The 115343-nt window shown below is 72.2% G+C and carries 100 protein-coding genes and 2 pseudogenes (2 of these 102 only partly in view); 47 read left to right on the top strand and 55 right to left on the bottom strand.

Translation table 11 applies throughout. The annotated features are described in order from the left end of the window. A protein-coding gene (locus tag IEX69_RS08450) for a MarR family winged helix-turn-helix transcriptional regulator (protein ID WP_085020583.1) crosses the window boundary here: on the top strand, positions 1–193 show its 3' end. It extends 305 nt beyond the left edge of the window; only the last 193 of its 498 coding nucleotides appear in the window; the start codon falls outside the window, past its left edge; the stop codon is at positions 191–193. Between the two features lie 75 nt (positions 194–268). Here the strand turns inward: IEX69_RS08450 and IEX69_RS08445 are convergent, their stop codons facing one another. After that, positions 269–691, bottom strand: a complete 423-nt coding sequence (locus tag IEX69_RS08445; protein ID WP_085020582.1) for a MarR family winged helix-turn-helix transcriptional regulator — start codon at positions 689–691, stop codon at positions 269–271. A gap of 52 nt (positions 692–743) precedes the next feature. On the opposite strand from IEX69_RS08445, the gene IEX69_RS08440 reads away from it, so the two are divergent. Further along, positions 744–1802, top strand: coding sequence for a zinc-binding dehydrogenase (locus tag IEX69_RS08440; protein WP_174604498.1), 1059 nt, complete (start codon positions 744–746; stop codon positions 1800–1802). Between the two features lie 57 nt (positions 1803–1859). On the opposite strand, the gene IEX69_RS08435 is transcribed toward IEX69_RS08440, so the two are convergent. From IEX69_RS08435 to IEX69_RS08425, 3 genes are all read right to left on the bottom strand, one after another. Further along, a complete protein-coding gene (locus IEX69_RS08435) occupies positions 1860–2222 on the bottom strand; it encodes a DUF202 domain-containing protein (protein WP_085020580.1) in 363 nt (120 codons plus the stop codon). Next, complete coding sequence (locus IEX69_RS08430) at positions 2219–2614, bottom strand: YidH family protein (RefSeq protein ID WP_085020579.1); 396 nt, start codon at positions 2612–2614, stop codon at positions 2219–2221. The genes IEX69_RS08435 and IEX69_RS08430 overlap by 4 nt, the downstream gene beginning before the upstream one ends. A gap of 716 nt (positions 2615–3330) precedes the next feature. Further along, a complete protein-coding gene (locus IEX69_RS08425) occupies positions 3331–4521 on the bottom strand; it encodes a hypothetical protein (protein WP_157127267.1) in 1191 nt (396 codons plus the stop codon). A 232-nt stretch (positions 4522–4753) separates the two neighbouring features. Between IEX69_RS08425 and IEX69_RS08420 the strand changes: the two genes are divergently transcribed. The 14 genes from IEX69_RS08420 to IEX69_RS08355 all read left to right on the top strand — a co-directional run bounded on the left by IEX69_RS08420 (position 4754) and on the right by IEX69_RS08355 (position 24309). Next, complete coding sequence (locus tag IEX69_RS08420; protein WP_085020577.1) at positions 4754–5782, top strand: LacI family DNA-binding transcriptional regulator; 1029 nt, start codon at positions 4754–4756, stop codon at positions 5780–5782. Then, complete coding sequence (locus IEX69_RS08415; RefSeq protein WP_229756284.1) at positions 5779–6750, top strand: carbohydrate ABC transporter permease; 972 nt, start codon at positions 5779–5781, stop codon at positions 6748–6750. Before IEX69_RS08420 ends, IEX69_RS08415 begins: the two co-directional genes overlap by 4 nt. Continuing rightward, entirely contained in the window at positions 6747–7613 is an 867-nt protein-coding gene (locus IEX69_RS08410; RefSeq protein ID WP_085020576.1) for a carbohydrate ABC transporter permease, read from the top strand. Before IEX69_RS08415 ends, IEX69_RS08410 begins: the two co-directional genes overlap by 4 nt. Positions 7614–7687: 74 nt before the next feature. Next, the gene (locus IEX69_RS08405) at positions 7688–8983 is read left to right on the top strand and encodes an ABC transporter substrate-binding protein (RefSeq protein WP_085020575.1); all 1296 of its coding nucleotides are present in this window, start codon (positions 7688–7690) and stop codon (positions 8981–8983) included. Positions 8984–9077: 94 nt separating this feature from the next. Beyond that, positions 9078–10223, top strand: coding sequence for an ADP-ribosylglycohydrolase family protein (locus IEX69_RS08400; RefSeq protein WP_085020574.1), 1146 nt, complete (start codon positions 9078–9080; stop codon positions 10221–10223). A gap of 1 nt (position 10224) precedes the next feature. Further along, the gene (locus tag IEX69_RS08395) at positions 10225–11622 is read left to right on the top strand and encodes an ADP-ribosylglycohydrolase family protein (RefSeq protein WP_085020573.1); all 1398 of its coding nucleotides are present in this window, start codon (positions 10225–10227) and stop codon (positions 11620–11622) included. Further along, on the top strand, positions 11619–13712 hold the full coding sequence (locus IEX69_RS08390; protein ID WP_085020572.1) for an SUMF1/EgtB/PvdO family nonheme iron enzyme: 2094 nt from the start codon (positions 11619–11621) through the stop codon (positions 13710–13712). The genes IEX69_RS08395 and IEX69_RS08390 overlap by 4 nt, the downstream gene beginning before the upstream one ends. Beyond that, a complete protein-coding gene (locus tag IEX69_RS08385) occupies positions 13709–14914 on the top strand; it encodes a CaiB/BaiF CoA transferase family protein (protein WP_085020571.1) in 1206 nt (401 codons plus the stop codon). The genes IEX69_RS08390 and IEX69_RS08385 overlap by 4 nt, the downstream gene beginning before the upstream one ends. Then, positions 14911–15759 carry an HpcH/HpaI aldolase/citrate lyase family protein gene (locus IEX69_RS08380; RefSeq protein ID WP_085020570.1) on the top strand — a complete coding sequence of 283 codons (849 nt, stop codon included), beginning with the start codon at positions 14911–14913 and terminating at the stop codon, positions 15757–15759. Before IEX69_RS08385 ends, IEX69_RS08380 begins: the two co-directional genes overlap by 4 nt. Before the next feature lie 50 nt (positions 15760–15809). Further along, positions 15810–18272, top strand: coding sequence for an alpha/beta hydrolase-fold protein (locus IEX69_RS08375; RefSeq protein WP_085020569.1), 2463 nt, complete (start codon positions 15810–15812; stop codon positions 18270–18272). A gap of 193 nt (positions 18273–18465) precedes the next feature. After that, the gene (locus IEX69_RS08370) at positions 18466–18804 is read left to right on the top strand and encodes a hypothetical protein (RefSeq protein ID WP_157127266.1); all 339 of its coding nucleotides are present in this window, start codon (positions 18466–18468) and stop codon (positions 18802–18804) included. Between the two features lie 124 nt (positions 18805–18928). After that, positions 18929–21694, top strand: coding sequence for an acyltransferase family protein (locus IEX69_RS21085; protein ID WP_268235390.1), 2766 nt, complete (start codon positions 18929–18931; stop codon positions 21692–21694). A 75-nt stretch (positions 21695–21769) separates the two neighbouring features. Then, positions 21770–24010 (top strand): MMPL family transporter, encoded by a 2241-nt coding sequence (locus IEX69_RS08360; RefSeq protein ID WP_085020567.1) that lies wholly within the window; start codon positions 21770–21772, stop codon positions 24008–24010. An 80-nt stretch (positions 24011–24090) separates the two neighbouring features. After that, positions 24091–24309 carry a KTSC domain-containing protein gene (locus IEX69_RS08355; RefSeq protein ID WP_085020566.1) on the top strand — a complete coding sequence of 73 codons (219 nt, stop codon included), beginning with the start codon at positions 24091–24093 and terminating at the stop codon, positions 24307–24309. 106 nt (positions 24310–24415) lie between these two features. Here the strand turns inward: IEX69_RS08355 and IEX69_RS08350 are convergent, their stop codons facing one another. Both IEX69_RS08350 and IEX69_RS08345 read right to left on the bottom strand, forming a co-directional pair. Further along, positions 24416–24838, bottom strand: coding sequence for an organic hydroperoxide resistance protein (locus tag IEX69_RS08350; protein WP_085020565.1), 423 nt, complete (start codon positions 24836–24838; stop codon positions 24416–24418). Between the two features lie 47 nt (positions 24839–24885). Then, positions 24886–25353, bottom strand: coding sequence for a MarR family winged helix-turn-helix transcriptional regulator (locus IEX69_RS08345; protein WP_157127265.1), 468 nt, complete (start codon positions 25351–25353; stop codon positions 24886–24888). A 123-nt stretch (positions 25354–25476) separates the two neighbouring features. Here IEX69_RS08345 and IEX69_RS08340 point away from each other — a divergent pair, with 123 nt between their 5' ends. From IEX69_RS08340 to IEX69_RS08320, 5 genes are all read left to right on the top strand, one after another. Next, positions 25477–26259 carry an SDR family NAD(P)-dependent oxidoreductase gene (locus IEX69_RS08340; protein WP_085020564.1) on the top strand — a complete coding sequence of 261 codons (783 nt, stop codon included), beginning with the start codon at positions 25477–25479 and terminating at the stop codon, positions 26257–26259. Positions 26260–26865: 606 nt separating this feature from the next. Beyond that, on the top strand, positions 26866–27771 hold the full coding sequence (locus IEX69_RS08335) for a hypothetical protein (RefSeq protein ID WP_085020563.1): 906 nt from the start codon (positions 26866–26868) through the stop codon (positions 27769–27771). Positions 27772–27952: 181 nt separating this feature from the next. Further along, positions 27953–29128, top strand: coding sequence for a hypothetical protein (locus tag IEX69_RS08330; protein WP_085020562.1), 1176 nt, complete (start codon positions 27953–27955; stop codon positions 29126–29128). Further along, positions 29125–29685 (top strand): hypothetical protein, encoded by a 561-nt coding sequence (locus IEX69_RS08325; protein ID WP_085020561.1) that lies wholly within the window; start codon positions 29125–29127, stop codon positions 29683–29685. Before IEX69_RS08330 ends, IEX69_RS08325 begins: the two co-directional genes overlap by 4 nt. 31 nt (positions 29686–29716) lie before the next feature. After that, on the top strand, positions 29717–30583 hold the full coding sequence (locus IEX69_RS08320; protein WP_085020560.1) for a helix-turn-helix transcriptional regulator: 867 nt from the start codon (positions 29717–29719) through the stop codon (positions 30581–30583). A gap of 79 nt (positions 30584–30662) precedes the next feature. On the opposite strand, the gene IEX69_RS08315 is transcribed toward IEX69_RS08320, so the two are convergent. Beyond that, entirely contained in the window at positions 30663–31061 is a 399-nt protein-coding gene (locus IEX69_RS08315; protein ID WP_085020559.1) for a PPOX class F420-dependent oxidoreductase, read from the bottom strand. A gap of 9 nt (positions 31062–31070) precedes the next feature. Continuing rightward, the gene (locus tag IEX69_RS08310; RefSeq protein WP_085020558.1) at positions 31071–31685 is read right to left on the bottom strand and encodes a DinB family protein; all 615 of its coding nucleotides are present in this window, start codon (positions 31683–31685) and stop codon (positions 31071–31073) included. Between the two features lie 23 nt (positions 31686–31708). Between IEX69_RS08310 and IEX69_RS08305 the strand changes: the two genes are divergently transcribed. After that, positions 31709–32242, top strand: a complete 534-nt coding sequence (locus tag IEX69_RS08305; RefSeq protein ID WP_157127264.1) for a hypothetical protein — start codon at positions 31709–31711, stop codon at positions 32240–32242. A 6-nt stretch (positions 32243–32248) separates the two neighbouring features. Here the strand turns inward: IEX69_RS08305 and IEX69_RS08300 are convergent, their stop codons facing one another. The 4 genes from IEX69_RS08300 to IEX69_RS08285 form a co-directional block, all read right to left on the bottom strand. Next, a complete protein-coding gene (locus tag IEX69_RS08300; RefSeq protein ID WP_085020556.1) occupies positions 32249–33175 on the bottom strand; it encodes an ABC transporter permease in 927 nt (308 codons plus the stop codon). Next, positions 33162–34181, bottom strand: a complete 1020-nt coding sequence (locus IEX69_RS08295) for an ABC transporter ATP-binding protein (RefSeq protein WP_085020555.1) — start codon at positions 34179–34181, stop codon at positions 33162–33164. Before IEX69_RS08295 ends, IEX69_RS08300 begins: the two co-directional genes overlap by 14 nt. A 10-nt stretch (positions 34182–34191) precedes the next feature. Then, positions 34192–35295, bottom strand: a complete 1104-nt coding sequence (locus IEX69_RS08290) for a LolA family protein (protein ID WP_085020554.1) — start codon at positions 35293–35295, stop codon at positions 34192–34194. Between the two features lie 287 nt (positions 35296–35582). Beyond that, positions 35583–36560, bottom strand: coding sequence for a quinone oxidoreductase family protein (locus IEX69_RS08285; protein WP_085020553.1), 978 nt, complete (start codon positions 36558–36560; stop codon positions 35583–35585). Positions 36561–36660: 100 nt separating this feature from the next. On the opposite strand from IEX69_RS08285, the gene IEX69_RS08280 reads away from it, so the two are divergent. Further along, positions 36661–36981 carry a tryptophan synthase subunit alpha gene (locus IEX69_RS08280; RefSeq protein ID WP_085020552.1) on the top strand — a complete coding sequence of 107 codons (321 nt, stop codon included), beginning with the start codon at positions 36661–36663 and terminating at the stop codon, positions 36979–36981. A gap of 178 nt (positions 36982–37159) precedes the next feature. Continuing rightward, positions 37160–37450, top strand: a complete 291-nt coding sequence (locus IEX69_RS08275; RefSeq protein WP_085020551.1) for a Fe-S cluster assembly protein HesB — start codon at positions 37160–37162, stop codon at positions 37448–37450. A 142-nt stretch (positions 37451–37592) separates the two neighbouring features. On the opposite strand, the gene IEX69_RS08270 is transcribed toward IEX69_RS08275, so the two are convergent. Further along, positions 37593–38414: an alpha/beta fold hydrolase gene (locus IEX69_RS08270; protein WP_174604497.1), complete on the bottom strand. Its 822-nt coding sequence runs from the start codon at positions 38412–38414 to the stop codon at positions 37593–37595. An 88-nt stretch (positions 38415–38502) separates the two neighbouring features. Between IEX69_RS08270 and IEX69_RS08265 the strand changes: the two genes are divergently transcribed. Both IEX69_RS08265 and IEX69_RS08260 read left to right on the top strand, forming a co-directional pair. After that, positions 38503–39849 (top strand): NAD(P)/FAD-dependent oxidoreductase, encoded by a 1347-nt coding sequence (locus IEX69_RS08265; protein WP_085020549.1) that lies wholly within the window; start codon positions 38503–38505, stop codon positions 39847–39849. 91 nt (positions 39850–39940) lie between these two features. Beyond that, the gene (locus IEX69_RS08260; RefSeq protein WP_085020548.1) at positions 39941–41563 is read left to right on the top strand and encodes an SPFH domain-containing protein; all 1623 of its coding nucleotides are present in this window, start codon (positions 39941–39943) and stop codon (positions 41561–41563) included. Positions 41564–41630: 67 nt separating this feature from the next. On the opposite strand, the gene IEX69_RS08255 is transcribed toward IEX69_RS08260, so the two are convergent. Next, positions 41631–42968: an AI-2E family transporter gene (locus tag IEX69_RS08255; RefSeq protein ID WP_085020547.1), complete on the bottom strand. Its 1338-nt coding sequence runs from the start codon at positions 42966–42968 to the stop codon at positions 41631–41633. Between the two features lie 49 nt (positions 42969–43017). Continuing rightward, on the bottom strand, positions 43018–44073 hold the full coding sequence (locus tag IEX69_RS08250; protein ID WP_174604496.1) for a PrsW family glutamic-type intramembrane protease: 1056 nt from the start codon (positions 44071–44073) through the stop codon (positions 43018–43020). A 131-nt stretch (positions 44074–44204) separates the two neighbouring features. On the opposite strand from IEX69_RS08250, the gene IEX69_RS08245 reads away from it, so the two are divergent. From IEX69_RS08245 to IEX69_RS08230, 4 genes are all read left to right on the top strand, one after another. Further along, positions 44205–45404 (top strand): MarP family serine protease, encoded by a 1200-nt coding sequence (locus IEX69_RS08245; protein ID WP_085020545.1) that lies wholly within the window; start codon positions 44205–44207, stop codon positions 45402–45404. Positions 45405–45688: 284 nt separating this feature from the next. After that, the gene (locus tag IEX69_RS08240; RefSeq protein ID WP_085020544.1) at positions 45689–46408 is read left to right on the top strand and encodes a cohesin domain-containing protein; all 720 of its coding nucleotides are present in this window, start codon (positions 45689–45691) and stop codon (positions 46406–46408) included. A 32-nt stretch (positions 46409–46440) separates the two neighbouring features. Continuing rightward, positions 46441–48288: an amidase family protein gene (locus tag IEX69_RS08235; protein WP_085020543.1), complete on the top strand. Its 1848-nt coding sequence runs from the start codon at positions 46441–46443 to the stop codon at positions 48286–48288. Between the two features lie 243 nt (positions 48289–48531). Then, positions 48532–48852 carry a hypothetical protein gene (locus tag IEX69_RS08230; protein ID WP_085020542.1) on the top strand — a complete coding sequence of 107 codons (321 nt, stop codon included), beginning with the start codon at positions 48532–48534 and terminating at the stop codon, positions 48850–48852. Positions 48853–49212: 360 nt separating this feature from the next. Here the strand turns inward: IEX69_RS08230 and IEX69_RS08225 are convergent, their stop codons facing one another. Together IEX69_RS08225 and IEX69_RS20860 are read right to left on the bottom strand one after the other, a co-directional pair. Beyond that, positions 49213–50106 carry a glucose 1-dehydrogenase gene (locus IEX69_RS08225; protein WP_085020541.1) on the bottom strand — a complete coding sequence of 298 codons (894 nt, stop codon included), beginning with the start codon at positions 50104–50106 and terminating at the stop codon, positions 49213–49215. Between the two features lie 10 nt (positions 50107–50116). After that, positions 50117–50329, bottom strand: a complete 213-nt coding sequence (locus IEX69_RS20860) for a DUF3072 domain-containing protein (RefSeq protein WP_229756418.1) — start codon at positions 50327–50329, stop codon at positions 50117–50119. Between the two features lie 570 nt (positions 50330–50899). On the opposite strand from IEX69_RS20860, the gene IEX69_RS08215 reads away from it, so the two are divergent. After that, positions 50900–51514, top strand: a complete 615-nt coding sequence (locus IEX69_RS08215; RefSeq protein ID WP_085021562.1) for a DoxX family protein — start codon at positions 50900–50902, stop codon at positions 51512–51514. A gap of 407 nt (positions 51515–51921) precedes the next feature. Here the strand turns inward: IEX69_RS08215 and IEX69_RS08210 are convergent, their stop codons facing one another. Then, positions 51922–52950, bottom strand: a complete 1029-nt coding sequence (locus IEX69_RS08210; RefSeq protein ID WP_085020540.1) for an NAD-dependent epimerase/dehydratase family protein — start codon at positions 52948–52950, stop codon at positions 51922–51924. A 75-nt stretch (positions 52951–53025) separates the two neighbouring features. Between IEX69_RS08210 and IEX69_RS08205 the strand changes: the two genes are divergently transcribed. Together IEX69_RS08205 and IEX69_RS08200 are read left to right on the top strand one after the other, a co-directional pair. After that, on the top strand, positions 53026–53676 hold the full coding sequence (locus tag IEX69_RS08205; protein WP_085020539.1) for an HAD family hydrolase: 651 nt from the start codon (positions 53026–53028) through the stop codon (positions 53674–53676). 783 nt (positions 53677–54459) lie between these two features. Next, a complete protein-coding gene (locus tag IEX69_RS08200) occupies positions 54460–57138 on the top strand; it encodes a phosphoenolpyruvate carboxylase (protein ID WP_085021561.1) in 2679 nt (892 codons plus the stop codon). A gap of 172 nt (positions 57139–57310) precedes the next feature. Here the strand turns inward: IEX69_RS08200 and IEX69_RS08195 are convergent, their stop codons facing one another. The 6 genes from IEX69_RS08195 to IEX69_RS08170 form a co-directional block, all read right to left on the bottom strand. Next, positions 57311–58237, bottom strand: coding sequence for a DUF559 domain-containing protein (locus IEX69_RS08195; RefSeq protein ID WP_157127262.1), 927 nt, complete (start codon positions 58235–58237; stop codon positions 57311–57313). A gap of 700 nt (positions 58238–58937) precedes the next feature. Further along, positions 58938–59954, bottom strand: coding sequence for a quinone oxidoreductase family protein (locus IEX69_RS08190; RefSeq protein ID WP_085020537.1), 1017 nt, complete (start codon positions 59952–59954; stop codon positions 58938–58940). A 4-nt stretch (positions 59955–59958) separates the two neighbouring features. Next, positions 59959–60474 carry an O-acetyl-ADP-ribose deacetylase gene (locus tag IEX69_RS08185; RefSeq protein WP_085020536.1) on the bottom strand — a complete coding sequence of 172 codons (516 nt, stop codon included), beginning with the start codon at positions 60472–60474 and terminating at the stop codon, positions 59959–59961. A 151-nt stretch (positions 60475–60625) separates the two neighbouring features. Next, complete coding sequence (gene purQ, locus IEX69_RS08180) at positions 60626–61324, bottom strand: phosphoribosylformylglycinamidine synthase subunit PurQ (protein ID WP_085020535.1); 699 nt, start codon at positions 61322–61324, stop codon at positions 60626–60628. After that, entirely contained in the window at positions 61321–61590 is a 270-nt protein-coding gene (purS, locus tag IEX69_RS08175) for a phosphoribosylformylglycinamidine synthase subunit PurS (protein ID WP_085020534.1), read from the bottom strand. The genes purQ and purS overlap by 4 nt, the downstream gene beginning before the upstream one ends. An 84-nt stretch (positions 61591–61674) precedes the next feature. Further along, entirely contained in the window at positions 61675–64395 is a 2721-nt protein-coding gene (locus IEX69_RS08170) for a helix-turn-helix transcriptional regulator (RefSeq protein WP_085020533.1), read from the bottom strand. A 295-nt stretch (positions 64396–64690) separates the two neighbouring features. On the opposite strand from IEX69_RS08170, the pseudogene IEX69_RS21260 reads away from it, so the two are divergent. From IEX69_RS21260 to IEX69_RS08155, 4 genes and pseudogenes are all read left to right on the top strand, one after another. Next, a pseudogene (locus tag IEX69_RS21260) lies at positions 64691–68797 on the top strand (ExeM/NucH family extracellular endonuclease); the annotation flags it as partial. A 405-nt stretch (positions 68798–69202) separates the two neighbouring features. Continuing rightward, positions 69203–71644 (top strand): annotated as a pseudogene (locus IEX69_RS21255) (5'-nucleotidase C-terminal domain-containing protein); the annotation flags it as partial. 121 nt (positions 71645–71765) lie between these two features. Next, positions 71766–72671 (top strand): pseudouridine-5'-phosphate glycosidase, encoded by a 906-nt coding sequence (locus IEX69_RS08160; protein ID WP_085020531.1) that lies wholly within the window; start codon positions 71766–71768, stop codon positions 72669–72671. Positions 72672–72688: 17 nt separating this feature from the next. Continuing rightward, positions 72689–73552 (top strand): carbohydrate kinase family protein, encoded by an 864-nt coding sequence (locus tag IEX69_RS08155; protein ID WP_174604495.1) that lies wholly within the window; start codon positions 72689–72691, stop codon positions 73550–73552. Between the two features lie 97 nt (positions 73553–73649). On the opposite strand, the gene IEX69_RS08150 is transcribed toward IEX69_RS08155, so the two are convergent. From IEX69_RS08150 to IEX69_RS08125, 6 genes are all read right to left on the bottom strand, one after another. Then, positions 73650–74519 (bottom strand): VOC family protein, encoded by an 870-nt coding sequence (locus IEX69_RS08150; protein ID WP_229756283.1) that lies wholly within the window; start codon positions 74517–74519, stop codon positions 73650–73652. A 53-nt stretch (positions 74520–74572) separates the two neighbouring features. Next, positions 74573–75037 carry a GNAT family N-acetyltransferase gene (locus tag IEX69_RS08145; RefSeq protein WP_085020529.1) on the bottom strand — a complete coding sequence of 155 codons (465 nt, stop codon included), beginning with the start codon at positions 75035–75037 and terminating at the stop codon, positions 74573–74575. 121 nt (positions 75038–75158) lie between these two features. Then, positions 75159–75401 (bottom strand): hypothetical protein, encoded by a 243-nt coding sequence (locus IEX69_RS08140; RefSeq protein WP_085020528.1) that lies wholly within the window; start codon positions 75399–75401, stop codon positions 75159–75161. 144 nt (positions 75402–75545) lie between these two features. Beyond that, entirely contained in the window at positions 75546–76535 is a 990-nt protein-coding gene (locus IEX69_RS08135) for a helix-turn-helix domain-containing protein (protein WP_174604494.1), read from the bottom strand. Between the two features lie 76 nt (positions 76536–76611). Further along, positions 76612–77286, bottom strand: coding sequence for an organomercurial lyase (gene merB / locus IEX69_RS08130; protein WP_085020526.1), 675 nt, complete (start codon positions 77284–77286; stop codon positions 76612–76614). Beyond that, a complete protein-coding gene (locus IEX69_RS08125) occupies positions 77286–78224 on the bottom strand; it encodes a LysR family transcriptional regulator (protein WP_217348619.1) in 939 nt (312 codons plus the stop codon). Before IEX69_RS08125 ends, merB begins: the two co-directional genes overlap by 1 nt. An 86-nt stretch (positions 78225–78310) precedes the next feature. On the opposite strand from IEX69_RS08125, the gene IEX69_RS08120 reads away from it, so the two are divergent. Further along, positions 78311–79264, top strand: coding sequence for a DMT family transporter (locus tag IEX69_RS08120; protein ID WP_085020525.1), 954 nt, complete (start codon positions 78311–78313; stop codon positions 79262–79264). 17 nt (positions 79265–79281) lie between these two features. Here the strand turns inward: IEX69_RS08120 and IEX69_RS08115 are convergent, their stop codons facing one another. From IEX69_RS08115 to IEX69_RS08100, 4 genes are read right to left on the bottom strand one after another with little or no spacing between them, the layout of a single operon-like run. Beyond that, positions 79282–80124: a hypothetical protein gene (locus tag IEX69_RS08115; RefSeq protein WP_085020524.1), complete on the bottom strand. Its 843-nt coding sequence runs from the start codon at positions 80122–80124 to the stop codon at positions 79282–79284. After that, positions 80121–80954, bottom strand: coding sequence for a heme ABC transporter ATP-binding protein (locus IEX69_RS08110; RefSeq protein WP_217348618.1), 834 nt, complete (start codon positions 80952–80954; stop codon positions 80121–80123). Before IEX69_RS08110 ends, IEX69_RS08115 begins: the two co-directional genes overlap by 4 nt. After that, positions 80951–82045 (bottom strand): FecCD family ABC transporter permease, encoded by a 1095-nt coding sequence (locus tag IEX69_RS08105; protein ID WP_085020522.1) that lies wholly within the window; start codon positions 82043–82045, stop codon positions 80951–80953. Before IEX69_RS08105 ends, IEX69_RS08110 begins: the two co-directional genes overlap by 4 nt. Beyond that, positions 82042–83193, bottom strand: a complete 1152-nt coding sequence (locus IEX69_RS08100) for a heme/hemin ABC transporter substrate-binding protein (protein WP_085020521.1) — start codon at positions 83191–83193, stop codon at positions 82042–82044. The genes IEX69_RS08105 and IEX69_RS08100 overlap by 4 nt, the downstream gene beginning before the upstream one ends. Positions 83194–83361: 168 nt before the next feature. On the opposite strand from IEX69_RS08100, the gene IEX69_RS08095 reads away from it, so the two are divergent. After that, positions 83362–87492, top strand: coding sequence for an HtaA domain-containing protein (locus tag IEX69_RS08095; RefSeq protein ID WP_174604493.1), 4131 nt, complete (start codon positions 83362–83364; stop codon positions 87490–87492). 91 nt (positions 87493–87583) lie between these two features. Here IEX69_RS08095 and IEX69_RS08090 read toward each other — a convergent pair whose 3' ends face one another. Genes IEX69_RS08090 through IEX69_RS08065 form a run of 6 tightly spaced genes read right to left on the bottom strand, consistent with a single transcriptional unit; the run spans position 87584 to position 93384 of the window. Then, the gene (locus IEX69_RS08090) at positions 87584–88552 is read right to left on the bottom strand and encodes a DMT family transporter (RefSeq protein WP_085020519.1); all 969 of its coding nucleotides are present in this window, start codon (positions 88550–88552) and stop codon (positions 87584–87586) included. A gap of 46 nt (positions 88553–88598) precedes the next feature. Then, positions 88599–90047: an amidohydrolase family protein gene (locus IEX69_RS08085; protein ID WP_085020518.1), complete on the bottom strand. Its 1449-nt coding sequence runs from the start codon at positions 90045–90047 to the stop codon at positions 88599–88601. Between the two features lie 31 nt (positions 90048–90078). After that, positions 90079–90453 carry a hypothetical protein gene (locus IEX69_RS08080; protein WP_085020517.1) on the bottom strand — a complete coding sequence of 125 codons (375 nt, stop codon included), beginning with the start codon at positions 90451–90453 and terminating at the stop codon, positions 90079–90081. After that, entirely contained in the window at positions 90450–91331 is an 882-nt protein-coding gene (locus IEX69_RS08075) for a DODA-type extradiol aromatic ring-opening family dioxygenase (protein WP_085020516.1), read from the bottom strand. Before IEX69_RS08075 ends, IEX69_RS08080 begins: the two co-directional genes overlap by 4 nt. 45 nt (positions 91332–91376) lie before the next feature. After that, positions 91377–92171: a citryl-CoA lyase gene (locus tag IEX69_RS08070; protein WP_085020515.1), complete on the bottom strand. Its 795-nt coding sequence runs from the start codon at positions 92169–92171 to the stop codon at positions 91377–91379. Beyond that, positions 92164–93384 carry a CaiB/BaiF CoA transferase family protein gene (locus IEX69_RS08065; protein ID WP_085020514.1) on the bottom strand — a complete coding sequence of 407 codons (1221 nt, stop codon included), beginning with the start codon at positions 93382–93384 and terminating at the stop codon, positions 92164–92166. Before IEX69_RS08065 ends, IEX69_RS08070 begins: the two co-directional genes overlap by 8 nt. A 176-nt stretch (positions 93385–93560) precedes the next feature. Here IEX69_RS08065 and IEX69_RS08060 point away from each other — a divergent pair, with 176 nt between their 5' ends. Beyond that, positions 93561–94358, top strand: coding sequence for an IclR family transcriptional regulator domain-containing protein (locus tag IEX69_RS08060; protein ID WP_157127261.1), 798 nt, complete (start codon positions 93561–93563; stop codon positions 94356–94358). After that, entirely contained in the window at positions 94355–94900 is a 546-nt protein-coding gene (locus tag IEX69_RS08055) for an NADPH-dependent FMN reductase (RefSeq protein WP_114704033.1), read from the top strand. The genes IEX69_RS08060 and IEX69_RS08055 overlap by 4 nt, the downstream gene beginning before the upstream one ends. Positions 94901–94993: 93 nt before the next feature. On the opposite strand, the gene IEX69_RS08050 is transcribed toward IEX69_RS08055, so the two are convergent. From IEX69_RS08050 to IEX69_RS08025, 6 genes are all read right to left on the bottom strand, one after another. Continuing rightward, positions 94994–95932, bottom strand: a complete 939-nt coding sequence (locus IEX69_RS08050) for a methyltransferase family protein (RefSeq protein WP_229756417.1) — start codon at positions 95930–95932, stop codon at positions 94994–94996. Between the two features lie 476 nt (positions 95933–96408). Further along, a complete protein-coding gene (locus IEX69_RS08045; RefSeq protein WP_085020512.1) occupies positions 96409–96909 on the bottom strand; it encodes an immunity protein CdiI family protein in 501 nt (166 codons plus the stop codon). Continuing rightward, a complete protein-coding gene (locus IEX69_RS08040; RefSeq protein ID WP_157127260.1) occupies positions 96906–97916 on the bottom strand; it encodes a hypothetical protein in 1011 nt (336 codons plus the stop codon). Before IEX69_RS08040 ends, IEX69_RS08045 begins: the two co-directional genes overlap by 4 nt. 151 nt (positions 97917–98067) lie before the next feature. Further along, a complete protein-coding gene (locus IEX69_RS08035; RefSeq protein ID WP_157127259.1) occupies positions 98068–98517 on the bottom strand; it encodes a DUF805 domain-containing protein in 450 nt (149 codons plus the stop codon). A gap of 178 nt (positions 98518–98695) precedes the next feature. Next, a complete protein-coding gene (locus tag IEX69_RS08030; RefSeq protein ID WP_085020510.1) occupies positions 98696–99721 on the bottom strand; it encodes a DsbA family protein in 1026 nt (341 codons plus the stop codon). Between the two features lie 197 nt (positions 99722–99918). After that, on the bottom strand, positions 99919–100524 hold the full coding sequence (locus tag IEX69_RS08025) for a hypothetical protein (protein ID WP_174604492.1): 606 nt from the start codon (positions 100522–100524) through the stop codon (positions 99919–99921). A gap of 68 nt (positions 100525–100592) precedes the next feature. On the opposite strand from IEX69_RS08025, the gene hpxO reads away from it, so the two are divergent. The 5 genes from hpxO to IEX69_RS08000 all read left to right on the top strand — a co-directional run bounded on the left by hpxO (position 100593) and on the right by IEX69_RS08000 (position 106080). After that, a complete protein-coding gene (gene hpxO, locus IEX69_RS08020) occupies positions 100593–101786 on the top strand; it encodes an FAD-dependent urate hydroxylase HpxO (protein ID WP_085020509.1) in 1194 nt (397 codons plus the stop codon). A gap of 110 nt (positions 101787–101896) precedes the next feature. Next, positions 101897–102811, top strand: a complete 915-nt coding sequence (locus tag IEX69_RS08015) for a hypothetical protein (protein WP_085020508.1) — start codon at positions 101897–101899, stop codon at positions 102809–102811. A gap of 38 nt (positions 102812–102849) precedes the next feature. Beyond that, positions 102850–104052, top strand: a complete 1203-nt coding sequence (locus tag IEX69_RS08010; RefSeq protein WP_085020507.1) for a glutathionylspermidine synthase family protein — start codon at positions 102850–102852, stop codon at positions 104050–104052. Next, positions 104049–104627, top strand: a complete 579-nt coding sequence (locus tag IEX69_RS08005) for a hypothetical protein (protein WP_085020506.1) — start codon at positions 104049–104051, stop codon at positions 104625–104627. The genes IEX69_RS08010 and IEX69_RS08005 overlap by 4 nt, the downstream gene beginning before the upstream one ends. 112 nt (positions 104628–104739) lie before the next feature. Then, a complete protein-coding gene (locus tag IEX69_RS08000; RefSeq protein WP_085020505.1) occupies positions 104740–106080 on the top strand; it encodes an aminotransferase class III-fold pyridoxal phosphate-dependent enzyme in 1341 nt (446 codons plus the stop codon). On the opposite strand, the gene IEX69_RS07995 is transcribed toward IEX69_RS08000, so the two are convergent. After that, the gene (locus IEX69_RS07995; RefSeq protein ID WP_085020504.1) at positions 106070–106423 is read right to left on the bottom strand and encodes a hypothetical protein; all 354 of its coding nucleotides are present in this window, start codon (positions 106421–106423) and stop codon (positions 106070–106072) included. The genes IEX69_RS08000 and IEX69_RS07995 overlap by 11 nt on opposite strands. Positions 106424–106875: 452 nt before the next feature. On the opposite strand from IEX69_RS07995, the gene IEX69_RS07990 reads away from it, so the two are divergent. Beyond that, complete coding sequence (locus tag IEX69_RS07990) at positions 106876–107391, top strand: mycothiol transferase (RefSeq protein WP_085020503.1); 516 nt, start codon at positions 106876–106878, stop codon at positions 107389–107391. Positions 107392–107508: 117 nt separating this feature from the next. Here the strand turns inward: IEX69_RS07990 and IEX69_RS07985 are convergent, their stop codons facing one another. The 8 genes from IEX69_RS07985 to IEX69_RS07950 form a co-directional block, all read right to left on the bottom strand. Continuing rightward, complete coding sequence (locus IEX69_RS07985; protein WP_085020502.1) at positions 107509–109926, bottom strand: transglycosylase domain-containing protein; 2418 nt, start codon at positions 109924–109926, stop codon at positions 107509–107511. Positions 109927–110032: 106 nt separating this feature from the next. Then, the gene (locus IEX69_RS07980) at positions 110033–110497 is read right to left on the bottom strand and encodes an NUDIX hydrolase (protein ID WP_085020501.1); all 465 of its coding nucleotides are present in this window, start codon (positions 110495–110497) and stop codon (positions 110033–110035) included. Positions 110498–110583: 86 nt separating this feature from the next. Next, positions 110584–111039, bottom strand: a complete 456-nt coding sequence (locus tag IEX69_RS07975) for an SRPBCC family protein (RefSeq protein ID WP_085020500.1) — start codon at positions 111037–111039, stop codon at positions 110584–110586. 41 nt (positions 111040–111080) lie between these two features. Further along, on the bottom strand, positions 111081–111977 hold the full coding sequence (locus IEX69_RS07970; protein WP_085020499.1) for a glucose 1-dehydrogenase: 897 nt from the start codon (positions 111975–111977) through the stop codon (positions 111081–111083). A gap of 9 nt (positions 111978–111986) precedes the next feature. Beyond that, the gene (locus IEX69_RS07965) at positions 111987–112178 is read right to left on the bottom strand and encodes a DUF2795 domain-containing protein (protein ID WP_085020498.1); all 192 of its coding nucleotides are present in this window, start codon (positions 112176–112178) and stop codon (positions 111987–111989) included. A 68-nt stretch (positions 112179–112246) separates the two neighbouring features. Next, positions 112247–113116, bottom strand: a complete 870-nt coding sequence (locus IEX69_RS07960; protein ID WP_229756282.1) for a glycosyltransferase family 2 protein — start codon at positions 113114–113116, stop codon at positions 112247–112249. Next, complete coding sequence (gene rfaE2, locus IEX69_RS07955) at positions 113113–114597, bottom strand: D-glycero-beta-D-manno-heptose 1-phosphate adenylyltransferase (RefSeq protein WP_229756281.1); 1485 nt, start codon at positions 114595–114597, stop codon at positions 113113–113115. The genes IEX69_RS07960 and rfaE2 overlap by 4 nt, the downstream gene beginning before the upstream one ends. Continuing rightward, a protein-coding gene (locus IEX69_RS07950) for an aldehyde dehydrogenase family protein (RefSeq protein ID WP_157127258.1) crosses the window boundary here: on the bottom strand, positions 114594–115343 show its 3' portion. The gene runs 657 nt beyond the window's last position; only the last 750 of its 1407 coding nucleotides appear in the window; its start codon lies beyond the right edge, outside the window; its stop codon occupies positions 114594–114596. The genes rfaE2 and IEX69_RS07950 overlap by 4 nt, the downstream gene beginning before the upstream one ends.

Genomic DNA, 115343 nt, shown 5'->3' with positions numbered 1-115343 from the left:
CGTGGTCGCGCTGACCGACGAGGGCCGCGACGTGTTCGCACGCGCCACGCCCTCGCACGAGGAGAACGTGCACCGTCTCGTGCTCGACGCCCTCACCGCCGCGCAGAAGCGCCAGCTGCTCGAGATCACCCGCCGCATCCAGCGATCGCTCCGCGAGGAGGGCTCGTGGCGGCCACCGGCGCCGCCGAGCTGAGCCGCGTGACGCCGCGCCGCTCGTTCCTTGCGGCGCGACCCTCGGGTCTCAGTCGCTGTGCGCGCGAGGCGGGTGTCAGCGGGCGGGAAGGCCCGCGGTCGCGATGTCCAGCAGGGACCGCAGGTGCGCTCGTTGCGCGGACGTCAGTGCGGCGAGCGGCGTGTGCCGCTCGAGGGCGGCGGTGACCTCTTCCATCACCCGCCGCCCGGCATCCGTGAGGTGCAGCCGACGCGTGCGCCGGTCGACCGCGTCCGGGATCCGCTCGGCGAGCTCCGCTCCCTCGAGCCGCCGTGCCAGAAGGGTGATGTTCGAGGCGTCGCAGTCCAACGCGGTCGCGGCCTCCGACATCGTCAGATCCCGCTCGGCGTGAGCCAGCGCCCAGAGCAGGGCGCCCTCGGTCTCCGTCACACCCGCGCGTGCGAAGGCGGGGGCGGCCGCTGCGTGGTGGACCGCGGTCAGTCGCTCGAGCGACTCGATGATGTCGGACAGGGCGCCCATGCGATCTCTCCACTCCTTGAATAATTCAAGTGTTAATGTGATGATCCTTGATATGTTCAAGTATATTGCTGATCCGTCGGGGATCCCTCGGACCGTGGTCGCCGCGGTCCGGCGTGGGGGTCCCGACACCCTGCAGCTGCGTTCCGAGCAGCTGCCTCCACCGCAGCCGACGGAGGTGCAGGTCGAGGTGGAGGTCGCGGGGGTCGCCTTCGGGGATCTCCTGCTGCGGGAGGGGCTCGTCCCCGGGCTGCCCTATCCCAGGATCCCCGGGTACGACGCTGTGGGGCGTGTGGCCGAGATCGGCCGAGACGTCGTCGGTCTGCGTCCCGGTGACCGGGTCGCGGTCCGCACCGAGTCGGGGACCGGGGGATATGCATCCGCTCTGAACGCGTCGGCGGACCTGACCGTTCCGATTCCGGACGCCGTCTCCTCCGACGAAGCGGCGGCGGTGATCCTGAACCACGTCACGGCGTGGCAGATGCTCACCCGGGTCACGTCGCTCGTGTCGGGATCCCCGGTGCTGGTCCACGGCGCCTCGGGCGGGGTGGGAAGAGCCCTGGTCGAGCTCGCGCAGCACCTCGGTCTCAGGGTGCTCGGGACGTCGTCCAGCACGCGGATGTCCGCACTCGCCGGCCGCGGGGTCGAGGCGTTCGACCGAGACCTCCGCTGGGAACGCGACGTGCTGCGTCGAGAGCCGCACGGGGTGCAGGCCGTCTTCGACGGCATGGGCGGCTCGACGGCGAGGCGGTCGCTGCAGCTCCTGGCCCCGGGCGGCACTCTCGTCGAGTACGGCGTCTCGGGGGTGCTGAGGCGGGGGCGTCGTTCCGCCCTTGGGCTGCTCGGGGTGGCGGCCTCCGCGCCCCGCCTCTCGACCCTGGCCCTGTTCAGCAGAGGCATCAGCGTCGCCGGGTACGCGTCGAGCCTGTTCGTCCCCGCGCATCGTCAGTGGTTCCGTGACGATCTCTCCGCGCTGCTCGACCTGCTGGCGACCGGGTCGATCGCCCCCGCCGTCGAGGGGCGGATCCCTCTCGATGAGGCCGCCCGCGCGCATGAGCTGCTGGCTCGCGGTGTCGGTGGCAAGGTCCTCCTCGAGCCGGCCGCGGTCGGCTGAGATGCCAGCCCGGTCCGGCGCATCCGGAGGGTGCGGTGTCCGTGGAGGAGACGGGCGTCACCGCGCGAGCGGGACGAGGGAGAAGCCCGTGATGGCCATGACCACGACGAGCACGAGGGTGAGCGCTGCGGCGAGGACGCAGAAGAGCGTCGTGGCGGCGATGAGTCGGCCGCCGGCGAGGGTGGTCCGGTCGCCCTCCTCGAGGAGCATGCGGTGGTGCGTCCGGTATCGGCGGTGCACGGCCCAGAGCAGCCCGCCGGCGGCGATCACCCCGGCGAGTCCGAGCACGACCGCCCAGGCGCCGAGCACCTCGGGCAGGATGCGCATGGCCACCAGCGAGCCCACGAACAGCGCGAGCGCGGTGCGCCGCCAGGCCAGCGCGGTGCGCTCCGGCTGGAGTCCGGGGTCGAAGAGGGTCACACGAGCACTCCGATGAGGACGAGCACCCCGACCACCCCGACCACGATCGCGAGCGGCAGGGCGAGGGGAGCGCTGGGCAACGGGGTGCTGAGCCGGAGCGCGCGTTCGGTGCGGGCCCATCCGAACCAGCCCTGCAGCGGGGTGAGCAGCCCCGCGACGATGAGGATGAGGGACGCGGCGAGCCGGAATCCGGGCTGGATGCCGAGCCCGAGGGCCTCCAGGGCGACGCCGCCGGCCAGGAGCGCGAGGCCCGTGCGGATCCAGGCCAGGAAGGTGCGCTCGTTGGCGAGGCTGAACCGCGCATCCGGTTCGGTGCCGCGGCCGAACACGGACGCGGGGAAGCGGCGCGGCGCCGTGGAGCGCCCGCCCGCGGGTGCGTCGGCGTCGCTCATGCTCACCAGTATCCCGCGCCCCCGCCGCCCGCGCGGCGCGCCAGTGCGCCCCCCCGGGCCGAGTGCACCCGGGAAACGTGGCTGCCACGCCCGTGCAAGCGCTCTTTCGGGGTGCACTCGGCCCCGCCGCCGGTCGCGCCCGCCGCGGCGGTACGCCCGCCGGCCGAGTGCACCCAGGGAACGTCGCTGCCACGCCCGTGCAACCGCTCTTTCGGGGTGCACTCAGTCCCGGCCGCTGGTCCCCGGCCCCCGGTCGCTGGTCGCGCTCGCCACGTCAGCGCGCCTAGTGGCCGAGTGCACCCAGGGAACGTGGCTCAGACGCCTGTGCAAGCGCTCTTTCCGGGTGCACTCGGCCCAGGGCGCTGGTTACGCATGGCCCTCGCGTGGCGGTGCGCTCGCCGGCCGAGTGCACCCAGGGAACGTCGCTGACGCACTGGTGCAAGCGCTCTTTCGGGGTGCACTCGGCCCCGCCGCCGGTCGCGCCCGCCGCGGCGGTACGCCCGCCGGCCGAGTGCACCCAGGAAACGTCGCTGCCACGCCCGTGCAAGCGCTCTTTCCGGGTGCACTCGGGCCCGGGCGCTGGTCGCGCACGCGCTCGCGCTCGCACGGCGGTGCGCTCACGGGCCGAGTGCACCCAGGGAGCGTGGCTGACACGGCCGTGCAAGCGCTCCTTCCGGGGCACTCGGCCCCTCGGGCGGGGCGGCGCGGAGCGCGCGCTACAGGGACGGACGGAACTCGATCGTGACGTCGTCGCCCTCGGGGTGCACCCAGGCGTAGAGGAAGAAGATCGCGTCGTCACGGCCGCCGTCGTCGGAGGTGAAGTCGAAGCGCCCGGTCGTGAACGTCGCGCGGACGGCGGGCTCCGTGGCGACGCCGTCGACGTGCTCGGTCTGGTAGCTCGTGATGTCGTCGAGGACGGGAGCGTCGTTGAGCACCACGTCGGTGGCGAAGCCCGAGCGCGCTCGCAGCTCGCCGGGGCAGTCGGCCGGCGGGCTGGGCATCGCGGCGAAGCAGGCGGCGACGAACTCCGTCGCCTCCTCCGAGATCCGGTCGCTCAGCGCCTGAGTCGGCTCGAACCAGAGGCTGGTGGAGACGACGTCGCCGAAGGCCTCCGACGTGGTGGAGGTGGTGGCCGCGCCCGCCAGCACGACCGTCTTCGGCGCGGCCGTGAGGTACGTCGAGGTGGTGCCGCCGATCCGGTAGACGCCCGGGTAGAGAAGGGTCGCACGCTGCGACGCACCCTCCGCATCCGGCCCGCTGAGGTCGATCTCGGCGGGCACCCTGACGGCCGGATGCGCAGAGCCGGCGTCGCTGCTCGCGCCGCGATCGTGACGGTCCTCGTCGTCACGGATCTCCGCGGGGCCGAGCTCGGGCGTGTTCGACTGCACCACGAGCGGCACCAGCAGCGGATCGACGACGCGCCACTGCGTGAACCCGAACCAGGTGTCGTCCATCCGCTCCGCCCGGAGCACGGCGGTGGTCGAGACCCCGCGGAGGAGGTAGGTGACCCCCACGTCGACGGTCTCCCCGACGGGGACGTCGGGGCTGTCCCCGTAGTCGAGCGCGACGTCGGCCACCTCGATCCGCTGCGACGCCTGGCCTGCGACCACCGCCATCATGTCGCGGTCGAGCACGAGGTCGTCGGATGCGGTGACCTCGGCGCCTGCCGACACCGTGGGCGGCGGGGCGGGGGTCGACTCCCCGTCGTACCCCGTGTACTGCGCGGGGTCGACGAGCTGCGACGCGCCCACCGCATCGCCCGCGGCGATCAGCTCGACGTAGTCGCGCACCGCCTCGACGGGCCCGCCGCGCGTGCGCAGCGCCGCCCACACGATCGCCGCGGTCGCCGCGAGCACGAGCACCACGCCGAGCGAGAGCCCCACCACCAGCCGACGTCGACTAGTCACTTCCGCACCCACCTCTCTACGAGATCCGCCGCCCCGCGTCGCCCCTCGCTCGCTGCTCATGCTCGCAGTGTGGCCCGTCGGCGGCGGCGAGGCGATGGGGAGAGGTCACCATCGGGTCACGGATGAGGGCGGGCTTGCATCTCCGACGCCGACCGCTATGATCGGTGTAAACGTTTTCGTAAACGTTTACATTCACATCAGCACCACCCATCCCACGCAAGGACGCAGAGGAATGCCTCAGACGAAGAAGTCGACGCTCGTGCTCGTCGCCGAGCGCGCGGGGGTGTCGATCGCCTCGGTCAGCCGGGTGATGAACGGGCTGCCCGCCTCGGAGCAGGTCGTCGAGCGCGTGCGCAAGGCCGCCGACGAGCTCGGCTACGCCCCCAACGCCACCGCCCGCTCGCTCAAGGCGGGCAAGACCGAGCAGATCGCGCTCGCCGTCGCCGACGTCGGCAACCCGGTCTACGTGGGGATGATGCACGAGATCTCGAGGGTGGTGACGAAGGCCGGCTACCGCCTGGTGCTCTCGTCCACGGGGTCCGACCCGCAGGACCAGATCGACCTGCTCACCGCGCTCAACCGCGGCTTCGCCGACGGCCTCATCCTCAGCCCACTGCGTGTCACCGAGCAGCTGGGGGAGAAGCTCGCGGGCAGCCGCCTTCCGATCGTGATCATCGGATCGGTGCCGCCCGGCGTCGAGCTCGACAACGTGCGCGCCGACTCGGCCACGGGCATGGGGCTCGCCGTCCAGCACCTGGTCGAGCAGGGCCGCGAGCGCATCGCGCTGGTCAACGGTCCGCTCGACACCGTCCCGGGCGCCGCGCGTCTCGGCGGCTACCTCCGCGCCCTCGAGGCGCACGGCCTGCCCGCGAATCCCGAGGCGCAGGTCGCCGCGAAGGACTTCACCTACCGTGCCGGGCTCAAGGCGGCCGCGCGGCTCCTCGACCAGTGCACGCCGGATGCGGTGGTCTGCGCCAACGACCTCCTCGCCATCGCGGTACAGAAGGTCGTGACCAGCCGGGGCCTGCGGATCCCGGACGACATCGCGATCGTCGGCATGGACGACACCGAGCTCGCCGAGCTGGCCCAGCCCGCCATCACGAGCGTCGACCTCGGCTCGGTAAAGCGCGCCAAGACCGCGGCGCGTCTGCTGCTGCGTCGTCTCGACGACCCGCAGGCGCCGATCGAGCAGGTCGTCATCGAGCCGAGCCTCACCGTCCGCGCCTCGAGCGTCTCCGGAGCGAGGGAGTCGGGACTGTGACCGCCACCGTGAGCGACGCCGCGCGCCGCGCCGCCACCCCGAAGGGGACCGCCTCGAACCCTCCGAAGGCGCCCAAGCGCCGCCGCAACCGCGGCTACGCCGGCAGCGGGCGCGACGCGTGGCTGCTCGTCCTCCCCGCGCTCATCCCCGTCGCAGCGTTCAGCGTCTACCCGCTGGTGCAGGGCATCCTGCTCGGCTTCACGGATGCGGAGGCCGGCCTGAACAAGGTCGTCACCTTCAACGGGATCGACAACTACACGCAGCTGCTCGGCAACGAGCTGTTCTGGAACTCGTTCCGCATCGGCCTCATCTGGGCCTTCGGCGTCACCATCCTCCAGTTCCTGGCCTCGCTGGGCCTGGCCCTCCTGCTGAACCTCGACCTCAAGCTGCGCTGGCTCGCCCGCACGCTCGCGCTCGTCCCGTGGGCGATGCCCCCGGTGATCATCGCGATCATGTGGCGGCTCATGCTGAACCCCACCTACGGCCCGATCAACGGTGCCATGAAGGCGGTGGGGCTGCCGGGCGACATCAACTGGCTCGGCGACTTCTCCACCGCGCTCCCCGCTGTCATCGTGGTGGGCGTGTGGGCGGGCATGCCGCAGACCACGATCACGCTGCTGGCCGGCCTGCAGAACGTCTCGGCCGACCTCCACGAGGCCGCCGCCATCGACGGCGCCAACACGTGGCAGCGGTTCTGGCACATCACCCTGCCGGCGCTGCGCCCGGTGATCGTGGCGATCACCACGCTCGACCTGATCTGGAACTTCAACTCCTTCGCCCTGGTCTACGTGCTCACCGCCGGCGGGCCGGGCGGTCAGACGATGCTGCCCATGCTCTTCGCCTACAACGAGGCGTTCCGCTACGGCAACTTCGGCTACGCCGCCGCGATGGGCAACGTCATGGTCGTCGTGATCGCCGCCTTCCTCTTCTTCTACCTCCGAAGCCAGGCGAGGAGCCGACTCTCATGACCCAGGCAGTCGCCACCGTCCCGCGTCAGCGCCGTCCGTTCCGCGTCGCGCGTCCGTTCCAGTACCTCGCGCTGGCCGGATACATCGTCTTCCTCGGCTTCCCGCTGCTGTTCCTGCTCACGACGGCGTTCAAGACGCCGCAGGAGCTGCAGTCGCCGAACCCGACGTTCCTCCCCACGACCTTCAACGTCGACAACTTCGCGGCGGCGATCGAGAAGGCGAACCTCATCCACGCGGCGGGCAACAGCCTGTTCGTGGCCGTCTTCACCACGGTCATCGTGACGCTGATCTCGCTCCCGGCCGCCTACGCTCTGGCGCGCTTCAAGACGAAGCTCCGCGGGGTGGCCACGGGCTGGATCCTGCTCAGCCAGGTCTTCCCGTTCATCCTCATCATCATCCCGCTGTTCCTCGTGCTGAAGCAGATCGGGCTGATCAACAACCTGTTCGGTCTGATCCTCGTCTACACGGTCTGGTCGCTCCCGTTCGCGCTCTGGATGCTCCAGGGCTACGTGGCGGGGATCCCGGCCGAGCTCGAGGAGGCCGGAGCCATGGACGGGGCGTCCCGCATCCGCATCCTGCGCTCGATCGTGCTGCCGCTCCTGGGCCCGGGCCTCGTGGCGACCAGTCTGTTCACCTTCATCTCGTCGTGGAACGAGTTCTTCTTCGCGCTCGTCCTCATCCAGGATCCGAACCTGCAGACCCTGCCCCTCACCCTCGCCCGGTTCGTGGGCGCGGAGGGACAGGTGCAGCTCGGACAGCTCGCCGCAGCGTCGCTGCTGGCGACCATCCCCAGCCTCGCGTTCTTCGCCCTGATCCAGCGCCGGCTCACCTCCGGCCTGATGAGCGGCGCAGTCAAGGGCTGATCGCCCGACCCACCAGGGTGCCCCAACCCACGAGGGGACCCCGACCCACCAGGAAACACAGTCAAGGAGACATCATGAAGAGAAAGGCAGTGCTCGGCATCGGCGCCGTGGCCCTGGCCGGGCTGCTCGGAGGCTGCGCCTTCGGCGGAACCGGAACGTCGAGCGGCGGTTCGACGCCCGACGGCCCGGTGACGCTCACGTTCCAGAGCCTCGCGTATCAGGACTCCACCGTGGCGGCGACGAAGGAGATCGTCGACTCGTGGAACGCCGACCACCCCGACATCCAGGTGAACCTCACGCAGGGCAGCTGGGACAACGTGCACGACCAGCTGGTCACGCAGTTCCAGGGCGGCACCGCGCCCGACATCATCCACGACGAGTCGAGCGACATCATGGGCTTCGCGAACCAGGGCTACCTGGCCGACCTCAGCCCGTACCTGTCCGACGACGTGAAGAACGCCGTCAGCGACGACGTGTGGGACACCGTCACCACCTCCGACGGCAAGATCGTCGCCGCGCCCACGCTGCTCCAGACCTACGTGGTGTTCGCCAACAAGGATGCGTTCGCCGCCGCCGGCGTCGACCTGCCCTCGGGCGACCAGCTCACCTGGGACGACCTCGCCGCCGATGCGAAGAAGCTCACGGCCAACGGGAACTACGGTGTGGGCTGGGGCCTCAAGCAGCCCACCGCGGCCGTGATGAACACCTCGCTCGGCTTCGACGGCACCTTCTTCGACGTCAAGGACGACGGCTCGGCCACGATCGACGTCGGCGACGACGAGCTCGCCGTGCCGGAGGCCATCCACTCGATGGCGTACGACGACTCCTCGCTCGATCCGGTGACGCTGACCCAGTCGGGGTCGGATGTGCTCCCCGGCTTCCTGGGCGGCAAGTACGCCATGTACATTGGCGGCAACTTCCTCGCCCAGCAGATCGGCGAGTCGGCGCCCGCGGGCTTCAACTGGACCGTGCTGCCGCCCCTCGCGGGCTCGGCCGGGCCGGTCCAGGCGGCCAACCCGCAGACCATGTCGGTCTCGGCGCAGAGCAAGTACCCGGAGCAGGCCACGGAGTTCATCGACTACTTCATGAACGCCGACAACCAGGCCAAGCTCGCCCAGGGCGACTGGCTCATCCCCACCTCCGCTCCCGCCCGCGACCTCGTCGCCGAGCAGACCGGGGCCGACTCGGTCTGGGTCCCCATCCTCAAGACCGGGGAGCAGCTCAAGGGCGCACCGTTCCAGAAGGCGACGAACTACCCGCAGTGGAAGGACCAGTACGCCACCCCGGGTCTGCAGCAGTACTTCTCGAACTCGATCGGCCTCGACCAGCTGAAGCAGCAGCTGACCGACGGCTGGTCCTCGATCGGCTGACGCCCGCGCGTCGGCATCGAACCGCGCGGCGGGGCCAAGCGACCCAGCGCCCCGCCGCGCATCCACTCATCTCATCCAAGGAGAACGGCTTCAGATGGACCTGCTCGAGGACAAGGCGACCGGCGCCCTCGCCGGCGCCGCCGTGGGCGACGCGCTCGGCGGGGCGGCGGAGGGCAACACCCCGGAGGTGATCCAGCAGCGCTACGGCGGCTTCATCGAGGGGATCGTGCCCCCGTTCAACGCCGACTGGCGCCACGCTCGGCCCATCGCGCCGTACCACAAGGGCGACGGCCACATCACCGACGACACCCTCATGACGACGGCCCTCGTCGAGGTGTACGACACCGTGCGCGACCACCTCGACGCCTACGCGATCGCCGACCATCTGGTGCCTCTCCTCATCGGCGAGACCCGGTGGATCCCGGAGCTCGAGACCGAGACGATCCTCCTGCAGCGGCTGTTCCTGGCCGAGAAGTGGCTGGTCGCGAGGCTGCACTACGGCCACATCGACCCGCGCGAGGCGGGGGTCGGCAACATCGTCAACTGCGGAGCGACCATGTACATGGCCCCCGTCGGCATCGCCAACGCGGGATCCCCGTCCGGCGCGTACGCGGAGGCGATCGACATCGCCGGCGCCCACCAGTCGAGCTACGGCCGGGAGGCCGCGGGCGTGTACGCGGCCTGCGTCGCCGAGGCGATGCGCCCCGGCGCGTCGGTCTCGTCGGTGATCGACGTCGCCCTGTCGCTCGCGAAGGACGGCACCCGCGACGCGATCGAGGCCGTGACCTCGGCCGCGTCCGGGCTCGGCAGCGACTGGCGGTCGGCGCTCGCGCCGCTGCGCGAGTCCGTCCTCCCCTTCGACACCGTCGGTCCCGACTACCGGGCGCCGGCGCGCGACGCGCGCATCCCCTCGCGGACGAAGTCGATCGAGGAGCTGCCGATCGCCCTCGGCATGCTCGTCGTGTCCGGCGGCGACTACCGCCAGGCGGTGCTCGGCTCGGTGAACTATGGCCGCGACTCCGACTCCATCGCGGTGATGGCGGGCTCGATCGCGGGCGCGCTGGGCGGCGCCGCCGTCGTCCCCGCGGAGTGGACCGACGAGGTCAGCGCGGCCAGTCGGCTCGACGTGACCGCGTCGGGAGCCGTGATGGCGTCGGTCGCGCGCGACGTGTGGGAGAAGGACCGCGCCCGCTTCGACCAGCGTGCGGTGCTCTTCGGCGCCCTCGCGGGAGCCGCCTAGGATGCTGCGCTTGAGCTGGACCCAGCCCGAGGACCTCGTCCCGCACGCGTTCGCCGCGGCTCGGCTCGACGGCGTCGAGGTCGACGATCTCGTCCGCGAGTGGGAGGCCGCGGGCGGTTCGCTCGTCGCGCCCGTCAGCGGGGCGACACCCGGACCCGCTCCCGAGGAGCTCCGCGCCCAAGGTCGTGCCCTCCTCGACCGCATCGACCAGCGGGCCGTGTCGGATGCGGTGCGTCTCGCCGAGCCCGACGACCTCGAGACGATCCTCGACCTCGCACCGGCGGCTCCTCCTCTGCCTGCGGTGGATGCGGATGCGCTGGGGGATCGGATCCACGGCGCCTGGCTCGGCCGCGCCGCGGGCTGCCTGCTCGGGAAGCCCGTCGAGAAGATCCCGCGCGAGGGCATCCGCGCGATCGCGCAGTCGACCGGCAACTGGCCCCTCTCGTCGTACTTCACCGAGCAGGGACTCGACCCGGAGCTCGCCGCGCGTTACCCGTGGAACCGGCGCAGCCGGCCGACGAGCCTTCTCGAGAACATCGACGGCATGCCCGAGGACGACGACCTCAACTTCCCCCTCATCGCGCTCGACCTGCTCGAGCGGGTCGGCGAGCGCTTCAGCACCGACGACGTCGCGCTGTCGTGGCTGGCGAACCTCCCCGGCGGGCGGGTCTTCACCGCCGAGCGGATCGCGTACCGGAACCTCCTCGACGGATACGAGCCGGAGATCGCTGGGGCGGTGCGCAACCCGTTCCGCGACTGGATCGGCGCGCAGATCCGCACCGACGTCTACGGCTGGGCCCACCCGGGCGATCCGGTCGCCGCTGCCCGCCTCGCCGCGGTCGACGCCCGCCTGAGCCACGGACGCAACGGGCTCTACGGCGCCCTCTTCGCGGCGGCCGCGTGCTCCGCGGCCGTCACGGCGACCGAGGTCGGCGACGTGGTCGCCGCCGGGCTCTCCGTGGTGCCACGCGACTCGCGCTTCGCCGCGGCCGTCGGCCTGGGCGCCGAGCTCGGCGCCGGTCCGCTCGACGCCGAGGCCGCTCTCGACCGGATCTACGCGGAGTACGGGCACCTGCACTGGGTGCACGTGCTGAACAACGCGGCCGTGCTCGCGTTCGCGCTGGTCCGCGGGGACGGCGACTACGAGCGCACGATCACGACGGCCGTCTCGGGCGGCTGGGACACCGACTCGGTGGGCGCCACGGCAGGGTCGATCGCGGGCGCGCTCCTGGGCGCCTCCGCCCTGCCGGAGAAGTGGATCGCTCCGCTGCACAACCGGCTCGCCTCGAGCGTGCCGGGCTTCGACGGCATCGGGTTCGACGAACTCGCCCGCCGCACGGCGGCGCTCGCCGATCGACACCTCGCCGACGCGGGAACGGATGCGGAGGTGCTCGCATGAGCGACACGACCACTCCGGTCGACGTCGATGAGGCGGCGACCAACCTGCTGAACCCGCTCGTGCCCCGGCCCATCGACCTGCCGACCGAGCTGCCCCTCGAGGGCACGCTCTCGCCGGAGACGGGCGACATCGCGAAGGTGTTCGCCGCCCCCGACGACCCGACTCTCTGGCCGGCCTGGCGTGCCGCGCTGCGCCGCTGGCGCGACGATGCCGTCGCCCGCCTGGCCGACGACGGAGCGGTCTACGAGCGGCCAGAGACGCGCTGGACGCAGACCTGCTTCAGCGTCGCCCTGGTCTGGCTCTGGGACGAGCGGCTCTTCGACCGTGCCGCCGGGTGCTTCGACGTGGCGGGCTTCCTCGCCCGCACCGCCGACCACGGCGGATTCGACGGCGTCGTCCTCTGGCACGCGTACCCCGTGATCGGCATCGACGACCGCAACCAGTTCGACTTCTACCGCGACGTGCCGGGGCTCTCCGACGTGGTGGCCGCGTTCCACGAGCACGGCGTGCGGGTCTTCCTCGACTACAACCCGTGGGACACCGGGACCCGGCGGGCGCCGCACGACGACGCCGAGGAGCTGGCCCTGGTGGCGGGTGAGCTCGGGGTGGACGGGGTCTTCCTCGACACCATGAAGGAGGGCGACTCCCGACTGGTCTCGACGCTGCTCGGCGCGCATCCGCCCCTCGTGCTCGAGGGCGAGTCGCGTGTGCCGAACCAGCGCGTCGTCGACCATCAGCTCAGCTGGGCCCAGTGGTTCGCCGACTCCGGCGCCCCCGGAGTGATGCGCGCGCACTGGCTCGAGCGGCGGCACATGATGCACTCCACCCGCCGTTGGAACCGCGACCACTCCGACGAGCTGCAGGCCGCCTTCATGAACGGCACGGGCATGCTCGTCTGGGACACGGTCTTCGGCGTCTGGGTGGGCTGGAACGACCGCGACAAGGCGACCCTGCGACGGATGCTGCGCATCCAGCGGGCCGTGTCAGGTCTGCTGATCGAGGGCGAGTGGACGCCGCTCGTCGATGCGACGGAGGCGGCGCTCGCGGCGGGCGTGTACGTGTCGCGGTTCGACGGCCGGCGTGCGCTCGCGGGCGTCACCCTGTGGACCGTGGTGAACCGCGGCGACGACGACGTGACCCTGCCCGTGCTCGTGCCCTTCGCTGACGCGGCCGGCGCAGGGCCGGACCCGTCGTCCCGGTCGTTCGCCGACGTCGGATCCGGTCGTCGTCTCGGCGAGGACGACTGGGTCGACGACGCGCTCGTGCTGCCCGTTCCCGCCCGGGGCCTCACCGCCGTGGTCGGCGTCGCGGGCGGGGTGGACGAGCCGGACTGGCTCGAGCCCCTGATCGCCGCGGCCGCCGCCGATGCCGTCGAGCACGACGCGACCTTCCCCGATCGTCGCGCGGAGCGCATCCGGGCCGTGCACTCGGGTCGGCCCGCTCCCGCGGACGCGTCCGTCGTGCGGGTCACCGCCGCCGAGAGGGAGCTGCCGCTGACGCACCGCCGTCGCGAGACCGGGATGTACCAGGGCGCGCCCTACGTGGAGGAGTGGAAGCCGCTGCCGCCGCGTCTGCACGACGACCGCTCCGAGACCGTCCTGGCGACGGTGGCCGAGGTCGACGTCGCGACGCGCGAGGTGTCGAACGCCGAGTACGCCGCGTTCCTCGCCGCCACCGGCTACCGACCGCGCGACACCTCTCGCCTGCTGCCGGACTGGATCGACGGACGTCCCGCCGCCGGCACCGACGAGATGCCCGTCGTGTCGATCGACCTCGAGGATGCGCGCGCCTACGCGGCCTGGGTCGGCGGCCGGCTGCCCACGGAGCACGAGTGGCAGGTCGCCGCGGGGCTCCCCGGCTTCGAGCGTCGCACACCCCTCGTCTGGAACTGGACCGAGAGCGAGCACACCGACGGCGTCACCCGGTTCGTGATGCTCAAGGGCGGGAGCGATCACGTCTCGACGGGATCGGACTGGTACACCGACGGCGGACCGCGCGAGCCCTCGTTCAGCCTCAAGCTGCTGCTCACCGGGCTCGGCGTCGACCGCTCGCCGAGCATCGGCTTCCGCGTGGCCTGGGACGCGTCGTGAGCGGGCCGGCGCGGGGCGCGGGGCCGCTCGACGGGATCCGCGTGCTCGACGTGTCGACGCTGTTCGCCGGACCGCTGGCGGCGACGTTCCTCGGCGACTTCGGCGCCGACGTCATCAAGGTCGAGCACCCCCGACGGCCCGATGCGGCACGAGGCCACGGCCCGTCGAAGGACGGCGTCAACCTCTGGTGGAAGACCCTCGGGCGCAACAAGCGCACGGTCACGATCGACCTCGGCACCCCCGAGGGCGCCGAGCTGCTGCTCGCGCTCGCGGCGCAGGCCGACGTGCTCGTGGAGAACTTCCGTCCGGGCACGCTCGAGCGTTGGGGCCTCGGCCCTGAGGCGCTGCACGCGGCCAATCCGCGGCTCGTCATCGCCCGCGTCACGGCGTTCGGGCAGGTCGGCCCGTACTCGTCGCGTCCGGGATTCGGCAGCCTGGCCGAGGCGATGAGCGGGTTCGCGGCCCTCACCGGCGAGCCGGACGGTCCGCCCACGTTGCCGCCGTTCGGCCTGGCCGACGGGATCGCGGCGTTGGCGACGGCCTACGCGGTGATGGTCGCCCTGCGCGGCGTCGACTCCTCGGGCCACGGCCAGGTCGTGGACATGGCCATCATCGAGCCCATCCTCATGCTGCTGGGCGGCCAGATCACCGCGTACGACCAGCTCGGCACCGTGCAGCCCCGGACCGGCAACCGGTCGGTCAACAACGCTCCCCGGAACGTGTACCGCACGGGCTCGGGCGAGTGGGTGGCGGTGTCGACGAGCTCGCAGTCGATCGCCGAGCGTGTGATGCGCCTGGTCGGACGTCCGGACGTCGTCGACGAGCCCTGGTTCGCCTCCGGGCACTCGCGCGCGGAGCACGCCGACGAGCTCGACTCCGCCGTCGCGGCCTGGATCGCGGCCCGCCCGACCGACGAGGTCGTCGACGAGTTCGAGCGGGCGCAGGCCGCGATCTCCCGGGTCTACGACGTCCGGGGAGTGGTCTCCGATCCGCAGTACCAGGCGATCGGCACCGTGCAGACGGTGGACGACGACGAGCTCGGGCCGCTCCGGATGCAGAACGTGCTCTTCCGGCTCTCCGAGACCCCCGGGGCGATCCGCTGGACCGGGCGGCGCCACGGCGCCGACACCGAGTCGGTGCTCGGATCGATCGGGCTCTCGCCCGAGCGGATCGCCGAGCTCCGCGACCGGGGGGTCGTGTGAGCGCCGCGACACCGCTCGTCACCGGGCTGTACGTTCCGGGGGACCGGCCCGACCGCTTCGACAAGGCGGTCGCGACGGGCGCGGATCTCGTGATCCTCGACCTCGAGGATGCGGTCCGCCCTGACGCCAAGGCCCTCGCACGCGAGGCGGTCGTGGCGTGGCTCGCCTCGGCCGAGGGCCGGGAGGCGGGCGCCCGCACGGTGCTGCAGGTGCGGGTGAACGAGGGGTCCGCCGAGGACCTCGCGGCGCTCGCCGCCCTGGGTGCCGATCGCCCGCCCTTCGAGGTGCGGCTGCCCAAGGTCGAGACCGTCGACGAGCTCGACCGCGTCGCGTCCGCGCTCCCCGGGGTCCCGGTCACCGCGCTCGTCGAGAGCGCCCGCGGGCTGGAGGGCGCGGCGACTCTGGCGGCGCATCCGGTCGTCACCCGGCTCGCCCTCGGCGAGTCCGACCTCGCCAGCGAGCTCGGCAGTCGCGCCGATGCCGTTCTCGATCATCTCCGCATCCGCCTGCTCGTCGCCGCCAAGGTCGGCGGCCTGCCCGCGCCGATGCTGTCGGCGTACCCGGCCCTCCGCGACCTCGAGGGCCTGCGCCTCGACACCGAGCGAGGGCGGGCGCTGGGCGCGGAGGGGAGGGTGGCCGTGCATCCGTCGCAGCTGCCCGTCATCCGACGCGCCTTCGCCCCCGCGGAGGCCGACGTGGCGTGGGCGCGCGCCGTGCTCGCCGCACTCGACGAGGCCGGAGGCGGCGTCGCCACCCTCGCCGATGGCGAGATGGTCGACCCCGCCATGCGCGGCCGGGCCGAGGGCATCCTCGTCCGGGCCGAGCGCTCGGCCGACACTCCCTGATCCCACCGCACCCCTGCCTCACCCCACCACCTCGAGAGGAGTTCACGACGATGTGGACCACCACCCTCCGGACCGCCACCCTCGGCGCGGCGGCCGGCCTGCTCACGGCGGTCGCCGTCCCCTTCGGCACGGCAGCCGCGTCCGCCGCCCCGGCCGGGGCCGCCGCCGCTTCCGCTGCCGTCCCGGCCGCCGCTCCCGCGGGGCAGCTCGTGCCCGGGGAGGTCGAGAGCGCGGCGATCGGCGGCCCGATCGACTACACCGTGTACCTCCCGCCGGGGTACGACGGTTCCGGCCAGACGCGGTACCCGAGCGCCTACCTCCTGCACGGCCGCGGCGACACCCAGGCGGCGTGGCAGCAGATGGCGCCCGTGCTCGACCAGATGATCGCCGACGGCACGGTCCCGCCGATGATCGTGGTGATGCCCGACGCGCCCTGGAGCAACCGCGGCGGCTACTACGTCGACTCGCAGTACACCGGATCCGACCCGTCGACGACGCCGGGCGCCGCCGTGGAGACGGCGTTCACCACCGATCTCGTGCAGCACGTCGACGCCACCCTGCCCACCATCGACGACCGGGCCGCACGCGTGGTCGGCGGCTACTCGATGGGCGGGGCGGGTGCCCTGCGCTACGCGCTCGTGCACCAGGACCTCTTCGGCCAGGCGCTCGTGCTGAGCCCGGCGGTGTACGTGCCCTCCACCCCGGTCGACTCGTCGACCCGCGAGTTCGGCGCCTACGGGGTGGGGGACGAGCTCTACGACGAGGCGCGCTACCAGGAGCTCAACTACCCGGCGGCGCTCGCGGCGTTCGACCCGGCGCTGCCCGTGCACCTGTTCATCGCGGTGGGCGACGACGAGTACGTGAACCCCGATCCGGCGGATGCGATCCACGACCTCGACTACGAGGCCGCCACCCTCTACAACAGGGCCAAGCGCGTTCCCGGCATCACCGCCGAGATGCGCACCTACGACGGCGGCCACGACTGGGGTGTGTGGGAGCGCGGCTTCCGCGAGGGCATGACGGACATCGCCGCCCATCTCGCCACCGAGCCGCCCGCGCCCTTCGAGGGCATCCAGGTCGGGTCCGCGCGCGACGACTTCGCGGGCGGCGTGCTCGGCCACCCGGACGGCTCGGTCGTGCAGGCGGTCGCGGCGGGCGGCGACGCACTCGGCGCCACCTCGGCGGGTGGCACCGACATCCTGGTGCAGCGTCTCGACGCCGACGGCCAGGCGCAGTGGACCACCCCGATCGCCTCCCCGTTGAACGAACGGAGCTACGGCGTGGTCGACGGGGGCGACGGGTCGGTCATCGTGGGCGGCTACCAGCGCATCGACCACGCGGGGGCGCAGAACGACGACATGCTCGCCGTGAAGGTGTCGGCGGACGGCGAGGTGCTCTGGACCGCCACGCTCGGCGATCCCGGAGCCGCCGATCGCGCCTATGGCGTGGCCTCCGACGGCCGGGGCGGCGCCTACCTCGCCGGATACACCTCGGGTTCGGTCGGCGGCGCGACCTCCGCCGGCGACAAGGATGCCCTCGTCGCGCACGTCGACGCCTCCGGCGCCGTGACCTGGACGACGCAGGTCGGCTCGTCGGGTGAGGACAAGGCGTTCGGGATCGCCGTTCTGGCGTCGGGCGACGTCGCCGTCGGCGGCACCGCGGGCGGCACCATGCCCGGGGCCGCGTCGAGCGCGGGCGGCTACGACGGCTGGGTCGCCGTGCTCACGCCCGACGGGGCGGTGTCGACGCTGACGCAGCTCGGCAGCACCTCGACGGACCAGGTGTCGGCCCTCGGAGCGCTGCCGGACGGCGGATTCGTCGCCGCGGGATGGGCCGGAGGCGACGTCGCCGGGTCGACGGCGCCCTCCGCCGGGGGAGTCGACGTCATGCTCGCGGCCTTCGACGCGTCGGGGACCGAGCGCTGGCGCACGCTCTGGGGCAGCGCGGGCGACGACCGAGCCTCCGCGGTGGTCGTCGGGTCCGGCTCGGTCCTCGTGGCCGGCGCCACATCGGGGGCTCTCGGGGCTCCGGCGGGCGGGATGGACGCCTTCGCGGTGCCGGTCGACCCCGCGGGCACGATCGGGACGGCCGTCCAGCTCGGCAGCCCGCAGCGTGACGCCGCCGACGAGTACGACGAGACGAACCTCTTCGCCGCTGCGGGGCCGTCGGGTCGGGCATGGCTGCAGGGGGTGACATACGGCGCCGTCGACGGGGCTGCCTCGGCGGGCGGGGCCGACGTGTTCCTCACGACGGTGCCGTTCGCCGACGCGGCCGCGCCGGGTGAGGGCGGGGGCGGTGACCCCGGAGCGGGCGCGGGAGGCGCCCCGGGCGATCCCGGCGCAGCCTCACCGGGCGGCGCCGGCGGCGGCCCGCTCGGCGCGGGCGCGGGGATCCTCGGCGCGACGGGATCCGACGCGGCGCGCATCGCGGCCCTGGCCGCCCTCGCGCTCCTCGCCGGCACGGGCGCCGTCCTCCTCCGCCTCCGTCGGGCGTCTCGCGGCCGACTAGAGTGAGGCAGGGGGAGGGGTCATGGGGAACCGGCGGATGCGCTCGGCCGCGGCGGTGTCGATCACGGCGGTGATCGTGCTCGCCCTGACGGCCTGCATGCCCTTCCACTCGACACCTCAACCGCACCTCCCCTCGACCCCCGCCGCATCGCCGCAGTCGCGTGCGGTCTCGGGCTTTCTCCTTATCCGGGATCCGACGATGACCGACGCGGAGATCGCCGAACGTCAGCAGCGCCTCTGGGACACTGGGGACGACAGCTGCGTCGCTCCGGAGGGCTTCGAGGACATCGCCGCGGGCGGCGCGGTGCAGCTGCGGCAGCCGGACGGGACGGAGGTGTCGGGTGTGATCGGCACCGGCGTCTGGGACTCCGACGCGATGTCCGCCAATCACATCCTGGGCTGTGGGTTCCCGTTCACCGTCGAGGGCGTGGCCCTACTCGAGGGGGACTACGGCCTCCGGATCGCGGGTGGTGACGAGCCGGGGTGGGTCGTCTCGGCGGGTGAGATCCGCACCGGTCCCCGCATCATCCTCGGATGAGGCGGGAGGCCACGGGTCTCGCGCGTGAGAGCGCTCTCAGGGCGGCCAGCGGAAGGGCGCATGGCAGCGCTATAGTCGCATCCGGCCCCTCGATCGGGCATCCCCCACCACGACGGAAGCGACCGTGACCGACCACGCCCCGACGACCACGCCCCGGCGTGCGCTGCGGCCCGACATCCAGGGTCTGCGCGCGCTCGCCGTCGTGGCCGTCATCCTCGATCACGCGATCGGCTGGCCGCTGGGCGGCTTCGTGGGCGTCGACGTGTTCTTCGTGATCAGCGGCTTCCTCATCACCGGGCTGCTGCTGCGCGACGTCGAGCGGACCGGGCGGGTGTCGTTCCGCGACTTCTACGCGAAGCGGATGCGGCGCATCCTGCCCGCGGCGCTCGTCGTGCTCGCGATCACCGCCGCGGCCGGGTTCGTCGTGTTCAACGTCACGCGCGCCTGGCAGACGGTGTGGGATGCGGTGTACTCCCTCGTGTTCGTCGCGAACTGGCACTTCGCCGCGCAGGGGACGGACTACTTCCACGCCTCCGACGCCGTGTCGCCGCTGCAGCACTTCTGGTCGCTGTCGGTGGAGGAGCAGTTCTACCTCGTGTGGCCGGGGCTCGTGATGCTGCTGCTGCTCGTGCTGCCGGGGGCGTTGCGGCCGGGTGCGGCTGCTTCGGGTTCGGCTTCGGCGGCTTCGGCTTCGCGGATGCGGGCGGTGCGGATCGTCGTGGGCATCGCGGCGGCGATCGTGGTCGCCGCGTCGTTCGGATGGGCTGTGCTGCAGACGGGCTCCGACCCGACTGTCGCGTACTTCTCGACGCTCACCCGCGCGTGGGAGCTCGCTCTCGGCGCCGTGCTCGCCGCCGCGGTTCCCCTGCTGCTGCGCCTGCCCTCGGCGCTGCGGGCGGTGCTCGGCTGGGCGGGTCTCGCGGGGATCGTCGCGTCGTTCTTCCTGATCGACGGCGGCTCGACGCCGTTCCCGGGACCGTGGGCGGCGCTGCCGGTGGCGGCCACCGCGGTGCTCATCGTGGGCGGCGTCGGCGGCGGGCGGCAGCGCCACCTGTTCCCGCTCACCAACCCCGTGTCGGTGTTCCTCGGCGACATGTCGTACTCGCTGTACCTCTGGCACTTCCCGGTGATCGTCTTCTTCGCCGTGCTCCTGCCGACGCCCGGCCCGACCACCACGGGCATCGTGCTGGCCACCATCGGCGCGCTCTCCCTGGTGTCGTACTTCCTCGTCGAGCAGCCGCTCCACCGCTCGCCGCTCCTCCGCTCGTTCCGCGCGGCAGCGCCCGGCGACCCGGACCCGGTTCCGGATGCGCGTGCCGGCTCCTCTTCCACCCCGGCCCGGGCGGGCACCCGGTACGGGTCAGGCGCCTCGCCTGCAGTGTCCACGCGGTCAGCCGGCCGCGGGTCCGCCGCCACCCCCGCGCCGACCGTCCGTTCGACGAGTGCCAGCGGCGAGCAGGGTGCTACTCCGAACACGGGCACACGCTACGGCGGTGGCGCCGCCACCACCCGGCCGCCGGGCTGGACCCCGGGCTCGCTCTACAGTCCCGCCTCCGCGCAGCGCCTCCGCCCGGGCAACTCCCGCGCCGCGTCCTCCCGTCAGGCCGCGTCCCGCCCCGCCGGCGCCCCCGCGCCGGCCTCCGCGGCTGCGAGCCCCGCCGGTGCCCCGCCGCACCCCCATGCCGACCCCGCCCCCGCCCCGCTCACCGCATCCGCCACACCCACCCCGCTCACCGCATCCGCCACACCCACCGCGCCCGGCGAGCCCGCCACACCCGGCGAGCCCACGCCCACCACACCCACCCCCACCGCGCCACCGCGGGTGCGGACGCGGGAGGAGGCGCGCGCGGCGCGGCGCGCGGCGTGGGGCGCGTGGCGCGAGCGCTTCGGCACGCAGTTCCTGCTCTCCGGCAGCGGGCTCGTGGTGGTCGTGGTCCTCCTCGCCCTGGTGCTGCAGTTCACCGTGCGCGGGGGCGCGCCGCTGGCGCAGTTCGACTTCGGGGGAGGCGGCGCGGGAGCGGGCGCCGGCGGCGACACGAGCCAGGTCGCCGATCCGACGCCCATCCTCCAGGACGCCCTGCAGCAGGCCCTCGGCGCCACCGAGTGGCCGAACCTGAGCCCCTCGCTCGACCAGGTGATGTCGCGCACGTCGAGCGACAACCCGGCGCGGACGTGCTTCGACCCGGGGGCGACCCCGGACTTCGGCCGCTGCACCTGGGGGAGCGGATCCGCCCCGAACCACATGTACCTCGTCGGCGACTCCACCGCGATGGCATACGCCCCCGCGTTCAAGAAGCTCGCCGAGCAGAGCGCCGGGCAGTGGCGCATCACCACCATCGGCCTCTACGGATGCCGCTTCACCGATGTCCTCGTGAAGAACGACGGAGCGGGCGTCATGGACTCCTGCCCTCAGCGCAAGGCCGACGTCGCGGCGCAGATCAGTGCCGACTCTCCTCAGCTCGTCGTCGTCTCGAACGCCTACGCCCTCGGCAACGCCGCCTCCGGATCGCCCCTGTCCGCATCCGCGCTCATCGCCTCGACGCAGACGGAGATGGCGAAGTACGGCGTCCCCGGCCGCATCGTGTACCTCGCGCCCCCGCCCCTCGGAGCGGACCTCGGCACCTGCTACTCGCCCGTGACGGGCCCGTCGTCCTGCGCGGTCGCCGTCGACGGCGCGTGGCACGACTTCGAGAACGCGGCGGAGTCGGCGGCGGCCGCGTCGGGCGATCACGCCATCAGCTCGCTCCCGTTCAGCTGCTGGAACGAGATGTGCCCAGCCTTCGCGGGCACGCTCCCGACGAAGTACGACGAGACGCACCTCACGGTGGCGTTCTCCGAGTCGCTCAGCGCCATCCTGAGGTACGACCTCGCGTCGCTCGGCCTGATGTAGCCGCGCGTCGCGCCGTTCGAGCCGAAATATCGCTAAGCTGCTTAGTGATACGTTGATCGAACGAACGGAGCGACCGTGGCGAAGCGGGTCGGATGGGTGCTGCGGGTCGTCCTGCCCGCGGTCGTGATCGTGGTGTGGCTCGTCGCCGCGAGCTTCGGCGGGCCGACGTTCGGGAAGCTCTCGGAGGTGTCGACCAACGATCAGGCGTCGTTCCTCCCGGCGAGCGCCGAGTCGACCGAGGCCGGGGAGTGGCAGCAGCGGTTCAGCGACTCCGACGCGATCCCCGCCGTCGTCGTGCTCTCGAGCTCCGACGGCAGCGCGCTCGATCAGCAGACGCTCGGCGAGCTCGCCCAGCTGACCACCACCCTCGGCGACGTCGAGGGTGTCGCCGCCGAGGGCGAGGAGGCCACCGTCGCCGGACCCATCCCCTCCGAGGACGGGGTCGCCGTGGAGTTCATCGTCCCCATCGCCGACACCGAGCACGTCGACGACGTCGTGGCCGCGATGCGCACGACGCTGACGGATGCGGTCCCCTCCGGGATCGACGTCTACGTCACCGGCCCGGCAGGCCTCACCGCCGACCTCGTGGGAGCCTTCGGCGGGATCGACGGGATCCTGCTGCTCGTGGCCGTGGGGGCTGTCTTCGTCATCCTCCTCGTCGTCTACCGGGCCATCATCCTGCCGTTCCTCGTGCTCTTCACCTCGGTCTTCGCGCTCACCGCCGCCATCCTGCTGGTCTACGCCTTCGCGAGCTGGGGTTGGATCACACTCAACGGGCAGAGTCAGGGCATCCTCTCGATCCTGGTGATCGGCGCCGCCACCGACTACTCGCTGCTGCTCGTGGCGCGCTACCGGGAAGCGCTGCACTCCGAGCGCAGTCCGGTCGCCGCGATGAAGCGCGCGTGGCGTGCGGCCATCGAGCCGATCGCCGCCTCGGCCGCGACGGTGGTCCTCGCGCTGCTGTGCCTGCTGTTCAGCGACCTCAACTCCAACCGGAGCCTCGGCCCGATCGCGGCCATCGGGATCGTGTTCTCGTTCCTCGCCGCCATCACGCTCCTGCCGGCGCTCCTCGTGCTCTTCGGACGCGTCGGGTTCTGGCCGTTCGCGCCGAAGCTCGCCGCGCCGCACGAGCATGCGGCGTCCACGGCGGAACCCTCGCCGGTCTCCGCGGCCCCCGCAGCGCTCGCGGACTCCGCCCATCCGGGACGCCACGCGCACGCGGCCCACGCCGCCGCTCCCGCGGGCGCCACCGGGCTCGAGGGCGCCAGTGCGCTCTGGCGGCGGGTCGGCGGACTCATCGCCCGCCGTCCCCGGTGGACCTGGCTCGTCTCCGCGCTCCTGCTGGCCGCCGCGTGCCTCGGCCTGCTGCAGCTCCGGGCGAACGGGGTCGCGCAGACGGATGTGGTGCTCGGCGCCTCGAACGCGCGCGACGGTCAGACCGTCGCCGCCGAGCACTTCCCGGCGGGCTCGGGCAGCCCCGTCATCGTGATCGCCGACCAGGCGGACGCCGACGCCGTGCTCGAGGCGGTGACCGCCACGGAGGGGGTCGACAGCGCCTCGATCTATGCCGGGAACGTCCGTCCCGGCGCCGAGTCGCAGCCCGTGGTCGTCGACGGACGCGTGATGATCGAGGCCGTCCTCGCGGTCGAGGCAGACTCGCTCGAGGCGGAGGACGTCGTCCGCTCGCTCCGGGCGGACCTGCCCGCGGTCGACCCGAGCGCCCTCATCGGCGGCCCGACCGCCGTCGACCTCGACACCAACACCACCGCGCAGGCGGATCTGGTCAAGATCATCCCGATCGTCCTCGCGGTGATCCTCGTGATCCTGATCCTGCTGCTCCGGGCGGTCGTCGCCCCGCTCCTCCTCATCGGCAGCGTGATCCTGTCGTACGCCGCGACGCTCGGCGTCTCCGCGCTGGTGTTCGACCACCTCCTCGGGTTCGCGGGGGCGGATGCGTCGGTGCCGCTGTTCGGGTTCGTGTTCCTGGTGGCGCTGGGGGTCGACTACAACATCTTCCTCATGACGCGGGTGCGCGAGGAGTCCCTCGCGATCGGCACCCGACCGGGGATCCTCCGCGGCCTGTCGATGACGGGCGGGGTGATCACGTCGGCCGGCATCGTGCTCGCGGCGACGTTCGCCGCGCTCGCCGTGATCCCGATCCTGTTCCTGGTGCAGATCGCGTTCATCGTCGCGTTCGGCGTGCTGCTCGACACGGTCATCGTGCGGTCGCTGCTCGTACCGGCGCTGTCGTACGACATCGGGCGCGCGATCTGGTGGCCCTCCAAGCTCTCCCGCAGTGGGTCCACGGCTCGGTGAGCCTCGCCGTCGCTGCAGTGACTGCACCCTTCCGCCGGACCCTCCCGTTCGGGTCGCGAAGCGCGTAGCGTGACGGGCAGATGGACGAGATCATCCTCACTCCGGAGAGCTCCTCGGTGCGGGCGATCGCCTACTCGAAGGCGACCCGCGAGCTGATGGTGCGCTTCGAGTCGGGGACGTACTACTACCTCGACGTGCCGGCGCGCGTCTGGCGGGAGTTCAAGGCGGCGGAGTCGAAGGGCGGCTTCGTGAACGACGTGCTGAAGCCCCTGTTCGACGTCCGGAGCACGCACGCCTGACGCTTCCGAACGCGGAGGGCCGCATGCCTGTCGCTCCGACACCGAATACGCCGAAGCCCCGCGATATCCGCGGGGCTTCGGCGTATTCGGTGTCGAGGTGGCGAGCTCAGTCGTCGGCGACCGTGATGGTGACGTCGATGTTGCCGCGGGTGGCGTTCGAGTAGGGGCAGACCTGGTGCGCCGCGTCGGCGAGCTGCTGGGCGGCGTCGTGGTCGAGGCCGGGCAGCACCACCTCGAGCAGCACGGCCAGCTGGAAGCCGCCCTGGCCGTTCGGGCCGATCTGCACCCGACCGCCCACGCTGGAGTCCTCGAGCTTGATCTTCTGGGTGCGCGCCACGGCCTGGAGAGCCGAGTGGAAGCAGGCGGCGTAGCCCGCGGCGAAGAGCTGCTCGGGGTTCGAGCCGGCACCCGAGCCGCCCATCTCCTTCGGCACGGCCATGTCGAGGTCGAGCGTGCCGTCCGAGGTGGCGACGTGTCCGTCGCGGCCGGCTCCGGTCGAGAGCGCTTCTGCGGTGTAGAGGACGTCCATGGGTTTCCCTTTCGTCGGTGGAGTGGTCGGGTCGGTGAGGTCGGGGGTCAGGATGCGCGGCGAGCGTCAGCGGCCGTGGTGCGCATCCCCGTCGCCAGGCGCTGGAGGGAGGCGACGAGCGACTCGAGCTCCTCCGGCGACGAGACCCCGTAGGCGGGCGCGAGGCAGCCGATCGCCTCCGTGAGCTCGGCGTGCGCGGTGCGGCCCGGCTCCGTGAGGGCGACCTCGACGAGGCGCTCATCGTCGGCCGAGCGCTGCCTCGTGAGGAGGCCGCGCCGCTCCAGCCTGCGGACCAGGGGCGACAGCGTGCCCGAGTCGAGGCTCAGGCGGTCGCCGAGGTCGCGCATCGGCATCGGTGCGCCTGCGTCGGCGAGCAGCACGAGCACCAGGTACTGCGTGTACGTGAGGTCCCAGGGGGCGAGCACCGCCCGATGCGCCTGCACGGTCGCGTTCGCGGCCGAGTAGACGGCGAAGCACAGCATGCCGTCCAGCGGGGAGGTCTCGGTCGTGGCCATGACTCGACTGTACGCCATTGAATTGCGCACAACCTAATTCGGGGCGATCGCTCAGCCGGGGATCGCCGATCCGCGGATGAGCGGAGCCTTCACGAGCCGGGGCATCGGCATGAGGCTGGAGACATGACAGACGACATCACCACCACCGCCCCGGCCCGCATCGCCCTCATCACGGGCGGCAACCGAGGGCTCGGCCGCTCCGCGGCGCTCGCTCTGGCCGAGCGCGGCACCGACGTGATCCTGACGTACCGCTCGAACGAGGACGAGGCCCACGCCGTCGTCGCGGAGATCGAGGCGATCGGCCGTCGGGCGGCGGCCCTGCGGCTCGACACCACCGAGGTCGAGACGTTCCCCGACCTCGTCGAGGCCGTCCGCTCGACGCTCGGCGGCTGGGGCCGCGACACGATCGACCACCTCGTGAACAACGCCGGCCTCACCGCCGAGGGGTCGATCTCGGAGGCCACCGTCGCGGATGCGCAGCTGCTGTTCGACGTGCACTTCAAGGGCGTCTTCTTCCTCACCCAGGCGCTGCTCCCCGTCCTCGCCGACGGCGGCTCGATCGTGAACCTCTCGACGGGACTCGCGCGCTTCGTGGGCGCGCCGTCCTACGCGATCTACGCGTCGATGAAGGGCGCGGTCGAGGTGCTGACCCGCTACCTCGCGAAGGAGCTCGGCGCCCGGGGCATCCGGGTCAACGTCGTGGCGCCGGGACCGGTGATGACCGACTTCGCGGGCGGCTACATCCGCGCCAGTGCGGAGGCGCAGCAGCAGTTCGGCGCGGCGACCGCCCTCGGTCGCGTGGGCGAGCCGGACGACATCGGCCCCGTCATCGCCGCCGTGCTGTCGGAGGAGATGCACTGGGTCACTGCGCAGCGCATCGAGGCGTCGGGCGGCACCCTCCTCTGAGCTCCTTTGGCGGCCCTTCGGCGGCGGGGGCCGTGAAAAGGTATGGCGAGAGCGAACATGAGCCGGATAGCGCGCCGTGTCTGCTCTCGCCGTACCTTTTGGCGGACATCGGCCGTCGGAGTGGCGATGGCGGGGTGTCCGCGAGCGCACGCGCGTCGAGGGGGCGGCTCGACGGCGACGGCGGGCGGGTGGGTGGCTGAGCCAACTCCGGAGATTCAGCTCTGGCGGGGTCAACTCCGGAGTCTTGGCGGCGTGTCCGGCTGGAAGTCCGGAGTTGGCCCACCGCAGGCGGGCAGGTGTGGCAGCGGACGGGCGGGCGGGTGCGGCGACGGCCGGGGCAACTCCGGAGATTCGGCTCCTGCGGAGGCAACTCCGGAGTTTCAGCGGCGTGTCCGGCTGGAAGTCCGGAGTTGGCTCACCGCGGGCGGGCAGGTGGGGCGGCGGACGGGCGGGCGGGTGCGGCGGCGGACCGGAGAGCGCGGCGGAGGGGCGGGGTGCGGCATCCGCGCCGGGATCCCGGGGCGGGGTGGGCGGGCGGGCGTAGAGTGTGGCCACGGGCGCCGCGCCGGGGAGCGGGCGGCGGCCCGGCTCGGACGAGGAGCAGCAGTGGTCGCACAGCTGGACGCGGTCTTCCGCGGATTCGACGAGGTCACGCGTGCCACGCCGGCCGAGCGCGCCGAGCTCGAGGGCCTGCGCGACGCGGTGGTCGCCGCGCTCCTCGACTCGGGCGCGGCCGTCACCACGCTCGACGTCGGCTCGTATCGCCGCGGGACGGAGATCGGCGGATCCAGTCACTGGGACCTGCTCGCCGTCCTCGCTCCGGGCCGCCGTCCCTCGCTCGGGCAGGCGCTCGACGTCCTCCGTTCGGCCGTCCCCGACGGCGTCGCCGAGGTGGTCCCGGTGAACGGCGCCGCGACCGCTGCCGGCACGACCGTCGGCGCCGGCGCCGACTCCCTCCTCGTCCGGCGCACTCCGGCGGACATGACCGGCGTGCGCATCATCCCCGCGATCGAGTCGGGCACCCGGGCCGCCTCCGACACCGTGCTCCTGCCCGACGCCGCCAGGCGCTGGGTCGCGGCCCGGCCCGCGGCCCGCGACGCCCTGCTCGACCGGATCGACGCGGACGGCTCCCTCCGTCGCCTCATCCGCCTGGTGCTCGCCTGGAAGCACCGGTTCGCCGTGCCCCTGTCGTCGTACTGGCTGGAGACGGCCGTGCTCCGGCAGGCCCTCCAGCAGCGCTCCTTCGATCCGCTGTGGGATCTGTGCTGGATCCTCGAGCAGGCCGTCGACGACGACCTGTCTGCGATCCCGGACCCGACCAGCCCGAGCGGGCGCCAGCCCGTGCGCCCTGCGGCCACGCTGGCGCGGCGCATCGAGCTGCAGTACGTCGTCGAGGCGGCGGCCCGACGCGTGCGCGACGCCGTCGACGCGTACCTCGACGACGACGCGGATGCGGTGATCGCCGCCCTCCGGGATGTCCTGGGCCAGGACGTCCCTCCCGTCACGGTCTGAGCGTCCCCGACCAGGGCCCGACCCCGACTCCGCTTCCGTCGAAATCCCCGTCGAAGGCTCCGACTTCGTCCGGCGCCCCGCCGACTCGCCGTCGTCCCAGTAGGGCACAAACGCATGTGGCATATACGCTTCTTGCGTCGGCAGGGCTGGGGAGCGGGTCGCATCCACGAAGGGGTCCGCCATGACCGGTCCACACGCCCACCGACAACGCTCATCGTCCCTGAGGGCGACGACATCCGTCCTCGCCGCAGCCGCCACCGCAACCGCGCTGCTCCTCGCCGGGGCACCCGGCGCGGACGCCGCCGGCGAGAGCCCCGCCTCCGACATCAGCGACCCGATCGCGCTGATGTCCGTGCTCGCCCCCGACCTCCTGCAGCAGACCAGCGCCTCCGGGCTCGGCGTCCAGGACCCTGCGGTGTTCTCGGTCACGCTGCCCGCCGATTCGCGCGGCGAGGTCGCGCTGCGACCGACCGCGACCGAGGGGTCGGGCCAGGCCACGAGCATCCGCCTGGCGGATCAGACCGCCCCCGGCGTCGAGGGACGCCCGCAGGGCGGCATCACCGTGTTCGACCAGGGCGCCTCCGCCACCTACGTGCAGCCGCTGACGAGCGGCGTGCGACTGCTCACCGCCTACGCCGACGCCTCCACCGGCGGAGACCGGGCCTTCGAGCTCGACCTGCCCGACGGCGCCACCGCCACCGCCCTGCCCACCGGCGACACCGTCGTCGCGGATGCGGAGGGTCGCTACATCGGGTCCGTCCTGCAGCCGTGGGCGGTCGATGCGACAGGTCGGCAGCTGCCGACGTCGTACTCGTGGGACGGGGACGTCCTCACCCAGCACGTCGACCTCGCGGATGCGGAGTTCCCGGTGCTCGCAGACCCCACCTGGTACTACTCGTACGACTTCTGGGCCGGACTGCCCGGCTATCACGCGAACGTGCCGAAGACCCCCGACTACCAGGCCGACGCGATGCTGCACAACTGCTTCAACTGCTACTTCCCGATCGGGAACGCTCCGAGGGCGTATCCGCGCGACGGTGACGTCATCAACCTGAACGCGAGTCCGTTCTCGTTCATCGTCATCCCGGCCCCGGTGAAGGTGCAGACGGCGATGGGCGGTGCCCTGCAGTTCGTCGCGGCCCGCGGTCACTTCGACGGGGCGGGCTCGATGGTCACGTTCTCCTGGTACAACGACGCGTCCGGGTACCTGCACCTCTACGTGCACGCCATGGTGCTGCGCGACCTCGGGTCGGTGGTGAACGCCCACAACGCGCTCATCGCCGGGGCGAACTGGCTGACCTTCTGGCAGAGGATCGTCGACAGGACGGGAACGTCCCCCGGAGCGGGCGGCGTGTGACCTGGGCCGTCCTGCTGACGCGCGCGCTGCTCATCCCCCTCGGGGCGCTGAGTGGCGCGCTCGTCGGCGCCGCCGTGGGCGGGCAGGCGGCCCTGCCCGACCCCGCCCTCGGCGCGGGATCGTCGCCGGGATACGTCCTTCTCGCGATCTCGTTCGGTGCCGTTCCCGGCGGGGTGCTGGGGGCCGTCGTCGGCGGTCTCACCGCCGGGCTCCTCTTCGCGGGAGAGCTCGTCGCCGGCGTCCGCTCGCGTCATCCGGTGCGTGCGGCCGTACTGGCGTGGGGCGGGGGAGTCTGGCTCGTCGGATGCCTGGCGGTGGCGGGGGTGCTGGCCCTGACCACGGGCGCCGCGCCGATCACCTCCGCGGCACCGCCTACGGAGGCCCTGGTCGCGCAGTGGTCGCAGCCGCTCGCGCTGACGGCGGTCGCCGCGGGGTTGCTCGCTCTCGGGATCGGGGTCGAGCGGGTCGTGGTCCTCCGGTCGAGCCCGGACCAGCTTCCCGGCATCGTCGAGCGGCGCAGCAGGGGTGCGTCGAGGGGTGGATCCGCGGTCCCTTGATGCCGTGATGGCGGTGTCGCAGACTCGAGGGATGGACAGACAGCAGCTCGCCGACTTCCTCCGCACCCGTCGCGAGGCGCTGCAGCCGGAGGACGTGGGCCTCGCCCGCGGGCCGCGGCGTCGCACGCACGGGCTGCGACGCGAGGAGGTCGCCGCGCTGAGCGGGATGTCCACCGACTACTACGCGCGCCTCGAGCAGGAGCGGGGGCCGCAGCCGTCCGAGCAGATGCTCGCGGCGATCGCCCGCGGCCTCCGGCTCGACCTCGACGAACGCGACCACCTCTTCCAGCTCGCCGGACACAACGCGCCCGCCCGCGCGCTCCGCACCGACCACATCAGCCCCGGGCTCATGCGGGTGCTCGACCGGCTCGCCGACACCCCGGCGCAGGTCATCGGGGGTGTCGGGGAGACCCTCATCCAGACCCCTCCCGCGGTGGCGCTGCTGGGCGACCAGACCTCCTTCACGGGGATGCGTCGCAGCACGCCGTACCGCTGGTTCACCGACCCGACGTCGCGCCGCATCTACCCGGAGGAGGATCACGACATCCACTCGCGGAACTACGCGGCGGACCTGCGACGCGCGCTCGCGCGCGAGGGCTCCGGATCGCAGGCCGATCGCATCGTGCACGCCCTGCTCGAGGAGAGCCCCGAGTTCGCGGAGCGCTGGGCTCGCCACGAGGTCGCCCGCCGCCACGGGGAGAAGCGGATGCAGCATCCCGAGCTCGGCATCCTCACCCTGCATTGCCAGCTGCTGCTCGACGAGGAGCAGGCGCAGACCCTCCTCGTCTTCACCGCCCGCCCCGGAACGGACGACCACGACAAGCTCGCGCTCCTCTCGGTGATCGGCACGCAGCAGCTCGCGTCCTCTTCGGCGCACGAGAGCAGCGCACGCGCCTGAGCGCGTCGACCGTGCGGCGGGTGCGGTTCCGTCGGAGGAGCGCCGTCGGCGAGCGCTCAGGCGGGTCGTCAGCGAGCGCTCAGGCGGGCCGGATCCGCAGCAGGATGCGACCGGCGGCCTCGTCGCGCACGAGCGCGTTCTCGACGACCGCGGACGCCGCGAACTGCCAGCCGTACTTCTCGCGGAACGCGCGCTCCGCCGCGGCCATCCCCGCCTCGTCGGTGACGATCTCGGCGTGTCCCTCGGTGGAGTCCATCCGCTCGTTCACCCGCCCGCGGACGGTCGACCCGCGCAGCGTCACGCGCGGGGTGTGGCGGATGCGCTTCGCCTTCCCGGTCTGCGCGCCCGTCACCACGAGGAGATCGTCGCCGTCCGCCACGATCCACACCGGCGTGGTGACCGCCACCCCGCTCCGTCGGTACGTCGTCAGCGCGACATACCGCTCCCGCCCCAGCTCCTCGAACGTCCGCGCTCTCACACCCGCACCCTACGCCCGGTTGCCTCCGGTAGCGCGACCGGTCGCGGTCGCGGAGGCGGCGGCGCGGGCGGCTGCCTCGACGCGGGCGGTGTGCGCGGACCAGGCGTCGGAGTCGAGCGGCGGGATGTTGGGGTCGGCCGGGCCGTTGCCGATCCGCCCGTCGATGAGCTCGCGGACGATGTCGGCGTGGCCCGCGTGGCGAGCGGTCTCGACGCAGACGTGCACCAGGATCTGGTGCAGCGTGACGGCGCGGCGGGCCTCATCCCACCACGGCACGGATCCCGGAGCGTCGAGGGGCAGGGCGTCGATGGTCGCGTCGGAGTGGGCGGCGGAGTAGTGGTGGAGCTCGACGATGTCCTCCCTCGACTCGTCCGCCGTCGCCCACATGTCGGCGTTGTCGGGTGCGGTGTCGTCCATCCACGGGAGGGCGGGACCCGGCCGGCCGAAGACGAGACCGAAGTACTCGAGCTGCACGCTCGCGACGTGCTTCACCAGGCCGAGGAGGTTCGTGCCCGTCGGAGTGAGCGGGCGGCGGATGTCGTACTCGCCGAGTCCGTCGAGCTTCGCGAGCAGGTCGGAGCGGCGGACCGCGAGGTAGCGCTGGAGTGTCGCCTTCGGTTCCATGGTCGCAGCATAGGCTCGGGAGCGTGGATGACGTGAGCCCCAGCCGGGCGGTGAGCACTGCGGTCGAGGCCGCGGTCGCGCGCCTCGAGACCGCCGGAGCGCGCGACGAGGCGCTCGCGGACTACGTCGTCCCGAAGCGGGTGCTCGGGATCCAGCGCGCTCCGCAGATGGTGCCGGTCGGTCGCGTCTGGCGGCTCGGCGTGCTGCTCGTCGGAGCGCGGGGCGAGCTCTTCGCCACCGGGGAGGTCACGCGGGCGGTCGAGCCGCGGCATCCGAACAACCAGGCCGTCTCGCAGGAGGTGCGGCGCGCGCATCAGCTCGCGGCGTTCAAGGGCCCGTTCGCGCCCGGCGACACGGTCAACTACGACGCCTCACCCGTCGACCTGGCCGCCCTCGATCGCGGAGAGCCCTCGGGTCCGCTGATCGTGGCCGAGGGGATCGTGCTGGTGCGGTGGAGCCCCTCGAGCGGAGCGACGACCCCGCTCGAGCGCTACCTCGCCGACCGCGTCGACCTGCTCGTCGATCCGCCCGGCGGCGCGGGCGAGACCGAGCGCTGAGGACCGTTACGACAGCACGTCCTTCGTGGTGAACCGGCCGTAGGCGAGCGCCCCGAACACCGCCACGTACGCCAGCTGCAGCAGGGCGTTGCCTCCGAACGAGCTCCAGTCGATCGGCTGGCGCAGGAGGTCGGCGAAGTCGAGCCAGTGGTAGGTGAAGAGCCACGGATGCAGCCACTCCAGCTGCGAGAGCTGGCCCACCACCTGAGCGGCGATCGCCAGCACGACGGTCGCGGCCATGGCGCCGACCGGCGCATCCGTCAGCGTCGAGATGAACAGCCCGATCGCCGCGAGTCCGGTCAGCGAGAGCGCCACGAACAGCGCGATGAGGAGGCTGCGGCCGAGGGCCTCGCCGACGTCGACGGTCGCTCCCGACAGCAGCGTGACGGGCCCGATCGGGAACAGCGCCCATCCGATCAGGGTGCCGACGACGGTCACGGCCAGCGTCGCGACCAGGCAGAACACCACGGCGGCCGTGAACTTCACGACGAGCAGGCGGATGCGGCCCACCGGCGACACGAGAAGGTAGCGGAGAGTGGCGGAGCTCGCCTCGCCGGCGATGGAGTCGCCCGCCACCACGCCCACGGTGAGCGGCAGGAACAGCGGGATCGACACGACCAGGGCGGTGAACCCGACGAAGAGCCCGTTCTGCGTGATGCTGCCGAGGAACGCGGGCCCGCGGCCGTCGCCCCCGTCGGTGAGCCGCACGGCCACGGCGATGAGCACGGGCACGGCGGCCAGCGCGGCGAGCATCGCCCAGGTGCGCGGGCGGCGGAACAGCGTCGCGAGCTCGGAGAGCAGGAAGCCGAGGCCGACCGCCCGGCGCGGGCGCCCGGCGTCGGTGCCGCCCCGCCCTGCGGGCGCGGCCGGTTCGGGGCCGGGCGTCGAGGCCGGGGCCGAGGCGGGCTCGGGCACGGAGTCAGCGGACGACATCGAACCCCTCCCCCGTCAGGGCGACGAAGCGGTCCTCCAGCGAGGTCTTCTGCACGGCGAACCCGAGCACGGCCACGCCCGCCTCGACGAGCTCGCGGACGATCAGCTCCGGCGGCACGTCGGGCGCGAGCACCGCGCTCACGATCCGCTCCTCGCCCGCCCGCACCTCGATCTCGACCTCGGAGTCGTCGTCGCGGTGCAGGAGCCGTCGCAGCACGGCGGCCGCGGTGTCCGCATCCGACACCCGTGTGGTCAGCACCGCTCGGCTCTCGCCGCCGGCGCGCAGCTCGTCGAGCGAGCCCTGCGCCACGATCGCGCCCGCGCTCATCACGGCCGCGTGCGTGCACATCTGCTCGATCTCGGCGAGCAGGTGACTCGACACGAACACCGTGGTCCCCTCGGCGGCGAGCGACCGGATGAGCGACCTCACCTCCCGGGTGCCCTGCGGATCCAGCCCGTTGGTGGGCTCGTCGAGCACGATGAGGTCGCGCGGCATCAGCAGCGCGTTCGCGATCCCGAGGCGCTGCTTCATGCCGAGGGAGTACGCACGGGCGCGCTTGCCCGCCGCCTGCGTGAGCCCGACGCGTTCGAGGGCGCGGTCGACGCGCGCGCGACGCGTGCGGCGCGGCGCCCATCCGTCGGCGGCGTCGAACCGCAGCAGGTTGGCTCTGCCCGACAGGAACGGCGTGAAGCCGGGGCCCTCGATGAGCGCGCCCACGGCGGGGAGGACGTGGGCGAGGTCGGTCGGCATCGGTCGGCCGAGCATCCGCATCTCACCCGCGCTGGCGCGCGCGAGGCCGAGGAGCATCCGGATCGTGGTCGTCTTGCCCGATCCGTTCGGGCCGAGGAAGCCGAACACCGACCCGCGGGGGACAGCGAGGTCGATGCCGGCGACGGCGAGCTGCGATCCGAACCGCTTGGTGAGCCCGTGGGTCTCGATGGCCAGCTCGGACCCGGGGAGCCCGGAGTCGCCGGGGCGCGCCGGAGCCTGCGCGACCGCGCTCATCGACGCCGCACTACTGCGCGGCGGCCGACTGCAGCGAGCCGAGCGGCACCGCACCCACGAGCACGCGCCCGTCGTCGGTGATGAGCGCCGACACCAGCGTGGTCTGCAGCGCGTATCCGCCGTCGACCCGGGTCGCCAGCTGCGAGAAGAGCGGCGACGACGTGAGGTCGCCGACTCCCGCCTGCCCGGTCGGGATCGACACCACCGACGACCAGCCCTCGCCGGTCACCGTCGGCCTCGGATGCGTGCTGTCGCCGTGCCCCGACGCGTCGCCGGCGTCGCCGGTCCAGTCGGAGGCGTCCTTCTCGGTCACGTCGGTCCCCGCGGGAGGGGTGAACGCGAAGAGGTCGGCGGACGGGGTGTCGTAGGAGATCGAGGTGAAGCCGACCTCGAACGCCGGGTCGGAGGCGCCGGTGGCCAGGACCTGGACGCGCAGCGGGAGCCCGGTCTCGGCGTCGACCGCGATCGAGACGCTGCCGACGAGGGTGTCGCCGCCGCGCGGGGTGAGGACGAGGTCGTACGCGTCGCGACCCGCCACTGACGCGTCGGGACCGAGCGAGACCTCGGTGGAGGAATCGACCGCGTCGAGGAAGCGCTGGGCGAGGTCGGCGGGGGAGAGGGTCTGCGTCTCGGGCGCGGCGCTGCCGTCGGGTGCGGCGCCCTCGCCCCGCGTGACATGCACGGCCGAGGCGTCCTTCGAGTCGTAGAGCCACACGCCGTCGGGCGAGGCGATGACGTCGCGCTCCGCGAGCTGGTCGAGCACCTGGATGCGGGCAGCGTCGCCGTCGACGTAGACACGTGCCGAGTGGTCGGCGGTGAGCAGCTCGAGGGCGTCGGCCGCGGTCTGATCGCCGTCACCGCTCGCGCCGCCTCGACTCGAGCCGGAGGAGCCCGACCCGAGCCCCGACACGTCGGGGAGCCCGAGGTCGGAGGTCTGCTCGACGTCGCCGGAATAGGCGCTCACGTCGGCGCCGGCGGCCAGCTCGAGCACCTCCTGCGGGCTCTTGTCGGGCAGATCCGCGGAGGCGGTCGAGACCGCTCCGCCCACCACCGCTGCGGCGATCACCGCGGGGACGGCCACCGCCGGAACCCAGCGCTGCCACGTGCGTGCCATGCGTCACCTCACTCGTGCGTTGCTGCGCCCGACGCTACGCCGCCACCCCGAGAGTTGCCTGCGGGCCCCTCCCCTCGCCGTGCGGGCGCGGCTCACGTCGAGTGCCCACTTCTCGCCCCTGGGAGCGTGGGAATGCCGCCGAAAGTGAGCCCTCGGCGTTCGCGCGTGCTGCGTAGCCTCACGTGCACCTGCTGGCGCATCCGTCGAGTGCTCACTTCTTGCGCCGAGGCCGCGCAGGATGCCGCCGAAAATGAGCACTCGGCGGGCCGCGGGGGGCCGCGGGCGGGTCAGCCGCGGATGTCGGTGGCCTCCGGGCCCGGGATGAGGGCGAGCTTGCCGCCCGGGTGCTGCTCCATCAGCAGGCGGAGGGCGTCGCGGGCCTGGTCGAGGGGGAAGGTGCGGGCGATCGGCACCACGAGCGAGCGCGCCGCCGCGAGGTCGATGATCCGCTGCCGGTTCGCGTCGCGGTACTCCTGGCTCGAGGGGATGGCGCCCTGGATGAAGCGGAAGCCGTCCGCCTTGGCGCGTCCGGCGTTCGCGATGGTCACGATCCGCTGCCGGTCCGCGGTGACCGCGAGCGAGACGTCGGCCGCCTCGTCGGTGCCCACCGCATCCAGCGACGCGGCGACCCCGTCCGGCGCCAGCGCGCGCACACGCTCGAGCAGACCCTCGCCGTACTCCACGGGCTCTCCGCCGAACTCGCGCACCGCCTCGAACCGGGCAGGACTCGCGGTGCCGATCACGGAGGCGCCGAGCAGCGACGCCTGCTGCAGCACGCTCACCCCGACCGCGCCCGATGCCCCGTGCAGCAGCACGGTGTCGCCCGGGCCCACGCCGGTCACGGCGAGCATCTCGGCCGCCGTGGTGCCGGCCAGCAGCAGGTTGGCCGCCTCCGCGAAGTCGAGCGTGTCGGGCTTGGCGTAGACGTCCTTCGCCGGCACCGTGACCGCCGATGCGTATCCGCCCCGGATGCGGAACGCCAGCACCGCATCCCCCACCGCGCCACCACCGGACGCGATCGAGGTGTCGGGCCCGATCGCCGAGATGATCCCCGCCACCTCGTAGCCCACCCGCACCGGCAGCAGCGAGCGATCGGTGCCGTGCGCGACGTGCTTCGCGTCCGCGGGGTTCATGCCCGCCGCCTGCACGTCGATCGTCACCTCGCCCGGGCCGGGCGCCGGCACCTCCAGCTCCACCTCCCGGAACACGTCGAGCCCGCCGAAGTCCTCCGCGACCCACGCGGTCGCCGTCCTGTGCACTGCCATGCCCCCATCCAACCGCCGTCCGCGCCGGGGGCGCCAGCGATCGAGCGGATGCACAGCACCACGCACGCCGGCGCCGGACGCGTGCGCTTAGGCTCGAAGGGTGAGCGATGACTACCTGCCCCGCGGGCGAGCCTCCCTCGAGGTGCTGCGTGCCGAGGCCGCCGACGAGCTCGCGACCGTGGTGCAGGAGCGCCTCCTCTTCGGGGAGGACCCGTGGGAGTTCATGGAGGAGCTCCCGAGCGTCGACGAGCTCGTGGTCTCCCTGCTGCGGGCCGACAACATCATGCGCGACGGCGGACGGCGGCCCACGCGGTCCCGCGACTACCGCGTCCTGCGGCAGATCGCCCTGGACTACCCGCCCCTCACCCGCACGGTGTGGCGGATGCTCGACGCCGATCACGGATCGCGCTGGGCCTCCTGAGCGGACCGCTCGACGGTGCGCGCGAGAGGCCGCGCACCGCGTGAGCGCGCATCCTGGGGGCTCGACCCTGGCGTCTCCTGGACATCCCCTCCGAGACGCCGGAGACGGGTTGGCACGGGCCGCGGAGCGCGGAAACGTGGAGACCTGACCGGATCAGCAACGAACGGAAGGAGAGCCCATGCTCACCCTCACCGACAATGCCAGCACCGTCGTGAAGACCCTCGCGGAGCGCTCGCTCGGCGACAGCGCCCCGGAGGGCGGCCTTCGCATCTCGAGCGGATCGGCGAGCGACAGCTTCGACGTCGCCCTCGCTCCGGCGCCCGCGGGCAGCGACCAGATCGTCCAGTCGCAGGGCGCGAACGTCTTCGTCGACGAGTCGGCGACCGCCGCGCTCGACGACAAGGTGCTCGACGCCCAGATCGACGAGCAGGGCGGGGTGCGGTTCGCGCTCGCCCAGCAGGGCGCCTAGCGCCCCAGGCGCGCTGCGTCGTCGCCTGAACACCGAATACGTGAAAGCCCCGCGATATATGCGGGGCTTTCACGCATTCGGTGTCGAAGCGACGTCACACGGCGCGGGCCGACGGCGATGACGACGACCGCCGCCGCGGGCCTCAGGACGAGACGTGCCGGAGGATGCGGCCCCACACGCTCGCGATCACGAGCGCGCCCGCGCCCCGGACGCGGACGACCCGGGCGACGCCGCGCGGCATCCGCCGCCGGAGCCACGCCCCGTCGTCGACGGTGGTGAGCTCGTCGCGGTCGCCCGCGCCCTCGCCGTAGACGAGCAGCGTCGGCGCCTCGACGGCGCCGAGCTGGTGGGTCCACCGGTGGTCGCGCAGCGCGAGCCGGTCCGTCTCGCCGCCGACCGAGCCCTGCAGCGCGGCCTCCTCGAGCATCCGGTCGAGTCGGTTCCGGAGGCCGGGCTTGCGCAGCGCGGGATCCTCCGCGGTCACGTCGAGCGAGGCGAGCGAGTACGGCACGAGTCCCTGCAGGACGGGGTCGAACGTCTGCGTGGTCGGGGTCGGCACGGAGACCGCCGCGACGCGGTCGACGAGGTCGGGTCGCCGCGCGGCGAGCGAGAGCGCGACCATCCCGCCGGTGCCCCAGCCGACCACGCCGACCCGGCCGTACCGGCTGCCGCCGGAGGAGCGCGCCACCTGCTCCGACCGCGAGAGGAACTCGGCGATGTCGTCGGCGCGGGCCTCGATCCGCGTCGGCTCGCCCGGACGCAGCGGGTCGGAGGCGCCGTAGCCGGGCCTGTCGAGCGAGAGGATGTGCGTGTTCGACCGCTGCGTGGCGATCGGATCCGGGTCGAACCCTCCCGCACCCGGAGTCGGATGGCAGACCACGACGAGCCGGCCCGAGGCGGGGTCGCCCGTGGCCGAGACCCCCAGCGACCTCCCGGACGCGAGCGTGAACAGATGGTTCGCCATGCTCCGATTCAACACGGTCCTTGCCGGCACCCGCACCCCGTCCGTCAGGGGGTGGGGCGCGGGCGGCGTCGGGCGTACGGTCTGCCGTATGCCTCGAACTGCGCAGAAGGTCCTCATCCTCGGCGGCGGCTACGCCGGGCTCTATGCCGCCCGCACCCTGCAGCGCGAGAGGGAGCTGCCGCTGTCCATCACGGTCGTCGACCCCAATCCGTACATGACGTACCAACCCCTCCTGCCGGAGGTGGCGGGCGGTCACGTCGATCCCGTCGACGTGGCCGTGACCCTGCGTCCGTCGCTCCGACGCTGTCGCGTCATCCGCGGTTCGGTGACCGGGCTCGACTCGGCCGTCAAGCGCGCCACGGTCGAGGTCGTCGACGGGAGCAGCGTCGAGCTCGCCTACGACGAGGCCATCCTGGCGATGGGCGCCGTGACGCGTGTGTTCCCGACGCCGGGACTGGAGGAGCTCGGGATCGGGTTCAAGACCGTCGAGGAGGCGGTCTACGCGCACAACCACGTCCTGGAGCAGCTCTCGATCGCCGCGAACGCGCAGGACGAGGACGAGCGGCGGCGCGCTCTCACCTTCTTCTTCGTCGGCGGCGGCTACACCGGGGTGGAGGCGCTCTCGGAGCTGTCGAACCTCACCCGCCTGGCCGTGAAGGAGTACCCGCAGCTCGATCCCGCCACGATCCGCTGGATCCTGGTCGAGGCGCTCGACCGCGTCGCGCCCGAGGTGGGCCCCGAGCTCTCCGGATGGACGCTGCAGCACCTCCGCGACCGCGGGGTGGACGTGCGGCTGGAGACCACCGTGAAGTCGTGCGAGGGCGGCGAGGTCGTGCTCTCCACCGGGGAGAGCATCGCGACGAACACGCTGATCTGGACGGCCGGCGTGCAGCCGAACCCGGTGCTCGACCGCCTCGACGTGCCGCGAGGCCCCAAGGGGCACGTGATGGCCGAGGCCACCCTGCACGTGGTCCGCGAGGACGGCACGTGGGTCGACGGGCTGTGGGCGGTGGGCGACATCGCGCAGGTGCCCGACCTCACCGCGGAGAAGCAGCCCGCCTACTACCCGCCGAACGCCCAGAACGCCATGCGCCAGGGCCCCGTCGCGGCGCGCAACATCCTCGCCGCCCTGCGCGGCCAGGCGCCGGAGGAGTACCGCCACCCGTCCCTCGGCACGGTCGCGAGCTACGGCATCGCCACAGGAGCGGCGAACATCAAGGGCATCCAGCTCAAGGGGCTCCCCGCCTGGCTCGCGCACCGCGGCTATCACGCGCTCGTGCTCCCGACGCTCCGGCGCAAGGTGCGCGTGGTCATGGGGTGGATCACCGAGCTCCTCACGGGAACGGATGCGACCCCGCTGCGGGCGATCCAGCATCCGCACGCCTCCTTCCGTGCCTCCTTCGTGGCGCTGAAGCAGAAGGGCGAGAAGGGATAGCGCATGACATAGTGGAGGCGGGGGGCCGACCCGAAGGGCCCGACGCGCGTGCCGCATCCGCGGTGCGTCCAACGCCGACACGAAGGGTCCCATGGTCGCCGCAGCCGCACTAGGAACCGTCCTCACGATCGCCGCCATCGCCGTCGGGGTGATCATCGTCCTGATCGTCGTGATCACGCTGCTGCGCGGCATCAAGGTCGCCAAGCCCGACGAGGCGATCATCGTCACCTCGCGCCAGCGCGCGGTGAAGCCCGGCGAGACCGCGCTCGAGGAGACCGAGAACGCCGGCCAGCGCGTGGTCTTCGGCTCGCGGGTGTTCGTCAAGCCCATCGTCGAGGCGCACTTCAAGCTGAGCCTCCGCAGCCGGCAGCTGAACGTGCAGGCCACCGCTCAGACACGGGATGCGATCACCATCCGCGTGAACGCCGTCGCCGTCGTCAAGGTGGGCGGCTCCGAGTCGATGGTCCGCGCGGCCGCGCAGCGGTTCCTCAACCAGCAGGACCAGATCGAGACCTCCACTGAGGAGGTGCTGTCCGGATCCGTGCGATCGATCGTCGGTCAGCTCACGGTGACCGAGATCATCACCAACCGCCAGGCCCTGCAGGGACAGGTGCTGGAGGCGGTGCGCGAGTCGCTCGACGTGCAGGGCCTGCAGATCGACACGCTGCAGATCAAGGAGATCGACGACGACAACGGCTACATCCGCGACCTCGGTCGCGCGGAGGCCGCGCGGGTGAAGCAGGTCGCCGAGATCGCCGAGTCGGTGGCGCGCCAGGCGTCCGAGGAGGCGCGCATCGCCGCCGAGCAGGCGGTCGCGGAGCAGCAGCGCAAGCTCGACCTGCGCAACGCCGAGATCCAGAAGGAGACCGACAAGGCGCGGGCCGAGGCGTCGGCGGCGAAGCCGCTCGCCGAGGCGATCTCGCAGCAGGAGGTCATCTCGCAGCAGGAGATCACGGCCGGGAAGCGCGTCGGTCTCCGCAAGCAGGAGCTCGACGCCGAGATCCGCGCGGTCGCCGACGCCGAGGCGTACTCGGTCGAGAAGAAGGCGCAGGCCACGGCCGCGGCGAACATCGCGGCGGCGAACGCCGAGCGCGACCGGCGCAAGGCCGCCGCGGAGGCGTTCGAGGCGGAGGGTGTGTCGGAGCGCAACCGCCGTCGGAGCGCCGCCGAGGCCCTCGAGGCCGAGGGTGTGGCCGAGAAGAACCGCCGTATCGCCGCCGCCGAGGCGCTGCGGGCCGAGGGTGAGGCCGAGGCCGCCGCGATCCAGGTGAAGGGCACCGCCGAGGCCGAGGCCACCCGGGCCAAGGCCGAGGCGCTCGAGGAGCGCGCCGAGGACCTTCTGCGCCAGGAGATCATCGGTCAGCTCCCCGCCATCGTCCGTGCCGCGTCCGAGCCGCTGTCGGCGATCTCGAACATGACCGTCATCGCCGGCGAGGGCGGATCGGGGTCGGGCTCGTCCGCCGCGACCGGCGCGGTGAGCGCCTCCGTCGCGACGCAGCTCGCGACCTCGATGCAGCTCATCCGCGACCTGGTCGGGGTCGACGTCGCCGAGATCATCACCGGTCGCGCGACCGGGGCCGCCACGGGCGAGGCGATCGGCAAGGCTCTCGCTGGCGCGGGCGCGAGCGCCGGCGCCGGCGCAGGCTCGCGCCGCAGCGCGGGAGCGACCGCGGCGGACTCGAGCGCGGGCACGTCCGACGCCCCCAAGGTGTGACCCGATCCGTCACTTTCGGCTAGTCGCGCGGTCGCGCACTAGCCGAAAGTGACGGGTCAGGAGGACCTCAGGGGCGGGATGGGGTGGCTCGGCCGCGCTTGCGCGCCTTCTTGAGCGCCTTCTCGGCGGCGGCCTCCTGCAGCTCCGCCTTCTCGGGGAGGGAGGGCTCGGCGAACGCCGGAGCGGCCTCGTCCGGCGGGTTCCAGGCCTTGACGATCGACCACGCCACCGCGGCGATGGGGACCGACAGCACGGCGCCGAGGATCCCGCCGAGGATCGTGCCCGCGGTCAGGGCGAGCAGGATGACGAGCGGGTGCAGCTTGAGCGACCGCCCCTGGACGACCGGCTGGAGGAAGTTCCCCTCGAGCTGGTTCACCGCGATCACCACGGCCACGACGATGAGGGCAGCGACCGGTCCGTTGGCGACGAGCGCGACGAGCGCGGCGAGGATGCCCGCCACCGTCGCCCCCACGATCGGGATGAACGCGCCGATGAAGACGATCACGGCGAGGGGCAGCGCCAGCGGCACCTGGAGCACGAGCAGCCCGATGCCGATGCCGGCGGCGTCGACGAACGCGATGAGGGCGGTGCCCCGCACGTAGCCGCCGAGCGACTTCAGCGCCACGCCGCCGATGCGGTGGCCGCGGTCGAGGTTGCGCCCGTGGAAGGGGCGGAGGAGGAAGCGCCAGATCCGGTCGCCGTCCTTGAGGAGGTAGAACAGCACCACGATGGCGAGCACGGCGCCGGTGACGATGTCGGCGGCCACGGAGATGCCGGTGAGTGCGCCGCTCGAGAACGAGCTGCTGGTGAGGAAGCCCACGGCGGTGTCGCGGATGCTGTCGAGCTGCTGCTGGTCGATGGGCAGCGAGCCGCTCTGCAGCCAGCCCTGGACCTGATCGATGCCCTGGACGGCCGAGCTCGACAGCTCGTCCCACTCGTTGCGCACGGCGAACACGATGAGCGTGATCACGCCGCCGAAGATCACCACGCCGGCGATGAGCGTGGTCCAGGTGGCGAGCATCGCGCTGAAGCCGTGGCGGCGGAGCCAGCCGATGACCGGGGCGAACGCGGCCGCGACCACGATCGCGATGAGCACCGGCAGCACCACGAGCTTCACCTGCACCAGCCCGATGACGAGCACCGACACGACGGCCAGCACGAGCAGCACCTGCAGACTCCGGGTCGCCACCACGCCGAGGCGGCCGGTCCACAGCCTCCGCAGAGACGGATGCTCGTACGTGGAGTGCGGCCGAAGGGTCGCCTCGGGCGCGAGGTCGACCTCCGCCGGCGCCGCGCTCGTCGTGGGCCCGCCCGACGCAGGGGTGGTCTCGTCGGGCACGGGGGTGCCGCCCACCGGCGGCGGGACGGCCGCGGCCTCGGGGGCCGGTCGCTCGGAGTCGCTCATGGCATCGAGCCTCCCACTCTCGGGCGGCGCCCGCCTGGCCGTCGCGGTGTCAGGCCCCTGTGGTGGCTTCGGCGCGCATCCGCTTCGACAGTCGCGGACGCCAGCGCTTCGCGACCGTGCCGAGCGCGTCGGGCGGGACGAGCATCCGGACCCGGGGGCGCATCCAGAGCACGTAGCTGAGCACGATCCACACGATGCCGAGCAGCGGGACGATGCCGAAGAGGTCGAGGTCGGCGACCGCGATCACGGTGTCGTTGATCGTGTGGAGGGCGATCGCGATGACGAGCCCGAGGGCGCCGAGCCCGGTGAACGCCCGGCCGCGACGGTGCGCGCCGAGCCAGATGAGGGCGGCGGCGCCGCCCGTCCAGAAGACGTGTCCGAGCTCCTCCCAGATGCGCGTGAGGTAGATGTAGCCGGTGTGGCCGGCGTCGCCCTGCACGATCTGCTGCGCCGTGAGGGTCGTCGAGTGCAGGTCGTCGAGGGCGCCGCCGACGTAGAGGGCGCCTTCGACGATGCCGAAGACCGCTCCTGCGACGACCACGGTCCACACGCCGACCCGCGGGTCCTTGAACGCCGCGGGCCCCAGGAGCAGGAGCAGGAACGGGATGAGCAGCTTCGTGATCTCCTCGATCGGGCCGCCCGACGCCATCGACCCGGCCGGGAGGAAGGGCATGAGCGCCCGCTCGGCGTAGAACGAGACCGTGATGGCGAACGCCCCGGACACGGCTCCCCAGAGGACCGCCGAGCGCACGTGCAGCGAGCCGATCCGCAGCCGCGAGCGCACCGCCAGGCACACCGCGACGAGAGGGCCGGCCACGCCGATGCCGCCGCCGATCCCGGCGACCCAGGACGATCCGATCCCCGCGCCGATGACGGCCACGAAGAAGCCGAGGACGACGCCCACCACCGCGATGTAGAGCGAGGGGCGGGTGAACGCGTGCCCGATCGGGTGCCTGAGGTGCAGCTCGGGGGCGTCGGCCGCACGCACGGGCTCGCCCGTCCAGGCCGCCCCGTCCCAGCCTCGCGCGAAGCCCGCGTATCCGGTGGGGTAGGAGCCGGCAGGCGGCTGGGCGAAGGGCGAGGGCAGGCGCGCGGCGGTCGTCACAGGTCGCAAAGTATCGGTCGGATGCGCTGCTGCGGTGCGCAGGGTGAGTACTGTCTCACCTCGATCGCGTCACCCGCCGCGTTCAGCGAGGTGTCGGCGGGCGGACAGGAGCCCTCCGTACGATGGGCCCGATGGAATGGATCGTCGACGTCGTGCTGCTCCTCATCGCGGTCGCCGCGGTGATCGGAGGGTGGCGCAGGGGCCTGCTGGTGACGGCTGCCTCGCTCCTCGGGGTGGCCGCCGGCGCCTGGCTCGCGACGTTCGTCGTGCCCCCGCTCGTCGACTGGCTCGCGGCGACGGTCGGCTGGAGCGGCACGGTCCAGCGCATGATCGCCGCCGCGGTGGCGCTGCTGCTCTGCCTCGCGCTGGGCGTGGCCGTGCTCTCGCTCGTGGCGGGGCTCATCCGCCGTGCTGTGGGGGTGCTGCGGATCGCCCGCGGCCTCGACTCGGTGGGTGGAGCTGTGCTCGGTCTCGCCACATGGGCGGTCGCGGTGTGGCTCGTGGCGGGGTTCCTGCAGACCACGGCGTTCCTCCCGGCGCAGCAGCTCGCCTCCTCGTCGCAGGTGGTGTCGACGTTGAACCGGATCAGCCCGGTCCCGCCCTCGACCGTGCTCGGCGCCCTCGGCGACGCACTCGACACCGTCGGGTTCCCGAAGGTCTTCGCCGACGGGGTCGAGGTCATCCAGGGCACCCAGGCCCCCGATCCGTCCGTGCCGGATGCGGTCAACGCCGCGTCCCCGGCCGTCGTCCGCGTGCTGAGCTCCGCTCCGCAGTGCTCCGGCGGGGCCGAGGGATCCGGCTGGGTCGTCGCTGAGGACCGCGTCATCACCAACGCGCACGTCGTCGCGGGATCCGATCAGCTCGTCGTGCAGATCGGCGGCGTGGGGGAGCAGAAGCCGGCCACCCTCGTCGCGTTCGACCCCGAGACCGACCTCGCCGTGCTCGACGTCCCGGGGCTGGGGGTCGCTCCGCTCTCCCTCGGCACCGAGCTCGGCGCGTCCGACGCCGCCTACGTCGCCGGCTATCCCGAGAACGGGCCGTACGAGATCGGTGCGGCGCGCATCCGTCAGGTGCTGCAGGCGACCGGGCTCGACATCTACTCGCAGAGCGAGGTGAGCCGCGAGATCTATGCGCTGCGCGGCACCGTGCGTCCCGGCAACTCGGGAGGCCCGCTGCTCGACAGCGCCGGCCAGGTGGTGGGCGTGGTGTTCGCCCGGTCGACGACGGATGCGGAGACCGGCTACGCGCTCACGCTCGACCAGATCGCGCCGATGCTCCAGCAGGTCGGCTCGACGACGCCGGTCCCGTCGGGAGCCTGCGCCGCGCGGTGACCCCTGAAGGGGGGATCCGGCGATTTGGCGGGTTGCTGAGGAATGATCCGGCATTCCGATCGCGAAATCTGATCGAAACGGTTGGACACGAGATCGAAACATCGCCGTAACGAGCGCGGGTCCGGCCGTGGATAGTGTGGCGGCACCCTAGCAACCCCGAGTCATCGCACCGGGAAGCGCACAGCCCCTGCACCACTCCTCCTGCTCGAGAGCGCCTGCCCTCGGGCGATGCGGCGCGCCCTGATGCCCTGTCTCGTCGACAGCGAAAGCAGGACTGTGCTCTGATGCACTCACCACGACCACGCGCCCGGCGCGTCGGAGCGGCACTCGCCGTGGCCGGCGCCGCGTCCGCCCTCACGCTCCTCACGGCGCTCCCCGCCAGCGCGGCTCCTACGGTGGCGCCGCCGACCCTCTCCGCGACCGCGAACGCCGCGATCGGCGACACGATCGACGTCTCGATCGCGCTGCCGGCCACCACCGACGTCTACGCGTACGAGCTGCAGCTCGCCTACGATCCCGCCCTGCTCGACTACGTCGACGGCAGCCTCTCCGGCCCCGCAGGCGGCTTCGACTCCGCCACGGAGTCCCCGACGGGCCTGACCGTCCTGCACTCGCGACTCGGCACCTCGCCCGCGCTCTCGGGCGACCTCGCCGTCAGCCTCGAGCTCACCGCCGTCGCCAGCGGCACCGCCGACCTCGACCTCGCCTCGGTCGTGCTCGTCGACGCGGCGGGCGCCTCCACCCCGCTTACCGACGTCGCGACGTCGGTGGTCGTCATCGCCGCACCGCCGGTCACCGAGCCCGACCCGGGCGCCGGCACCCCCGGCGCGTCCGCCACCGCCACTCCGACCCCGACGACGGTGGCGGCTGCCGCCGGCTCGCAGGGCGGGGACCTCGCCTCGACCGGTCTCGCCGTCGGCGGGATCGCGGGGATCGTCGCGGCCGCCGTCGCGGCCGTCGCGGCCGGACTCCTCGTCTGGCGCCGGGCGGTGAAGACCCGATGACGTCGAACCCTCAGACCAGAAGGATCCATCCGATGATGCTCCGACGCTCGCGCCCGACGGCTCTCGCCGCCTCGGGACTGCTCTCCGCCCTCGTCGCCGGAGCCGTCATCGCGACGCCCGCCGCGGCGACCGCCGCACCGGCTGCTCCGGCGGCCGAGGCCGCCATGCTCGCGCCGTACTACACGGAGCTCGACCTCACCGGCGACGACCAGGTGACGGCGGCCGATCTCGCGGTCGTCTCCGCGCACCTCGGTGCAACCTCGGCCTCGCCCGACTGGGCGAGCGTCGAGGCGGCCGACGTCGACGCGGACGGCACGATCACCGTGCTCGACCTCGCCGCGGTCTCGCAGCGCATGATCTACGACGATGGTCCGTTCGACCTCATCGAGGCCTCGAGCGTCGACATGCAGGCCGCGATGAACGCCGGCGTCACGACCTCGGTCGAGATCACCCAGGAGTACCTCGACCGCATCGCCGCCTACGACCGGGTCCAGGTCGACGCGTCGGGACGCCCGCTCAACTCGATCATCACGACGAGCGGCGTCGCGCTCGCCGCGGCGGCCCAGGCCGACGCGACCCGAGCCTCCGAGGGCATGACCAGCATGCTGCTCGGCGTGCCGATCGTGCTGAAGGACAACTACGACACCCTCGACATGCCCACCACGGGCGGCTGCGGATGCTGGGACGGGAACCAGACCACGACCGACGCCGCCATGGTGTCCGGTCTCCGTGCGGACGGGGCGATCATCCTCGCCAAGGCCAGCCTCGACGAGTTCGCCTACGGCTTCGTGTCGGAGTTCTCCGCCGGCCTGCCCGCGGGCCAGAGCCTGCTCGTCGCGAGCCCGTACAACACGAACCGCTCCGCCGGCGGCTCGAGCGGCGGCACCGGTGCGGCGATCGCGGCGAACCTCGGCGGGATCGGCTTCGGCACCGACACCGGTGGCTCCATCCGCGTCCCCTCGTCGTACAACCAGCTCGTCGGCATCCGCCCCACGGTGGGTCTGACCAGCCGTGACGGCATCATCCCGCTCGCGCTGAGCCAGGACACCGGCGGCCCGATCGCGCGCAGCGTCACCGACGCCGCCGTCGCGCTCGACGCCGTGACCGGTGTCGACCCCGCGGATCCCATCACGGCCGAGCAGGCGGGCAAGGTCCCCGACTCGTACACGTCGTACCTCGACCCCACCGCGCTGAAGGGCGCGCGGATCGGGTACGTCCCGTCGATGATCGGCAGCAACGCGACCGACGTGCGGCTGTGGGCGCAGGCCAAGGCGACGCTCGAGGCCCAGGGCGCCGAGGTGATCGCGGTGACCCCGCCGTCGGGCTTCGCGGCCGTCCTCAACGAGACCAGCGGCAGCCAGAACGAGTTCAAGCACGACCTGAACCAGTACATCGCGAACCACCTCGACCCCGACGTGGCCGCGCAGTCGATCCAGGGCATCCTCGCCTCCGGGAAGTACGTCCCCTCCCGCGCGTCGACCTACACCTCGCGCGACCGGGTCACCGAGGAGCAGTACCAGGCGTGGGCGGGGCCGACCGGCTCGCACACCACCGCCATCGCGACGGGCAACGCCGTCGTGACCGCGATGATGGACGCCCAGGACCTCGACGCCCTGGTCTACCCCTCCGGCACGCCGTACGGCACTCAGAGCACCAACCTGCGTCTGAGCCCGAACACGGGGATGCCGTCGGTCACGGTCCCGATGGGCCAGGCGATCGCCGCGGACAACACCATCACGGGTGCGGGGGTCAACCTCGAGTTCCTCGGCCGCGACTACGCGGAGGGGACGCTCATCGGGCTGACCTACGCGTTCGAGCAGGCCACCCACGCGCGCACGACGCCGCCGCTCTACCCGGCGCTCGAGCCCGCGAAGGGCTGAGGCCGCGGCGGGGTGAGCCCGCCTCGCACGGTGCACCCGTCCGGTCCTCCCGGGCGGGTGCACCGCTGCGTGCGGGGTGTGCCCCGCCCCCGCGTCGCGTGTTCGGCGGGATGCGCGTCGCCCGTTCGGCGGGCCCGGGTCGCCCGTTCGGCGGGATGTCGCGTCGCACGTCCGGCGGGACAAGGGGGTTGCCGTCCGGCGCCGAACGTCGTTGCGTAGGGAGCTGACGACGAGGAGGCTCCCATGCTCATCACCCGCAGGACCATCGGCACGGCGCTGGGGGCGGTCTCGGCCGTCGTGCTCGTCGCCTCGCTCGCCGCGTGCGCCGGCGACGCGCAGACCCCGTACGAGACGCCGCGGCCCTCGGTGAGCGAGACGAGCTTCACGCTCCCGCCGCTCGCCTGCCAGACCGAGCGTCCGGAGGACAAGACCTCCACGCCAGACGCCTCCGCGGACTCCTCCTCGGGCTCCTCCGCGGCTCCGACGGACTCGGGCGACGACTGCTCCACGCAGGCCCCCGCATCCGGCGACGACGACGGCGTGGACAACGAGGGCAACAAGTAGCCCCTCCCGCGCCCGCACGCCGGCCCGCGGGCCCGCGGGCTCGACATGCGGGCCCGACGCGCGGTTGCTAACTCCGGAGTTTTCGGGCGGCGCGCCGGTGAATCTCCGGAGTTAGCTCAATCTGGCCCGGATCTCCGGAGTTAGCTCGGTGCGGGCTGGATCTCCGGGTCGGTTTGGGCGGCTAGACGTGTGGGAGCTAACTCCGGAGTTCTCGGGCGGCGCGCCGGTGGATCTCCGGAGTTAGCTCCAGCCGGCCCGGATCTCCGGAGTTGGCTCGGTGCGGGCTGGATCTCCGGAGTCGGCCGGCTGGGGGCTGGCCCCGCCCGAGCCCGGCTCCGGAGACCCGCGGTGGAGGGGCCGCTACGGCGTGGGCATCCCGCCGTTGACGTTGAGCGTCTCGCCCGAGACGTAGCTCGACTCCGGGGAGGCCAGGAAGACGTAGGCCGGCGCCAGCTCGGCCGGCTGCCCGGAGCGCTGGTACGTGCTCTCGTCGTCGAAGGCCTGCATCTGCTCGTCGGACACGCCGCCCGAGACCTGCAGCGCCGTCCAGGTCGGACCGGGGGCCACGACGTTCACCCGGATGCCGCGGGGCGCGAGCTGCTGCGCCAACCCCTTCGAGAGGTTGTTGATCGCCGCCTTCGTCGCCGCGTAGTCGAGCCGGTCGGGCGCGGGCTTGTAGGCCTCGAGCGATGCCGTGTTGATGACGGTGGATCCGGGCCCGAGGTGGGGCAGGGCGGCCTTCGTGATCCAGAAGGCCGCGAACACGTTGGTGCGGAACGTCTGCTCGAACTGCTCGTCGCTCAGATCCTCGAGGTTCTCCACCGCGATCTGCTTCCCGGCGTTGTTGACGAGGATGTCGAGCCCGCCGAGCGCGTCGACCGCCGCCGCCACGAGCTCACGGCAGTGTGCCGCGTCGCTGACATCGCCCGGGAGCCGCACGGCCTTCCTGCCCGCGGCCTCGACCAACTCGGCGATGTGCGCGGCGTCGGCCTCCTCCTCCGGCAGGTACGAGATCGCGACATCGGCTCCCTCGCGAGCGAAGGCGATCGCGACGGCACCGCCGATCCCGGAGTCGCCGCCGGTGACGAGCGCCTTGCGGCCCTCCAGGCGACCGGTGCCGCGGTACGTCTCCTCGCCGAGATCGGGCACCGGCGTCATCTGCCCCTGCACCCCCGGCTCGGGCTGGTGCTGCACCGGCGGCTCGACGCGGCCGTAGCGGTGGACCGGGTCGTCGAACGTGTACTGATCCGTCATCGAACGCTCCTCACTGACCGCGGCCGGTCGCCTTCTGCAGGCGGTCGATCTGCTCGGATGCCTCCGCCTTCGTCAGATCGGCCGAGATCTCCTCGCCGGCCTCGCGGGCGAGCGTGTCGAGGTAGCTGCGCTGGGCCCCTGTCATCGGCTCGTCGCCGGTGACCCACTCGCTCGGATCCTTGCTGGCTGACGAGTCGGAGTCCGGACCGGTGGCTCCGAGCACGTCGTCGCCCGCGACGCTGTCGCCGCCGCTGCCGCCCGCGGCGGGCTCGGCGGCCGGCTCCTCCGCGCTCGCGACGTCGCCGAGGGCGGATCCGTCGGGCGCGGCGCCCGCGACGGATGCGTCCTGGTCGTGTTCGCCGGGCATCGCGTTCGAGACGCCGGGGACCTGCGAGGTGGGCGAGACGCCCTGATCTGAAGTGTCGCTCATGCCGCGGACCCTACGCCGGGCGGCCGACACCGGCATGGGCTTGCCGGAGGACGCGCATCGGAGCACACGCATCGGGGGAGCGGCGAGCGCGATCGGGCGTGGGCCGTCCATGTCCGCACGGTACGCTGGGAGGACACGGCGACACTGCGACACCGGGAGGCATCATGATCGCGACCATCCTCTGGAGCGTCATCGGCACGATCACCCTCGTCGGCGGGGTGCTCGGCATCGCGGGTCTCGTCGCCATGTCGAAGGGCGGCTACGGCTCGCACTAGTCGCATCCTCGCACTAGTCGCATCCTCGGGTAGAGCGGCGTAGGCTCCACGAGCATCCGCACCTCACCTCTCTCGTGAAGGGATGCTCATGGCAGTCGGCACTCTCGTCCTCCGTCTCGTCGTCGGAGGCCTCTTCGTCGGGCACGGCCTGCAGAAGCTCACCGGCGCCTTCGAAGGCCCGGGCATCGAGGGCACCACGGGGATGATGGACTCCCTCGACATGAAGCCCGCCCGGAGCAACGCGTACGCGGCCGCGCTCAGCGAGACCCTCGGCGGCGCGGGCATCGCCCTCGGCGCCGCGACGCCCCTGGCCACCACCGCCGTGACGGCCGCGATGGCGACCGCCGTGCACAAGGTGCACCTGAAGAACGGCCTCTGGAACGCCAAGGGCGGGTACGAGTTCAACGCGGCCCTGGTGGCCGCGGCGCTCGCCGTGACCGCCGACGGACCCGGCCGCCTCTCGGTCGATGCCCTGTTCGGTCGCCGGAAGTGGGGCTTCGGATGGGCGGTCTTCTCCGTCGTGGCGGGTGTCGCCGCCTCGGCCGCCGCGATCGCGCTGGGCCGCCGCGCCGCAGAGGCGGAGCGCGCCGCGGCCCCGCTCGCCCCCGCCCACCCGGTGGGCAGCGACGCGGCGCCACCCTCCTCCTCCACGGATCCCGAGTCCGACGACGACACGGGCGCCGCCACGGGCTCGAAGGCCTGACGCGCGTCTCGTGCCGACCCATCCGGATGGCCGTCGGCTCGAGTGCACCCGGGAAACGCGGGTGCGCGGGCGTGGAAAGCGCTTCTTTCGGGTGCGCTCGCGCGGCGGGTCCGCAGCCCGGCGTCCGTCGGGTCGAGTGCACCCGGAAAGCGCGGGTGGCGGGCTGGGAATGCGCTTCTTTCGGGTGCGCTCGCGCGGCGGGTCCGCAGCCCGGCGTCCGTCGGGTCGAGTACACCCGGGAAACGCGGGTGGCCGGGTTGAGGAAGCGCTTCTTTCGGGTGTGCTCGCGCGGCGAGTCCGCAGCCATGCGTCCGTCGGCTCGAGTGCACCCGGGAAACGCGGGTGCGGGGGCTGGGAAAGCGCTTCTTTCGGGGGCACTCGTCGCCGCGCCGCGGCCCGGCAGGAGCTCAGACGCGCAGGGCGCCCGACCCGCGCAGGGACGCCGAGGAGGGCTTCCCGGCGCGGTCGCGGAGGCCGGCCATGATCTCGGCCAGCGCGTCCGTCGACGACACCCGTGGCGACCAGCCAAGCTCGCGGCGCGCCTTCTCCGTCGACATCAGTGGGACGCTCGTGGCGAGGTCGATCCAGCCCGGGTCGGTGGCGTGCAGGCGGAGCTTCCACGTGGCCCACACGATCGCGCGCAGCACCTCTCGACGGAACGGGACCGGGCGAGCGCCCGCCACGACGCGAGCCACCTCCTCCGGGCCGAGCACCGGCTCGCCCGCGATGTTGAACGCCCCGCCCGCACCCCGCTCGACCGCCAGGGCGAAGGCGGAGGCGACGTCCGAGGCGTGGATAGCCTGCGACACAAGCGATGTCGGCAGCGGCAGCCACGGCAGCCGCAGCGAGCCGACGAGCCCCATCGGGACGAGCCCACCCAGGAAGAGTCCCGCGATCTCCGCCGCGGCGTCTCGCTGGAAGACCAGCCCGGGTCGGATGCGGGTCACTGTCGTCCGCGGATGCCCCTCCTCGAACCGATCGAGCTGCCGTTCGTTCATCGCCTTGTGCTTGGCGTAGTGGGAGGTGGCGATGCCTCCCGTCGGCCAGCGCTCGTCGACGCGGCGCGACTTGGGCCCGGGGCTGTACGCGCCCACCGACGAGGCCACCGCGATCTGCGGCACCTCGGCGTCGGCCACGCCTCCCAGGACCGCGTCCAGCCCGCGGACGTTCGTGCGCCACATCGCACGCTCGTCATGGTTGGGCTGGAGCGCCCAGGCTAGGTGGATCACCGCATCCGCACCTCGGAAGACCTCGGCGAGCCGGGGCTGCGCCTCCGCCCGCGACACGTCGATCTCGTGCCACTCGGCCGACGAGTACGGCTCGTCTGCGGCGGGGCGTCGTCGGCTCACGCCCACGACCTCGTGTCCGTCGCCGAGGAGACGTCGCTGGATGGCCGTGCCGAGGTTGCCGCTTGCTCCGACGATGACGATGCGCATGGCACCGAGCCTGCGCCTTAACGCGGGATCCGCTAGGGGTATGCGGTCCGTCGCGGATGGTGGTGGTGTGGACCGATGGACCTCACCTCACTCCGCGCCGTGCTGTTCGACATCGACGGCACGCTCATCGACTCCAACTACCTGCACGTCGAGAGCTTCATGCAGGCGTTCGACGAGGTCGGCGTCGAGATGTCGACGTGGCGGGTGCACCGCGCCATCGGCCTCGACTCCTCCCGGCTGATGGAGGAGCTGCTCGGCGATCGGGCGGACGAGGTCGGCGACGAGGTGAAGGAGGCGCACTCGCGTCTCTACCGGGAGCTGTGGCCACGCCTGCGCCGCTTCGACGGGGCACGGGAGCTGCTCGAGACGCTGCACGGGCGGGGGATCCGCGTCGTGCTCGCGACGTCCGCCCCCGAGGACGAGCTCGAGGAGCTGCTGCGCGTGCTCGACTGCGACGACGTCATCCACGCGACCACGAACGGCGACGACGTGGAGACCGCGAAGCCCGAGCCAGACATCCTCGGCGTCGCTCTCGAGCGCGCGGGCGTCGCGGCGGACGAAGCTCTCATGGTGGGAGACGCGCGCTGGGACGCGGTCGCCGCGGGGCGGGCCGGCGTGCGCATGGTGGGCGTCCGCTCGGGAGGCATCTCGGAGGGCGAGCTCCGCGACGCGGGCGCCCTCGAGGTGCACGACGACGTCGCCGCCCTCCTCCGCTCGCTCTCCTGACCCGCGCGCTGCGCGCTGCGCTCGCTGCGCACGGCGCTGTGTGCCCGTTCGGGCGAGCACGTCCGAGTGCACCCGGTTTCCGCGGCCGCGTGGCTCGTGCAAGCGCTCTTTCCGGGTGTGCTCGGATGGGCGCTGCTGGTCGTGTGGCTGCGTCGGGATGGCCGACTGCAGTCACGGGGCGTGGAGGCGAGTGCACCCGGTTTCCGCGGCTGCGCGGCCCGTGCACGCGCTCTTTCCGGGTGTGCTCGGATGGGTGCTGCTGGTTGTGTGGCTGCGTCAGGATGGCCGGGCGTAGTCGCGGGCGAGCACGTCCGAGTGCACCCGGTTTCCGTGGCTGCGCGGCTCGTGCAGGCGCTCTTTTCGGGTGTGCTCGGATGGGTGCTGCTGGTTGTGTGGCTGCGTCAGGACGGCTGGGCGTAGTCGCGGGCGAGCACGTCCGAGTGCACCCGGTTTCCGCGGCTGCGCGGCCCGTGCACGCGCTCTTTCCGGGTGTGCTCGGATGGGCGTCGATGCATGACAGCGCGTAACGCGAGCGTCATGCGGCCTGGGTAGGCTCAGAGCATGCCCGAAACGTCCCCGTCCGGCGCTGCCACGCCCGGCGAGAACCCTACGCACGACTCGCACCCGCCCACCCCGGCCCCCGGAACGCACAGCGACGCGCCCAGCCCCGACACGCGCACTCCCGACGCGCAGAGCCTCGACGCGCAGAGCCCCGACGCGAGCAGCGCCGAGGCGCACGACGCCGTCGGCGAGCACGTCGAGCGCGCGGTCGCCGCGCTCGACATGCCCGACGTGCTCCGTGCCGACGTGAAGCTCCTCGGCGCGCTCCTCGGAACCGTGCTCCGCGAGAGCGGCGGCGACGATCTGCTCGACGACGTCGAGACGCTGCGCGCGCTCACGATCGGCGCCTTCACGCATCCGGAGTCGACCGAGGCGATCGAGCGGGCGGAGGCGTTCGTCGACTCCCTCGACGCCACCCGCGCCGAGGAGCTCGCGCGCGCCTTCACCAGCTACTTCCACCTCGTGAACCTCGCCGAGGAGAACCACCGCGTCCGCGTGCTGCGTGCCCGGGCGGCGGCGGCCGACCCCGAACATCCGTCGACCGAGACGCTGCCCGGCGCGCTCGCCGCGCTCGCGGCCGAAGTCGGCGACGAGGAGGCCGCACGCCGACTCGCGGCGCTCGAGTTCCGCCCCGTGTTCACCGCGCACCCCACCGAGGCGCGGCGGCGCGCGGTCGCGAACGCGATCCGCCGCATCGGTGCGCTCCTGGCCGAGCGCGACGACCCGCACACGCGCGGTGCCGTGCTCGCCGAGAACGAGCGGGCCCTGCTGGCCGAGGTCGACATCCTCTGGCGCACCGCGCCGCTGCGCAGCGAGAAGCCGTCGCCGCTCGACGAGGTGCGCACGGCGATGGCGGTCTTCGACGAGACGCTGTTCGGCGCGGTCCCGGATGTGTACCGCTCCCTCGACGACGCCATCGCCGGTGAGGATGCGGGCGTCGCCCGCCCCGTCGCCCCCGCCTTCGTGAGGCTCGGCAGCTGGATCGGCGCCGACCGCGACGGCAACCCGAACGTCACGGCCCGCATCACCCGGACCGCCGCGGAGATCGCGTCGGAGCACGTCCTGCTCGGCCTCGAGCGCGCCACCACCCGCATCGCGCGCACGCTGACGCTCGATGCGTCCACCACGCCTCCGAGCCCCGCGCTCAGCGCGCTGCGCGAGCAGCAGCGCCAGCTCGCTCAGGATCTCGCGGCCGACATCGCGGAGCGCTCGCCCAACGAGCCGCACCGTCAGGTGATGCTGTTCGCCGCCGAGCGGATCGTCGCCACCCGGCGACGCGACGCCGACCTCGCGTACGCGAGCGCGGAGGAGCTGCGCTCCGACCTGCTCGTCGTGCAGGAGTCGCTCGTCACCGCGGGCGACCGCCGCTCGGCGTACGGCGAGCTGCAGCGCCTGCTGTGGCAGGTGGAGACCTTCGGCTTCCACCTCGCCGAGCTCGAGGTGCGGCAGCACTCAAAGGTGCACCGCACCGCGCTGGCGGAGCTGCGGGCGCGCGACGCCGATCCGTCCGCCCCGATCGACGACATGACGAACGAGGTGCTCGACGTCTTCCGGACGATCCAGCACATCCAGCGCCGTTTCGGCGTGATCGCCGCGCGCCGGTACATCGTGTCGTTCACGCAGTCGTCCGAGGACCTCGCCAACGTCTACCGCCTGGCGCAGTACGCCGCCGGTCCGGGCGGCGAGGTGCCGACGCTCGACGTCATCCCGCTGTTCGAGACGTTCGACGACCTGCAGGCGTCGACGCGCATCCTCGACGAGATGCTCGAGCTCCCGGAGGTGCAGGCGCGCCTGGCCGCCACCGGCCGCCGCGTCGAGGTGATGCTCGGGTACTCCGACTCGTCGAAGGACGTCGGCCCCGTCGCCGCCACGCTCGCGCTCTACGACGCGCAGGCGCGGATCGCCGCGTGGGCCGAGCGCAACGACATCGTGCTGACGCTCTTCCACGGTCGCGGCGGCGCCCTCGGACGTGGCGGCGGGCCGGCCAACCAGGCCGTGCTCGCCCAGCCCCCGGGATCCGTCGACGGCCGCTTCAAGCTCACCGAGCAGGGCGAGGTGATCTTCGCCCGGTACGGCAACCCGGTCATCGCGCAGCGGCACATCGACCAGGTCGCCTCGGCGACGCTGCTCGCCTCGTCGCCGTCGAACGTCGCCCGCACGTCGTCGGCCGCGGAGGAGTTCGCGCCGATGGCCGCGACGATGGACGAGGCGTCGCGCGCCCGGTTCTTCGAGCTCGTGAAGGCCGACGGGTTCGCGGCCTGGTTCGCGCAGGTCACCCCGATGGAGGAGATCGGCTGGCTGGCGCTCGGATCGCGCCCCGCGCGGCGCGGTCTCTCGGTGTCGTCGCTCGAGGACCTCCGCGCCATCCCGTGGGTGTTCGCCTGGACGCAGGCGCGCATCAACCTCACGGGCTGGTTCGGGCTGGGCACCGCGCTCGCGGCGGTCGGCGACGAGGCGCTGGTCCGCTCGGCCTACGAGCGCTGGCCGCTCTTCCGCGCGATGATCGACAACGTCGAGATGTCGCTCGCGAAGACCGACGACCGGATCGCGCGCCGGTACCTCGCCCTCGGCGACCGCGACGACCTCGCCGGCCTCGTCCTCGACGAGATGGCGCTCACGCGTCACTGGGTGCTCACCGCCACGGGCTCCTCGTCGGTGCTCGAGTCGCGGCCCGTGCTGCGCACCGCCGTGCAGCTGCGCTCCCCGTACGTCGACGCGCTCTCGCTCCTGCAGCTGCGTGCCCTCCGCTCCCTCCGGGCCCCGGAGGACGCCGCCGCGCAGGTGGCGACGCAGTCGCCCGCCGCCCCCGCGGCCCCTGCGACCCCTGCTGCACCGGACGTGCGCCGCCTCCTCCTCCTCTCGGTCTCGGGCGTCGCCGCCGGCCTCCAGAACACGGGCTGATCCCCACCACCCGCCCCATCCATCGAGTGCTCACTTCTCGCGCCGTTCCCCGCTGAATGGCGCGAGAAGTGAGCACTCGGTGCTTCTTCCTCTGTGGGGTGTGCCTTGAGTGCTCAGTTCTGGCGTCGTCACGAACCCATCCAGCGTGAGAACTGAGCACTCGATCTGCACGTCAGAGGTCCCCACGCGACGCCAAAGCCGAGCGGACTCGCTCCAGGGTCTCGTCCGGAGTGATCGCGAGTCCTCGTCTGCGCACCCGAACCGTGATCCATCCCGCACGCTGGAAGCGCTCGATGCGCGACTGGTCCCGCTCGTACTGGTCGATGTCGGTGCGATGGTGATCGCCGTCGTACTCGACGAGGACCTTCGCGCCCCGGTACACCATGTCTCCGCGTCCGATGAAGCGACCGTCGTCATCACGGACGTCGACGTTCAGCTCGGGTTCCGGTAGGCCACCCCTCAGTAGGAGCAGCCGGAGGTGGGTCTCACGCCGCGACTCCGACCCATCCCGGACGAGTGGGAGCGCTTCTCGAAGCGCTGCCTTCCCTCGACCGCTGAAGGACTCGAGACGGCGAGCGAGCCCGTCGACGCTGCTCAGCGCCGGTCTCTCCGTGTAGTGGCGAGGAGAGCGGATGAGGGCGTCACCGCAGGCGACCAGGTCCTCGAATGAGAGCATCGCTCCGAGCTGGAGCCACGTGGACTCGGCATCGACGATGGGGAGTCCGGCCACATCGACCCTCCTGATCGTGTCGTCCCAGCTGCGGTGCCCGATCACGCCGGGCATCCTCGGGGGCTGCCGCCCGTTGAACCCGGTCACGTGGAGCGGGCGGAGACCGTCCTCGTCATCGGGCAGAGGCAGGCCCCAGAGCGCTGCCGCCGTCGTATGGCTGAAGGCGTGCTCAGCAGCCAACCTCGTGGCAAGCGCCGCGCACCGCACGAGGTGTGTCAGGACGACGTCCGCGCTGATCCTCACGCCGGCAAAGGGACGCGCCAGGTCGTGTCCACGCATCCGCCCCTCGGTCAGTCCGCGCGCGGCGCCTTCGCTGGTGTGAAAGGGGCGCCGCAGCATCCCGCTCGGCAGCTCGATCGATCGTCCCATCCACCCACTGTGGTGTCTCCGGAGGTGCTCGGAGGGGTTATCCCCAGACCATGGCTGCCGGCCGAAGTTCTCCACACCCCATCACCTGGTCGACAGCTGTGGCGCAATGAAAGGGAGCAGTGGAGGGGGCGTGGTGCTTTCGGAAGCAGCACATCGAGTGCTCACTTCCTGCGTCATGTGCGGCGAAGTCGCGGCGAATGTGAGCAGCGGATCGACGGGGTGCTTCGACTGCTCACTTTGTGCGTCGTACGTGGGGATGTCGCGCGGAAAGTGAGCAGTGGTGGGGGTACGTGGGTGGAGTGGGTCAGGCGGCACAGCGAGTGCTCATTGTTGTGTGCCGTGGGTGCGGGGTGTCGCGCGAGAGGTGAACAGTGGCGGGGGTGGTGCGTCAGGGGGTAGGGCGAGTGCTCAGCGTGTGCGCAATCCCCGGTGAAGTCGCGCGGAAAGTGAGCAGTGAGGGGGTGGTGCGTCAGGAGGTAGGGCGAGTGCTCACTTTGTGCGCCATCCCCGGGGAACTCGCGCGGAAAGTGAGCAGTGGGGCGGGGTGGCGCGTTAGGAGGTAAGGCGAGTGCTCACTTTGTGCGCCACCCTCGGGGAACTCGCGCGGAAAGTGAGCAGTGGGTGGGCGTGGAGACGTGTCGAGTGCTCGAGGGCCGCTGAGAGTGAGCACTCGCGGTGGTGCTGGGCAGGAGGGGAGAGTTCAGGGGAGGAGGGCGACCTTGCCGGGGGCGTGGGGGAGGGTGAGCGCGTCGGCGGCGGAGGTCAAGGGGTACGTGGCGGCGACGGTGACCGTGAGGGCGCCCTGCGCGGCGAGAGCCACGAGCGGGGCGCGGGCGGCGTTGCGGAGGGCGGCGCCCGGGTCGGCGCCGGGGCCGCTGCCGAGCAGGCGGATGCCGAGCGCGGCGCCGCGCTCGAAGTCGGCGATGGTCGCGATCCGCGACCGGTCGGCGACCAGCACGACCGCCGCGTCCAGCCCCTCCGCGCCGCCGACGGTATCGAGCGCGACCGTCGCGGGGGCGCCATCGCCCGCCGCATCAGCAGCACCACCCGCAGCGGCGGCATCCGCAGCACGGGCGGAGGCGGAGAGGGCGGCGCGGAGGCGGGACTCGAGGCCCGCGCCGCGGGCGACGGGGGTCGCGCCGAGGGACGCGACGTAGTCCGCGTTCGCCGCGCTCGCGACGCCCAGCACGCGCGCTCCGCGGAGGGCGGCGAGCTGCACCGCCATCGCCCCGACGCCCCCGGACGCCCCGAACACGATCACCACGTCATCCGGCCCCACGCCCGTGGCCTCGACGAGGTGCCACGCGGTCACCCCGGCGAGCAGCAGACCGGAGGCCGCCGCCCAGTCGAGCGCCGGCGGCTTCGCGAACACCGAGGAGGCGCGCACGGCGACGGCGGAGGCGTATCCGCCGGAGACGCGGTAGGCGATCACCTCGTCGCCGACCGACACCGGACCGTCACCGCCCGGCAGCACCCCGTCGACCGCATCCGGACCGACGGCGGTGACCACGCCGGCGACCTCGGACCCGGGCCGGATGGGCAGCATCGAGGGGTCGTCGCCGAACGTGCCGGCGACGAGCTTCGCATCCGCCGGGTTGACGCCCGCCGCGCGCACCTCGATCACCACCTGGCCGGGCCCCGCCACGGGCGGGTCGACCTCGACGACCTCCAGGACCTCTGGCGAACCGAACGAGCGGGCGAGGACGGCGAGACTCATGCCGTCAGCGTAGGCGGTCGCGCGTCGCCTCGAACACCCTCAGCATGTCGTCGCTGAACAGGACGAACGTCACGGCACCGGAGAACGGACTGGCGTCGACCGTCGAGAGCGCGATCTCGGCGGCGCTCTCGTGCGGCCAACCGTAGATGCCGGCGCTCACCGCGGGGAACGCCACCGAGGCCGCTCCGAGCTCGGTGGCGACCTCAAGCGACCGCCGGTACGCCGAGGCGAGCACCTCCGACCGGTCCTCGCGCGCCGACCACACCGGTCCGACCGTGTGGATGACCCACTTTGCGGGCAGTCGCCCCGCGGTGGTGGCCACCGCGTCACCCGCGGGAAGCCCGTCGGGGAGGGTCGTCGCGCGGAGCTCCCGGCACGCCTCGAGGATGCTCGGCCCGCCGACCCGGTGTATCGCGCCATCGACCCCACCACCGCCCAGCAGCGACGAGTTCGCGGCGTTCACCACCGCATCCACGGGGATGGTCGTGATGTCGCCCTGGATCAGCCTGATGTCGCGCATGCCCTCGACGCTACGCCGAGAGCCCCCGCGCAGCAGACGAGCACACCCAGGACTCGCGGATGCGCGGGGTGGGGCAAGCGCTGTTCCTGGGGGTACTCGAAAGAGCCCGGAGAAAGGCCAGAGAACAAGCCGGAGGAAGAGGAGGACGAGGCTACGCGGCCAGCAGGGACTGCAGGGCCGAGGTGAACAGGCGCAGGCCGTCGACCCCGGAGCGCATCGCGGCGGCGGTGTCGGGGCCGAAGCCGGGCTCGACGGCGTGCTCCGGGTGCGGCATCAGGCCGACGACGTTGCCGCGCTCGTTGGTGACGCCGGCGATGTCGTTCAGGGAGCCGTTCGGGTTCACGCCGACGTAGCGGAAGACCACGCGACCCTCGCCCTCGAGCATCGCCAGGGTCTCGGCATCGGCGATGTACCCGCCTTCGCCGTTCTTCAGGGGCACCACGATCTCGTCGCCCTGCTCGAACTCGTGCGTCCACGCGGTGGTCGTGTTCTCGACGCGCAGCACCTGATCGCGGCAGATGAAGCTGCCGTGATCGTTGCGGATGAGTCCACCGGGCAGGAGGTGCGCCTCGGTGAGCATCTGGAAGCCGTTGCAGATCCCGAGCACGGGCACGCCGCGCTCGGCGGCGGAGACCACCTCGCGCATGATGGGCGAGTGCGACGCGATGGCGCCGCAGCGCAGGTAGTCGCCGTAGCTGAAGCCGCCGGGGAGGACGATCGCGTCGACGCCCTGCAGGTCGTGGTCGCCGTGCCAGAGCGCGACGGGCTCGCCGCCCGCCAGCCGCACGGCGCGCTGGGCGTCGCGGTCGTCGAGCGACCCGGGGAAGGTGACGACGCCGATGCGGCTCACGACGCCACCCCGGCCGTCTCCGACTCGACCCGGACGGCGACGACATCCTCGATCACGGAGTTCGACAGCAGCTCGTCGGCGACCTCGCGCACGGTGGCGAGCACCTCCTCGGTGACCTCGCCGTCGACCTCGAGCTCGAACCGCTTGCCCACGCGGACCGAGGCGAACGCCTCGTGCCCGAGCCGCGCGAGCGCGCCTGCCACCGCCTTGCCCTGGGGGTCGAGCAGCTCGGCCTTCGGCATGACCTCGACGACGATCTTCGGCATGGACTCTCCTGCGATCAGAGGGATCAATGGAACCCTGCAATCCTACCGGGAGCCCCTCCCTCCTACGCCGGCTCGCCCGAGACCCTACGCCGGCTCGCCCGAGACCAGGCGCCCCAGCTCCCGGCGGCTCGCTGCGCCGAGCTTGATCCGGGCCTGGTAGACGTGCGACTCCACGGTGCGGACCGAGAGGAAGAGCTCCGCCGCGATCTGCCGGTTGGACAGGCCGTGCGCCACCAGCTCGGCGATCTCGACCTCGCGCTCGGTGAGGTCGGACAGCGTCCCGGGGGCGGCCCCCGTGGTCTTCGCCGGTCCGCCGCCGACACGCGACTCCACGATGCGCAGCGCGGGGCGGGACGCCGGTCCGCCGGGCGACGCGGGCGACACCGGGGACAGGGGCGGCACGGGAGACCCCTCGCCGGTGAAGCCCGCCACGAACTCCCTCCACCCGGGGCCGACGCCGAGCAGGTGTCGCCGCGACTGCTCCGCGAGCTCCTCGTCGTCGAGCGCCCGTGCGGTCACGTCCTCGGCCAGCGCTCTCGGAAGCGGGAGGTCCGCCTCGTCCAGCAGCGACAGCATCCGCTCGGCCGTCTCCGTGTCGGATGTCGTGAGCGTGGCGAGCATGAAGCGGTCGCGACTCTCGAGGGTGGGGGTCCCCTGCGAGCTGGTGGCGATCAGCTGCTCCGCCGCGGCCGCGGCGCCCGCCAGGTCGCCCTCCGCGGGGAGGAGCATGCTCTCCGCCAGGTTCCGCGCGTACTCGTGGATGGGGTGCGGTCGATCCTCGCGCTCGGCACGCGCGAACACCGCCATCGCCTCGTCGTGGCGATGAGCGCTGTGCAGGGCGATGGCGTGCGAGTAGAGCGCGACGGGTCGCCAGATCGCCAGCTCGAGGAGGTCGCAGCGCAGAGCCGTCGCGGCGTAGTCGGCGATCGCGTCGGTGAAGGCTCCCGAGTTCCAGTTCATCGAGCCGGCCGCCATGCTCAGGACGCAGAGCGCGGCGCGATGGTCCTCGAGCACGGCGGCGTCGATCACGCCGGGCAGACGGTCGGCGACGGGCGTCATGTCGGCGCCCGCGGCCATCCTCCCCAGCGCTTCGAAGCACAGTGTCCAGGATGCGGTCGTGACGTCGTTGGTGCGGCCGGTCACCGTGTCGCGTGTGCCCAGCTCGATCGCGCGGAACAGGGCCTCGGCCCGACCCCAGTCGCCGGTGTAGGCGCTGCCGAGGGCGAGGACCAACGAGGCCCGGATGCGCGTGACCGTCGAGATCGTGGGGCTCCCGAGCGCGAACCGCGCGCGCTCCACGGCCGCAGGCCAGTCCATTCCCAGTGCGCTCAGCTCGGCGTCCGCGACGGCGGCCTCGGCGGCGAGCGCATCCTCTTCGGGCGCCGACGCGCTCACCCGGTCGATGAACTCGCGGAGTCGCGGATCCTCCAGGGCGTGTCGGTTGCGCAGGGCGAGCGCCCACCGGAGCACCCGCTTCCTCGTGGCCGGGTCGAGGGCGCTCGGGTCGAGCGCCACCAGGGCGTCCACGGCGGACCTCCCGTCACGGGCACCCACCATCGCGCGGGATCGCAGGACGGCGGTGGCGGCCGGGGAGAGGGGCACGTCGCCGAGGCGCACGAACGAGAGGGCCAGGTCGTAGCGTCCGAGCCGGTCCGCATCCCGCGCGGCGGAGATGACGAGCTGCCGGGCGAGGGCGTCATCCACCGCAGGAGCGAGGACCTCGCCGGGCGATGCGCGGGCGGACTGCCAGCGCGAGACGATGTTGAGGCTCTCCCGCGCGGAACGACGGGGGTGCCAGTCCGCGAGGGCGGAGCGAGCCGCGGCGCTCAGCGCCTCCTCCAGGGCGTCGCCGGAGAGCGTCCGCGCGGCGGCTCGGGCGACCAGGGGACTGACGTACAGGCGCCGCTCCGTGGTGCCGTCGTCGTGGACGAGGCCCTCGTCGAGGAGCGCCTCGAGGGCCGACGGCGCGACCACCCTCCGCGCATCCGCGTAGCCGATGCCGCTGAGCGCCTCGATCACGGCGAGCACGAGGCACTCGTCAGGGGAGTACTGCGCGATCTCCGCCTCGAGGGTGGTCTCGACCCGCGACCAGCGGGGCAGCTCCCGGATGCGCCGGAGCGGGTCGACCCCGGTGCGCTTCGCGGCGACGCACTCCGTCGCGAGCTCGCGGAGCAGCGCTCGAGACCCGGAGGCGTGGAAGAGGAGCGCGCGACGCGTCACGAGGCCGAGGAGGTGCTCGGAGTCGAATTGGTCGAGGAGATCGAGTGCCGTGGCCTCGTCGAGGAGGTGGAGGTCGAGACGGTCGGCCTCCCCTCTCAGCCACAGCTCGAGGAGGGCGTGGCCGGCGGCCCCCACCGTGGCCGCGGACGACCGCGGCAGGGTCAGCCCGGCCACCAGGGTGATCCGTCGGAGGTACACGAGGCGGGCGAGCAGCAGCGCGCCGGCCTCGTCGAGGTCGTGGGCGTCGTCGACCACCACGATCGTCGGCGGCGTCCCCTCGTCCTGATCGTCGAGGTCGTCGATCAGCCGCCGGGCGCCGGCCGCCTTGATCGCTCCGTACTCGATGCCCGCCAGCGCGGTCGATCCCTGGATGACGAGATGCGGGGCGCCCACAGCACCCAGCGAGCTGCCGACCGCCTTCAGGTAGTGCGACTTGCCGGAGCCCAGCGGGCCGGCCACGACGACCGACCGTCCTGCTAGAGCCGTCCGCGCCGTCCGCGCGGCGTCACGGTCGGCTCCGACCGTCGAGAGGCCTCCGACCGTCGAGAGGCCTTCGGCCGTGTCGGTCCAGTCCACGTCACCCACGTGTCCTCATCCGTTCGATCACCCCTTCGAACTGCCTGAGAAGCAGACGGTTCCCACGCCGTCCCACCACACTACGACGGGACACCCCACTGCGGGGGACCTTGACAGCAGTGTCACCTTGCCAGCCGACGCGGTGGCGGGTTACGCTTTCACCCCCCAAAGGGGTGACGATGATTCAGTTTCGTTAAATTTACTTTCCCGAAATGTTCAGTCTTTCTTTCTGGTAGTGGGCTCTCTTAGCCTGGGTCGGTCTCGCACCTGAGAAACCCCTGTGATCGCGACCCCGAGGAGTTCCATGTCCGACCCCACCCGCCGAGCCCGCACGAAGGCGCTCGCGGCCCTGGCCGGAGGTGCGCTCGTCGTCGCGCCTCTCGTCGCGTTCGCGTCACCCGCCTCCGCCTCGACCGACGGCACCGGTGTCGTCATCACCGAGGCGTACACGAAGGGGGGCAGTGCGAACGCCCCCTACGTGAACAAGTTCGTCGAGCTCTACAACCCCGGGGGAGAGGCCGTCTCGCTCGACGGGTGGTCGCTGCAGTACCGCTCGGCGACCGGGACCGGCGCCGGCCAGGCGGGTGCGCTCAGCGGGTCGATCGCGCCCGAGGGCCACTATCTGGTGCAGCTGGGCAGCAACGGCTCGACCGGCCAGCCGCTCCCCACCCCGGACGCCACCCTCGGGCTCAACCCCAGCGGCACCACGGGGACGCTCTACCTGGCCTCCACCGCCGCGCCGCTCACGCTCCCGACCGGGAACGTGGCGGGAACCCCGGGCGTCGTCGACGCCGTCGGCTTCGGCACCTCCAACACCTTCGAGGGCACGGGCCCCGCGGCGGTCGACGGCCCCAACGGCACCCCGAACTCACTGCAGCGCACCGATGCCGCGGACACCGACAGCAGCGTGTCCGACTTCGTCTCCCGCGCCGACGTCACCCCGCAGAACGCGGCGTCCGACGCCGACCCGACGGACCCGACCGACCCCACCGATCCGACCGACCCCACGGATCCGACCGATCCCACGGATCCGACCGACCCCACCGACCCGGCGGAACCCACGATCACCGCGATCGCCGACATCCAGGGCACCACCGACGTCTCCCCGCTCAACGGGCAGACGGTCACCACCCAAGGCGTCGTCACCGCCGCCTACCCCACGGGCGGCTTCCGCGGCTACGTCATCCAGACCGCCGGCACCGGCGGGGCGATCGACCTCGCCACGCACACCGCCTCCGACGCCCTCTTCGTCTTCTCGGACGCCACCGTCGGTGACGTCGCCATCGGCGACGAGGTCACCGTCACCGGCACGGTCGAGGAGTTCAAGAACTACACCGAGCTGAACGTCGCTGCGGGCGGCCTGATCGCAAAGACGGCGGCCTCGGCCCCCGTCGCGCCCGCCACCGTCGAGCTCCCGCGCGACGCGGCGCAGCGTGAGTCGCTCGAGAGCATGCTCCTCGCCCCGCAGGGCGACTTCACCGTGAGCGAGACGTACGACGCGAACTACTTCGCCTCCTTCGCGCTCGCTTCGGGCACGACGCCGCTCATCACCCCGACCGAGATCGCCCGGCCCGGCACCGACGCCTATGCGGCGGCCGTCGCCGACAACGCGGCGCGCATGGTGACCCTGGACGACGGCGCGAGCATCAACTTCAACTCGAACGCCAACAAGGGCATCCCGCTCCCGTACCTGACCGCCGACCACGACATCAGCGTCAACGACGGCGTCACGTTCACCTCGCCCGTGATCTTCGACTACCGCAACGGCCTCTGGAACTTCCAGCCGACGCAGCAGCTCACCGTCGAGAACGACGCGACCGTGAACCCGGTCGAGTTCGTCTCCAGCCTCACGACCGCCCCCGCGAACGTCGGCGGCGACATCCAGCTGGCCGGCTTCAACGTGCTGAACTACTTCACCACCACTGGCGACCAGCTCACCGGCTGCACGTACTACACCGACCGCACGGGCGACCCGGTCACCGTGAACAGCGGGTGCGACGCCCGCGGCGCCGCCGAGGCCGAGGACCTCGCGCGCCAGCAGGCGAAGATCGTCGCCGCGATCAACGGCCTGGGCGCCGAGGTGGTCTCGCTCGAGGAGATCGAGAACTCCGCCAAGTTCGGCAAGGACCGCGACGACGCGCTGAAGACTCTCGTCGCGGCGCTCAACGCCGCGCCGCACGACGGCGGTGACTGGGAGCTCGTGCCGTCGCCGGCGGCCGACCAGCTGCCTCCGCTCGACGCGCAGGACGTCATCCGCACCGCGTTCATCTACAAGAAGGACGCCGTCGAGCCGGTGGGCGCGTCCCACGTGCTCGTCGACGACGCCTTCTCGAACGCTCGCCAGCCGCTCGCGCAGGAGTTCAAGCCCGCCGGCGGATCCGACGACCAGGGCTTCATCGCGATCGTCAACCACTTCAAGTCGAAGGGCTCCGGCACGGGCGCCGACGCGGACACCGGCGACGGCCAGGGCGCATCGAACGCCTCCCGCGTCGCGCAGGCCAAGGCGCTGGTCGCGTTCTCGAGCGACCTGCAGGACGAGCTCGGCACCGACCGTGTCTTCCTCCTCGGCGACTTCAACGCCTACTCGCAGGAGGATCCGGTCGTCGAGATCACGAAGGCCGGCTACACCGACCTCGGTGTCGCGACGGGCAAGCACAGCTACTCCTTCGACGGAGCGGTCGGCTCGCTCGACCACGTGTTCGCCTCAGCGGGCGCGGCCGAGAACGTAACCGGCACCGACATCTGGAACATCAACTCCGGACTGTCGATCGCACTCGAGTACAGCCGCTACAACTACAACGCCACCGACTTCTACGACACGAGCGTCTACCGCTCGAGCGACCACGACCCGGTCGTCGTCGGGTACTCGTTCGACGGCGCAGCGGCCGACACGGTCGACCTGAACCTGCTCGACATCAACGACTTCCACGGTCGGATCGACGGCAACACCGTGAAGTGGGCGTACACGATCGAGCAGCTCCGTGCCGCGGCCGGGGAGGAGAACACGCTCTTCCTCTCGGCGGGCGACAACATCGGCGCCTCGCTCTTCGCCTCGGCCGTCCAGGACGACCAGCCGACCCTCGACGTGCTCAACGCGCTCGACCTCGAGGCGAGCGCCGTGGGCAACCACGAGTTCGACAAGGGCTTCGCCGACCTCACGGGACGCGTGACGGAGGCCGCCGACTTCGACTACCTCGGCGCCAACGTCTACAAGAAGGGGACCACCGAGCCCGCGCTCCCGGAGTACACGGTCATCGAGAAGGACGGCCTGCGGATCGGCGTCATCGGCGCGATCACCGAGGAGACCCCGTCCCTGGTGTCCCCGGGCGGCATCACCGACCTCGACTTCGGCGATCCGGTCGACGCGGTCAACCGCGTCGCGGCTCAGCTCTCCGACGGTGACGAGTCGAACGGCGAGGCCGACACCATCATCGCGCTGTACCACGAGGGCGCCGGCGACGGCGCCGTCGAGGGCGCGACCCTCGACCAGGAGGTCGCTGCGGGCGGTGCGTTCGCGAAGATGGTGACCGAGACCTCGTCCGACGTCGACGTGCTCTTCACCGGCCACACCCACAAGCAGTACGTGTGGGACGGACCGGTCCCCGGCGAGTCCGGCAAGACCCGTCCGATCGTGCAGACCGGCAACTACGGCGAGTTCATCGGCCAGGTGGGTCTGACCCTCGACGCCGAGACGGGTGACGTGCTGGACTACACGGCCGGGAACGTGCCGCGCTACGTGGCGCCGACCGGCACCACCGACGCCCAGCTGGCCGCACAGTTCCCGCGCGTCGCCGAGGTGAAGACCATCACGGATGCGGCGCTCGCCAAGGCGGCCGAGATCGGCAACCAGCCGGTCGGCTCCGTCGCGGCCGACATCACGACCGCGTTCGCGGGCGGGTCGTACACGAACGGCGTGTACACCGGCGGCACGCGGGACGACCGCGCCTCCGAGTCGACGCTCGGCGACCTCGTCGCCGACTCGCTGGTGTCCTCGCTCTCGTCGCCCGACCGCGGCGGCGCCGAGATCGGCGTCGTGAACCCGGGCGGCCTCCGCGCGGAGCTGCTGTTCAAGGGCGACACCACGTCGAACCCTGCGAACACCGACGGCGTGATCACCTACGCCGAGGCCAACGCGGTGCTCCCCTTCGTCAACAACCTCTGGACGACGTCCGTCACCGGGGCGCAGTTCAAGACCGTGCTCGAGCAGCAGTGGCAGACCAACGCGGACGGCACGGTCCCGACGCGCTCCTACCTGCAGCTCGGCCTGTCGTCGAACGTCACGTACACCGTCGACCCGGATGCGCCTCGCGGCGAGCACGTCACGGGCATCTGGGTGAACGGGGCACCGATCGATCCCGACCGGTCGTACCGGATCGGCTCGTTCAACTTCCTCCTCACCGGCGGTGACAACTTCCGCGAGTTCGCGAACGGGACCGACACCCGCGACTCGGGCCTCATCGATCGCGACGCCTGGATCTCGTACCTGCAGGCGAACAAGAACCTGAAGCCCGACTTCGCCCGCCAGGGCGTGAAGGTCGACGGTGTCACCGACGCCACGCTGAAGGCCGGCGACCACCTCACCGCCTCGGTGTCCGGTCTCGACCTCACGAGCCTCGGCAGCCCGCAGAACACCTCGCTCGCGGTGTCGTGGACGGGGTCGCCCGCGACCTCCGACCCGATCCCGGTGACGAACGGGGCCGCGGCCGTCGACGTGGTGGTGCCGGACAACGTCCCGACCTCGACCGAGCTCGTGCTCACGGCCCAGCCCTCGGGCACCGTGGTGCGCATCCCGGTCAGCGTCGAGGCGGGCGACACGGTGAACCTCGACCTGCTGAACATCAACGACTTCCATGGTCGGATCGATGCCAACACGGTCAAGTTCGCTGGCACTCTCGAGCAGCTGCGGGCGGGCTACGGCGACGACAACTCGCTGTTCCTCTCCGCGGGCGACAACATCGGCGCCTCCCTGTTCGCGTCGAGCGTGCAGGAGGACCAGCCGACGATCGACGTGCTGAACGCGCTGGGCCTCGAGGCGAGCGCGGTGGGCAACCACGAGTTCGACAAGGGCTTCGACGACCTCACCGGGCGCGTCACCGACGCGGCCGACTGGGAGTATCTCGGCGCCAACGTCTACGGCCCCGACGGCAAGCCGGCGCTCCCCGAGTACCGGATCGTCGAGAAGGCGGGCCTGACGATCGCGGTCATCGGCGCGGTCACGCAGGAGACACCGACCCTGGTCTCCCCGGGCGGCGTCCAGGGGCTGACGTTCGGTGATCCGGTCGAGGCGGTCAACCGCGTCGCGGATCAGCTGACCGACGGGAACCGCGCCAACGGCGAGGCCGACGTCATCATCGCCGAGTACCACGAGGGGGCCGGCGCGGGCACGCCCGACGGCGCCTCGCTCGAGCAGGAGATCGCCGCGGGCGGTGCTTTCGCCGACATCGTGACGAAGACCTCGTCCGACGTCGACGCGATCTTCACCGGTCACACGCACAAGCAGTACTCGTGGGACGCCCCCGTCCCCGGCGAGGACGGGAAGACCCGTCCGATCCTGCAGACCGGCAGCTACGGCGAGAACATCGGCCAGATCGTCCTCACGGTCGACGCTCAGTCGGGTGACGTCGAGTCCTACTCGGCGCGGAACGTCGCTCGCACCACCGCCTCCGACGCCTCGCTCGTCGCGGCCTACCCGCGGGTGGCCGAGGTGAAGGCGATCACGGATGCCGCGATCGCTCAGGCGGCGACCATCGGCAACCAGCCCGTGGGGTCGGTCACCGCCGACATCACGACGGCGTTCGCCGGAGGGTCGTTCACGAACGGCGTCTACACCGGGGGCACCCGCGACGACCGGGCCTCGGAGTCGGCTCTCGGAAACCTGGTCGCGAACTCGCTGGTCGACTCCCTGTCGTCCGCCGATCGGGGTGGGGCGCAGATCGGCGTGGTCAACCCGGGTGGTCTCCGCGCGGAGCTCCTCTACGCCGGGAACACCTCGGGCAACCCGCTGAACACCGACGGCGTCATCACGTACGCCGAGGCCAACGCGGTCCTGCCGTTCGTCAACAACCTGTGGACGACGTCCCTCACGGGCGCCCAGTTCAAGACCGCGCTCGAGCAGCAGTGGCAGACGAACCCCGACGGCACGATCCCGTCGCGTCCGTTCCTGAAGCTCGGCCTGTCCGACAACGTGCGCTACACCTACGACGACACCCGCGCGGCGGGCGACCGCGTGACGGGCATCTGGATCGACGGCCAGCCCATCGATCCGGCGGCGTCGTACCGCATCGGCTCGTTCAACTTCCTGCTCCAGGGCGGCGACAACTTCCGCGTCTTCGCGGAGGGCGCCGACACCCGCGACTCGGGCCTCGTCGACCGTGACGCCTGGATCGCCTACCTCCAGGCGAACCAGGGTCTCGCGCCGAGCTTCGAGCGCAACGCGGTGAAGGTGACGGGTGCTCCCACCGCCCCGGTCGACGCGGGCTCGACGATCTCGTTCGACGTCTCCGGCCTCGACCTGACGAGCCTCGGCAGCCCGCAGAACGCCGAGCTGTCGGGCACATGGAACGGCACGAGCACGGTGATCGCGCCGATCGCCGTGACGAACGGCGCGGCGACCGTGTCGCTCACCGTCCCGGCCGACGCCTCCGGCGCCACCGAGATCGTGCTCGACGCGGCGCCCTCGGGGACCGTGGTGCGCATCCCTGTGCTGGTGAACGCGGGGACGAACCCGGGCGGTGGCGAGCAGCCGCCGACCACGACCCCGGTGCCCGCGGGCGAGGACTCGCTCACGCCCGAGCTCGAAGGCGCCATCGGCCTCTCGTCGTCGACGGTCACTGCGGGTGGCTCGCTGACGATCTACGTCGGCCCGCAGTACGCCGGACAGTGGGTCAGCGCCTGGCTCTACTCCACCCCGATCCTGCTGACCAACGCGGCCGGCGACGTCTGGCAGCGCGTCGGCGCCGACGGGAGCATCACCGTGGTGATCCCCGCCGACGCGCCTCTCGGTGACCACCGCATCGCGGTGCAGGATGCGAACGGCACCGTGATCGGCTGGGCTTCCATCACGATCACCGCGCCCGACGGCACCGTGCCCGGTGGCGGCTCGGGTTCGGGCTCGGTGCCGGTCGGTTCGGGATCCGGTGACCTCGCCTCCACGGGCGCCACCGTCTACCCGGCCCTCGTGTTCGCGATCCTGCTCCTTCTCGGAGGAGCCGGGGTGGCGGTCGCCCGCCGGCGGCGGACGGCGCACGAGGCCGAGTAGCCGCTTCCCCTTGCGAGGGCCCCGCATCCGATCATCCGGATGCGGGGCCCTCGCCGTTTTCGTGGTGCGGGCCCGCCTCGTCTAGCGTGGAGGGGATCCCCCGCTCGAAAGGAACCACCCCATGCCCACCTCTCTCGTCCTGTCCGACGAGGTCCGCGATGCAGTGGCCTCGGGCGCTCCCGTCCTCGCCCTCGAGTCGACCATCTTCACCCACGGTCTGCCGCGTCCGCGCAACGTCGAGGTCGCGCTGGAGGCCGAGGAGATCGTGCGGGCGGCAGGCGTGGTGCCCGCCACCATCGGGCTCGTCGGCGGCGTGCCGACCGTGGGCCTGTCGACCGACGAGATCGTGAGCCTGTCGAACGACGACTCCGTGGTCAAGGTGTCGCTGCGTGACGTGCCCGTGGCCGCCGCGAAGAAGCTCAACGGCGGCACCACCGTGGCCGCGACCGCCTTCCTCGCCGCCCGCGCGGGCGTCCGCGTCTTCTCGACCGGTGGCCTCGGCGGCGTGCACCGCGGTGCGCAGCAGACCTTCGACGAGTCGGCCGACCTCGGCACCCTCGCCGGCCTCCCGCTCGTGGTCGTCAGCGCCGGCGTGAAGTCGATCCTCGACATCCCGCTCACGCTCGAGCGTCTCGAGACCCTCAACCTCGCCGTGGTGGGCTACCGCACCACCGACTACCCGGGCTTCTACGTCAGCGACTCGGGCTACGACATCGAGTACTCGGTCGACGGCGTCGACGAGATCGTCGACATCGTGGGCACGCGGGATGGGCTCGGCATCTCCTCGACCCTGCTCGTGGCGAACCCGGTCGCGGCCGACAAGCAGCTCCCGATCGACGTGCACGACGCCGTGCTCGCCTCGGCGCTCGCCGCCGCGGAGGCCGACCACGTGGCGGGCAACGACACCACGCCGTTCCTGCTCGACTACATCCAGCGCGAGACGAAGGGCGCCTCGCTCGACGTCAACGTCGAGGTGTACCGCGGCAACGTCGCCCTCGGCGCGCAGATCGCCGCCGCGCTGCGCTGAGCCGAGGGATGGATCCGGTGCATCGCCCCGTGCTCGCGGTCGCGGGCGACCTGCTCGAGGACGTCGTCGTCTGGGGCGTCGGCGCCCTCGAGCGGGGCACCGACAACCCCGGCCGCGTCTTCCGCTCGCAGGGCGGCAGCGCGGCGAACGTGGCCGTGCGCGCCGCCGGCATGGACGGGGTCCGCGTGCGCTTCCTCGGCCGCGTGGGGGAGGACGCGATCGGCGGAGTCCTCGAGGCGGAGCTGCAGGGGCAGGGCATCGAGACCGTGCTCCAACGGGGCGGCACCACGGGGACGGTGATCGTGCTGGTGGATGCGGTCGGCGAGCGGACGATGATCCCCGACCGAGCCGCCTCGGCCGAGATCGAGCGCTTCCCGTCGGAGGCCCTGGACGGCGTCGCCTGGCTGCACCTTCCGCTCTACGGGTTCCAGACGCCTCGCGCACGCGAGGCGCTGCTCGCGCTCGCCTCGGACGCCCGCGCTCGCGGGGTGACGGTGTCGATCGACCTGTCGTCCGTGTCGCTCCTGCGCGACCTCGGCGACGACCTCGACGGCCTCGTCTCGGCCATCCGGCCCGAGGTCGTCTTCGCGAACGCGGAGGAGGCCGCCGTGGTCGACGCGCGTGCGTGGGTGCAGAGCCTCGGATGCGAGCTGGTCGCGAAGAACGGCCCCGACCCGGTCCTGGTCGTGAGCCGTGCCGGCGAGGAGTCGTTCCCGGTGCCGCGCGTCGAGGCCGTGAGCGACACCACCGGCGCGGGCGACAGCTTCGCCGCGGGCTACGTCGCCGCATGCTTGCGCGGCGAGCCCGTCGCGGCGGCGGTCGCCGCCGGCGCCGCGGCCGCCGCCGAGGTCCTCACCGCCCCCGGCGCCCGCCGCGCCTAGCTCCGCCCTCCCCATCCCTCCCGTTTCGCCACACCCACGTGGTTTCGCCACACCGATCGACGTGGCGAAACAGCGTGGGTGTGGCGCAACGTGGGGGTCAGGAGGCGGGGCGGAGGAGGACGGTGTTGTCCCAGGGGTCGGAGACCGTGAGCGTGCGGCCGTCGTGGGCGGTCTGCAGGCCGTGGTCGCGCAGCCGCTCGTCGGTGGCGGCGACGTCCTCCGCATCCGGGACCACGATCTCGACCTGACCGAGGCCCAGGGCGAGCCTGCGGCGGCCGGCGCCGGCCGAGTTCCAGACGTTCATCGCCATGTGGTGGTGGTAGCCGCCCGCGGAGACGAAGAGCGCCTGCGTGCCGTACATGGTCGTCACCTCGAAGCCGAGTGTGTCGACGTAGAAGTCGCGGGCCTGCGCGACGTCGCCGACGCTGAGGTGCACGTGCCCCACGCTCGCGCCGCCGAGGCGGGGGTCGGCGATGGAGGCGTCGGTGAGGTGCTCCTGGAGGAAGCGGTTCGGGTCGAGGAACAGCGTCGACATCTCGATCGAGCCGTGCGTCCAGCTCCATTCGGTGCGGTCGCGGTCCCAGTAGAGCTCGACGCCGTTGCCCTCCGGGTCGTCGAAGTAGAACGCCTTCGAGACCAGGTGGTCGGAGCTGCCGGTGAACGAGCCCGGGAATCGCGTCGCGACCGAGTAGACCGCCGCGGCCAGCGCCGCTTCGGTCTCGTAGAGGATCGCGGTGTGGAACAGTCCCGCGCTCCGGGGCTCCGGACGGCGCAGCTCGGGCGCGTGCTGCAGCACCACGGCGGGCACTCCGCCGCGGCCGAGCACGGCGGAGTCGCCGTCCTGAGCGAGGACGTCGAGCACGACGGCGTCGCGGTAGTAGGCGATCATGCGGTCGAGGTCGCCGACGCGCAGGGTGACGGCGCCCATCACCGTGGCGGGCGCGAGGAGATCGGATGCGGTGCTCATGATGTCCTTCTCAACATCGGATGCGACCCTCGCATTCCTTGTAGCTACAACTATTATCCGGATGCGAGCGATCGACCCAGCGAGACCGTGCGAGGACCGTCGGAGTAGTACCCGAACGCGGGCACGTCGTCGTAGCCGCGCGACCGGTAGAGGCCGAGCGCGGGGACGTGGAGGGTCGTGGTCTCGAGCACCATCTCGGCGATCCCGGCGGCGCGCGCCGTCGCCTCGAGGTGGGTGAGCACACGCCCCGAGATCCCGCGCCCGCGCGCCGACTCGAGCACGAACATCCGCTTGAGCTCGGCACGGCCGTCCGGCAGCGTGCGCCAGCCTCCCATGGCGACGGGCGCACCGTCGAGATACGCGATCACGAAGTCCCCGGCCGGCGGCGCCAACTGCTCAGGATCGAGCGGCGCTCCGTCGGGCTGCCCGTACATCCGCGTGTACTCGGCCTGCACGGCCTCGATCAGCGGGAGCGCATCCGCGTCGTCGTACCGACGACGCTCGAGTCGCAGCGTCATGCTCACCCGACGACGATACCCGCCCCGTCGCCGCCGAGAGCCGACGCCGAGGGCTCATTTCTGGCGCCCTCTCGCGCGGGGTGGGTGCAGGAAGTGAGCAGCGGATCCTGCTCGCGCGGGCTCAGGCGCGCGGAGGCGGCGGGGTGTTGAGGTGGCGGAGCTCGCGGAGGGCGGCGATGTCGCGGAGCATCTTCGCGGTGGTGCGCTCGCTCTCGGCGGTGTCGGAGGAGAGGCCGTAGCGGCGGTGGCGCTGCAGCGTGAGGAGCCAGCCCCGCGGGAGGTCGGACGGGAGGGTCCGCGGATCGACGGGCCTGCCGCTCGACGAACGGCTCTGGCGCTGACGCTGCTCTGGGGTAGTGGACACTGTCGATCTCCACGCTCGGCTCCGCCCCGCGGGTGACGGGACGCGCGTCCAGTCTCGCCGCGGAGAGGCGACGGGATGTGGCAGCGCGGTGTCAGTGGCCGGATGCTGCCACGCGGAGGCGGCGACGCATCCGGAGGCGTTCGCTCAGACCCAGCCCCGTCGAGCCGCCTCGACACCCGCCTGGAAGCGGTTGTCGGCGCCGAGCTCGACCAGGAGGTCGTGACTGCGCCGCCGCAGCGAGCGCACCGAGATGCCGAGATGGCGCGCGGCGGCCTCGTCCTTCACGCCGGCGCTCATCAGGGCGAGCAGCGACTGCTCCTCGCTCGTCGGACCGCGCTGGGCGCTCTCGAGGTCGGCGACAGAGTCGCGGGCCTGCTGCACCGGCACCGCACGACTCCACGTCGCCTCGAACAGCTCGCAGAGCGCGGCGACCAGGGGCGCCGAGGAGGTCACGATCGCGTCGCTCCGCCCCGGCTCGACGCTCAGGGAGACGAGGGCGGTGGTGCGGTCGGCGATCGCCAGCTTGACCGGGAGCTCCGGCACGATGCGGGCCTGCTCGCCCCGTTCGGTGAGGCGGATGGCCTCATCCCACGCGCCGTCCCGCTCGAAGCTCTGAGCCGCGTAGACCGCCCGCCACAGCACGCCGCGCCCGATGACGGTCGTCTCGCGGGGCTCGAGCGGCGAGGAGACGTAGGGCGGCCGGTCGAACACCATGAAGTCGCGGAGCGCCTGGTGCTGCAGCCGCACGTACCAGGCGGCGACGGTGTCGCGGTCGCTCAGCACGAGGGTCTCGTCGGTCGACGCGGTGGCGGTGAGGGTGCGGTCGAACCGCTCCCCGAGCACCGGGATCAGCTCGCGGACTCGGCCGAGCTCGCTGTTGAGGCGGTCGAGCAGCGAGGTCACGGCGAACCGCGGATCGACCGGCGAGTAGTAGCCCGACTCGCTGATCTCGCGCGACACCAGGCCGAGGGCGCGCAGCGACTCGAGCTCTGCGGCCGCCGACTCGACCGGCAGGTCGAACCTCGAGGCCACGTCGTCGACCAGGGTCTTGCCCCGCGAGACGACGAACAGGTACACCGCCTCGTTGGACTCCGTCAGCCCGTCGAGCACGACGAGCCGCCCCTGGTCCTCCATCGGTTCCTCCCCGCGACGCGTGCTTCCCGCATGCCGACAGGTCGGATGATACCGGCCCGGCCCGATCGTGCCGTGTTCAGTCGGGAAGACCCCAGAAGGATCCTCGGAGGCCCACCGAGCGGAAGTAGTCGGCGGCATGGCGGGGTTCCCGACGCTCGTAGGGGGTGTCGAGTCGGCCGTCATACCAGTGGGAGGCGAGTCGCCAGAGCGTGGAGAGCGACAGGATGTCTCCGCGGGACTCGCCCGACCGTTCCAGCCAGTCGTCGACGCAGGCCTCGGAGCAGAAGATCTGCTGGTTCGCACAGGCGTGCGCCCCGTCGGGCCAGATGCGGTCGGTGGGCACGAGGAAGTGCGCCACCTGGTCGCCCACGGGCGGCTCCGTGTTCGTGACGGTCCACGCGTGCGCGGCGGAGCACGCGGGACAGGTCGTCGCCACCAGCACCGACGGCGCCTCGGGCACCAGGTGCGGGATGGCGAAGGCGTCCCACGCGCATCCGCCCCACCAGAGCGTCGTCGGGCCCATCACCGAGAAGCGGAACGACCGTGTGGCGAAGGGGTGCGCCAGCACGACCTCACCGCCCTCGAGCACGACATGGTGTGCGTCGGCGAGCTCGCGCAGTGCCGCCTCGACCTCGCCGGTCGAGGCCCGCGTCAAGCGGGCGAGCGCCCGGATGCCGGGAGCGGATCCCGTCTCTGCGAGGTGCCGGTACAGGGTGATGCGCACGCGTTCAGCGAGGTCGGAGACGGGCATCAGGCGAGGACCTCCCGAGATCGGGGTGCCGCGAGCCGTGCGGCTGCGGTCTCACGGAGCGTCGTGCTGAGGACCCGGATGCCCGCATCCGCGGTGCCGGACTCCCGAGTCGCGAGCATCAGCGACCGTCCGACCGGGGTCTCCAGGTCGAGCAGCTCGACCTCGTCAGGCAGGTGGTCGACGGCGAGCGAGGGGATCAGGGCCACCCCGACCCCTGCGGCCACCAGTTCGAGCTGCACACCGAAGTCCACCGTCTCCGCGACGACGCGAGGACGGAAGCCCGCCAGCCCACAGGCGCGCTCGACCATCGTGAAGCAGGTGAGGTCGGCGGTGGGCGTGATCCAGGCCGCGTCGGCGAACTCGGACAGTCGCGCGGGCCTCCCGCCGGCGGCCGCCGGATCCGTGCGTCTCACGGCGAGTCGCACCGGCTCGGCTCCGAGCGGTCGTGTCACGACTCCCCGTCCCGTCTCCCGAGGGACGTTCGAATACCCGTGGACGACGGCCAGATCGACGGTCCCCGCGGCGAGCGCGTCGAGGGCGTCCTCTGGTTCGAGCGTGCTGAGGGTGAGCTCCAGGCTCGAGCCGGGGTCCTCGAGGATCCGCCTGCACGCGTCGACCACGAAGGTCCGGGCGGCGGAGGGGAAGGCGGAGAGCGCGTAGCGTCCCGCGCTGCCCGAGCGCAGGGAGTCGAGGTCGAGCTCCGCGAGGGAGAGCCGCGCCAGGATGTCGTGCCCGTGGGCCGCGAGCAGGGCGCCGGCCGGGGTGAGCGCCACCCGTCGGCCGACGCGCCGGGTCAACGGGACGCCCACCTCCCGTTCGAGCGCTGCGAGCTGCATGGAGACGCCCGGGGCCGTGAGATGGAGCTCCTCGGCGACCGCGGAGATCGTGCCCAGCCGATCCAGCTCGGCGAGCATCCGGAGCTTGCGGACGTCGATCACCTCGCCAGCATATGCTCAACGGCACTGAATAATCGAGTAAAGAACACTCAGTTGTGCTAGTCAATCAGGGCGGTCACGATCGTGGGATGGTCCCTCTCCGCGCGCTTGCAGCCGGCCTCCTCGTCGTCGTCCTCTGGGCCTCCGCGTTCCCGGCCATCCGTGTGGCTGCACCGGTCCTGGGAGTCACGGGGTTGTCCTTCGTCCGGCTCGCGGTGGCGTCGCTCGCGCTCGTCGTCTGCGCTGTCGTCGTGCGGGCTCGGCTGCCGCGGATGCGCGACCTGGGGTGGATCCTCGCCTGCGGGTTCTTCGGGATGGCGGCCTATCAGCTCCTGCTCAACCAGGGCGAGCTCGATGTCCCTGCGGGCACGGCGAGCATCATCGTCGCCGCAGCGCCGCTGGTCTCCGTCGCCGCCGCTCGCGTCCTCTTCCGGGAGCGGATCTCGGCGGTGACCGTGCTCGGCAGCGCGATCGCCCTCGGCGGGGTGGCGTTCGTCTGCCTGGCTCGAGCGGGCGTCTCCCTCTCCGGCTCCGTGTGGATCGTCGTCGCTGCGATGGTGGTGCAGGGCATCTACCACCCGCTCCAGCGTCCGCTGCTAGCCCGCTACACGAGCATCGAGGTCGCGTGCTACGCGATGATCGCCGGCACGATCATGACGCTGCCGCTCGTGCCCTTCGACGTCGCCGGCCTCGTCGATGCCGGGCCCCAGTCGTGGCTGGCGGCCGTCTACCTCGGACTGCTGCCCTCCGCGGCGGGCTTCGTGCTCTGGGCCTACGCGGTGGCCAGGATGCCGGTCGCCGCGTCCACCGCGCTGCTCTACCTCGTCCCTCCGATAGCGGTGCTCGTCGCCTGGGTGTGGCTGGGGGAGGCTCCGATCCTCGCCGAACTCCTGGGGGGCCTCGTCGTCATCCTCGGCGTCGTCACCATCTCGGTGGGGCCCCGTGTGCTTGCGGCACGGCGCGGCCGGCCGGGGCCGGCGCGACGCCAGACGTCTCGCCGCGGGCAGGAAGCCCCGGTCGTGGAGCGCGTCGTCGGCAGCTGAGCGCCGCGCGGCCGCCCCTAAGGCGCCGCGCGGCGGCGGCGCAGCACCAGGACCACGACGACCGCGGCGACGACGACCACGACGATGACGCCGAGGGCGAGCAGCAGCGGGAGCATCGAGTCGCTCGAGCCGCTCGTGGCGTCGAGCGCCACGGCCGTCGCCTCCGCGGACGGTGACGCCGATGCGGCCGCGGACCCGCCCGCCGAGCCCCCGGGCGTCGGCGTCGCAGAGGGGGTGGCCACCGCGGCGGGGGCCGGCTGCGCGAACGTCACCGGCGTGAACGACTCGTTGTTCGCGTTCGCGACGCCGTGCGCGCCGATGGTGATCACACCGCACTGGGTGGTGAGGCAGTCGACGGTCACCTCGTTGTTCTCGCGGTCGAAGGTCTGGAACACCGGTCCGGGAACGGTGAGGGTGGTCGCCCAGGTGCCGTCCGCGGCGAGCACCCCGCCCGACGCGGACGCCTCCGTCGAGCCGCCCGGGAAGGAGATGAACTGCTGATACCCCTGCGGAGAGGCCTCGTCGTCCATGGCGTAGCGGTAGGAGGTGCCGGTGGCGCCCCCGACGCTGGGCTGCCATGCCCCTGAGGGGTCGACCCAGCCGAAGAGGACGTAGATTCCGCCGAAGCCGCCGGAGACAGACTGGAAGCCGGTCCCGGACACCTGCAGCTGGGTCGGCCCGTCCGGGTTCATGACCGGCATGCCCTCCGACGGCGCCGCAGCACTGGCACCGCCGACGACGGTGATGTCGACGAGCGGGGCGGCGCTCGCGGCGGCGGACGAGCCCAGCATGCTGCCGAGGAGGGTCGCTGCTCCCGCCAGGGCGAGGAGGAGGCGGGAGGGGCGGCGGCGACTGGTCATGACGTTCCTTCCAGGGCGGGGGATGACGGCGGGGCGGAGGGGGAGGCGGCGCTCGCGCGACCGGCACGACGGGGGAGCACGATGAGCGTCCCGTCCGACGGATGCGTCAGCACCTCCAGCGGGTGGTCGTACACCCGCGAGAGCAGGTCCTCCGTGAAGACCGTCGCGGGCGGTCCGTCGGCTACGACGCGCCCGTCCGCGAGCAGGCACACGCGGTCGGCGAACGCCGCGGCGAGCGAGAGGTCGTGCAGCACGACGATGACGGCGTCGCCCGCGTCGGCCCGCTCGCGGGCCAGCCGGAGCACGTCCTCCTGGTGGCGGATGTCGAGGGCCGCCGTCGGCTCGTCGAGCAGCAGGATGCGCGTGCGCTGGGCCAGGATGCGCGCCAGCGCCGCCCGCGCCCGCTCGCCGCCCGAGAGGGACGGGACCGTGCGGGGGAGGTGGCGCGCGAGGTCGGTGCGGAGCACCGCGTCGGCGATCGCGTCGTCGTCATCCGCCTCGAGGGCCGTGCCCGCCCAGGGCGCGCGCCCCATCTCGACCACCTGCTGCACCGTGAAGGGGAAGGACACCGCGGTCTGCTGCAGCAGCACGGCGCGCTCCCGCGCCAGGTGCTTCAGCGTCCAGGAGCCGAGCGGTCGCCCCGCGATCTCGACGGTCCCGGAGCCGAGCGCGACATCCCCCGAGATCACGCCCAGGAGCGTCGACTTCCCGGCGCCGTTCGGGCCGACGAGCGCGAGGAGCTCGCCCGGGCGTGCCTCGAGGTCGACGTCGTCGAGGATCCGTGCCCCGCCGATCGAGACGGACACGCCCCTCGCCACGACGGCGCTCATCCCCATCCTCCCGATCGGGCGCGGGTGCGCCGCAGCAGCCAGAAGAAGAAGGGGCCGCCGACGAGGCTCGTGAGCATGCCGATGGGGAGATCGGCGTAGGGCACCGCCGTGCGTGCGACGAGGTCGGCGGTGAGCAGGAGGAGCGCCCCGCCGAGCGTCGAGGCGATCAGCAGCGGCAGATGGGCGGGGCCGAGGATCATGCGCATGAGGTGCGGGATCACGAGCCCGACGAACGCGATGATCCCGGTGAAGGCGACCGCGACCGCCACGAGCAGCGCGACGAGCACGATGACGCCGATGCGGAGCCCCTCGACGTTGAGGCCGAGATGCCGTGCGGCCCTCTCGCCGAGGGTGAGCAGGTCGAGTCGCCGGGCGAGCACGAGGGCCACCGCGACCCCGACCAGCACGACGGGGAGCACCACGAGGACATCCGACCAGAGGGCTCCGTTCAAGGAGCCCAGCTGCCAGAACACGATCTCCTCCCGCGCCTGCTGGTCGCCGAAGAACACCAGGAACGCCAGTCCCGCGCTCGTGACCGCGTTGACGGCGATGCCGGTGAGCACGAGCGTGACCACCTCGGTGCGGCCGCCCGAGCGGGACATGACGTAGACGAGCACCGTCGCGGCGAGGCCGGTCGCGAAGGCGACGACGGCGATCGTCCACGAGCCGAGGAACGCCCATCCGAACACGATCGTCGCGGCGCCGCCGAGCGCCGCACCCGAGGAGACCCCCACCACGCTCGGCTCGGCCAGCGGGTTCCCGAAGATCGCCTGCATGAGCATCCCCGCCACGGCGAGCGCCGCTCCGACGAGGATCGCCAGGGCGATGCGGGGGAAGCGGATCGTCCAGAGCGCCGCGTCCGCGTTCTCGTGCGCGGGGACGGGGAGCACGCCGTCGATGCCGAGGTGGTGCAGCACCGAGCCGAGCACCTCCACCGGCGGGACGGCGAGCTGGCCGGTCCCGGCGGAGACGACGGCCACCACGACGAGCGCGAGGCCGAGGCCGCCGAACAGCAGCGTGCGCACGGCGACCCGGTCGCGGCGCGGAGCGCGCGCGGCGACGACGTCCTCGAGGTCGACGGCCGCGGTCATCGCGAGGCGGCCGAGTCGCTCGGTGCGTAGAGCGCGCCCGCCAGGGCGGCCAGCACCTCGGGTGTGCGCGGGCCGAAGCTCAGGATCTCGTAGTCGCTCATGTCCACGATCCGCCGGTTCTGCCCCGCTGGCGTCTGCGCGACGGCAGGGAGCCGCTCGAGCAGGCCGTCCACTCCGCCCACCGACTCCAGTCCCTTCGTCATCACCAGGATCACGTCGGGCGCCGCTGCGACGAGCGCCTCCGCGGTCATCGGTCGCATGCCCTGGATGCCGGCCTCTCCCGCGACGTCGACCGCGCCGAGCGAGGTGATGAGCGCATCCGCCCCGGACTCCCCGCCGAAGATGTAGTACACGCCGGCGTTGCCCCGGACGTAGAGGAAGAGCATGCGCAGCCGGTCGGCCTGGGACGTCGGGGCGATCGCCGCGATCTGCGCCTCGGTGGCGTCGATCCGCTGCTCGAGCTCGGCGGCGACGCTCGCGCCCTCGGCGGGCACCCCGAGGGCGTCGGCCACCGACTGCACCAGCGACCCGACGGTGGCGAGGGAGCGGTCGGGGGTGACCACGACGACGGGGATCCCGGCGTCGCGCATCTGCAGCACGACGTCCCACGGCCCGATGGAGGTGTCGGTGAGGATGACGGTGGGGGCCAGGGCGAGGATCGCCTCGGCGCTCAGCTGGTGCCCGCCCTGCGTCACCTCGGGGAGGTCGGCGGCCTGTGCGAACCCGGTCGACGTGTCGCGTCCGACCACCTGATCGCCGAGCCCGAGCGAGTAGACCGTCGCCGCGAGCGTGCCCGCCATGTCGAGGGCGAGGATGCGGCTGGTGTCCGTCACGGTGACCGACGTGCCCTGGTGGTCGACCACCGTGACCGGCAGCGAGGGCTGCGGATGCGGGGCGAGGACCGGGACGGCGTCGTCGGCCAGGCAGGCGGTGGCGGGCCCGGTGATCGATCGGGGATCGGCGACGGGCTGGATGTCGGCGAGCTCGACCGGGCTCGCGTCGGCGCAGGGAGCGGGTGCGGCCGCGGCCGTCGCGCCGGTGGGGGAGGCCTCCCCATCCGCGGTCTGGACGGAGCAGGCGCCGAGGCCGAGGAGGGCCGTCGAGGCGACGACGACGAGGGCGAGGCGGCGGAGGCGGGAGCGGGACACGGCGGATCCTGACGGGCGACGATTGAGGTAAGGCTTTGCTTAATAAGCTTAGGCTACCCATACTAGGGGCTGATGGGCCGCTGAGAGAGCGGCCGCACACAGCCAAGAACTGGAGTTGATCTCGTGCGAACTGGGAGAAGACGTCTGAGGCCCCTCGCGGGCCTCGTCGTGGGCGCCGTCGTCTCGGGGCTCGCCGTCGTCGGCATCGCAGCGCCCGCATCCGCGGCGACAGGTGATGTGACGGGGGCGTCCCTGGACTGGGGATTCAAGGACTCGTGGCGCAGTTACGTCGCTCGGTTCGGGGGGACCGCGACCGCCTCGGGCGGGGCGACCACGTCACCCGCCTACGGTTGGTCCTCGGGTGCGGGCACCTTCGACGTGACGACCGGAGCGGCCGACGTCGCCCTCGCCGGGACCGTGGCCTGGAGCGTCCCCGCCCACGGCATCTCCATCTCCCTCTCCGACCCCGAGATCGTCCTCGACGGCGACGGGACGGGTGAGCTCCGCTTCGACTACGTCGACTCGACCGGGGCCTCCGGCACCGGCGTCTTCGCCACCCTCACCGGAGCGGTCCCCGTGCTGGCCGACGGCGTCGCCACGTTCACGCAGGTCGCAGCCGCAGCCGGCCCGGCGACGGCTGCGGTCTTCACCGGTTCGTACCCGGAGGGCTCCGCGCTCGACCCGGTGTCGTTCGCCCTCCCGTACGAGGAGGCGCCGGTGCAGCAGAGCACCACGACCACGCTCGGGGTCTCCCCCTCCGGCAGCGTCGAGCAGGGCACCGACGTCGAGCTCTCGGCGACCGTGTCCCCGGCCGCCGACGGGACCGTGCAGTTCACCGACGGGGGATCCCCGCTCGGCGCCCCCGTCAGCGTGAGCGCGGGCGTGGCCACGACCACGACCGGAGCGCTCGCGGTGGGCGACCACTCGCTGGGAGCGGAGTTCACCCCGGCCGACCCCGCGCTGTTCGCGTCCTCGTCCGCCTCGGCCGTCGCGCTGACCGTGACCGCCCCGCCGACCCCGGCCGTCGGCACGACGACCGCGGTCGCCCTCGCTCCGGCGGCCCCCGTCGCGCTCGGCACCGCCACCACCGCCACCGCGACGGTGACGGCCGAGACCGGCACCGCGACCGGCTCCGTCGAGTTCTTCGACGTCGCCGCGGGCACCACCGACCGGGTCTCCCTCGGGACCGCCGCCGTCGAGGCCGGCGTCGCGACGTGGACCGGGACGCTCGGCGCGGGCGGTCACACCGTGGTCGCCGCCTACCGTCCCACCGTCGGCTTCGCCGGCTCGGAGGGCACCACGACGACCAACTACGGCGTCGTCGACACCGCCGAGGCCGCCTCGTGCGTGCCCGCCTCCGGCGCCGCCACGCTCGAGGGCGTCTCCGCCCGCTGGGACTACAGCGCGTACAGCACCGAGTGGGTCAAGAGCGCGACCGGTGACATCACCGTCGACGGCCAGACCTTCGTGCTCTCGGACGGTGTCGCCACCGTCGGCTCCGACTGCGCCGTGATCTCGTTCGACGGCACCCTCCGCGTGCTCGCCTACCCCTCGTTCGGCGGCTTCTGGATCGACCTCACCGATCCGACGCTCGCGATCGCGGCCGACGGCACCGGCACCTGGTCGGCCGACGTCACCACGTTCGAGGACTCCACGCCCGTCCACCGCGTCGTGAGCACGCTCTCCGGCGTCGCGTTCCCCGCGTTCGCCACGGCGGGCACCCAGTCGATCGCGCTCGCGTTCGACGGCACCACCGCGCGCGGCACCTGGAGCGCGAACTACTCCGACGCCTGGTCGAACGCCTTCGTGCTCGACGTGCCGTCCTCCATCCGGCCGTTCTACTACCGGTCGGGCGAGACCGCGGGCAACCTCCGCAAGCCGCCGTCGCCGATCGAGCTGAGCTGGCCGGCCCTTCCGGCCTCGCCCACCACGACAACCCTGGCGGTGGGACCCGCCGCTCCGGTCGTGCAGGGCACGCCGACCACGCTGACCGCCACCGTCGCGGCTGAGCGCGGTACGGCCACCGGATCGGTGGAGTTCTTCGCCACTGCGGACGGCTCCTCCGTCCCGGTGTCGCTCGGCTCGGCAGCGCTCGTCGACGGCGTTGCGACGCTCGCCACCTCGACGCTCGCCCCCGGCGGACACGTCTTCACCGCGGCCTTCGGCCCGGCCGGGGCCTTCCTGGCCTCGACCTCCGCTCCGACCGCGAACTACGGCGTGGTCGACACGACGACCCCGGCCGCCTGCACCGTCGACGCGGGTTCGCCCACCGTCCAGGGCGTCGCCGCGAGCTGGGACTGGAGCGCCTACAGCGCCGAGTGGACCAAGACGGCCTCCGGTGAGGGCGTCGTCGTCGACGGCGACACGTTCACCTTCAGCGACGGCGTCGCGACGTACGACCAGGACTGCGCGATCGTCCAGTTCGACGGGTCGATCCGCGTCACCGCCTACCCGGCGTTCGGCGGCTTCTGGGTCGACCTCGCGAACCCCACGCTCGTCGTGGGCGCCGACGGTGCCGGCCTCTGGACCGCCGACGTGACGACCTTCGAGTCGGCGACGCCGAAGCGTCTGGTCGTCGACACCGTCTCGCTCGGCGGCCGGCCCGACTTCTCGGCGAGCGGTGAGGCCACCGCGACCCTCGACTACGACGGCACCACCGCATCCGGGACGTGGAAGGCCGGTCACGACAGCGCCTGGGCGAACGACTTCGTCATGAACGTGCCCTCCTCGCTCCGCGCGTTCTACTACGCGTCGGGTTCGGGCAGGGACGCGGACAAGGTCCCGTCGCCGATCCAGCTCGCCTGGACCGTCGTCCCGACGCCGTCGGATGCGGGAAGCCTCGTGTGGGGCTTCAAGCAGTCGTGGCGTTCGTACGTCACGGGCATCGCCCAGGGCACGATCACTCCGTCGAACGGCGCCACGACGACGTCGGGCGGGCTGTTCGAGTTCGTGCAGACGGACGACGGCGACTTCGACCCCGCCACCGGCGTGGGCTCCCTCGCCTACCAGGGAACCGTCTCGTTCGTCAGCCAGGCGCACGGGTTCGACATCGCGATCGCCGACCCGATCGTCACCCTCGACGGGACCGGGACGGGCAGGCTCTCGCTCCTGATCTCGACGAGCGACACGGCCGGCACCGGCGACATGGCGCGGGTCGAGACGGCCACGCTGACCATCCCGGCCGGCCAGCCCAGCGGCGAGCCGCTGACCTGGACCGACCTCGCGGCGGCGTTCACCGACCAGCTGCCGAGCAGCTTCGCGCAGTACGCGGGCCAGACGGCGGATCCGGTCACGTTCAGCTACGGCGCCGTGGTGCCTCCGGTGATCGTGCCGACCGTCACCCTCTCCTCGGGAGAGGTGAAGCAGGGCGACCAGCTCGTCGTGACCGGCACCGGCTTCGGCTCGGGTGCGCAGGTCTCGGCGACCGTCCACTCCGACCCGGTCCAGCTCGAGCCGCAGACCGCGGACGCCCAGGGAGCCGTGAGGTTCACCTGGACCGTCCCCGCGGACTTCGCGACCGGCGCGCACACCGTCGAGGTGGTCAGCGCGGCGGGCACCGCCAGCGCGCAGTTCACCGTGACGGCGGCCGCCGTGGCGCCCGCGGTCCCCGCGGTGGCCTCGCCGGCGCAGCAGCAGTGCGTGGCGCAGGAGGTGACCGGCGCGACGATGTCGTGGGGTGTGAAGGAGTCCTTCCGCACCTACATCACCGGTCCGATCGCGAAGGGGACGATCTCGACCAGCGGCGTCGCCGACAACGGATCGAGCTACGGCTGGTCGGGAGGCTCGGGCGCCTACAACCCGAGCGACTCGCTCGGCCGGGTGTCCTACTCCGGTTCGGTGCACTTCACCGGTCATGGCGGCCAGCTCGACATGACGCTGGCCAACCCCCGCATCCAGGTCACGGGTCCGTCGTCGGCGGTGCTCATCGCCGACATCAGCTCCAAGCAGCTGTCGGGCGGCACCGTGTCGGTGAGCGGCACCATCGCGACGCTGTCGCTCTCGGGCGGCTCGTCGTCGACGACCTCGACCAGCGTGTCGTACAGCGGCGTCCCCGCGACGCTCACCGAGTACGGAGCGAGTGCGTTCGGCGGCTTCTACTCCGGTGGCGCCGCGCTCGACCCGGTGTCGTTCACCTGGCCGCTGGGCGCTGACGTGCCCTGCGACACCACGACCGACGGCAAGCTCGCCTCGACCGGTGTCGACGGTGCGGATGCGATGGGCGCCCTGGCCGCGGCCCTCGCCCTGCTCGTCCTCGGCGCCGGCGCGGTCGTGATCCGCCGCCGCCGAGTCCGCGCGTAGCGGTCCCGTTCCCCCCGGGGTTCGTCCACCAGATGCACCTTCCTGAGCCCAGGAGCGTGCGTTCGGTGGACGAACCCCGGGGGGAACGCCGTCACGGGCGGCGGGTCTCCACCGCGGGGGCCTCGTCGGGGCCCTCTGCGGAGGCCACCGTGGGCATCGACGCGGCGGAGTCGGATGCGGTCCGCGCGTCTCCGGGACGCGGGCGCGGGCGGCGGGTGACGAAGTACGAGCCGCCGAGCACCAGCACGAAGCCCACGATCGTCCACACGGTCACCTGCTCGCCCAGCACCAGCACACCCGCGATGATCGCGACCGCCGGGTTGACGTACGTGATCGCGGTGGCCTTCACCGGGCCGATCTCCGAGACCAGCGACACCATGAGGACGAAGGCCAGCGCACTGCACACCACGGCGAGCACGACGATGGCGAGGATCGCCTGGCCCGACGGCCAGGCCGGCGGCCAGGCGCCGGTGAGCAGCACGAACGGCACGTACGCGACCGCGGTCCCCACGAGCGAGACGGCGACCACGCCGATGCCCGGCAGGTCCGACATCCAGCGGGCCAGGACGGCGGGTCCGAGCGCGTAGCCGACCACGACCACGGCCATCTGGGCGACCGCGATGAGGTCGGACCCGCCGACGTCGAGGCCGACCAGGGCCGCCACCCCGAGCATCCCGATCGCGATCCCCGCCCAGTTGAGGCCGCTCAGCCGCTCGGGGCGTCCCATCGCGAACGCGACCGCAACTCCCGCCAACGGGACGGCCGCGAGCAGCAGGCCCGCGGTCGAGGAGGGCAGCCGCTCCTCCGCCGTGCTGAGGAAGTACCAGGGCAGGATGATCTCCACCACGGTGTAGACGAGCATGGGCCGCCAGCGCCGCAGCACCGGCCCCACCTCGCGCCGGAACAGGGCGAGGGGCATCAGGAGGATCGCGGCGAGCCCGGCCCGCGACAGCACCACCATCGCAGGCTCGAGCTCGCCCACGGCGATCTTGATGAACAGGTAGGGGATGCCCCAGGCCAGTCCCAGCCCGGCGAACAGCAGGATCCCGCGTCGCGTCATCCCCCCATCCTCTCGCGGGACCGGTGGCGGTGAGGGCGGGGCGTCCTCAGATCGCGGTGTGCGTCGCGTCGGTGCGGAACTCCGTGTACATGTACGGGTTGTCGAGCACCTTCGTCTCCGGGATCTCCGGGTTCATGCCCGCCTGCCACACGTCGTCGCCGAGCGTCGACCGCAGGTACTCGACGGTCTCCTCGGCCTGCGAGCGGATGCGCGCCAGGTCGTCTCCGACCAGCGTGCCCTCGTGCTTGGCGACCTTCCCGTCGACGACGACGGTGTGCACATCCGCCCGGCCCGCCTGCAGGGCGACGTGCCCGTAGGGGTTGAGGATCGGGAACATCGACGGCGACCCGTCGTTCTTCAGCAGCACGAGGTCGGCCTTCTTGCCCTTCTCGATGCTGCCGACGAGGTCGTCGAGGCCGAGCGCCTTCGCGCCGCCGCGGGTCGCCCAGTCGACCACCTGCTCGGCCCTGAGGTGCGAGTGCGTGACGGTCTCGCCCTTCTCGTGGGCCTTGACGTGCTCCCACGAGCGGTCGGCACCGAGGGTGGAGCGCATCGCGGTGAACAGGTCGCTGGAGAACCACACGCTGGTGTCGACCGACAGCGACATCGGGATCCCGTGCTCGCGCAGCACCCACGAGGGCGGGTAGCCCTGTCCGCAGCTCTGCTCGCTCTCGGTCGAGAGCGACACGGACCCGCCGGTCGCCGCGATGCGCTGGTACGAGTCGGTGCTCAGGGTCGCCGCGTGCACGTAGACGGTGTCCGGCGTCATGAAGCCGTTCTCGTGCATGAGCCGGATGCCGTCGTCGTTCGTGGCGCCCCACACCCCGGCGTGCGTGGTCACGGGCAGGCCGAGCTCGCGCGCCACCTCGAACGCGGTGCGCTCCGGGAAGGCGGGGTCACCGGTGACGTCGAAGGCGAGCTGGAAGCGCAGCATGTCGGACCCGGTGTCGTTCGCCCGCACGAAGCTCTGGAAGTCCGCGCTCGCCGACCACTCCCAGGGCGCCCCGAAGATGTTGCCCGGCGCGAAGACGAAGCGGCCCGCCGAGTCGCGCAGCGACTGCAGTGCGGCCTCGGCGTGCTCGATGGTCCGCAGCCCGTGCGACCAGTCGACCGTGGTGGTGACGCCGGAGTCGAGGGCGTCGATCGCCGAGAGCGCGTTGCCGGCGTAGATGTCCTGCGGACGGAAGTGGTTGCCGTACTCGAGGTAGTACCAGACGAAGTACTGCGTCAGCGTCCAATCGGCGCCGTAGCCGCGCATCGCGGTCTGCCACATGTGGCGGTGCGTGTCGATCATCCCGGGCATGAGGATGCCCCCGGAGGCGTCGATCTCGACGGCGCCGTCGGGCACGGTGAGGGCCGAGCCCACCTCGGCGATGCGGTCGCCGACGACGAGCACGTCGCCATGGGGGAGGACGTCGTGGGCGTCGTCCATGGTGAGGACGAGGGCGTCGCGGAAGACGATCGGGCGCCCGGCGGTGAACTGGTCTGCGGACATGCGCGGCTCCTTTGCCGAAGGTGGGGTGGGGTCAGAGGGCGACGGTGGGGTAGTCCTTGCCGAGCCAGTGCGAGAGCTTCGCGGCGTACTCGCGCTGGAACGACAGCGGACCCTGCTCGGCCGAGTAGTCCTCGTCGTAGAGGGCGATGAAGATGGTGAGGCAGAGGAAGAAGTGCGCGCCCATCTCGAACAGGGCGACGTAGTCGTGCTCCACCAGCGCCGTGCGCTCCTCGGGCTCGAGGCGGAGCCAGGTGGTGCGCTCGACAGGGTCGCCGTTCCCGAGACGCCGGCCGAGGTCCGCGTCCCACGCGTCGACCAGCTCGGCGGGCGATGCCTTGTAGGCGGCGAGCAGCTCCGGGTCGCGGTCGACCTGGAAGAGGAACTTGTTGACGTAGTAGACGCTCATCGCGATGCCGTCCTCTCCCGCGGATCGCCCGACGGATACCAGGTGAAGTAGGCCTCCATGGTGTGGAAGAGGTCGAGGTCGTCGACGTACGCGGCCTTCTCCGGTCCCGCGATCCCCATCATCAGGATGAGGTCCATGAACCCGTGGGTCGCGTTGCCCGATCCGCTCATCGACTCGTGCGTGACGTTCGCGAGGATGCTGTCGATGTCGCCGTTCGAGAGCCACTCGATGGCCTGACGGTCGAACACCGGGTCCGGCCCAGTCTCGCCGAACTGACGGGGTCCGCCGAGCTCGAGCGAGAGGTGCCCGCTCCCGACCGCGGCGATCCGCTTGTCGGACGGGTACTCGTCGATGATCTCGCGGATGGCCCGGCCGAGGTCCCAGAACCGCTTCGGACTCGGCAGCGGCGGCGCGAAGATGTTCGTGTAGATCGGCACCACCGGCAGGTCGCCGTCCGGTCGTGTGGTGATGATGGGGCAGATGATCGAGTGGTCGAGCTTCAGCTCGTGGCTGACCGAGAAGTCGAAGCCGCGGTCGAGCAGCCCCTGCAGCATGAAGCCCGACAGCTCCTCGTGCCCGTCGAGCACGTACCGCGGGATGCTGAACTCGCGCTCCTCGTTGTAGTACGTGGCGTCGTACGTCGGCTGCTTCCCGATGAGGAACGTCGGGTAGTTGTCGTGGAAGAACTGGTGGAAGTGGTCGGCGCCGACCATCACCAGGATGTCGGGCTCGGCCGCGGTGAGCGTCTCGCGGTAGGCCTCGACCTTGCGCTTCCACTCCGGGGCCTGCGGCATCTGCTCCTCGGGCGGCGTCAGCTCGGTCGCCTTGAGGAAGAACGGGTGGTGCGTGGTCGCGAGGACCGCACTCAGTGTCGCCATGTCTCTCCTTCGAGTCGGTGCGGATGCGTGGGGCGCGTCTCGGGGTCAGCCGCCCGTGACGTCGGGCGAGGTGTATCGGGCGTTCCGGTCGACCTCTGCGTACACGGTCGGCCCGATCGGGGTCTCGCGCTCCTCGGCGAGGTGACCGATGAGGCCGGCCGTCCTGGCCAGCAGGGCGAACCCGCGGAGCAGGTCGATCGGCAGGCCCGCATCCGCCAGCGCCGCTCCCGCGACGCCGGCGCCGTTGAGCGGGAGCGTGCGGCCGAGCACCTCGGGGTGCACGCGCCCGATCGCCTCGAAGAGGCGGAGGTGCGGCCCCTTCATCCCGGTCTCCTCGGCGAGCGCGAACATCACCGGCGTGCGCGGGTCGCCCTGCTTGTGCACCGGGTGTCCGAGGCCCGGGACCTTCGCCCCCGCCGCCTTGCCCTTCCGCAGCACGACCAGGGCGGCGTCGTCCCAGTCCGCGTCGGTCCACGCCTCCGTGTCTCCGAACGTGGCCACCGCGTCGTGCAGGTAACGGCCCGTGTCCTCGGTGACGCCCAGGAACCGGGAGCCGCCGCCGAGCAGGCCCGCGGCGATCGCGCCCTGCAGCGAGTCGGGTGCGCTGTAGTACGTCAGCCGCGCGGCGATCGCGGTGGGGGTGAACCCGTGGTCGGCGAGCGAGACCAGTACGGCCTCGAACATCCGCAGCTGCCCGGGCGTCGGGCGGCGCTTCGTCGCGAGCCAGTAGGCCAGCTCGCCGAAGGAGATCTGGCCGAGCAGCTCCGACGCCAGGTCGTGCCCGAGGAGCGAGATGGAGTCCGGGGTCGAGGTCCCGATCGACGTGGGGTACTCAGGCATGGGTTCCGGCCTCCGGGATCGCATCGAGAGGGGGCAGCGGGTCCGCATCCGGCTCGTCGAGCCAGGCGCGGATGAGGGCGTCGTCCTGCCCGAGCGCGGGCGGGGCCGACCGGTAGCGGGCGGGCGTGCGGGAGAACGAGATCGGGTTGCGGATCATCGGGACGGCCTCGTCGCCGCGGCCCACCTGGACCACCGGGTCGAGCCCCAGGCGCTCGGCCAGGGCGACGCCGCCGTCGATCGTGTTGATCGGGCCGCAGGCGATGCCCGCCGCGGTGAGCACGTCGAACCACTCCTGCGCCGTGCGCGTCGACATGGCCTCGACCAGGAGCGGGCGGAGCTGCTCGCGGTGGCGGTTGCGGTCCTCGGTCCGGGCGAAGCGCTCGTCGTCGGCGAGCTCCGGGCGCCCCAGCGCCTCGGCGAGCCGCCGGAACTGCGCGTCGTTCGCCGCGACGACGATGATGTCGCCGTCGCTGGCCGGCAGCGGCTCGTAGGGGAACAGGCTCGGATGCGCGTTCCCCATCCGGAACGGCACCGTGCCCCCGGCGACGTACGTCGAGCTGTGGTTGGCCATCGCGCCGAGCGCAGTCGAGAGGAGGTTCACCTCGACGTGCTGGCCCTCGCCGGTGCGGTCGCGGTGCCGGAGCGCCGAGAGGATGCCGACCGTGGCCTGCATCCCCGTCATGATGTCGAAGACGGAGACCCCGCTGCGGTAGGCGGGACCGTCGGGATCGCCGGTGAGGCTCATCAGTCCCGACATCGCCTGCACGATGAGGTCGTAGCCCGGCAGGCTCGCGCCGCCCTTCGAACCGAAGCCGCTGATGGAGGCGTAGACGACGTCCGGGTTCACGGCGGCGACCGAGTCGTAGTCGAGGCCGAACTTCGCGAGTCCCCCGGGCTTGAAGTTCTCGATCACGACGTCGGCGCGCGCGGCGAGCTCGAGGGCGGCGGCGCGGTCGCCTTCGTCGCGGAAGTCGAGCACCACGTCGTACTTGTTGCGGTTGATGCCGAGGTAGTACGTCGAGACGCCGTCTCGTTCCGGCGGCGCCCAGCCGCGGGTCTCGTCGCCGGCCGGGCTCTCGACCTTCACCACCGTGGCGCCGAGATCGCCCATCTGCTGCGTGGCGAACGGGCCGGCCAAGACGCGGGAGAAGTCGGCGACGAGGATGCCGGACAGCGGCCCGTCCTGCTCTCCGATGTCCTCTGAGAACGCCATCCCGACCTCCTTCGGTCATTCCGGTCAAGTGTCCGCTGTGCGGATGACCTCATCCAAACGCATGGATTCGCGGAGTGTCAAGAGGATCGTGTCGCCTTCTCAGGTGGCGCTTCCGTGGGGTATGAATGGAGGAGCGACCGCTGCCGTCCGCAGCGGACGACTGACCGAGGAGGATCATGCCCGAGGCACGCGGCCCCGACTTCGTGGAGGCGATCGCCCGCGGACTCGAGGTGATCACCGCCTTCGGCACGCGCGGGCAGAGCCTCTCGCTGGCCGACCTCTCGGCGGCGACGGGACTGGCGCGCCCCACCGTGAGACGCATCCTGCTCACGCTGGCGGAGCTGGACTACGTGCGGTCCGAGGACGGCGTGTTCTCGCTCACCCCGCGAGTGCTCGACCTCGGCATGGCCTACGTCTCGGCCAGCGACATCTGGGAGCTCGTCCGCCCTCGCCTGGTCACGCTCAGCGAGCAGACCGGCGAGTCGTGCTCTCTGGCGCAGCTGGTGGGCAGCGACATCGTGTACGTCGCGCGTGCCGCCGTGCCGAAGCTCGTGACGCTGTCCGTCACGATCGGCACCCGGTTCCCGGCGGTCGCGACCTCGCTGGGGAAGGTGCTGCTCGCCTCGCTCGGCCCGGCCGAGCTCGACCGGGTGCTCGACACCCCCTCGCAGTCGGGCGTGGTGCCGACGTGGCAGCCCTCGCGCGACGAGGTCGACGCGGCCCTGCGCGAGGTGCGGGCGGCCGGCTGGGCGCTCACCGACCAGCAGCTCGGGCCCGCCATCCGCTCGATCGCCGCGCCCGTGCGCGACGGGTCGGGGCGGGCGGTCGCGGCGGTGAACGTCAACGTGCACGCCGCCGAGACCGACCTCGAGACGCTCGTCGAGAGGCACCTGCCGCGGCTGCTCACCACCGCGAGCGAGATCAGCGCCGACTGGGTGCGCTGGGAGTCGCGACCGCTGGCGGTGGTCTCGTGAGCGCGCCGCGGCTGCTCGTCGTGATCGCGAGCACCCGGCCCGGCCGGGTCGGCGAGCACGTGGGGCGCTGGGTGATCGAGCGCGCCCGCTCCAGCGGGCGCTTCGACGTGCAGGTCGCCGATCTCGCCGAGCTCGCGCTGCCCCTCCTCGACGAGCCCGCGCACCCGCGGCTGCGCGACTACCGCCACGACCACACGCATCGGTGGAGCGCGCAGGTGGACGCCGCCGACGGCTTCGTCTTCGTGATGCCCGAGTACAACCACAGCTTCACCGCGCCGCTGAAGAACGCCCTCGACTACCTGGTGCAGGAGTGGGACGGGAAGCCCGCCGGGCTGGTCAGCTACGGCGGGCTCTCGGGCGGGACCCGCGCGGTGACGGCGCTGCAGCCGGTGCTGGCGAACCTCGGCATCCGGGGAGTGCACGCCAACGTCGAGATCGCGTGGGTGGCCGAGCACATCGCCGACGGTCGCTTCGACGCCACCGACCGGCACGAGCGCGCCCTCGAGGCGCAGCTCACGGAGCTCGCCGCCCTCCTCGGGTAGCCCCGATCGCGCGCCGCTCTGGTCTGTGCGTCCCTCCCGCGTTTCGCCATGCCCACGCTGTTCCGCCACACCGATCGGCGTGGCGGAACCACCTCAGCGTGGCGGAACCGAGCGGTACGGGGTGAGGCGCGGGAGCCAGCAGCGGACGTGCGCGCGGTACTCATCGAAGTCCGCTCCGAAGCGCGCCTCGAGGTCGTGCTCCTCGTGCGGACGCACGACGTGGTTCCACACCGCCGACCCCGCCACGGCGTAGAGCACCACGAGCCACGACCCGAGGAGCAGCCCCACGGCCGCACCCTGCGTGATGCCCGCGAGCGCCATCGGGTTGCGCACCCAGCGGTAGGGACCGGCGACGACGAGGCGCGTGGTCATTGCGGCCGGAAGCGGGGTACCGTCGCCGAGCGCCGACATGGTCACGCCCGACCACAGGCCCAGCGCGCTCGCGAGCGCGAGCACGACCGCGCCGGCGATCGCCACGCCCGTCGCCACCGGCGCGGGGAGCGGGAGCGCCACGCCCCAGCGCTGCTCGAGCGCACTGATGACGAGCGGGACGACGACGAGGAAGAAGCCCCAGAACAGCACGATCTGCCCGAGCGTCGCGAGCACGTGCGCGGCGCTGCTTCGTCCGGCCGCGGCGGGGCGGAACCCGAACGGACCCTGCACCACCCACGCGGTCGGGATGCGTCCCCACCGGATCGCGCACAGGGCGACCACGGATGCGGCCGAGGCGGCGATCATGGCCAGCACTCCCCATCCGGCCTCGGTGGTGATGGTCGCATAGACGGCGAGCGCCGCGGCGACGAGCAGCGTCCATCCGGTCGCGACGTAGGCCGCCCCGCGCACGCCGACGGCGGCCAGCGCCGAGGCCACGACGAACAGGGGCACGTCGGCGAGCGCCATCAGGGTCGGGTCGATCGTGCCGAGCGTCGCCTCGCGCACGAGCGGCACCGTGAACACGGCCACCCACCACGCGGCGCCCGCACCGGCCTGCGCGGCGAAGTACAGCCGCCCGAGCCCTGCGGGCACGGCGATCCCCCGCGTGCTCGCGCGGCTGCCGCCTGCGGGCAGGACGATGCCGCGCACGCTCGCGCGCACCCGCATCCCTCCGACCCGACTCGCCGTCCGCACCCGTCCCGTTCCGTCCCGACTGCTCCCATCCAAGCACGGCGCTCGCCCGGTGCGTCTTCTCGCACGGCTTCGCCGAGCGGCGAGAACCCGCCCCGCGGTTCCTTCCCTGCTCTCCCTTTCCCGAGCGGCGAGAAGAGGCCCCGCGCGGGCCCGAGGAGAGGCGTCTTCTCGCGACTCGACGGGGCACGACGAGGCCGGCACGTGGAGGCGGCTCGCCTCGGCGAACTCGCGCCCGCCCGACGTCCCCGACCCGGCGCACGGGGGTGACCGTCGAAAGGTCGCGTGAGAGCGGACACGACCGCATAGACGCGTCATCCTCGCTCTCACGCGACCTTTCGACCGCCATCGGCCCGATCTCGCCCCCCCCTGGCGAGCCGCGGTCAGCTCGCGGACGGGTCCTCGGGCGGGACGGGGCGGAACTCGGCACCGGAGGCGGAGCGCGCGGTCTCTGCACCCTCGGATCGGCGAGCGCGCAGGGCGGCCCACCGCTCGCGCTCGCGCTGAGCGCGGCGGGCGAACGCGTCGCGGGCGTCCGGGTTCGTCGCCTCGCCCTCCGCCCGCGCCAGGGCTACGGCTCCGCTGTCCTCGAACGAGCGGTACTCGACCTCGACGTCGGGGCCGATCTCCTCCGCGACGTCGTGGGCGAGGGCGAGTCCGATGCGATCGAAGTCGTGCAGCGAGATCCGGCCGCTCCACTCGAACGTGTCGGTGAGCGCCGCGTAGTACGACGTCTCCCACGCTGCCAGCCGCTCGACCAGCTCCGCCGTCAACCCGGTCTCGTCGTAGGGGACCGGGTCGCTGAACCAGACGACGGAGTCGGCGTAGTCGGGGAAGATGCGCACGATCCGCGTCGCGTACGGGGACGGCTCGTCGGTCCTCATTCCGGCGCCCAGTCGTCATCGGGCGAGGAGCGGGTCCAGCGCACGGGGTCGCCGCGCTCGATCCGGTCGGTCAGCCAGTAGGTGGTGTCGGGCGCCCATCCGGCGATCACGCTCGCCGAGTCGGCGGCGACGGGGAGCGTCATCCCCGCGAGGGCGAGGTAGGCCTCGACGGTGAGGTGCACGCCGTCGACCTCATGCGCGACGCTCGCCCAGTCGGGGATCACCCAGCGTCCCTCGCGTCCCGTCGTCTCGGCCCAGACGCGCCACCGCGTGGTCGTCACCTCGAGCGGGTGCCGGCGGCACAGGTCCACCCAGTCCGCCTCCCGGGTGATCTCGAGCACGACCGCCTCGGGATGCGGATGGAGGCGGGTCACCTGGGCGGACTCCCAACCGAGGCCGTCCTCGACGAGCCGCAGGGCGACGGGCCCGTCGAGCACGTCGACCGAGCGCGTCGAGGCGGGAGCGGCGAACACCGGGGGCGACCACCAGTCCGAGCTGGGCGCCCGCCACGGGTCGTCGGACCACTTGCCCGCGAGGCGCTCCTCCCAGGCCCGGACCCGGGTCGACCACGCACGCACCGCCTCCGAGACGGGGCGCGGGCCGCCTGCGGCGAGGGGATCCCCCTCGGACCACCGCACCTCGTACTGCCCGTCCCGATCGAGGGGCTGCGTCCACCACTCGACGGCAGGGCTCGACGCCAACCGCTCCACGAGCGGCTGCAGCGCCGCGCGGATCTCGGGATCGAGGCCGAGCTCGTCCTCCTCGGAGGGCGGCTGCCAGTACATCGCCGCCCGCACGGTCGACTCGAGAGCGGTCGCGATCGCCTCCGCGGGGAGCTCCTCCGCGGGCTGCGCCGCGAGGGACGCGGTGAGTCGCTGTGCGAGGACGTCGGCCGGCGCCCGCAGGTCGGGGTGCTCCTCGGGGCGCGAGGGATCGGCGAGCTCGAGCGCGAGCTCCAGCAGAAGGCGCGCACCCCGTCGCCCGCGGGCGACCTCGACAGCGTCCATCCACCCAGTCTCGCCGTCGAGACCGCGGCCGTCGATGGGGATGGCCGTCGAAAGGTCGCGTGAGAGCGGACACGACCGCATATCCGGGTCGTGCTCGCTCTCACGCGACCTTCTGGCGGTCGTCCCGCAGGAGAGGACGCCCGGGAGGTCGTCAGCGGCTGTCGAACCGCGCGCCGGACGGCACGGGGCCGAGCAGGGTGAAGACGAAGATGACGATGCCGCCGACGAACGGGACGAGGAGGAGGAAGATCCAGAAGCCGCTGCGGTCGGTGTCATGGAGCCGGCGGGCGAGGAGGGCGAAGCCCGGGACGATCGTGGCCAGGCCCCAGAGCCCCCACAGCACGAAGAGCAGGATGACCCCGAGCCTCGGCGCGGCGTAGGCGCCGTCCATCTGCACGCCGTATCCGCCCATCAGGTAGGCGAGGATGTTGAACACGGTGTTGACGACCACGCTGACGAGATACCACCACCAGTACTCGCTCCGGCTCGCGCGGCCGGAGAAGGTGGCGTACTTCTTCCAGAACCGGGAGATCGCCTCGCCCAGGGGTGCGTTGTAGTACGGCGCGTCGAGGGGGACGGCGGGGGTCTGAGGGGTGGTCACGGGCGGTTCCTTCCGTCGATCGGCGGGTGGTGCCGGGTCTCGCGGAGGCGTGATCAGTCGTGGCCCCCGTCCACGACTGTAGTGATCGGGGCGCCCGGTGTCAGGCACCCCGATCAGGGGAACGGCGGTCGGCAGGTGTCCGGAGGGCCGGCGGGATGCTCACCGCGGCAGGGTCCGCTCAGCCCGCCGGAGTCGTGCCGTCCGTGCCGGTGCCCGTCCCGGTCCCGTCGTCCGTCCCGGTCCCCGTGCCGTCCGTGCCCGTCCCGTCGTCCGTCCCGGTCCCGCCGTCCGTTCCCGAGCCCGACCCGGTGTCTGCACCGGTGGCCTCGCCGAACACCTTCGCGATGAACTCGGTGAACGCGTTCGCGTCGTCGAGCGCCCCCGTGTACGCGGTGCTGTCGACCACGATCAGCGGTGCGGTCGACAGGCTCGTGACGTCCGAGTCGGGGATGGAGGCACGGGCGCGGTCGGTCGCGTCCTTCACCCAGTCATCGAACTCGTTGCCGCGGATGCACGAGGCGACCTTGTCGTCCGTGACCCCGGCGCCCTGGACGAGCGTGACGAGGTCGTCGTTCGAGAGGCCGCCGTCCGGAAGGGTCGACTGCGCCTTGATCAGCGCGTTGTGCACCGCGAGCCCGGAGTCGGGGGCGTAGTTCGCCGTGCAGGCCATGGCGTTCGCGGCGCGCGCCGAGTAGCTGGAGTCGCTGCCGTCGCCGTCGAGCGCGACCGGATGGATCTCGAGGGTCGCGTATCCGGGGGTGACATAGCTCTGCAGCGAGGCGCCGTTGGTGGTCTCGAAGGTGGCCGTGTCGGCACTGCCGTAGTCGACGTACTCGCGCACCGCGAGCACCTTCGACGTGTCGGTGGAGCTCGCCGTGGGCTGGCCGCCCGGCGGGATCGCCGCCGTCCGCGCCGCGGTGGTGGCCGAGCCGTCTCCGGAGAAGAGCAGGCCGTCGCTGAGCATGTTGAGCGGGCCCGTGAAGGTCGCCCGGATCGAGTTGTAGACGACGACACCGGTGATCGCGAGCACGGCGACCCCGACCACGACGAGGCTCGACCGCACGACCACCCGCGTGCGACGGCGGCGACGGGCCTCCTCCTCGCGGTGCAGGCGGGCGAACTCGCGCTGCAGCGCCTGGCGCTCCTTCTTCGGGAGCCCCTCGAGCGCCTCCCGCTCAGCCGCCCTCGTCTTCGCCGACGCCATCCGTACCGCCTTCCGCTCCGCTCGCGCCCTCCCTCGAGCGTGCGCGACGTCGGCACGCTAGGGATCGGTCCTTGCGGCACCCTATGCGGATGCTGTGCTCACGCCGAGTGCGACTCGTCGGGGAGACGTCGAGTGGAGGCGCGGACACGCCGCCCGTCGGCCCGAGGAGCGCACGCGAGCGGGCAGCGCGAGCCGCCTCAGAGCGAGTGCGCCAGCAGCTCCAGCCCCACCACGGCGACGCCCAGCGCGACCTCGAGGAGCAGCACGATGAGCCGCTGCCACCACGCCAGCCTCACCCGGCGCACCGCGAGCCATCCGATCGCCGCCAGCGACACGATGAGCGCGATCGTCGAGGCCCGCAGAGCGGCCTCCACCGTCCAGCGTCCGAGCATCGCGAAGACGAGGAACGCCATCGGCAGCACGAGCGTCGCGAGCGCGCCGAACGAGACCGCGAACATGTGCTGCGCCTCCACCCGCGTCGGCAGCACGCGGTGCACCGCGATGTGGGCGATCACGTCGGCCGCGAACACGGCCAGCACCGCCCCTCCCACCGTCACGAGCAGGGTCAGCGCGGCGTCGGCCGCCTCGACCTCGGAGGCGTGGGAGGCGATCGCCAGCACCACCGCCAGCGCGGTGAACGTGATGTAGATGCGCTCCTTGAGCCGGTCGGCGCGCTGCTCGCCGGTGAGGCCGTCGTCCGGCTCGGCGTCGGGGTCGAAGCGGCGTCGGCGACGGCGGCCTCTCCCGAGCGGACGGTGGAGCCCCACGTCCGACGCTCCGACCGTCCCGTCCTCACCGCTCACAGCGGCATCCTACGGCCGACACATTCCCGAAACGCGACGGGGCTACCGTGGCGGGCGAAGGAGGACGGATGAAGGTCATCATCGTCGGAGCGGGCATCGGCGGCACGAGCGCCGCGATCGCGCTGCAGCGCCAGGGGCACGAGGTCATGATCTACGACCGGATGCGCGAGAACCGCCCGGTGGGTGCGGCCCTGTCGCTCTGGGCCAACGGCGTGAAGGTGCTCAACTGGCTGGGGCTGGCCGACGAGGTCGCCGCGCTCGGCGGGCGCATGGACGACATGGCCTACCTCGACGGGCACACGGGCGACACCATGTGCCGCTTCAGCCTGGACCCGGTGACCGAGCAGACCGGGCAGCGCGCCTACCCCGTCGTGCGGGCCGACCTCCAGATGCTCCTCATGGAGACCGTGGGACTGGACCGCATCCATCTGGGCAGGCGCGTGGTCGAGGTGCGGCAGGACGCCGACTCGGCGACGGTCGTCTTCGACGACGGCGCGACCGACACCGGCGACCTCGTGATCGGCGCCGACGGCGCGCGATCCCTCGTCCGCGACCACGTCACCGACGTCGCGGGCGGCGGTCCGCGCATCGAACGCCGCTACTCGGGCTACACGAACTTCAACGGCCTGGTCCCGGCCGACCCTGCGATCGGTCCCGCCGACCAGTGGACCACCTACGTCGCCGACGGCAAGCGCTGCGCGGTGATGCCCGTGGCCGACGACCGCTTCTACTTCTTCGTCGACGTCCCCCAGCCGTCGGGGACCCCCTACGACCCCGCCGACGGGATCGCTCCGCTCGAGGAGGCGTTCGTGGGCTGGGCGCCCGGGGTGCGTGCGCTCCTGGACGCCATCGACCCCGAGACGTCGTTCAACCGCGTCGAGATCTGGGACATCGACCCGTTCGACACCTGGGTCCGGGGCAGGGTAGCCCTGCTCGGCGATGCCGCGCACAACACCGCCCCCGACATCGGCCAGGGGGCCTGCTCCGCGCTCGAGGACTCCTTCGCCCTGGCGATCTCGATCGCCACCCACACCCGGGGCGTCGAGGATGCGCTGCGCCGCTACGAGCGCATCCGCACCGAGCGCGCCGCCGACCTGGTGCTCCGAGCCCGTGCGCGGGCGCACGAGACGCACGCGTTCGACCCCGACCTCACGCAGGCCTGGTACGACGGGCTGCGCACCGAGGACGGCACCGCGATCATCCGCGGCATCGTGGGGAACACGGTCGACAGCCCGATCAACCTCGGCGCGGGCCTGCTCTGACCTGAGCGCTCCGGCGGGGCCGAGCGTTCGCTGAGCATCACCCCCATCGGGGTGACACGCCGGACGAAGACGAGGTATCCTCGACTCAGGTCGGAGTGAGGAGTCTCGTCATGTCGAGAGCACGAACCGTCACCCTGTCCGCCGCGGCCGCGCTCGCGGTCGTCGCCCTCGCCGGAGGAGCGGCGTGGTGGTTGAGCTCGCCCGCGCCGGAGCCGAGCGCGACCGTCGAGCTCGCCGCGGGGGCGCCGCCCGCGCGCTCGGCCGAGTCCGTCGACCACGGCCCCCGCGATGCGGCGTGGCCGCCGGTGCACACGTATCCGCGGGCCGACGATCCGAGCGACGACTCGATCGTGATCCCGGCCTCGTGGTCGGCAGAGGATCAGCTCCACGCCCAGGAATGGCTGGCGGCCCAGCGGTTCACCAACGACTGCCTCGCCTCTCGCGGCGGCACCTATTTCTATCGGGCCTTCTGGCTCTTCCCCGGCCCCTCGTCCCAGGGCGAGGTGTTCGACGAGAACGGCGAGCAGAGGCTGAACGAGGCCGGCGATCCCGTCCCGCCGCCCGACTGGGCGACGCACATGACCCAGCCCTCGGCCCTCCGTTCGCAGACATCCCTCGTCTGCTGGAACCAGGCGCTCGTGTCGGTCGGGCGGCCGCCTCTCGGGCCCACCGAGTTCCAGCCCGTCGCGCCCCGGTTCGAGGCGACCGACTTCTCCGATCCTGCGGCGCTCGACATCCCCGCGGACTGGGATGCCGATCGTCAGCAACAGGCGCGCGACGAGTGGACCGTGGAGCTGGGGGTCCGCGACTGCATGGCGGCGGCCGGATACCCCACCTATGGCGACTCCCCGCGGTGGCTGGTCCCCGAGGATCGAGCCCCTCGGGTCACCGATTGGCTGATGTCCTTCCCGGTCGCCGAGCAGCCGTCGATCCGCACCCTTCTCAACGGCGGCCTCGACCACGATGCCTGGTACGACAGCTGCGCAGGGCAGGTGTCGACCGCGCTGGGGATCGACCTGCACTGACCGCACGGCGCCCGCCGCATCCGCGTAGCCTGGAGGCGATGAGACGCGTCGAGAGCACACCCCGTCCGAACTGGCGGGAGCGATGCGACGCCGTCGGCTTCAGCTTCTACGACATGGAGTCGGAGGGCGGCCGTCCCTACTGGAACGAGACGGCGGCGTACGCCTTCACCATGGCCGAGGTCGAGCAGCTCGAGTCGAGCACGAAGGAGATCTTCGACCGCTGCATGGACGCGGTCGAGCACATCGTCCGCAAGGGTCGGTACGCCGAGTTCGGCATCCCGACCGATCTCCACGAGCTCGTCGGCAGGAGCTGGGACGAGGACGACCCCACCGTCTACGGGCGGTTCGACCTCGCCTACGACGGCGACGCCGCGCATCCTCCGAAGCTCCTCGAGTTCAACGCCGACACCCCGACGTCGCTCGTGGAGACCGCGGCGGCCCAGTGGCAGTGGCTCGAGGAGGTGCGCCCGGGCAGCGACCAGTTCAACAGCCTCCACGAGCAGCTGGTCGAGCAGTGGGAGCACGTCCGCACGGCGCGCTGGGGCCTCGCCCCCGGTGCTCGACTGCACCTGGCCTCGCTGCACGACTCGGGAGACGGCGAGCTCATCGTGGAGGACTTCGACACGGTCGCCTACATGGCCGAGACGGCGCGGCTGGCGGGGTTCGATCCGAAGCTCGTGTTCATGGAGGACGTCCGCTTCTCCATGGACATCGCGCGCTTCGTCGACGCCGACGACGAGCCCATCGGCCACATCTTCAAGCTGTACCCGTGGGAGTGGATGGTGCGGGAGCAGTTCGCCGCCTTCCTCCGCGACACCCGGGGCTCGACGCAGTGGGTCGAGCCGCTGTGGAAGCTCCTGCTCAGCAACAAGCAGCTCCTCGTGGTGCTGTGGGAGCTGTTCCCCGGGCATCCGAACCTGCTCCCCGCCTACGACAGCACGGATGCGCTGCGCGGCCTGCCGCACGTGCGCAAGCCCCGGCTGGGTCGGGAGGGCGCGAACGTGACGCTGTTCGACGGCAGCGGCCATGTGATCGCCGAGCAGCCGGGTGACTACGGTGAGGAGGGGTTCGTGTACCAGCAGCGTGCCGTGTTCGCCCCCATCCCCGGCAAGACCGCGGTGGTCGGCAGCTGGATCGTCGGCGAGGAGCCGGCCGGCATCGACATCCGCGAGACCAGCGGACCGATCACCGGCGACCTCGCCGAGTTCGTACCCCACTACATCGAGGAGACGACCCGATGAGGTCTCGAGCCCAGTCAGGTCCGCAGCTGTCCGGCATCGCCCGACTCACCCGCCCGACGGTGGCGAAGGGCGCCGCCCTCTTCTCGATCGCGGGCGCCGTCCTCGCGCTCTCCGGCTGCGCGCCGGAGGACGAGGGCACCGTGCTCGAGGGGGCGGACGGGCAGAAGTACGTCGTCCCCGACAACGCCGAGCGGCCCATGTACGACTCCAAGGAGGACTGCATCGCCGACGTGTCGGCGCAGATCCAGCAGCTGCAGTCGCAGGGCAAGACGATCACCGACACCCCCGAGAGCCTGTGCGAGCAGAGCTCCAACTACCCGAACGCGCACTACTCGCACCCGTGGCTCGGTCCGATCCTCTTCGCCGGCACCCGCTGGAACTCCCCGTCCGTGGCCGGCTGGTCCCCGGTGCAGAACGGCAACTTCGCCGCCAGCGGGTCCAACCTGCAGTCCGACGTCGTGTCGCCGGCCCCGGCCGGCTCGAAGGTCGGCGACCGCGCCCCGCTGAAGGGCGGCTTCGGCTCCTCGGGCAAGAGCGGCTTCGCCTCCGGCAAGTCCGGCTCCACCGGCGGCTGACCCGCGCCCGGGCAGCCGCTGGCTTCGCGCCCGCGTTCCCGGGGCCCGCGTCGCGCGTCCCGCGTCTCGCATCTCGCGGGGAAGGCGCGGGAGCGGAAGGTAGGCTCGGAGCATGCCCACGTCGTTCTCCGTCCCCCAGGAGCGCAAGCTCGTCACCGAACTGCCCGGCCCGAAGTCGCGGGAGCTGCACGCTCGCCGTCGGGCGGCCGTGAGCCGCGGGGCGGGCACGCTCGCCGACATCTACATGGACCACGGCTCGGGCGCGATCCTGGTCGACGTCGACGGCAACCAGATCATCGACCTCGGCTGCGGGATCGGCGTCACCACGATCGGTCACGCCAACGCCGAGGTGGCTGCGGCCGCCGCCGAGCAGGCCAACAAGCTCACGCACACTCTGTTCACGGTCACGCCGTACGAGAACTACGTCCGCGTCGCCGAGAAGCTCGCCGAGATCACGCCCGGCGACTTCGAGAAGCACTCGATCCTCGTCAACTCCGGAGCCGAGGCCGTCGAGAACGCCGTCAAGATCGCGCGGCGCTACACCGGCCGCCGGGCCATCGCGGCCCTCGACCACGCGTTCCACGGCCGCACGAACCTCACCATGGCGATGACCTACCGCCCCTGGCCGGAGCGCGCCGGCATGGGGCCGTTCCCCGGCGAGATCTTCAGCGTCCCCACCTCCTACCCGTTCCGCGACCCGGAGGGGATGACGGGTGTCGAGGCCGCCGAGCGCACCATCGACTACATCCGCACCCACATCGGGGCGACCGAGCTCGCCGCCCTGTTCGTCGAGCCCATCCAGGGCGACGGCGGCATCGTCATCCCGGCCGAGGGCTACTTCGAGACCCTCGCCGACTTCTGCCGCGAGAACGGCATCGTCTTCGTCGCCGACGAGATCCAGGCCGGCATCGCCCGCTCGGGCGCTTGGTACTCGATCGAGCACACCGGCGCCATCCCCGACCTCGTCACCACCGCGAAGGGCATCGCCGGCGGCTTCCCGCTCGCGGCGGTCACGGGCCGCGCCGAGATCATGGATGCGGTCCAGCCCGGCGGCATCGGCGGCACCTTCGGCGGCAACCCCGTCTCCACGGCGGCCGCGCTCAAGGTGTTCGAGATCATCGAGCGCGACGGACTCATCGCCGAGGCGCAGCGGGTCGAGCGGGCGTTCCAGGCGCGGATCGGCGACTGGGCGTCGAAGTACTCCGTGGTCGGCGAGGTGCGCGGTCGCGGGGCGATGTTCGGCGCCGAGATCGTGCTCCCGGGCACCACGAAGCCGAACCCGGAGGGGCTGAGGGCGATCATCGACCACGCCGCGGCGAACGGCGTGATCGTGCTGGATGCGGGCAGCTGGGACAGCGTCCTGCGCTTCCTGCCCAGCGTCGTCATCTCGGAGGAGCTCATCGACGACGCCGCGACGGTCATCGAGCAGAAGCTCGCCGAGCTCAGCGCCTGAGCGACCGAAGCCTGTCCTCCGAGACGGGCATCGGCAGCGTGAAGTAGACCTGGGGCGCCTCGACGGCGCCCCAGTCGTCCTTCTTGACGCGGATCTCGTTCGGCCGCACCTCGGCGATCCGCACGCGCAGCCACTCGCCGGTCTCGAGCAGGAGCTCGTGCGGGTCGGCCAGGTACGAGAGGCCGACCGCCTCGAGTGCCTCCTCGGCCGTGAGCCAGTCGACCACGCCGGTGCGTTCGCGGCCGAGCAGGTCGATCGCGACGAAGCCCTCGTCGCGCGGCTCGATCCACCCCAGGATCTCGCCGTCCGCTCCCCGCCTGTGCTCGATGCGCTCGCTGCTCACCGAACGAGGCTACTCCCGCCCGCGCGTCCGGCGCGGCGTGACCGGGTGGGGTGCCGCGCGGTTGGTGCGGGGCGTGCGGGTTGCGCCCTCTGCGGGCGAAGACACGTCGCCTGGGGCGGCGACGGACCACTGCGCGGGCGGAACCCGCCGCATCCGGCCGGGTGCCCGCTGCATCCGGGTGGGGGCCGCCACATCCGGTTGGGTAACTGCCGCATCCGGGTCCCATCGGTCGGCGGCGTCGGTGGGGTGGGACGCGGAGCCCTTCGTGCGGGTTGCGTCCGCTCCGCGCGCCGTGGGGGAGCCCATGGCGGCGACGGAACGCTGGGCGGGCGTAACCCGCACGGCACGTGACCCGTACCCGTCACCGATCCGCATGGCAGTCCGGCCCGGGGCAGGGGCGGGGCCGGCGGGACGGCTTGGCAGGGAGGGACGGGGCGGGGCAGGGTGGAGGCATGGCCAGCTCCATCGACATCCTGCTCGACGCGTTCTCCCGTGTCCGCGACACCGTGCACTCCGCGGTCCGCGGCCTCGACGAGGAGACGCTCGCCGCCCGTCCCGACGACGGCGGGAACTCGATCGCCTGGCTGGTCTGGCATCTCAGCCGGGTGCAGGACGACCACATCGCGGATGCCTCCGGGAGCGACCAGGTGTGGCTCGCCGACGGCTGGGCCGTCCGCTTCGACCTCCCCATCGACGAGCTCGACACCGGGTACGGGCACAGCTCGGAGCAGGTCGCTCAGGTGCGCGGCCTTTCCGCGGAGCAGCTCGTGGGCTACCACGACGCCGTGGCGGCGCGGACGACCGAGTACCTCGGCTCCCTCGACGACGCCGCGCTCGATCGGGTGGTCGACGAGGACTGGGATCCGCCGGTCACCCTCGCGGTGCGCCTCGTGAGCATCGTCAACGACGACACCCAGCACGCGGGCCAGGCGAGCTACGTCCGCGGCCTCCTCTCCCGCCGCCCCTGACCCCGCCGCCCCGCCCTTCGCGCAGCGGGGTTTTCGCGGGCTTTTTGACCTTGCGCGTGCCCACTGGGCGAGCGAAAGGTCAGAGAGACAGCGAGAGTGCGGGGACGTGCGGGAGGGCTACTGCGCGCCGGGGTCGGGGACCGTGCCGCCGGGGCCGGGCGCGGTGCCGCCGCCGGGCGCCGTCACGCCGCCGCCGGGGCCCGTGACACCGCCGCCGCCCGTGCCGCCACCGGTTCCGGTGCCGCCGCCGGTCCCCGTGCCGCCGCCCGTGCCGGTGCCGGTGCCGGGCGAGACGGTGGGGGAGGGGGTCGACGTGGGGGTGGGCGTCGACGAGTCCTCGTCGTCGTCGTCCGAGCGCGAGGAGGAGCCGTCGACGAGGGCCTCGTCGGGCTCGGGGAACTCGCCGCCGCCCAGCACCTCGTCGTTCGCCGTCATGACGGCGTTCCACATCCGGTGCCTCACGGTGTACCCGTAATAGCCGTTCGGTTCGATGTCCTCCATCGACGTGTCGCCGTTCACGTTGCCGACCCAGACGGCGGTGGCGGCCTTCGTGGAGGCACCGACCATCCAGGTGTCCTTCTCGTTGTCGGTCGTGCCGGTCTTGCCGATGTGGGTGATGCCGTCGCGCGGGTTCGACTGCGTGGCCGTCCCGCTCTGGATCGGCCCGAGCATGGCGTAGGCGAGCGTCGACGCGATGTTCTGCGGGATGGCCTGGTGGCAGTCGGCCGACGGGGGCGTCAGCTCCGCGCCGGTGCCGTCGACGATGCGGTCGATCGCCACGGGGCTGCAGTACATCCCGTCAGCGGCGATGCCGGCGTAGGCGGCGGCCATCGTCAGCGGCGCGATCTCGTTGGTGCCGAGCACCGACGAGGGCAGGGTGTTGAGGTCGTTGCCGTCGGCGCGGTGGACGCCGAGCGACTCGGCGAACCCGCGGATCTGGCACAGGTCCATCTCCTGGGCCATCGCGACGAACGCGTTGTTCACCGAGTTGGTGAGGGCGCTCTGCACCGACATCGAGCCGGGATAGGCGCTGCCGTCGTTCGCGGGCTTCCAGGGGCCGCCGTTCTCGCCGCACGAGTCGGTGAACGTCGACATGTCCCAGGTCTTCTCGTTGCCGCTCACGCGGTCGCTCAGGGTGTGGCCCTGCTCGAGCCACTCGCCGAGCGTGAAGACCTTGTAGGTCGAGCCCACCTGGAAGCCGCTCGACCCGCCGAAGCCCTGATCGGTGTTGTAGTTCACGGCGGTCGTGCCGGGGCCGGCGGCCTCGGGATCCTCGTCGAACGTCGTGTTCTGGGCCATGGCGAGGATGCGCCCGGTGCCGGGCTCGACGGTCACGATGGTCGAGCCGAGGTCGATGTCCTCGTAGCTGGAGGGCACGAACTCCTTCATGGTCGCGTCGGCGTTGGCCTGCAGCTGCTCGTTCAGCGTGGTGTAGATCTGGTAGCCGCCGGTCTTGAAGTTCTGCCAGCGCTGCTCGCTGGAGTCGCCGAACGAGGGGTCGTTCTTGATGATCCAGGTGATGTAGTCGCAGAAGTAGGCCGCTCCGTTCGCGGCGGCCTGGCATCCGGTCGTCGGCTCGGTGATGTTGGGCGTCACCGGGGTCGCGACCGCCTCGTCGTACTGCTGCTGCGTGATGCTGTGCTGCTTCAGCATCGAGGCGAGGACGTCCTTGTCGCGGCGCGCCTGGTTGTCGGCGATGTTGTCGGGGTTGTCGATGCGCAGCCCGTTCGGCTCGTTCACCGTCGCCGCGAGGCTGGCCGCCTGGGGGAGGGTGAGGTCCTTGGCGCTGACGCCGTAGTAGTACTGGGCCGCCGCCTCGATGCCGTAGACGGTGCCTCCGAAGTTGGCGATGTTGAGGTACCCGAGCAGGATATCGTCCTTCGAGTACTCCTTCTCCAGCCCGATGGCCAGGCGCATCTCCTTGAGCTTGCGCTCGACCGACTCGGTGGTGGCCTGCTGGTACGCGGCCTCCCGCTGCGACTCGTCGTCGAGGGACTCGGCCTGCTGGACGAGGATGTTGCGGACGTACTGCATCGTGATCGTGGAGGCGCCGCTCTCGACGCCGCCCGAGGAGAGGTTGCCGATGAGCGCGCGCATCGTGGAGGCGATGTCGACGCCGTCGTGCTCGTAGAACCGCGGATCCTCGGTGGAGACGATCGCGTCCTTCACGAAGGGCGAGATGTCGTCCCAGCCGACCTCGACGCGGTTCTGATCGAACACGGTCGCGAGGAGCGTGTTGGAGCCGTCGGCGTTGGTGGAGTAGATCTCGCTCTTCTGCGCGAGGTTCGACGGCTTGATGTAGTCGGGGATCGAGTTGAAGGTGTCGTTCGCGCCGGTGGCGGTCATGTTCGTCAGGGCGATGGCGGGAGTCGCGAAGGCGGTGACGAGCACCGCGGCGACCACTCCGAGGCCGAGCATGGTGAATATGGTGCGCGCGGGGTGGCGACCCTCGCCGGCCGCCCGATCGATCGTCTCCTCGACGAGCTCCGCCGATCGTTCAGCGGCACGGGTGAAGCGAGAGGAACGTTCGGGCATATGGTTCAGAGTACTTGCCCTCGGCCCGGATTCCCTGATAAGGCGCTGGCCCCGAGCCGTTCGGCGACTGGGAGAGGGCCCGCCCGGATCCGGATCCGGGTCCGGCTCAGCGCTCGAAGCGCGCCGGCCCGTCGACGAGCGAGCGACGGACGCGCGCGAGCATCTCGTCGCTCATCTCCGGCAGGGCGTCGAGCGCGAACCACGCGGCCTCGGTGTTCTCGCCGTCGGCCGGATGCGGGTGACCGCTGACGTAACGCATCCGGAAGGCGATGTCGAGGTACTGCGACTGGTCGCCGTTGGGGTACGTGACCATCGGGATGGTGTGGACCCAGGTCAGCACCTCGGCCTCGGCCACGATCCCGGCCTCCTCGAGCACCTCGCGCTCTGCGGCGATCGCGGGCTCCTCGCCCGGATCGATGATGCCCGTCACGGGGGTCCAGGCTCCGGTGTCGGCGCGCTTGACCAGCAGGACGTCGCCGTCGCGAACGACGACCCCGGTCACCCCCGACAGCCACAGCGGCGCGTGGCCGATCTTCTCGCGGAGCTCCAGGACGAAGTCGGGGGTCGGCATGCCCTCGAGCCTAGGGGAGTGCGGCCGGGACGACGATCGGCGCCGCCCCGGGGTGGGGACGGCGCCGATCGACGGAGGAGCGGTGGCTACGCCTGGACGTCGCCGCGCCAGGCACCGGTCTCGGTGCCGCGCTTCTCGATGAACTCCTTGAAGTTGTCGAGGTCCTTCTTCACCGCGTGCTTGCCGGCGCCCACCAGTGCGCCCGCCTTCTCGAGCAGGCCCTCGGGCTCCCAGTCGATCTGCACGGTGACGCGCGTCTGGGTGTCGCTGAGCTTGTGGAAGGTGACGACGCCCGCGTGCTCGGTGTCGCCGCCGGTGCTCGTCCACGCCACGCGCTCGTCGGGGTGCTGCTCGGTGATCACGGCGTCGAACTCGCGCTCGGCGCCGCCGACCTTCACCTTCCAGTGCGTGTGGGTGTCGTCGGTCTGGGTGATCGACTCGACCTCCTCGAGGAACTGGGGGAACGACTCGAACTGCGTCCACTGGTCGTACGCGGTGGTGACGGGGACGTCCACGTCGACGGTCTCGATGATCTGTGCCATGGGGTGTTCTCCTTCTGTTCGAACGGGGGAGGGGAAAGGGATCAGGGGGTGGGCATGCCGCCGTTGACCTGCAGCGTCTCGCCGCTGACGAAGCTCGACTCCGCCGAGGCTAGGAAGACGTACGCCGGAGCGAGCTCGGCGGGCTGGCCGGCACGACCGAGCGGGGTGGACTTGCCGAACTGCTCGATCTTCTCGGGCGGCTGACCGTGCGAGACCTGCAGCACCGTCCACACCGGCCCTGGCGCGACCGCGTTCACGCGGATGCCCTTGGGGGCGAGCTGCTGGGCCAGGCCCTTCGTGAAGGCGTTGATGGCGGCCTTCGTCGTGGCGTAGTCGAGCAGGATGGGAGACGGGTTGTAGGCCTGCACCGAGGTCGTGTTGATGATCGTCGAGCCGGGCCCCAGATGCGCGAGGGCCGCCTTCGTGATCCAGAACATCGCGTAGACGTTGGTCTTGAGGGTGTCGTCGAACTGCTCGTCGCTGAGGTCCTCGAGGTTCTCGACGTAGATCTGGCGTCCGGCGTTGTTGACCAGGATGTCGAGGCCGCCCAGACCCTCGACCGCGCGCTCGACGAGCTGCCGGCTGAACGCGGAGTCGCTGATGTCGCCGGGGATGGTGATGGCGGTGCGCCCCGCATCCTGGATCAGGCCGGCGATGCGGACGGCGTCCTGCTCCTCCGAGGGCAGGTAGGAGATCGCGACGTCGGCGCCTTCACGGGCGAAGGCGATCGCGGTGGCGGCGCCGATCCCCGAGTCGCCTCCGGTCACGAGGGCCTTGCGGCCCTCGAGCCTGCCTGTACCGCGGTAGGTGTTCTCGCCGAGGTCAGGGACGGGCTGGAGCTGCGACTCGAGACCGGGCTCGGCCTGCTCCTGGTCGGGCGGTGTGATGGACGGGTACCGGCTGACCGGGTCGTCGAAGGTGTACTGGTCGGTGCTCATGATCTCTCCTCAGCCTGACACTGCTTCGCTCACAGCGGTCGGGGCGTCATACTCTTTGTCAGGAATGGCGTTCAGCGCGTCGAGCACGGCGTCGTCGGCGCCGGAGTCCTTCGCTCTCTGCACGATGTCCTCCTTCGAGGCGGGGTAGTCGATCCCGCCCAGGAACTTCTGGATCTGGATGGGGTTCGGGGTGTCGGCCATGATGGCGTCCTTTCTCTGTGGTGGTGTGCTTCCGCGTGGTGGTGTGCTTCCGCGTGGTGGTGTGCTGATCAGGGGTCGCTCGCGAAGACGAGGTCGAAGAGGTCGATCGGGCGGTCGGGGATGGTCGTCGGGGCCTCGAGGTGCACGGCTCCGCTGGGCAGGAGGCCGGCGCCGCCGCGTCGGTCCATCACGCGCCACTCCGCGGCGACGTCCTCTCCCGAGTGCAGAGGCGGCGAGGTCCGCCAGAACTCGAACGCGCCGGCCTCGGCCAGTGCCGACCGCCGGTAGAGCACACAGCCCCCGATCCACGCCACGTGGTACGCCTGCCATCCGTCGGGAGGCATCTCCAGGTCGCGAGCGAGGTGCACGAGGTTCGCGGCGTTGTGCAGCGGCAGGCGGCTCATCTGCGGCCCGCCGGGGCGCATCCGCTCCGGCTCGACCGCACCGTGCCAGGGCTCGTACCCGGCGCGCTGCTCGGGTCGCTCGTCGTGGAGGAACGACAGTCCCTGGGGTGCGAGGCCCACGAAGCCGCAGGCGAGCGTCTCGAGGGCGTCGTGCATCCGCTGCAGCGAGCCGGGCTCGAGCCAGATGTCGTCGTCGAGGAAGAGGACGGAGGGAGCGTCAGACTGCTCGAACAGGAACTGCCGGTGCTCGGCGATGCCGCGGCGGGGGAGGTGGGCCAGGTGCACGACCTCGTGTCCCTGCGCCTCCAGCACCCGCACCATCGCCTGCACGCTCGGGGCGGAGTGCGATGCCGCGTGGTCGGACTGGTCGCTGAGGACCACGCGGAAGGACGGCGAGTCCTGGGCGGCGAGCCCGGCCAGCGTCACGGCCAGCTCGGCGATGCGACCGGCGGTGGGGATGAGCACGTCGATGCGCGGGGGGACGGGGTGCTCCGTCCGCGCCCACTCCGCGGCCTGCCGACGTGCGCCGATCACGATGAGGCCTCCACGTCTGCGCCGGCAGTCGACCGCGCGACGATCCTCCGGACCAGGCCGGTGGTCGAGCGCTCGGGCAGGTAGTCGAGGATGCGCACCTCGCCCCCGTAGGCGCGGACGATCTCGGTCTCGGTGAGCATCTCGGGGGTGTAGTCGCCGCCCTTCGCGTACACGTCCGGTCGGAGCTGCTCGAGGAGGGCGCGTGGCGTGTCCGCCGAGAAGACCGTGACGTGGTCGACGCAGTCGAGCGCGCCCACGACGGCGGCACGGTCGGCCAGCGCGTTGACGGGTCGATCCGGACCTTTGAGCCGTCGCGCCGACTCGTCGTCGTTGAGCGCGACGACGAGGACGTCGCCGAGCGCCTTCGCCTGCCGGAGGTGCGTCGTGTGGCCGCGGTGGATGACGTCGAAGCATCCGTTGGTGAACACGATGCGCCTGCCGAGGTCCCGATCCTGGCGCAGTCGCGCGGCCAGCTCGGCGTCCGAGAGCACCCGCACCTCGTCGTCTCCCCCGTCGATCGCGGCACGGAGGTCGTCCCAGGTGCAGATGGAGGTCCCCGGGCGACGCACCACGACGTCGGCCGCCGCCTGCGCGAGCTCGGCGGCGGCGGCGAGCGGCGCACCCCCGGCGAGCGCGGCGGACAGCGCCGCGGTGAACGTGTCACCCGCGCCCGACGCCTGGTTCTCCTGCACCGGATGCGCCACGGTCCGTCCCGCGGGCCCGCCCGGTCCGAGCACGACGGTGCCGTCGCGGTCGAGCGTGACCACGGCCGAGCGCGCCCCGGAGGCCTGCAGCACCTCGCGCCAGTGCTCCTCGGCGGCCGCGCGACGATCGCCCTCGAGTCGCCGACCGACGAGGAGCGACGCCTCGGCCGCGTTCGGGGTGATGACGTCGGGGTGGGCGCCCGCCCACCGCCCGGGCTGGTGGGCGTCGACGACGAGCAGCGGGATCCGGTCGCGCAGCGCCGAGAGCGCGGCCACGTCGGTGTCGGCGAGCAGCCCGTTGCCGTAGTCGCAGACCACGACGGCGTCGCAGCCGCCGAGGTGGCGCTCGAGGGCCTCGGCGTCGGCGCCGAGCACGGCATCACCGAGGCGGTCCACCCGGACCAGGATCTGCTCGGCTCCGACCACACGCGTCTTCGAGGTGGTGCGGGCGCCGCGCTGTCGGCCGACTCCGTCGGTCGCGACTCCGGCGTCGCGGAGCGTCTCGAGGAGCACCCGGCCCTCCTCGTCGTCGCCGACCGCCGACACCATCCGCACCCGGGCGCCCAGCGCGGCGAGGTTCACCGCGGTATTGGCCGCTCCGCCGGGGCAGTCCACGAACGCGTCCGCCTCGACCACCGGCACGGGCGCCTCGCGCGACATCCGCTGCGCCGGCCCGCTCCACCAACGGTCGAGGATGAGGTCGCCGATCACGACGATCTCCGGCGCGTCCGTGCGGAGGCGCTCGAGGAGGGCCAGGGAGCCCGGCGGGGTGGTCACGGCGCCGCCTCGATGTGCACGACCTTGGTCAGGGTCATCTCGTCGAGGAGGCCCGGGCCGTAGCCGAAGCCGGAGCCGCTCGACCGGCGCGGTTCCGCGGAACCGCCGGGTGCGCCGCCGAACACCGCGTTGACCTTCACGGTCCCGACGTCGAGCCCGGTCACGGCGCGCTGGATGTGCGACAGGTCGGTGGACAGCACGGTCGCCGCCAGGCCGTACCGGCCTCGGGCCGCGAGCGAGAGCGCCTCGTCGAAGTCGCGCACCACCTGGACGGGCGCCACCGGACCGAACGTCTCCTCGCGCATGATCGTCATCGACGGCCGGCACGCGGTGAGCACCGTCGCGGGGTACCAGCTGCCGGCGCCCTCGGGCACGGTCGCGCCGGTGAGGGCCTCGGCGCCGTCGTCGATCGCCTCCTGCACCTGGGCGTGCACGCTGCGCCGCAGGGTCTCGTCGACGAGGGGCCCGAACGACGGGGAGCCGGTCCTCGCCTGCGCCTCCTTGACGAGAGCAGCGAGGAAGTCGTCGGCCACGTCCTGGTGCACGTAGACGCGCTCGACCGAGGTGCAGATCTGGCCCGTGTTGGCGAAGGCGCCGACGGCGGCCTGCTCCGCCGCCCACACGGGGTCGACGCCCGCATCGACGATGAGGGCGTCGTTGCCGCCGTTCTCGCGCACGACGTGCGCTCCGGTCAGGGCCGCCGCGCGGGCGATCCGCTCACCCGCGGCCGTCGATCCCACGTGCGC

The sequence above is a fragment of the Cnuibacter physcomitrellae genome, from assembly GCF_014640535.1.
Lineage (GTDB): Bacteria > Actinomycetota > Actinomycetes > Actinomycetales > Microbacteriaceae > Cnuibacter > Cnuibacter physcomitrellae.
This window is presented reverse-complemented; position numbering and strand designations above follow the sequence as displayed.

Bases quoted from the DNA above. Each gene is read 5' to 3' on its own strand.
- IEX69_RS08445 (WP_085020582.1), bottom strand. From the start codon at position 691: ATGGGCGCCCTGTCCGACATCATCGAGTCGCTCGAGCGACTGACCGCG.
- IEX69_RS08440 (WP_174604498.1), top strand. From the start codon at position 744: ATGTTCAAGTATATTGCTGATCCGTCGGGGATCCCTCGGACCGTGGTC.
- IEX69_RS08430 (WP_085020579.1), bottom strand. From the start codon at position 2,614: ATGAGCGACGCCGACGCACCCGCGGGCGGGCGCTCCACGGCGCCGCGC.
- IEX69_RS08420 (WP_085020577.1), top strand. From the start codon at position 4,754: ATGCCTCAGACGAAGAAGTCGACGCTCGTGCTCGTCGCCGAGCGCGCG.
- IEX69_RS08410 (WP_085020576.1), top strand. From the start codon at position 6,747: ATGACCCAGGCAGTCGCCACCGTCCCGCGTCAGCGCCGTCCGTTCCGC.
- IEX69_RS08405 (WP_085020575.1), top strand. From the start codon at position 7,688: ATGAAGAGAAAGGCAGTGCTCGGCATCGGCGCCGTGGCCCTGGCCGGG.
- IEX69_RS08400 (WP_085020574.1), top strand. From the start codon at position 9,078: ATGGACCTGCTCGAGGACAAGGCGACCGGCGCCCTCGCCGGCGCCGCC.
- IEX69_RS08395 (WP_085020573.1), top strand. From the start codon at position 10,225: ATGCTGCGCTTGAGCTGGACCCAGCCCGAGGACCTCGTCCCGCACGCG.
- IEX69_RS08390 (WP_085020572.1), top strand. From the start codon at position 11,619: ATGAGCGACACGACCACTCCGGTCGACGTCGATGAGGCGGCGACCAAC.
- IEX69_RS08375 (WP_085020569.1), top strand. From the start codon at position 15,810: ATGTGGACCACCACCCTCCGGACCGCCACCCTCGGCGCGGCGGCCGGC.
- IEX69_RS08370 (WP_157127266.1), top strand. From the start codon at position 18,466: ATGACCGACGCGGAGATCGCCGAACGTCAGCAGCGCCTCTGGGACACT.
- IEX69_RS08355 (WP_085020566.1), top strand. From the start codon at position 24,091: ATGGACGAGATCATCCTCACTCCGGAGAGCTCCTCGGTGCGGGCGATC.
- IEX69_RS08350 (WP_085020565.1), bottom strand. From the start codon at position 24,838: ATGGACGTCCTCTACACCGCAGAAGCGCTCTCGACCGGAGCCGGCCGC.
- IEX69_RS08345 (WP_157127265.1), bottom strand. From the start codon at position 25,353: ATGGCCACGACCGAGACCTCCCCGCTGGACGGCATGCTGTGCTTCGCC.
- IEX69_RS08340 (WP_085020564.1), top strand. From the start codon at position 25,477: ATGACAGACGACATCACCACCACCGCCCCGGCCCGCATCGCCCTCATC.
- IEX69_RS08330 (WP_085020562.1), top strand. From the start codon at position 27,953: ATGACCGGTCCACACGCCCACCGACAACGCTCATCGTCCCTGAGGGCG.
- IEX69_RS08320 (WP_085020560.1), top strand. From the start codon at position 29,717: ATGGACAGACAGCAGCTCGCCGACTTCCTCCGCACCCGTCGCGAGGCG.
- IEX69_RS08310 (WP_085020558.1), bottom strand. From the start codon at position 31,685: ATGGAACCGAAGGCGACACTCCAGCGCTACCTCGCGGTCCGCCGCTCC.
- IEX69_RS08300 (WP_085020556.1), bottom strand. From the start codon at position 33,175: ATGTCGTCCGCTGACTCCGTGCCCGAGCCCGCCTCGGCCCCGGCCTCG.
- IEX69_RS08295 (WP_085020555.1), bottom strand. From the start codon at position 34,181: ATGAGCGCGGTCGCGCAGGCTCCGGCGCGCCCCGGCGACTCCGGGCTC.
- IEX69_RS08290 (WP_085020554.1), bottom strand. From the start codon at position 35,295: ATGGCACGCACGTGGCAGCGCTGGGTTCCGGCGGTGGCCGTCCCCGCG.
- IEX69_RS08285 (WP_085020553.1), bottom strand. From the start codon at position 36,560: ATGGCAGTGCACAGGACGGCGACCGCGTGGGTCGCGGAGGACTTCGGC.
- IEX69_RS08275 (WP_085020551.1), top strand. From the start codon at position 37,160: ATGCTCACCCTCACCGACAATGCCAGCACCGTCGTGAAGACCCTCGCG.
- IEX69_RS08270 (WP_174604497.1), bottom strand. From the start codon at position 38,414: ATGGCGAACCATCTGTTCACGCTCGCGTCCGGGAGGTCGCTGGGGGTC.
- IEX69_RS08265 (WP_085020549.1), top strand. From the start codon at position 38,503: ATGCCTCGAACTGCGCAGAAGGTCCTCATCCTCGGCGGCGGCTACGCC.
- IEX69_RS08260 (WP_085020548.1), top strand. From the start codon at position 39,941: ATGGTCGCCGCAGCCGCACTAGGAACCGTCCTCACGATCGCCGCCATC.
- IEX69_RS08255 (WP_085020547.1), bottom strand. From the start codon at position 42,968: ATGAGCGACTCCGAGCGACCGGCCCCCGAGGCCGCGGCCGTCCCGCCG.
- IEX69_RS08245 (WP_085020545.1), top strand. From the start codon at position 44,205: ATGGAATGGATCGTCGACGTCGTGCTGCTCCTCATCGCGGTCGCCGCG.
- IEX69_RS08240 (WP_085020544.1), top strand. From the start codon at position 45,689: ATGCACTCACCACGACCACGCGCCCGGCGCGTCGGAGCGGCACTCGCC.
- IEX69_RS08235 (WP_085020543.1), top strand. From the start codon at position 46,441: ATGATGCTCCGACGCTCGCGCCCGACGGCTCTCGCCGCCTCGGGACTG.
- IEX69_RS08230 (WP_085020542.1), top strand. From the start codon at position 48,532: ATGCTCATCACCCGCAGGACCATCGGCACGGCGCTGGGGGCGGTCTCG.
- IEX69_RS08225 (WP_085020541.1), bottom strand. From the start codon at position 50,106: ATGACGGATCAGTACACGTTCGACGACCCGGTCCACCGCTACGGCCGC.
- IEX69_RS08215 (WP_085021562.1), top strand. From the start codon at position 50,900: ATGGCAGTCGGCACTCTCGTCCTCCGTCTCGTCGTCGGAGGCCTCTTC.
- IEX69_RS08210 (WP_085020540.1), bottom strand. From the start codon at position 52,950: ATGCGCATCGTCATCGTCGGAGCAAGCGGCAACCTCGGCACGGCCATC.
- IEX69_RS08205 (WP_085020539.1), top strand. From the start codon at position 53,026: ATGGACCTCACCTCACTCCGCGCCGTGCTGTTCGACATCGACGGCACG.
- IEX69_RS08200 (WP_085021561.1), top strand. From the start codon at position 54,460: ATGCCCGACGTGCTCCGTGCCGACGTGAAGCTCCTCGGCGCGCTCCTC.
- IEX69_RS08195 (WP_157127262.1), bottom strand. From the start codon at position 58,237: ATGGGACGATCGATCGAGCTGCCGAGCGGGATGCTGCGGCGCCCCTTT.
- IEX69_RS08190 (WP_085020537.1), bottom strand. From the start codon at position 59,954: ATGAGTCTCGCCGTCCTCGCCCGCTCGTTCGGTTCGCCAGAGGTCCTG.
- IEX69_RS08185 (WP_085020536.1), bottom strand. From the start codon at position 60,474: ATGCGCGACATCAGGCTGATCCAGGGCGACATCACGACCATCCCCGTG.
- purS (WP_085020534.1), bottom strand. From the start codon at position 61,590: ATGCCGAAGATCGTCGTCGAGGTCATGCCGAAGGCCGAGCTGCTCGAC.
- IEX69_RS08160 (WP_085020531.1), top strand. From the start codon at position 71,766: ATGCCCACCTCTCTCGTCCTGTCCGACGAGGTCCGCGATGCAGTGGCC.
- IEX69_RS08150 (WP_229756283.1), bottom strand. From the start codon at position 74,519: ATGAGCACCGCATCCGATCTCCTCGCGCCCGCCACGGTGATGGGCGCC.
- IEX69_RS08145 (WP_085020529.1), bottom strand. From the start codon at position 75,037: ATGACGCTGCGACTCGAGCGTCGTCGGTACGACGACGCGGATGCGCTC.
- IEX69_RS08135 (WP_174604494.1), bottom strand. From the start codon at position 76,535: ATGGAGGACCAGGGGCGGCTCGTCGTGCTCGACGGGCTGACGGAGTCC.
- merB (WP_085020526.1), bottom strand. From the start codon at position 77,286: ATGCCCGTCTCCGACCTCGCTGAACGCGTGCGCATCACCCTGTACCGG.
- IEX69_RS08120 (WP_085020525.1), top strand. From the start codon at position 78,311: ATGGTCCCTCTCCGCGCGCTTGCAGCCGGCCTCCTCGTCGTCGTCCTC.
- IEX69_RS08115 (WP_085020524.1), bottom strand. From the start codon at position 80,124: ATGACCAGTCGCCGCCGCCCCTCCCGCCTCCTCCTCGCCCTGGCGGGA.
- IEX69_RS08110 (WP_217348618.1), bottom strand. From the start codon at position 80,954: ATGAGCGCCGTCGTGGCGAGGGGCGTGTCCGTCTCGATCGGCGGGGCA.
- IEX69_RS08105 (WP_085020522.1), bottom strand. From the start codon at position 82,045: ATGACCGCGGCCGTCGACCTCGAGGACGTCGTCGCCGCGCGCGCTCCG.
- IEX69_RS08090 (WP_085020519.1), bottom strand. From the start codon at position 88,552: ATGACGCGACGCGGGATCCTGCTGTTCGCCGGGCTGGGACTGGCCTGG.
- IEX69_RS08085 (WP_085020518.1), bottom strand. From the start codon at position 90,047: ATGTCCGCAGACCAGTTCACCGCCGGGCGCCCGATCGTCTTCCGCGAC.
- IEX69_RS08080 (WP_085020517.1), bottom strand. From the start codon at position 90,453: ATGAGCGTCTACTACGTCAACAAGTTCCTCTTCCAGGTCGACCGCGAC.
- IEX69_RS08075 (WP_085020516.1), bottom strand. From the start codon at position 91,331: ATGGCGACACTGAGTGCGGTCCTCGCGACCACGCACCACCCGTTCTTC.
- IEX69_RS08070 (WP_085020515.1), bottom strand. From the start codon at position 92,171: ATGCCTGAGTACCCCACGTCGATCGGGACCTCGACCCCGGACTCCATC.
- IEX69_RS08065 (WP_085020514.1), bottom strand. From the start codon at position 93,384: ATGGCGTTCTCAGAGGACATCGGAGAGCAGGACGGGCCGCTGTCCGGC.
- IEX69_RS08060 (WP_157127261.1), top strand. From the start codon at position 93,561: ATGCCCGAGGCACGCGGCCCCGACTTCGTGGAGGCGATCGCCCGCGGA.
- IEX69_RS08045 (WP_085020512.1), bottom strand. From the start codon at position 96,909: ATGAGGACCGACGAGCCGTCCCCGTACGCGACGCGGATCGTGCGCATC.
- IEX69_RS08040 (WP_157127260.1), bottom strand. From the start codon at position 97,916: ATGGACGCTGTCGAGGTCGCCCGCGGGCGACGGGGTGCGCGCCTTCTG.
- IEX69_RS08030 (WP_085020510.1), bottom strand. From the start codon at position 99,721: ATGGCGTCGGCGAAGACGAGGGCGGCTGAGCGGGAGGCGCTCGAGGGG.
- hpxO (WP_085020509.1), top strand. From the start codon at position 100,593: ATGAAGGTCATCATCGTCGGAGCGGGCATCGGCGGCACGAGCGCCGCG.
- IEX69_RS08015 (WP_085020508.1), top strand. From the start codon at position 101,897: ATGTCGAGAGCACGAACCGTCACCCTGTCCGCCGCGGCCGCGCTCGCG.
- IEX69_RS08010 (WP_085020507.1), top strand. From the start codon at position 102,850: ATGAGACGCGTCGAGAGCACACCCCGTCCGAACTGGCGGGAGCGATGC.
- IEX69_RS08005 (WP_085020506.1), top strand. From the start codon at position 104,049: ATGAGGTCTCGAGCCCAGTCAGGTCCGCAGCTGTCCGGCATCGCCCGA.
- IEX69_RS08000 (WP_085020505.1), top strand. From the start codon at position 104,740: ATGCCCACGTCGTTCTCCGTCCCCCAGGAGCGCAAGCTCGTCACCGAA.
- IEX69_RS07990 (WP_085020503.1), top strand. From the start codon at position 106,876: ATGGCCAGCTCCATCGACATCCTGCTCGACGCGTTCTCCCGTGTCCGC.
- IEX69_RS07985 (WP_085020502.1), bottom strand. From the start codon at position 109,926: ATGCCCGAACGTTCCTCTCGCTTCACCCGTGCCGCTGAACGATCGGCG.
- IEX69_RS07980 (WP_085020501.1), bottom strand. From the start codon at position 110,497: ATGCCGACCCCCGACTTCGTCCTGGAGCTCCGCGAGAAGATCGGCCAC.
- IEX69_RS07975 (WP_085020500.1), bottom strand. From the start codon at position 111,039: ATGGCACAGATCATCGAGACCGTCGACGTGGACGTCCCCGTCACCACC.
- IEX69_RS07970 (WP_085020499.1), bottom strand. From the start codon at position 111,977: ATGAGCACCGACCAGTACACCTTCGACGACCCGGTCAGCCGGTACCCG.
- IEX69_RS07965 (WP_085020498.1), bottom strand. From the start codon at position 112,178: ATGGCCGACACCCCGAACCCCATCCAGATCCAGAAGTTCCTGGGCGGG.